106 protein-coding genes and 1 pseudogene (1 of these 107 cut by a window edge) are annotated in these 115,343 nt (G+C 40.8%); 58 read left to right on the plus strand and 49 right to left on the minus strand.

All coding sequences use genetic code 11. The annotated features are described in order from the left end of the window. Positions 1-131, minus strand: the 5' end (the start) of a protein-coding gene (locus AAC000_RS06340) for a S9 family peptidase (protein ID WP_339721090.1). Its footprint begins 1,816 nt before the window's first position; only the first 131 of its 1,947 coding nucleotides appear in the window; the start codon lies at positions 129-131; its stop codon lies beyond the left edge, outside the window. Between the two features lie 202 nt (positions 132-333). On the opposite strand from AAC000_RS06340, the gene AAC000_RS06345 reads away from it, so the two are divergent. Further along, on the plus strand, positions 334-615 hold the full coding sequence (locus AAC000_RS06345; protein ID WP_339721092.1) for an energy transducer TonB: 282 nt from the start codon (positions 334-336) through the stop codon (positions 613-615). Positions 616-697: 82 nt separating this feature from the next. Here AAC000_RS06345 and AAC000_RS06350 read toward each other — a convergent pair whose 3' ends face one another. Further along, a complete protein-coding gene (locus AAC000_RS06350) occupies positions 698-1,786 on the minus strand; it encodes a DUF1835 domain-containing protein (RefSeq protein ID WP_339721094.1) in 1,089 nt (362 codons plus the stop codon). A gap of 550 nt (positions 1,787-2,336) precedes the next feature. On the opposite strand from AAC000_RS06350, the gene AAC000_RS06355 reads away from it, so the two are divergent. Both AAC000_RS06355 and AAC000_RS06360 read left to right on the plus strand, forming a co-directional pair. Then, positions 2,337-2,618 (plus strand): hypothetical protein, encoded by a 282-nt coding sequence (locus AAC000_RS06355; protein WP_339721095.1) that lies wholly within the window; start codon positions 2,337-2,339, stop codon positions 2,616-2,618. A 246-nt stretch (positions 2,619-2,864) separates the two neighbouring features. Further along, complete coding sequence (locus AAC000_RS06360) at positions 2,865-3,458, plus strand: DUF502 domain-containing protein (protein ID WP_339721097.1); 594 nt, start codon at positions 2,865-2,867, stop codon at positions 3,456-3,458. Here the strand turns inward: AAC000_RS06360 and AAC000_RS06365 are convergent. The 5 genes from AAC000_RS06365 to AAC000_RS06385 all read right to left on the minus strand — a co-directional run bounded on the left by AAC000_RS06365 (position 3,455) and on the right by AAC000_RS06385 (position 8,664). Then, positions 3,455-5,854, minus strand: a complete 2,400-nt coding sequence (locus tag AAC000_RS06365; protein WP_339721099.1) for an MMPL family transporter — start codon at positions 5,852-5,854, stop codon at positions 3,455-3,457. The genes AAC000_RS06360 and AAC000_RS06365 overlap by 4 nt on opposite strands. Continuing rightward, positions 5,847-6,749: a VacJ family lipoprotein gene (locus AAC000_RS06370; RefSeq protein ID WP_339721101.1), complete on the minus strand. Its 903-nt coding sequence runs from the start codon at positions 6,747-6,749 to the stop codon at positions 5,847-5,849. The genes AAC000_RS06365 and AAC000_RS06370 overlap by 8 nt, the downstream gene beginning before the upstream one ends. A gap of 11 nt (positions 6,750-6,760) precedes the next feature. Beyond that, positions 6,761-7,285, minus strand: a complete 525-nt coding sequence (locus tag AAC000_RS06375; RefSeq protein WP_339721103.1) for a hypothetical protein — start codon at positions 7,283-7,285, stop codon at positions 6,761-6,763. Positions 7,286-7,463: 178 nt separating this feature from the next. Next, positions 7,464-8,411, minus strand: coding sequence for a mechanosensitive ion channel family protein (locus AAC000_RS06380; RefSeq protein ID WP_339721104.1), 948 nt, complete (start codon positions 8,409-8,411; stop codon positions 7,464-7,466). A 61-nt stretch (positions 8,412-8,472) separates the two neighbouring features. Beyond that, entirely contained in the window at positions 8,473-8,664 is a 192-nt protein-coding gene (locus AAC000_RS06385) for a CsbD family protein (protein ID WP_339721105.1), read from the minus strand. 589 nt (positions 8,665-9,253) lie between these two features. Here AAC000_RS06385 and AAC000_RS06390 point away from each other — a divergent pair. Further along, on the plus strand, positions 9,254-9,412 hold the full coding sequence (locus tag AAC000_RS06390) for a YqaE/Pmp3 family membrane protein (RefSeq protein WP_339721107.1): 159 nt from the start codon (positions 9,254-9,256) through the stop codon (positions 9,410-9,412). Positions 9,413-9,444: 32 nt separating this feature from the next. Then, complete coding sequence (locus tag AAC000_RS06395) at positions 9,445-10,560, plus strand: DUF748 domain-containing protein (protein WP_339721108.1); 1,116 nt, start codon at positions 9,445-9,447, stop codon at positions 10,558-10,560. 2 nt (positions 10,561-10,562) lie between these two features. On the opposite strand, the gene AAC000_RS06400 is transcribed toward AAC000_RS06395, so the two are convergent. Beyond that, the gene (locus AAC000_RS06400) at positions 10,563-11,531 is read right to left on the minus strand and encodes an endonuclease/exonuclease/phosphatase family protein (protein ID WP_339721110.1); all 969 of its coding nucleotides are present in this window, start codon (positions 11,529-11,531) and stop codon (positions 10,563-10,565) included. Between the two features lie 166 nt (positions 11,532-11,697). Here AAC000_RS06400 and AAC000_RS06405 point away from each other — a divergent pair, with 166 nt between their 5' ends. The 5 genes from AAC000_RS06405 to AAC000_RS06425 all read left to right on the plus strand — a co-directional run bounded on the left by AAC000_RS06405 (position 11,698) and on the right by AAC000_RS06425 (position 14,612). Beyond that, positions 11,698-12,696: a mechanosensitive ion channel family protein gene (locus tag AAC000_RS06405; protein ID WP_339721111.1), complete on the plus strand. Its 999-nt coding sequence runs from the start codon at positions 11,698-11,700 to the stop codon at positions 12,694-12,696. Between the two features lie 223 nt (positions 12,697-12,919). Then, positions 12,920-13,234, plus strand: a complete 315-nt coding sequence (locus tag AAC000_RS06410) for a DUF883 domain-containing protein (RefSeq protein WP_339721113.1) — start codon at positions 12,920-12,922, stop codon at positions 13,232-13,234. Positions 13,235-13,243: 9 nt separating this feature from the next. Continuing rightward, positions 13,244-13,660, plus strand: coding sequence for a hypothetical protein (locus AAC000_RS06415; RefSeq protein WP_339721115.1), 417 nt, complete (start codon positions 13,244-13,246; stop codon positions 13,658-13,660). Between the two features lie 15 nt (positions 13,661-13,675). Further along, entirely contained in the window at positions 13,676-13,915 is a 240-nt protein-coding gene (locus tag AAC000_RS06420; protein ID WP_339721117.1) for a hypothetical protein, read from the plus strand. 328 nt (positions 13,916-14,243) lie between these two features. After that, positions 14,244-14,612 (plus strand): hypothetical protein, encoded by a 369-nt coding sequence (locus AAC000_RS06425; protein ID WP_339721118.1) that lies wholly within the window; start codon positions 14,244-14,246, stop codon positions 14,610-14,612. A gap of 85 nt (positions 14,613-14,697) precedes the next feature. Here the strand turns inward: AAC000_RS06425 and AAC000_RS06430 are convergent, their stop codons facing one another. Further along, positions 14,698-17,031: a fatty acid cis/trans isomerase gene (locus AAC000_RS06430; RefSeq protein ID WP_339721120.1), complete on the minus strand. Its 2,334-nt coding sequence runs from the start codon at positions 17,029-17,031 to the stop codon at positions 14,698-14,700. Between the two features lie 397 nt (positions 17,032-17,428). On the opposite strand from AAC000_RS06430, the gene AAC000_RS06435 reads away from it, so the two are divergent. Further along, positions 17,429-17,995 (plus strand): BON domain-containing protein, encoded by a 567-nt coding sequence (locus AAC000_RS06435; protein WP_339721121.1) that lies wholly within the window; start codon positions 17,429-17,431, stop codon positions 17,993-17,995. Between the two features lie 67 nt (positions 17,996-18,062). Next, positions 18,063-18,239 carry a hypothetical protein gene (locus tag AAC000_RS06440; protein ID WP_339721122.1) on the plus strand — a complete coding sequence of 59 codons (177 nt, stop codon included), beginning with the start codon at positions 18,063-18,065 and terminating at the stop codon, positions 18,237-18,239. Between the two features lie 59 nt (positions 18,240-18,298). Here AAC000_RS06440 and AAC000_RS06445 read toward each other — a convergent pair whose 3' ends face one another. Genes AAC000_RS06445 through AAC000_RS06465 form a run of 5 tightly spaced genes read right to left on the minus strand, consistent with a single transcriptional unit; the run spans position 18,299 to position 23,851 of the window. Further along, positions 18,299-20,287, minus strand: coding sequence for a response regulator (locus tag AAC000_RS06445; RefSeq protein ID WP_339721124.1), 1,989 nt, complete (start codon positions 20,285-20,287; stop codon positions 18,299-18,301). 13 nt (positions 20,288-20,300) lie between these two features. After that, a complete protein-coding gene (locus AAC000_RS06450; RefSeq protein ID WP_339721125.1) occupies positions 20,301-20,756 on the minus strand; it encodes a response regulator in 456 nt (151 codons plus the stop codon). A gap of 4 nt (positions 20,757-20,760) precedes the next feature. Continuing rightward, complete coding sequence (locus AAC000_RS06455; RefSeq protein WP_339721126.1) at positions 20,761-22,251, minus strand: ATP-binding protein; 1,491 nt, start codon at positions 22,249-22,251, stop codon at positions 20,761-20,763. 1 nt (position 22,252) lies between these two features. After that, on the minus strand, positions 22,253-22,468 hold the full coding sequence (locus tag AAC000_RS06460) for a histidine kinase (RefSeq protein WP_339721128.1): 216 nt from the start codon (positions 22,466-22,468) through the stop codon (positions 22,253-22,255). Between the two features lie 54 nt (positions 22,469-22,522). Further along, on the minus strand, positions 22,523-23,851 hold the full coding sequence (locus AAC000_RS06465) for a sigma-54 dependent transcriptional regulator (RefSeq protein WP_339721131.1): 1,329 nt from the start codon (positions 23,849-23,851) through the stop codon (positions 22,523-22,525). Between the two features lie 360 nt (positions 23,852-24,211). Between AAC000_RS06465 and AAC000_RS06470 the strand changes: the two genes are divergently transcribed. From AAC000_RS06470 to AAC000_RS06495, 6 genes are all read left to right on the plus strand, one after another. Next, the gene (locus AAC000_RS06470; protein WP_339721133.1) at positions 24,212-24,661 is read left to right on the plus strand and encodes a PA2169 family four-helix-bundle protein; all 450 of its coding nucleotides are present in this window, start codon (positions 24,212-24,214) and stop codon (positions 24,659-24,661) included. Positions 24,662-24,941: 280 nt separating this feature from the next. Further along, complete coding sequence (acnA, locus tag AAC000_RS06475; RefSeq protein ID WP_339721134.1) at positions 24,942-27,653, plus strand: aconitate hydratase AcnA; 2,712 nt, start codon at positions 24,942-24,944, stop codon at positions 27,651-27,653. Between the two features lie 295 nt (positions 27,654-27,948). Continuing rightward, complete coding sequence (locus AAC000_RS06480) at positions 27,949-28,662, plus strand: alpha/beta hydrolase (RefSeq protein WP_339721135.1); 714 nt, start codon at positions 27,949-27,951, stop codon at positions 28,660-28,662. 95 nt (positions 28,663-28,757) lie between these two features. Then, positions 28,758-29,846, plus strand: a complete 1,089-nt coding sequence (locus AAC000_RS06485; protein WP_339721137.1) for an efflux RND transporter periplasmic adaptor subunit — start codon at positions 28,758-28,760, stop codon at positions 29,844-29,846. Further along, on the plus strand, positions 29,846-32,950 hold the full coding sequence (locus AAC000_RS06490; RefSeq protein WP_339721139.1) for an efflux RND transporter permease subunit: 3,105 nt from the start codon (positions 29,846-29,848) through the stop codon (positions 32,948-32,950). Before AAC000_RS06485 ends, AAC000_RS06490 begins: the two co-directional genes overlap by 1 nt. Positions 32,951-33,080: 130 nt before the next feature. Next, complete coding sequence (locus AAC000_RS06495) at positions 33,081-33,737, plus strand: glutathione S-transferase family protein (protein ID WP_339721140.1); 657 nt, start codon at positions 33,081-33,083, stop codon at positions 33,735-33,737. Between the two features lie 102 nt (positions 33,738-33,839). On the opposite strand, the gene AAC000_RS06500 is transcribed toward AAC000_RS06495, so the two are convergent. The 4 genes from AAC000_RS06500 to AAC000_RS06515 form a co-directional block, all read right to left on the minus strand. Then, a complete protein-coding gene (locus AAC000_RS06500; protein ID WP_339721142.1) occupies positions 33,840-34,070 on the minus strand; it encodes a DUF2789 domain-containing protein in 231 nt (76 codons plus the stop codon). Between the two features lie 97 nt (positions 34,071-34,167). After that, positions 34,168-34,302: a DUF2256 domain-containing protein gene (locus AAC000_RS06505; RefSeq protein ID WP_339721144.1), complete on the minus strand. Its 135-nt coding sequence runs from the start codon at positions 34,300-34,302 to the stop codon at positions 34,168-34,170. Then, positions 34,289-35,827, minus strand: a complete 1,539-nt coding sequence (locus tag AAC000_RS06510; protein ID WP_339721146.1) for a cryptochrome/photolyase family protein — start codon at positions 35,825-35,827, stop codon at positions 34,289-34,291. The genes AAC000_RS06505 and AAC000_RS06510 overlap by 14 nt, the downstream gene beginning before the upstream one ends. A gap of 2 nt (positions 35,828-35,829) precedes the next feature. Then, a complete protein-coding gene (locus AAC000_RS06515) occupies positions 35,830-37,275 on the minus strand; it encodes a deoxyribodipyrimidine photo-lyase (RefSeq protein WP_339721147.1) in 1,446 nt (481 codons plus the stop codon). 135 nt (positions 37,276-37,410) lie between these two features. Between AAC000_RS06515 and AAC000_RS06520 the strand changes: the two genes are divergently transcribed. From AAC000_RS06520 to AAC000_RS06560, 9 genes are all read left to right on the plus strand, one after another. Next, positions 37,411-37,686, plus strand: coding sequence for a TIGR03643 family protein (locus AAC000_RS06520; protein WP_339721149.1), 276 nt, complete (start codon positions 37,411-37,413; stop codon positions 37,684-37,686). 69 nt (positions 37,687-37,755) lie between these two features. Continuing rightward, positions 37,756-38,850 (plus strand): hypothetical protein, encoded by a 1,095-nt coding sequence (locus AAC000_RS06525; protein WP_339721151.1) that lies wholly within the window; start codon positions 37,756-37,758, stop codon positions 38,848-38,850. Positions 38,851-38,910: 60 nt separating this feature from the next. After that, positions 38,911-41,025, plus strand: coding sequence for a 5-histidylcysteine sulfoxide synthase (gene ovoA / locus AAC000_RS06530; RefSeq protein WP_339721153.1), 2,115 nt, complete (start codon positions 38,911-38,913; stop codon positions 41,023-41,025). A gap of 17 nt (positions 41,026-41,042) precedes the next feature. Then, the gene (locus tag AAC000_RS06535) at positions 41,043-42,239 is read left to right on the plus strand and encodes an FAD-dependent monooxygenase (protein WP_339721155.1); all 1,197 of its coding nucleotides are present in this window, start codon (positions 41,043-41,045) and stop codon (positions 42,237-42,239) included. Between the two features lie 264 nt (positions 42,240-42,503). Next, entirely contained in the window at positions 42,504-43,502 is a 999-nt protein-coding gene (locus AAC000_RS06540) for a permease (RefSeq protein ID WP_339721157.1), read from the plus strand. Between the two features lie 10 nt (positions 43,503-43,512). Further along, the gene (locus tag AAC000_RS06545; protein WP_339721159.1) at positions 43,513-43,752 is read left to right on the plus strand and encodes a thioredoxin family protein; all 240 of its coding nucleotides are present in this window, start codon (positions 43,513-43,515) and stop codon (positions 43,750-43,752) included. A 51-nt stretch (positions 43,753-43,803) separates the two neighbouring features. Continuing rightward, complete coding sequence (locus AAC000_RS06550) at positions 43,804-44,715, plus strand: cation diffusion facilitator family transporter (RefSeq protein WP_339721160.1); 912 nt, start codon at positions 43,804-43,806, stop codon at positions 44,713-44,715. Between the two features lie 102 nt (positions 44,716-44,817). Beyond that, positions 44,818-45,225: a DUF1801 domain-containing protein gene (locus AAC000_RS06555; RefSeq protein ID WP_339721161.1), complete on the plus strand. Its 408-nt coding sequence runs from the start codon at positions 44,818-44,820 to the stop codon at positions 45,223-45,225. Between the two features lie 68 nt (positions 45,226-45,293). Beyond that, on the plus strand, positions 45,294-46,109 hold the full coding sequence (locus AAC000_RS06560; RefSeq protein WP_339721163.1) for an alpha/beta hydrolase family protein: 816 nt from the start codon (positions 45,294-45,296) through the stop codon (positions 46,107-46,109). Positions 46,110-46,135: 26 nt separating this feature from the next. On the opposite strand, the gene AAC000_RS06565 is transcribed toward AAC000_RS06560, so the two are convergent. Continuing rightward, positions 46,136-46,558 carry a hypothetical protein gene (locus tag AAC000_RS06565; protein WP_339721165.1) on the minus strand — a complete coding sequence of 141 codons (423 nt, stop codon included), beginning with the start codon at positions 46,556-46,558 and terminating at the stop codon, positions 46,136-46,138. Positions 46,559-46,986: 428 nt separating this feature from the next. Between AAC000_RS06565 and AAC000_RS06570 the strand changes: the two genes are divergently transcribed. Both AAC000_RS06570 and AAC000_RS06575 read left to right on the plus strand, forming a co-directional pair. Further along, complete coding sequence (locus tag AAC000_RS06570) at positions 46,987-47,946, plus strand: calcium/sodium antiporter (protein ID WP_339721166.1); 960 nt, start codon at positions 46,987-46,989, stop codon at positions 47,944-47,946. A gap of 109 nt (positions 47,947-48,055) precedes the next feature. Beyond that, positions 48,056-48,577, plus strand: coding sequence for a YqhA family protein (locus AAC000_RS06575; RefSeq protein ID WP_339721167.1), 522 nt, complete (start codon positions 48,056-48,058; stop codon positions 48,575-48,577). A gap of 518 nt (positions 48,578-49,095) precedes the next feature. Here the strand turns inward: AAC000_RS06575 and AAC000_RS06580 are convergent. Continuing rightward, on the minus strand, positions 49,096-49,536 hold the full coding sequence (locus AAC000_RS06580; protein WP_339721169.1) for a hypothetical protein: 441 nt from the start codon (positions 49,534-49,536) through the stop codon (positions 49,096-49,098). A 102-nt stretch (positions 49,537-49,638) separates the two neighbouring features. Between AAC000_RS06580 and AAC000_RS06585 the strand changes: the two genes are divergently transcribed. After that, a complete protein-coding gene (locus AAC000_RS06585) occupies positions 49,639-50,058 on the plus strand; it encodes a hypothetical protein (protein ID WP_339721170.1) in 420 nt (139 codons plus the stop codon). Between the two features lie 56 nt (positions 50,059-50,114). Here the strand turns inward: AAC000_RS06585 and AAC000_RS06590 are convergent, their stop codons facing one another. Continuing rightward, positions 50,115-51,287, minus strand: a complete 1,173-nt coding sequence (locus tag AAC000_RS06590; protein WP_339721172.1) for a phosphoglycerate dehydrogenase — start codon at positions 51,285-51,287, stop codon at positions 50,115-50,117. Between the two features lie 46 nt (positions 51,288-51,333). Further along, on the minus strand, positions 51,334-52,458 hold the full coding sequence (locus AAC000_RS06595; RefSeq protein ID WP_339721174.1) for a phosphoserine transaminase: 1,125 nt from the start codon (positions 52,456-52,458) through the stop codon (positions 51,334-51,336). A 275-nt stretch (positions 52,459-52,733) separates the two neighbouring features. On the opposite strand from AAC000_RS06595, the gene AAC000_RS06600 reads away from it, so the two are divergent. Then, positions 52,734-54,140, plus strand: coding sequence for a sugar porter family MFS transporter (locus tag AAC000_RS06600; RefSeq protein ID WP_339721176.1), 1,407 nt, complete (start codon positions 52,734-52,736; stop codon positions 54,138-54,140). Positions 54,141-54,189: 49 nt separating this feature from the next. Here the strand turns inward: AAC000_RS06600 and AAC000_RS06605 are convergent, their stop codons facing one another. From AAC000_RS06605 to AAC000_RS06640, 8 genes are all read right to left on the minus strand, one after another. Next, positions 54,190-54,507 (minus strand): helix-turn-helix transcriptional regulator, encoded by a 318-nt coding sequence (locus tag AAC000_RS06605; RefSeq protein WP_339721178.1) that lies wholly within the window; start codon positions 54,505-54,507, stop codon positions 54,190-54,192. Between the two features lie 18 nt (positions 54,508-54,525). Further along, positions 54,526-54,915 (minus strand): hypothetical protein, encoded by a 390-nt coding sequence (locus tag AAC000_RS06610; protein ID WP_339721180.1) that lies wholly within the window; start codon positions 54,913-54,915, stop codon positions 54,526-54,528. A gap of 240 nt (positions 54,916-55,155) precedes the next feature. Further along, positions 55,156-57,864, minus strand: coding sequence for an ATP-binding protein (locus AAC000_RS06615; RefSeq protein WP_339721182.1), 2,709 nt, complete (start codon positions 57,862-57,864; stop codon positions 55,156-55,158). A 17-nt stretch (positions 57,865-57,881) separates the two neighbouring features. Continuing rightward, positions 57,882-59,177 (minus strand): extracellular solute-binding protein, encoded by a 1,296-nt coding sequence (locus AAC000_RS06620; RefSeq protein ID WP_339721184.1) that lies wholly within the window; start codon positions 59,175-59,177, stop codon positions 57,882-57,884. A gap of 147 nt (positions 59,178-59,324) precedes the next feature. Beyond that, entirely contained in the window at positions 59,325-59,756 is a 432-nt protein-coding gene (locus tag AAC000_RS06625; RefSeq protein ID WP_339721417.1) for a DUF4426 domain-containing protein, read from the minus strand. Between the two features lie 7 nt (positions 59,757-59,763). Then, positions 59,764-60,306 (minus strand): YggT family protein, encoded by a 543-nt coding sequence (locus tag AAC000_RS06630; protein ID WP_339721186.1) that lies wholly within the window; start codon positions 60,304-60,306, stop codon positions 59,764-59,766. A gap of 35 nt (positions 60,307-60,341) precedes the next feature. Further along, the gene (proC, locus tag AAC000_RS06635; protein ID WP_339721187.1) at positions 60,342-61,163 is read right to left on the minus strand and encodes a pyrroline-5-carboxylate reductase; all 822 of its coding nucleotides are present in this window, start codon (positions 61,161-61,163) and stop codon (positions 60,342-60,344) included. 17 nt (positions 61,164-61,180) lie between these two features. Next, the gene (locus tag AAC000_RS06640) at positions 61,181-61,867 is read right to left on the minus strand and encodes a YggS family pyridoxal phosphate-dependent enzyme (protein WP_339721189.1); all 687 of its coding nucleotides are present in this window, start codon (positions 61,865-61,867) and stop codon (positions 61,181-61,183) included. Positions 61,868-61,896: 29 nt separating this feature from the next. Here AAC000_RS06640 and AAC000_RS06645 point away from each other — a divergent pair, with 29 nt between their 5' ends. The 14 genes from AAC000_RS06645 (at position 61,897) to AAC000_RS06710 (ending at position 77,415) form a co-directional block, all read left to right on the plus strand. Continuing rightward, positions 61,897-62,940: a type IV pilus twitching motility protein PilT gene (locus AAC000_RS06645; RefSeq protein WP_339721190.1), complete on the plus strand. Its 1,044-nt coding sequence runs from the start codon at positions 61,897-61,899 to the stop codon at positions 62,938-62,940. Positions 62,941-62,949: 9 nt separating this feature from the next. After that, positions 62,950-64,062: a PilT/PilU family type 4a pilus ATPase gene (locus AAC000_RS06650; protein ID WP_339721192.1), complete on the plus strand. Its 1,113-nt coding sequence runs from the start codon at positions 62,950-62,952 to the stop codon at positions 64,060-64,062. An 8-nt stretch (positions 64,063-64,070) separates the two neighbouring features. Then, positions 64,071-64,382, plus strand: a complete 312-nt coding sequence (locus tag AAC000_RS06655; protein WP_339721193.1) for a DUF2007 domain-containing protein — start codon at positions 64,071-64,073, stop codon at positions 64,380-64,382. Positions 64,383-64,418: 36 nt separating this feature from the next. After that, positions 64,419-65,333: a site-specific tyrosine recombinase XerD gene (gene xerD, locus AAC000_RS06660; RefSeq protein WP_339721195.1), complete on the plus strand. Its 915-nt coding sequence runs from the start codon at positions 64,419-64,421 to the stop codon at positions 65,331-65,333. A 158-nt stretch (positions 65,334-65,491) separates the two neighbouring features. Then, positions 65,492-66,223, plus strand: coding sequence for a bifunctional protein-disulfide isomerase/oxidoreductase DsbC (dsbC, locus tag AAC000_RS06665; RefSeq protein ID WP_339721196.1), 732 nt, complete (start codon positions 65,492-65,494; stop codon positions 66,221-66,223). A gap of 99 nt (positions 66,224-66,322) precedes the next feature. Further along, complete coding sequence (recJ, locus tag AAC000_RS06670) at positions 66,323-68,041, plus strand: single-stranded-DNA-specific exonuclease RecJ (protein ID WP_339721198.1); 1,719 nt, start codon at positions 66,323-66,325, stop codon at positions 68,039-68,041. 93 nt (positions 68,042-68,134) lie between these two features. Then, positions 68,135-71,611 (plus strand): hypothetical protein, encoded by a 3,477-nt coding sequence (locus AAC000_RS06675; RefSeq protein WP_339721200.1) that lies wholly within the window; start codon positions 68,135-68,137, stop codon positions 71,609-71,611. A gap of 89 nt (positions 71,612-71,700) precedes the next feature. Next, a complete protein-coding gene (locus AAC000_RS06680) occupies positions 71,701-71,982 on the plus strand; it encodes a hypothetical protein (protein ID WP_339721201.1) in 282 nt (93 codons plus the stop codon). Between the two features lie 30 nt (positions 71,983-72,012). Next, positions 72,013-72,744, plus strand: a complete 732-nt coding sequence (gene recO / locus AAC000_RS06685; RefSeq protein WP_339721203.1) for a DNA repair protein RecO — start codon at positions 72,013-72,015, stop codon at positions 72,742-72,744. After that, positions 72,741-73,472: a pyridoxine 5'-phosphate synthase gene (gene pdxJ / locus AAC000_RS06690; protein ID WP_339721204.1), complete on the plus strand. Its 732-nt coding sequence runs from the start codon at positions 72,741-72,743 to the stop codon at positions 73,470-73,472. Before recO ends, pdxJ begins: the two co-directional genes overlap by 4 nt. Before the next feature lie 5 nt (positions 73,473-73,477). After that, the gene (gene acpS / locus AAC000_RS06695) at positions 73,478-73,858 is read left to right on the plus strand and encodes a holo-ACP synthase (RefSeq protein ID WP_339721205.1); all 381 of its coding nucleotides are present in this window, start codon (positions 73,478-73,480) and stop codon (positions 73,856-73,858) included. A gap of 300 nt (positions 73,859-74,158) precedes the next feature. Beyond that, complete coding sequence (gene relA, locus AAC000_RS06700; protein WP_339721206.1) at positions 74,159-76,315, plus strand: GTP diphosphokinase; 2,157 nt, start codon at positions 74,159-74,161, stop codon at positions 76,313-76,315. Next, complete coding sequence (mazG, locus tag AAC000_RS06705) at positions 76,316-77,128, plus strand: nucleoside triphosphate pyrophosphohydrolase (protein ID WP_339721208.1); 813 nt, start codon at positions 76,316-76,318, stop codon at positions 77,126-77,128. A gap of 101 nt (positions 77,129-77,229) precedes the next feature. Continuing rightward, positions 77,230-77,415, plus strand: a complete 186-nt coding sequence (locus AAC000_RS06710; protein ID WP_339721210.1) for a hypothetical protein — start codon at positions 77,230-77,232, stop codon at positions 77,413-77,415. A 73-nt stretch (positions 77,416-77,488) separates the two neighbouring features. Here AAC000_RS06710 and AAC000_RS06715 read toward each other — a convergent pair whose 3' ends face one another. Further along, positions 77,489-79,597 (minus strand): trypsin-like serine protease, encoded by a 2,109-nt coding sequence (locus tag AAC000_RS06715; RefSeq protein WP_339721211.1) that lies wholly within the window; start codon positions 79,595-79,597, stop codon positions 77,489-77,491. 113 nt (positions 79,598-79,710) lie between these two features. Next, on the minus strand, positions 79,711-81,135 hold the full coding sequence (locus AAC000_RS06720; protein WP_339721213.1) for an MATE family efflux transporter: 1,425 nt from the start codon (positions 81,133-81,135) through the stop codon (positions 79,711-79,713). A 357-nt stretch (positions 81,136-81,492) separates the two neighbouring features. On the opposite strand from AAC000_RS06720, the gene AAC000_RS06725 reads away from it, so the two are divergent. The 3 genes from AAC000_RS06725 to AAC000_RS06735 all read left to right on the plus strand — a co-directional run bounded on the left by AAC000_RS06725 (position 81,493) and on the right by AAC000_RS06735 (position 83,678). Further along, a complete protein-coding gene (locus AAC000_RS06725; protein WP_339721214.1) occupies positions 81,493-82,374 on the plus strand; it encodes a DUF1295 domain-containing protein in 882 nt (293 codons plus the stop codon). A gap of 150 nt (positions 82,375-82,524) precedes the next feature. Continuing rightward, positions 82,525-83,094 (plus strand): nucleotidyltransferase family protein, encoded by a 570-nt coding sequence (locus AAC000_RS06730; RefSeq protein WP_339721215.1) that lies wholly within the window; start codon positions 82,525-82,527, stop codon positions 83,092-83,094. A gap of 86 nt (positions 83,095-83,180) precedes the next feature. Continuing rightward, a complete protein-coding gene (locus tag AAC000_RS06735; RefSeq protein ID WP_339721216.1) occupies positions 83,181-83,678 on the plus strand; it encodes a VC2046/SO_2500 family protein in 498 nt (165 codons plus the stop codon). A gap of 16 nt (positions 83,679-83,694) precedes the next feature. Here the strand turns inward: AAC000_RS06735 and AAC000_RS06740 are convergent, their stop codons facing one another. Further along, on the minus strand, positions 83,695-85,011 hold the full coding sequence (locus AAC000_RS06740) for a Na+/H+ antiporter NhaC family protein (RefSeq protein WP_339721217.1): 1,317 nt from the start codon (positions 85,009-85,011) through the stop codon (positions 83,695-83,697). Positions 85,012-85,148: 137 nt separating this feature from the next. Then, a complete protein-coding gene (locus tag AAC000_RS06745) occupies positions 85,149-86,138 on the minus strand; it encodes a D-cysteine desulfhydrase family protein (RefSeq protein ID WP_339721219.1) in 990 nt (329 codons plus the stop codon). A 151-nt stretch (positions 86,139-86,289) separates the two neighbouring features. On the opposite strand from AAC000_RS06745, the gene AAC000_RS06750 reads away from it, so the two are divergent. Then, positions 86,290-87,978 carry a pseudouridine synthase gene (locus AAC000_RS06750; RefSeq protein ID WP_339721419.1) on the plus strand — a complete coding sequence of 563 codons (1,689 nt, stop codon included), beginning with the start codon at positions 86,290-86,292 and terminating at the stop codon, positions 87,976-87,978. Positions 87,979-88,061: 83 nt separating this feature from the next. Here AAC000_RS06750 and AAC000_RS06755 read toward each other — a convergent pair whose 3' ends face one another. From AAC000_RS06755 to AAC000_RS06775, 5 genes and pseudogenes are all read right to left on the minus strand, one after another. Then, entirely contained in the window at positions 88,062-88,985 is a 924-nt protein-coding gene (locus tag AAC000_RS06755; protein ID WP_339721221.1) for an EamA family transporter, read from the minus strand. A gap of 102 nt (positions 88,986-89,087) precedes the next feature. Next, positions 89,088-89,795, minus strand: coding sequence for an AraC family transcriptional regulator (locus AAC000_RS06760; RefSeq protein ID WP_339721223.1), 708 nt, complete (start codon positions 89,793-89,795; stop codon positions 89,088-89,090). 107 nt (positions 89,796-89,902) lie between these two features. After that, a pseudogene (locus tag AAC000_RS06765) lies at positions 89,903-91,173 on the minus strand (DEAD/DEAH box helicase). Between the two features lie 92 nt (positions 91,174-91,265). After that, complete coding sequence (locus tag AAC000_RS06770; protein WP_339721225.1) at positions 91,266-92,027, minus strand: enoyl-CoA hydratase; 762 nt, start codon at positions 92,025-92,027, stop codon at positions 91,266-91,268. Between the two features lie 22 nt (positions 92,028-92,049). Then, a complete protein-coding gene (locus AAC000_RS06775; RefSeq protein ID WP_339721227.1) occupies positions 92,050-92,493 on the minus strand; it encodes a MarR family winged helix-turn-helix transcriptional regulator in 444 nt (147 codons plus the stop codon). A gap of 203 nt (positions 92,494-92,696) precedes the next feature. Between AAC000_RS06775 and AAC000_RS06780 the strand changes: the two genes are divergently transcribed. Beyond that, a complete protein-coding gene (locus AAC000_RS06780; protein ID WP_339721229.1) occupies positions 92,697-93,599 on the plus strand; it encodes an alpha/beta hydrolase in 903 nt (300 codons plus the stop codon). 136 nt (positions 93,600-93,735) lie between these two features. Here AAC000_RS06780 and AAC000_RS06785 read toward each other — a convergent pair whose 3' ends face one another. Both AAC000_RS06785 and AAC000_RS06790 read right to left on the minus strand, forming a co-directional pair. Next, on the minus strand, positions 93,736-94,419 hold the full coding sequence (locus AAC000_RS06785; RefSeq protein ID WP_339721421.1) for a haloacid dehalogenase type II: 684 nt from the start codon (positions 94,417-94,419) through the stop codon (positions 93,736-93,738). Positions 94,420-94,802: 383 nt separating this feature from the next. Continuing rightward, the gene (locus tag AAC000_RS06790) at positions 94,803-95,579 is read right to left on the minus strand and encodes a DUF1524 domain-containing protein (protein WP_339721230.1); all 777 of its coding nucleotides are present in this window, start codon (positions 95,577-95,579) and stop codon (positions 94,803-94,805) included. Positions 95,580-95,917: 338 nt separating this feature from the next. On the opposite strand from AAC000_RS06790, the gene AAC000_RS06795 reads away from it, so the two are divergent. The 4 genes from AAC000_RS06795 (at position 95,918) to AAC000_RS06810 (ending at position 99,859) form a co-directional block, all read left to right on the plus strand. Then, a complete protein-coding gene (locus tag AAC000_RS06795; protein WP_339721232.1) occupies positions 95,918-97,537 on the plus strand; it encodes an L-lactate permease in 1,620 nt (539 codons plus the stop codon). A 250-nt stretch (positions 97,538-97,787) separates the two neighbouring features. Then, positions 97,788-98,513, plus strand: coding sequence for a platelet-activating factor acetylhydrolase IB subunit (locus AAC000_RS06800; RefSeq protein WP_339721234.1), 726 nt, complete (start codon positions 97,788-97,790; stop codon positions 98,511-98,513). A 245-nt stretch (positions 98,514-98,758) separates the two neighbouring features. Further along, positions 98,759-99,265 carry a YgjV family protein gene (locus tag AAC000_RS06805; protein ID WP_339721236.1) on the plus strand — a complete coding sequence of 169 codons (507 nt, stop codon included), beginning with the start codon at positions 98,759-98,761 and terminating at the stop codon, positions 99,263-99,265. 264 nt (positions 99,266-99,529) lie between these two features. Next, positions 99,530-99,859: a multidrug efflux SMR transporter gene (locus AAC000_RS06810; protein WP_339721237.1), complete on the plus strand. Its 330-nt coding sequence runs from the start codon at positions 99,530-99,532 to the stop codon at positions 99,857-99,859. 311 nt (positions 99,860-100,170) lie between these two features. On the opposite strand, the gene AAC000_RS06815 is transcribed toward AAC000_RS06810, so the two are convergent. From AAC000_RS06815 to AAC000_RS06835, 5 genes are all read right to left on the minus strand, one after another. Next, positions 100,171-100,470, minus strand: coding sequence for a type II toxin-antitoxin system RelE/ParE family toxin (locus AAC000_RS06815; protein WP_339721238.1), 300 nt, complete (start codon positions 100,468-100,470; stop codon positions 100,171-100,173). 8 nt (positions 100,471-100,478) lie between these two features. Further along, on the minus strand, positions 100,479-100,721 hold the full coding sequence (locus AAC000_RS06820; RefSeq protein ID WP_339721240.1) for a type II toxin-antitoxin system Phd/YefM family antitoxin: 243 nt from the start codon (positions 100,719-100,721) through the stop codon (positions 100,479-100,481). A gap of 562 nt (positions 100,722-101,283) precedes the next feature. Next, on the minus strand, positions 101,284-105,243 hold the full coding sequence (locus AAC000_RS06825; protein WP_339721241.1) for a hypothetical protein: 3,960 nt from the start codon (positions 105,241-105,243) through the stop codon (positions 101,284-101,286). A gap of 22 nt (positions 105,244-105,265) precedes the next feature. Beyond that, entirely contained in the window at positions 105,266-105,904 is a 639-nt protein-coding gene (locus tag AAC000_RS06830) for a hypothetical protein (protein WP_339721243.1), read from the minus strand. A 555-nt stretch (positions 105,905-106,459) separates the two neighbouring features. Continuing rightward, positions 106,460-106,714 carry a hypothetical protein gene (locus tag AAC000_RS06835; RefSeq protein WP_339721244.1) on the minus strand — a complete coding sequence of 85 codons (255 nt, stop codon included), beginning with the start codon at positions 106,712-106,714 and terminating at the stop codon, positions 106,460-106,462. A 66-nt stretch (positions 106,715-106,780) separates the two neighbouring features. Here AAC000_RS06835 and AAC000_RS06840 point away from each other — a divergent pair, with 66 nt between their 5' ends. From AAC000_RS06840 to AAC000_RS06855, 4 genes are all read left to right on the plus strand, one after another. Then, a complete protein-coding gene (locus tag AAC000_RS06840) occupies positions 106,781-107,785 on the plus strand; it encodes a rhodanese-related sulfurtransferase (protein WP_339721246.1) in 1,005 nt (334 codons plus the stop codon). Between the two features lie 98 nt (positions 107,786-107,883). Next, on the plus strand, positions 107,884-108,129 hold the full coding sequence (locus AAC000_RS06845; RefSeq protein ID WP_339721248.1) for an EF-hand domain-containing protein: 246 nt from the start codon (positions 107,884-107,886) through the stop codon (positions 108,127-108,129). Positions 108,130-108,311: 182 nt separating this feature from the next. After that, positions 108,312-109,184, plus strand: a complete 873-nt coding sequence (gene yghU, locus AAC000_RS06850) for a glutathione-dependent disulfide-bond oxidoreductase (protein WP_339721250.1) — start codon at positions 108,312-108,314, stop codon at positions 109,182-109,184. Positions 109,185-109,417: 233 nt separating this feature from the next. Further along, positions 109,418-110,341, plus strand: coding sequence for a diguanylate cyclase (locus tag AAC000_RS06855; protein ID WP_339721252.1), 924 nt, complete (start codon positions 109,418-109,420; stop codon positions 110,339-110,341). A gap of 8 nt (positions 110,342-110,349) precedes the next feature. Here the strand turns inward: AAC000_RS06855 and AAC000_RS06860 are convergent, their stop codons facing one another. From AAC000_RS06860 to AAC000_RS06870, 3 genes are all read right to left on the minus strand, one after another. Continuing rightward, positions 110,350-111,267: a diguanylate cyclase gene (locus AAC000_RS06860; protein ID WP_339721254.1), complete on the minus strand. Its 918-nt coding sequence runs from the start codon at positions 111,265-111,267 to the stop codon at positions 110,350-110,352. Between the two features lie 214 nt (positions 111,268-111,481). Then, positions 111,482-112,660: a dipeptidase gene (locus AAC000_RS06865; protein ID WP_339721423.1), complete on the minus strand. Its 1,179-nt coding sequence runs from the start codon at positions 112,658-112,660 to the stop codon at positions 111,482-111,484. Between the two features lie 190 nt (positions 112,661-112,850). Further along, on the minus strand, positions 112,851-115,010 hold the full coding sequence (locus AAC000_RS06870; protein WP_339721256.1) for an alpha-galactosidase: 2,160 nt from the start codon (positions 115,008-115,010) through the stop codon (positions 112,851-112,853). Positions 115,011-115,343: the final 333 nt, after the last annotated feature.

A 115,343-nucleotide genomic window follows, 5' to 3' on the forward strand; every position in this document is an offset into this window, starting at 1 on the left:
TCACCATTTGGTGAAATGACAGGATTTTGTAACATCGGCATTTGATTGAAGTATTCTAGTGGTAAGGATTCAGCATGAAGGGCACTGATTGGTAATAGTAAAAATAAAGTGATTATAAGTTTGCTGTACATATCCCTTGAGTAACTCCGTATTGTCGTTTTTATTAGGTTTGTTTTTTACACATTCTATTGATAATAAAAATATAATCAACTTAGGCCAGTTATTTTTCATTTAGGATTTTGATAGGTGATTTTTTTTAGGAAACTGGTATTTTATGGTATCTGTGTAGATTGCTCGCGCCATTTTAAAACATTCGTTTACAAAGGATTGCTAATGAAAAACCTAGCCTTAATACTCTCGATATTACTATTGATTACTTCTTGTACCTCTACAACAAATACCGCTTTAGACGGTTTTGTACAAATGTCTTTTGACATAAATGAACAAGGAGAACCAGGCAATATTAAAGTCTTAATTTCTGAGCCTGATAATCGTTTTGATGAAAAGGCAATAGAAGCCTTAAGTAAGTGGCGATACAGTCCTAAGATAGTGGATGGCGTGGCTATTTATCAAAAAGACTTAACAGTGCAATTGAACTTTAGAGAGGACAAATAAAATGAATGGAACAACTTTGTTAAGCTCGAATACAAGGCTCATTGTTGCTTCTTAACAGTCTGGGAAATTAAGGTTTTTACAATCAATCACCATTAAACCTTTGTAAAAATAATGTGTTGGTTTTTTGATGATCCCATTGCCACTGTGCGGTTTTTCTACAATGGATCCCGCCCACCCAATAATCTTGAATAAAGGTGGTTTCGCCATTAATACAGGCGATACCTTGCGCTGTGATGGATACCAACTGTTGCTCCCAAGCACTTGCTTTATTCTCAATGTTGAACAAAGGTTTTGTGTTTTTTGTCAGAGGCAGTAATAAAGCGTAAAACATCACATCACCTAAAAAAGGCAAAGGTTCATTTTTTTGATAGTCGGCAAACCAAGCATTGATTGTTATGGGCTCACATCTATCAAACAAAACTTGCAGCGCGATAGTTTGTGTCAGGCTCAAGCCTGTAGTTCGGTTGGGTAACTCTTGAAGATGTCGTGTAAGTGCATTCGACATATTTAGTAAACAATCAATTTCGTTTTTTTGTAATAACTCAACCAATAAAGATGGTTTTGAGTAAGTTAGTGCTTGCCAACTCTTGTGGGCGCTAAGCATCATTTTTGCAGTGACGGCTTTGCGACTTTGCCAACAAGAGCGGATTGCTTCCGCAGGTAATTGTCCCAAACCTATGAACCTTTCTGTACCAGGAAACTGATTGATTTCGATGATCTCAATCTCCTTATCAGAGATGTGCACTAGTTGGGTTAAGGCATAAACCAACATGAATTGGTCGTAGCTATCATGCTCGACCCAAAAAACAATCCTTTGGTATTTGTCACTAAGCAGCGTCACCCTATTTTGGGTTTCGGAATCAATAATATTGCTCATTTCCTCCTCGCCACTGCGCCCTATTATTGGAAGTATGTATTGATGCACATATTTGGCTCGCCTTACAATAAAGTCTTTTTTTGAAGCAGGTAATGGACCTATACATAAAGGATCTATCAAAGCTAAGAAATCTCCCTTAAAGCCCGCTTCTTTTAATAATCCCTGGATGTCGTGGCCGCAGCGCACATGAAGAGTACAAGGGTCACTGTCTAACGGGGCATGATGCTCAATGATAGCTTGACGGTGTTGCTGTAGTATTTTGATATGCTGTTTGAGTTTGCTCCAAGATGCCACGCCAAGCTCTCGTGCTAGCGCATGCTGAACATCGGCGAGTTGTATGTTATCTGAATTGATTTGGGGGAACGTGGGGTGAAACTCAGCAACTTTTTGTATAGCTAATTTATCGCCATTGTGGATCGCATTTAAACGTTTTGTAGCAATAGAATTTTTGTTGCTTAAGATCTATAACAAAGCTGTTTGTAGATTGCATATTTTCATCACTTATATAAGTTTGGTTTTCGCCTAATAGAAAAAGGGGGTAAAAAATCAAATTTTTCTGCAAACGCAGCTAATGTTGATATGCCTTATATAAAGTGCTTTGAACCAATGATGGATGCTTCATCTTGGCTAATTCTAGCCTACTAATGAGTGATACACACTTCAAGATAAAATGGGTCAACTAGAAACTGGGAGGACCCCAAGCTTGGGAAACAGCAATATTTGCCTTTTGTTAAGGGATTTAGTTAACTGTGGATTATATTTGATATTTAAAAAGTCATAATTACCTAAGTAAATCAAAGGTAAAAATTAAAAATGCTAATGATAAGTGTTAGGTGTATTTAGAATGATGAATAATTTTCGAGTATTTTTGTCAGTCTGTATATTTATAGTCAGTGCATATTTTATTGTAGATCTGATTATTTATAGCTTCGATTGGGTCTTGTTATTTTTCAGTCTACTGGCTTTTGTTTGTGCCCATTATTTATGGCCACCAAAGTATGATGGTGAAAGTGCGTGGTATGACGCCCTTGAAGTGCTCATTGAATTTCCCTATAGAGCCATTGCTTTTTTCTTTAGGGGACTTGGTAAAGCTTTTAAAGATGGAGATCTAGACTTGGATGTGTAACTACTCATCCTCTAACTACGTTAGCCGTAAAAGGGCAAGGCTGTTGCAATTGTGTTAGTATGTACTGACATTCTGAAAATTCTTATTCATACATTTCATTATTTTAAGTCGCAGGGAAATTAGGAATATAGTCCCGTTATTTATGTGCTTATTTACTGCTTAGCCTTGAACATAATGTTTAGCTAAACGTATTCTCAAGTGTTTTAATATCAGCTTGATTACTCTTATTTGATTGATGGACACCTAGTGTTAAGAAAAATATCTCTATTGATAGTGCAAGGGTTGTTAGCACTTTTACCTATAACCCTTACTGTGTATTTTTTGGTGTGGTTGGTGACAACCATAGAAACCAGTTTGACGCCTCTTATTCCATCACAATTTTACTTCCCGGGTCTGGGATTAATATTAGGGTTAGTGTTTTTGTTGGTGGTGGGATTAGCGGTCAATGCTTATGTGATTAGCTCGGTTATTGCATGGAGTGGAAAGTTATTTGAGCGTATCCCTGTTATTAAAACCATTTATGGGGCCATCCAAGATGCCGTTAATCTGATTAATATAGGTAAACGCCAAAAGATGCAAAGTGTGGTGTCGGTCAAAATTACCGAGAGTATTCACTTAATTGGATTTGTCACTAGTCATGAAAGCGCCAAAATATTATTTAACAATAATGAGAAGCTCGGTGTGTATATTCCACTGAGTTATCAAATTGGTGGCTATACCCTGTATATCGACAGCGACCAATTGACTCCTCTTGATATAGACGTCGAAAAAGCCATGCGAATTGCCCTGACTGGCGGCAGTGTGACTAATGCCAAAGCCGCCGCAAAATCAAGTGACTAGTTTGGTTTAGCCACCGCTGGGGTAATAAAACGGGTTAACAGTGCAGGTAATAGGGTTAAGTCTGTGATTAGGGCAACGACCATTGCCAATGCAGTGAGTAAACCGAACAGCATGCTGGGCACAAAATCAGAAAACGCTAATAATGCAAAACCGACACAAATGATGACTGTGGTGAATAACATCGCGTATCCCACACTAAAGTAGGCCTGCTTCACGGCTTCTTTAGGTTTTGAGTCTCCATGCAAATAATGGTGTACAAAATGTATGGTATCGTCCACTGCAATACCCATGGCTATGGCAGCAATAGTGATAGTCATCAAGTCTAAGGGAATGTTGGCGTAACCCATCACGGCCAGTATAACTAAGGTACAAATCACGTTTGGCACCAAGGCAACGAGTGCCACTGATAGTCGTTTAAACAGCACCCACATCACCAATAAAAGGGCGATATAGACTATGCCTAAGGTCAAAATCTGTGAGTTAAATAAACGCTGCAGTATGTCCTGATAGAGCACAAATAAATTGGTAAATTGATATTGATCTTCAGTAAATCCATTGGTTTTAAGATCCGCTCGCAAATTTTCTAGGTATTCTTTGCGATTAAATCCCTCAGTACTGTCTTTTACTCTGCTGCTGAGGCGTAATTGCTGATTGTCTATTGAAAAATAACTACCCAATAAGGTCTCTCGCAAATTTTCATCCACTAAGCGGTAAATAGCGGTGAGTTCGTATTCAGTCAGAGGGCGACCTTGGTTCAATTTCATGGCCAATTCTGTGAAGTTAACGACTGAGGTAGTGTTGCCACTTGCAGGATATTGTTTGAGTATGGTTTGTGCCACTTGTAATTGTTGGATACTTTTAGCACTTAATGCCAAGTCTGTTTTTTGCATATCTGCTGGAATATCAATAATGATATCGAAAGGTGTTGAGCCACCAAACTGTTGATCAATAAAGGTTAATTCTTGATGTACTTGGGTGTCTTGGGCAAAGTAGTTTAAGAAACTGTTTTCGACGCTGAGGCGGAATAACCCTAAAATGGCGATCCCAGTGACCACCACAAATAATACAATTACTTTGCCTGAGTGTTTTAGGGTGGTAACAGATACCCATTCAATAAAGTTTTGACTTAGTTTGTTGGGCGCAGCTTTTTGACTGCGAGAAAATAAACACAATAATGCCGGTAAAAATATCAATGACAGTCCAATGGACACAAACATGGCAATGATCATCATCCAACCAAAACTCACCACTGGTTGAATACCACTAAAAATAAGTGAGCCAAAACCTACCGAAGTGGTGATACCTGCATAAAAACACGGCTTGATTTTTTTTCGCAAGGTTGCACTGACCAATTGAGCTTGAGAGGCGTCGGGGTCATCGTTGGCAAGTTGTCGATATTGCACAATTAGATGCACACATATGGCTAAAGTAAGAATGAGTTGTAAGGCGATAAAGTTTGAAGAGATAACAGTAGTGCGCAGATCAAAAATACCAAATAGCCCCATAGTCATGATCACACTAGTCACACAACAAGCGATTGGAATAATCACCCAGCGCCAGCTTCTAAACAAAACAAACAACATTATACAAATGGCGAGGCCAATGGCACTTCCAAATAATTTCAGATCTGCGCGGATAATATTAATTAATTGGTGACCTAAAACGTAGGAGCCTCCCAGGTAGACGTTGGCGTCACTTTTGACCATAGCGGCGAAGCCATAGATTTGTTCAATTTCTTGCTCTCGCTCTTTGTTTAATTTTTGTCGAATAGGATCGGCTTGTGCTTTAAGTTGTTCTACTTTTGTGGCGTCTTGTTCGGTAAATTGATCCGTTAAACGTTTTTTATCAAGGTTAATTATCTTTGTTTCGATTTCGATTAATGTGGGATCTTGTTTAAAGATAATTTGAATAGATGTGGCCGACATTTTTTGATTAACCAACAAGTCTGTAAAAATAGGATGCTGATCAAATATTTGGCGCATTTGCTGGTGGCTAAATTGTTTGCTTTGCCAAGTCCAGTCTGCCGCGACTAGCTTGGGATCTAGCTCGCTCATTTGTGATAGCAAAGGCACATTTAATATGTGGGTGACACTTCTTACTCTTGGTAAGGTTTTTAATTTTTTAGATAAGGCTTGGATATCTTCAAAGGTTTTGTCGCTAAATACGTCATGCTGTTTGGGTTCGTAGGCTAATAATATAAATTCGTCAGGAGAAAACCTTTGATTCATTATCTGACTTTGAATATAGAGTTTATTGTCTTTTACCAGCAATGTTTCGGCTGACGCATCGATTTTAAAATACTGAACAAACCAACCTAGGCATAGGGTTAACAGCAATACAGATATGACTGTTATTAGCGGTTTTTGTGTTAGCCATAGAGTGCGCTGATCAATCATGAGTTTGGCCTTCAACTGTTACTGTTGGGTCAGATGGCTCTGGCGTTTTTTCCTGATAGTTTTGATACTCTTTATCTCGCAACAGCGATTGCATATACATATTGCGAAAAAAAACATAAGGGTCGTCGCTTTCTTTGTACAAGGTCTCATAACTTGATGCTCTAGGAGAAAACTCATGAAATCCATCATAAGCCTGAATATATTGAGTTTGAGGTGGTTCTGATACGAAAGTCACCGGAGCAAAAGTGGATTCGGTTAAAGTCGAAACGCCATTTCTCACATCACTTTGCCCAAGTATAGGAAGTACGATATAAGCGCCATAACCTACATCCCAAGTGGTTAATGTATCGTTTAATGTAGCCCTATGGGGTTTAATCTCAAACCAGGCATTTGCTGGATCAAAGATCCCCAATACACCTAAGGTACTATTGATTATAAAGCGCCCTAAACTACTGCCCATTTTTTTGCCGTTAGCCTGTAAAAGATGATTAATAGCATTTAAAGGTTCTCGTAAATTGCTGAAAAACTGACTCACAGCGACTTCAGCTGGGTCGGGCATAATAGCGGTGTATCCCTTGGCAAGAGGGTTAAGTACCCAGGTATATACGACATGATTGACCGCAAAAATAGGGCGATTAATGGATTCAAAAGGATCGTCAAATTGTGTTTCAGAATAGCCAACCACTGTAGGGGTAATGGCAACCACCCCATTTGAGGTTTTTACCTCAATGGCTGCCTCACTTTTAATCACGGGCTGGTCTTGTTCTCTACTCACGCCAGTTTGAAATAGCTGACTTTGCCCTTGTTCAAGTTGGTTTTTACTTGCGCAACCCGCTAACAAAGTCAATATCACTAGCAAGACTAGGGAAGACCATTTACCGCGATTCAGATCCATTTTTTACTCCTTTATTTAATATTTTGACGCATATTTGTTGCCAATTCCTTTGCATTAAATGCAGAGCTTGGATCTGGCGCCTCGCCTTTTCCCATAGAAATTTGCAAACTGGTGCTTACCTTCCCATCCACTACATAGGTTTCGAGTCTGGCGCCAGAATAACCCGGGGTGACATAACTCGAACAACCTAACAATCCACATTGACGCACAACTTGGTTTGATGCTGTACCAGAAACTAACATTTCTGAGCGCGTTTTTGTTTCTCTATCGGTCTCGCTGGTCAAGATAGTAAACCAGTCGTAACCTTTTTGGATTGTAAGTTCTGCTGCTCTGAGCATAGCGTAATCTTTAATACGTGATGCTTCGGTAAAACGATTACCAACAAATTCAATTCGGTGTTGAGTATCGGTTAATTGAGTTTGAGTGTAACCAAATTCGTTTTCTGCGGATGTCGCTTGATAGCGGGTGGCTTGAGGTGCGGCACAACCCACCAATATCAAAAAACAACTTAAGGTAAAGCCAGTAAAATAATGCATAGAGTTCCCCGGTTTGATTGACATGAATGTCACATCGACATTCTTTCGGGGATATACAATCAAGAACTAAGCCAAAGCATAACTATATGTAAAATATAGTTATTTTACGGTGATTGTTGTAAGCCGTAAGATAACTCAGTAAATATTACATGGCTTAATTGTATAAATGTTATGAATTTCAAGTTGATTCATTACTAGGAGCAGTATCACTTGTTTTATTGTTATTTGTAATAGAGTTGGCTTTGAGCATTGAATTTAATTTCACTCCCCCTTTGGCACCAAAGTCCAAAGTGCGAATAGGAAAAGGTATCAAGATATCTGCATTCTCAAGGGCTTTTTTAACGCCAATGACAGCTTGATGCCTTGCCTGCATAAAACCTGTCTCACCGGGATAAGCAATCCAGAACCACAGCAGTAGATTAATGCTGCTGTCACCAAAGTCTTTGGCAAAAACTGCGGTTTCTTGCTTTTTGATAACAAAGTCATACTGATTAATTTGCTCTACTATGACTTCTGCTGCTTTTTCTGGATCATCCGCGTAGGATATACCTACAGGGATCTCTATACGCCTGAACCCGCTAGTCGAATAATTTGTTAGGATATTTCTGAATAATATCTTGTTGGGTATCACTTCCAACTGACCAAAAAATGTTTCTACTAAAGTGTTTCTTAAATTAATTGTTTTAACTGTGCCAAACACTTTGTCAGCTTCAACTACATCGCCTATTTGAAAGGGTTTACGGATCCCCATAGCGATACCCGCAATCAGGTTTTCGGTCATGTCTTGGAATGCAAAGCCAATGGCTAAACCTACAATACCTGCACCAGCGAGTAGCGATGTCACTGTACCTGTTAACCCTAAGAAGTCTAAGGCAATAAAGATCCCAGCAATGAGTACACACATTTTAAAAATGGAGGCTAATAAGTTGGCGATCTGCGGAGACTCTAATGTTTTTAGTAAAACTTTTTTCATTGCCTTGCCAGCAATTCTGGCGATGATAGAAAAAGTAATGGCGATTAATATGGCGACTATAAAATTGGGAAGATGCTTTATGCCTGCTTCTAGCCAGCTTTCTAGTTTGTCGTTAATTAAACTCCAAAATTTTTCGATTTTTAGTAGTTCCATGACAGATCTCTGATGTTTATAAGAATGGAGCAGCGCTAAGCAGGCTTAGCGCTGTGTTTGTTTAAGCGTGACTTTTGTTAAATATTTTCTCTGCTTCATCTTTGGCCATGCCGTACTTCTCTTGCATCTTCCCTTGAAACTTTTCCAAGTTGCCATCAATTTCCTGAAGGTCATCGTCTGTAAGTTTTCCCCAATTCGCTTTGAGTGAGCCTGATGCTTGTTTCCATTTACCTTTCATAATGTCATTGTTCATCTCATTTCTCCTGTTGATAATTCGTTAAAAACAGTCAGCTCGTTCAAGGCTGAAATTTTGATTACTCTATACTGCACTCAAGTTCAATCAAGTCCCATGCCATCGAATTAAGTAATTGAAATATATGTAAAAAGTAAGGAGTTTATGTCGCAGGGATTGGTAAGTCTTGTAAGTTTTACAAGGTTAAGTGTCAACTTTTCTCACTATAAAACTAAATTCAGCGAGTCAACTTGATAGCCTGTTAGGGTTGTTTTTATAAGGCTGTTTAGATGGTTGCGCTATTACAATGTATAGACTTAAGTTTGCAAAGTAAGGTTATTGCGTAAGCAACGTTAAGTAAAAGTTACATTCATTTTGAATAATTGCCCTAGTCTCAGCTTATAGGTGGTGATTGATTGGTACTGAAATTTTGCTTGTTAGTCTCAATAAAATACTTCTAATTCATATGCTTAGCTTGTTCGTTCAGATAGGGGGCGCCGCTGGTACAACAATTGCTGTTGCTGTTATGTTCGAGGTAAAACTAAGTTAGTGGCCAAGGCCATTTTTTAGACTTGAGCTTGTTATTGCAATTTTATTCTGAGGACAATTTATGGATATTTTACGTATTATTCTCGCTGTTTTATTACCCCCTATTGGTGTTTTTCTACAAGTAGGTTTGTCTAAAACGCTATTGCTGAACATCTTGCTAACAATCCTCGGGTATCTGCCTGGCATCATTCATGCTGTGTGGGTGATAGCTAAAAAGTAGTTATTAACTTCTACATTTAACGGAAAACAGTAATGAATTGGTATCAATCGTTTAAGCTCTCTCGCATCATTATGATCTGCCTGCTTGTAACTTTAATTCTTGCTAGGGTCGCGGCTCCAAGTATTCTTACTTGGTATGCAAACCGTACAATCGAAAATACTCAAGGGATCAGCGGAACAGTGGCCGATGTCGATTTGGCGCTAATTTCTGGGTCTTATAGTATATTCCAAGGCAACATTCGACAGACCGGAGATGGCCAAGAACTTCCGTTATTTGTTTGGGAGCGAATGGATATTTCAATTTTATGGAGTGCATTATTACAAGGTGAGTTAGTGGCTGAAATTGTTTTAATTGCACCACAGATAAGCCTGTACGACAGGCCTCAAAATAAGGTATTTGAATCTGCAGCGGTAACAGACCAGAAAACCTGGTTAGGCTTAGCCCGTACATTGAGCCCCTTTGCAATTGATAAACTGACCGTAAAGAATGCTACTTTTAGCATGGATGCTGAATCGAAGCTCAAACGTTCTAGATTTACAGTGCAAAACATTCAGCTCACTGTGACTCACATTTCCAATTCAAAAGAAAAGGATAATATCGCCCAAGTGGTGTTGCAGGGGGATATTCAGGATCATGCCAAGCTTTTGATAAACGGCACTTTTGATCCCAATACCCAAGAACCAACCTTTGATATCAATCTTGAAATGGCTAAGTTACCCGTCTCTTACATTGATTCTCTAATGAAATTTTACGCGCCTTTTGACTTTGAAGCGGGTCAGATAGATTTAGCCTGTGAGTTAAAGTCAATTGAAGGAAAAGTCACAGGCTATGTTCAGGCCGGGATTTATGAGCTAGATGTATTCTCCTGGCATGAAGATGTAGTCGAGGATGGCGATAATCCCATTCGACTCATGTTGGATATCGTTGGCGGGGCGTTGGCTACTTTATTTGAGAATGATAATAAAAAGTTATTAGCAACAAGAGTGCCGATTTCAGGGGTATTAGATAACCCTAATGTGTCTACGTTTGATGCACTTCTAGGAATACTGAGAAATGCATTTGTTGAAGCCTATAGCCTTAAAGTGGAAAACTCTATTAGTAGCTTGAAAGCGCCTTCAAAATCCGAAACACAAAATAAGCCAAGTTAATTTTAGTTTTCTAAGTAAACCAGCTCGCTTAATAAAGGAAAGTGGTCGGAGTCAATAGATGGCAGTCTTTGGATACTAGCCAAAGCAAAATGTTGACTATGGAAAATATGGTCAAGTGGCCAACGCATAACAGGGTAATTTGCATGGAAGGTGTTAAACATACCTCGGCCTATTCTTGGGTCTTGTAGACCACTAATACGTCTAAAGGCTCGGGTCGTTGGTGACCAAGCTACGTCATTTAGGTCTCCAGTGACAATGGTGGGTTCTGTATTGTTGGCAACCTCTTTTGCTATCAATAATAATTCCTTATCTCTAGGCTTAGCACTGTCGTTCTCAGTTGGGCTGGGTGGGGCAGGATGCAGAAAATGACATTTAACTCGGCGCTCATCTTTCATTTTGAGATAACAATGCATAGAAGGTACGCCTTCTTCAATAAGATCCATTACTTTTACATCCTCCAATACAAACTTGCTGTATAGATGCATCCCATACAAGTTGTCCAAAGGACGGTTCACTCTATATGGGTAATCGGAATGAATTGCTACTAATGCATTTTGCCACCAATCATCTGTTTCAAGTGTGATGACGACGTCGGGTTGATGTAATGAGATCAAATCAACGAGCTTTTCAGAGCTGTGGTTTGTCATCAATACGTTACTGGTTAAAATTTTAATCGACTGAGTAGAGTCTGTTGCCTGTGCTTTAGGAACTTGTTTGGGGTATAAGGACGTGTAAGGAAATATCCAAGCCAGTTGATAAATGGCGACTAAGGCATTGGTCATTACCAAAACGATCTGCAGTAGTGGCGAGGTTATATACAAACTTGAAGCTAATACACAAATTGTCAGAAATGCAATTTGTACTCTAGGAAATTCCCATACTCGGCACAGCCAATGGTTGGAAGGTAGCAATGGTGCCAATGTAATGCCAAGCATAGTGACAGTGAGTATTATTATCAAAGCTTCCAACATTTGACCCTTAAATTACTTCATAGATTCAGTATGCAGCTTACCTTTGATAGATAACGCAGTCATTTTAAATTCAGGCTAAATTAGGCATTAAATTTGCTTTGTTGAATCTACATGTAAACCATCAGGTTTATCAAAGTAGTCCCATAAGTACACCGAGGTAGATGATATGCAAACCCAATTAGTACTTGATGATCTGACTCAAGTGACTCAAGTCGTTATGGAAAAGTTACCTTCTATATTATTAGGAGGATTGATATTCGTAATATTTTTCTGGCTATCAAGGCCTATCGCAAATTTTCTGACAAAACCTCTCGCGAAAGCAACTACTAGTAAACTGATCCAAATGGTTATCCGCAGAACCATGAGTTTACTGGTTGTGCTCATTGGACTGTACATTTTATTGCGTCTAGTCGGTCTTACGCAATTTGCCGTAGCGCTGCTCAGTGGAACTGGAGTAATTGGACTAATTATAGGGTTTGCTTTTAAAGATATAGCCGAAAATTTTCTATCCAGTTTACTACTGAGTGTACAACGCCCCTTTAAATTGGGAGACATCATAGAGGTGGAAGGATATTTAGGTGTAGTGAAAAAAATGACTTCCAGAGCCACTACCTTAGTTGATTTTAATGGAGATCACGTGCAACTCCCCAACGCTACTATATATAAAAACGCGATACGCAACCTGACTGCCAACCCTTTTATGCGAGGTACTATTGATATCGGAGTGGGATACGATACTGACTTTGACCATGCTCAATCTTTGGCCATGAATATTATGTCATCTCAACCCGCGGTGTTGGATGATCCCGCGCCTCAGGTGTTAGTCAGTTCTTTGGGTGCATCTAGCTGTAACTTAAAGCTGTTTTTCTGGGTAAATAGCGAAATTGATAGTCAACTAAAAGTCGCATCTGTTTTAATGAAAAGGCTAGTATCGACATTTCTAGCCGAAGACATTGCTATGCCTGATGATGCCCGTGAGCGGATCATATTAAATACTGACGCTTCTCGTCCAGAAGAGTCGTACAAAAAGCACTCCAGTTTTGTGGACAATAGCAAGCAAGACGCAATAAAGGCCACTAACGATGATACCAGTAGCGACCATGATGAGATAAGAGAGCAAGCTGCTCAGGCTAGAGATCCAGAGGAAGGTGAGAACATTTTGTAGTGCGCTTATTTTAGTCGTATGACGTAATTATTGCTGATGACTGTGAATTATTTACATTCATTTATTTGTTACTAGCTTTGTTATGTTAACGAGTTTTTTGTAACAGATTGATTTTAAAGGAGTTGGTTTTGTTTTTGTGGTGTGGCATAGAGGTTGCTGTTCTTAATTGACTAGAGTGGAATACATCGCTTTAGATAACGTTTTAACTAATTTGGAGAGCATTATGACAACCTCAACAGGCACAAAACCTAACTCGAAACTTTCTAAAAGTAACTCAGGTACACCTATTGCAGACTCAATGACTGAAACCCTCCATGAATCCGTGGATACCTTATCTGGTCATGCTGTAACGGCTGAGCAGAAATTGCGTAACACTGCAGCATCTTCTGCAGAAACTATGGAACAGAAACAGCAACAAGTTAAACAATATTGGGAGCAATCCGCTGTGGGCAAATACACAAAAGAAAACCCAGTTGCTACTGCCGGCATAGCTTTTGCTGCAGGCATGTTATTAACTACTTTCCTTAGAAGAAAATAGTTAATCTATATGACTTCCACAACACAACAAACACCCCATGAACGAGGGGCTTCCAAGGCCAATGAAGCGACTGTATCTGACGTTTTATTGGCCTGGGATAAAGTATTTCAGGGGCTGAAAGCATACTTAAGAACTAACGCAACTGTGGTTGCAGCGGATTTTCAACTCTCTATCAAAGCTATTTTAGTCACTTTGATTTGTCTTTTAGTACTTATTGCCTTAGGAATAGTGGTTTGGGTGAGCTTAATGGTTGGCATGACATATGGCTTAACGTCATTCGGTTATCATTGGTTGTGGAGTCTGCTGTTAGTTCTGGTGATTAATCTAGGTGCATGGCTTTTTACAAAGAGAATTCTGAGTTCAGCGATCAGTTCTATCAAGATGACAGCAACCGCTGATTTGCTGTTTACTTCACAAAGCGAGTAGCTTGGGGTGAATATTGTGTTTGATCCGATGAAAAAACAGAAGTTGAAATTACAGCAAGCGAGCGTTAACGCTAATCTTGCTAAACAGTATTCAATACGACAATTAGAAAATGCCAAATCTAAAAGTGAGTCCTTTATCTCATCCCCTACTGGTATTGCCAGTATGTTTGTAGCGGGATCAATAAAGGGCGCCACTACTGATGTACCCAAACCTCCTGCTTCTATTATTCTCTCAATGTTACTCAAGCTTTTTTAACTGCGAATTTAATGACTTAGTTTCGGCTCAATTCTGCAAACACATCTGCCAGAGTTGAGTTTTTTTATTGCTCTGAATTTTCGAATGTTAGGGTGTGTAGGATTTACTCAGGAGCTTTGAAAAAATTACTTTATTGTTTACTTGTAAACGCTCATATTCACAAGAAAATCCTCCTTACCCAGATCGAATTATATTCAATAGAAGGCTTTGGCCCAGTCAATTCGGTGTTTCTAAGATTTATTTGCGGTGATTTGATTCTGTTCCTAGGTTGGTATCGTTTCTGCAATAGCTTCTACGTCTAGTCATCATTTATTGTAGGAGCTGTATTGTGAAATTTTTAACTCTTTTCGCCGCTATTATTTTAACTATTGTTACTTCTGCAATGGCAGTATCACAAACCAATAATCCTGCACAGATTGAGCCCATGCCTGCCAGCATTGACAAGCTAAAAATCGCACTCGCTACTGCCGATCGCGGAAAAACAGATAGAAACAGTGTGTTGCGTTTAGAGCGAGCTGAATTTTACTATTCGAGTGCGGTTGAATATTACAAAGCAAACTGGAGGGCAAAAGCTATTGATTACGCGCAACGGGGAAGGTTGTTAGTAGAGCTACATCAACGCTCAGTTGAATTACCTGGCTTTTATAGGCCAGAACTAGCTAAAGCTCAACAAGCCAATTACAGGAGAGAACAATAGCGGTTACTAAACTACCTTAATCATTAAATGACTAAGGTAGATTAACTGACGTTCTAAGACAGGATAATTCTATTGATTTTGTGACTTATCGATTCTCTAATCTATTAAAGTCGAGGACACCAAATTCTAAGGGGTTTAGCTTTTCATAATACTGATGCATAGCGTCTGAAAATTCCCAAAAATTTGCTGAAGTACGGTATACCGCATAGTTCTCTCTGAGCACTTTATAGTCTTGCTCTGAACTTAACCCACTGATGGCATTTGCAAAATCTGCCAGCTGAGTGGTTGTCACAGTAAAAAATGCATTGGGATGTGAGGTCATTAATCCTGGCGCTATAGTCATGCTGTCTTCTTCAGGCAATCGTCTGTCATCTTCACCAAATAAATGTGAAATATTGTTATAGGCGTTATGGCGCAGTAACGTATAAAACACAGTCTTCTGATTGGCGACATCAGTTATTCTGACAATTGATGATTGCGGGACAAGTGATGCACTGAGCCCTGTGACCTTATTAATCTTTTGCAGTGCATTTAAAACGGGCTGCTGATTTAAGCCACTAGTGAGGGCATGACCTTGATTGGATACCTCAGTAAAATGAGCCTGTATTTTTTGATACAACTCATCTAAAGGTTGTTTGGTTTGGTAACCAATATTGGTTTCAACTGATGCTTGATTCGCATCATATACATATTTTTCGACTTCACTTACGGAGCCGCGATACCATTTCTGTCTTATTTTTTCGCGGCTTTTCAGAGGTAAAAAATTAAGAAAGTGAAATTCACCTTCCATCCGCAAAAAATCCATATACATTCTGCTATTTAGCTGATGACCAACGTTGCCGTATACGTCGTATCCTGCAACAAGCAAATAGTGAATGCGTTCAAACAGCGGATAGGTCAGCACCCAAGCTGTTTGAGGTTTCTCACCAACCAAACCTTTTACGACACTAGCGGCATCGTTATGGCGAAAAATGGTTAAGGTGGCGTTATCGTTTTCTCCCTCACCATCCCACAAAAGGTCGAGTGTGACGTCGATTTTATTTTTTAAATGTTGTTCAATAAATTTAGATTTGGCCTTTAAATATTCCTTTTCTTTTGCGGCATAGGTTAACCAAGATGTGGGTAATGCATTACTTTGGGCTTCTGCTGGCAGGGAAATATTTTGTCTAGCCTGTTGCATAAATTGATCGTTATTTTCAACAAACTCTAAGTCAGGTGAGGCAAAAAACACCCAAAAATGATCGTTAATTACATTGAGGGCCATCTGGCCTCTGCAAACAGGACCTTTGATAAATTGCATAATGGTATTTTGCGCTTCATCCAACATATACCTGTATCTCGTCTTAACAGGGATTTGCGCAAAAGTGATAAAAGGATTCGATGCTTTCTCAGGCTGATAAGAGGGAAGGGCGTTAACCTCATAATCAGCCTTTAAAAACCATTCTGTCCAGCGCCGCATTCTTTCATCGTCAAGTGTGATTGGCATATGAGATTTATGAGCGATACTTTCCTGTACAGGTTGAATACGATAATAAACTCGGGACACCTTGGGATCGTCGAAAGGTCTGCGGGTATAAATACCTTCTATTGGTTGACCGGGCTGGGTGGCAGATCTAACAAGTTTAAAAAAACGTTTCGGTGTGGAATCCGCAAAGGCTAAGTGAACCAAAAACAAATGTTCAAATAGATAACGGCTCATTAATTGTGCTTTATGACTGTCTTGGTTTAAAAATGATTCCCACTTATCAACAAATTCTTGGGTCTGTTGTGTGATTGGCTGCAGTTTAGGTTTTGTGGCCCCATGAGTTATCCAATCCAAAAGAAGTTGATGTTCTGCATTATCAATATTAGGCAAACCATAGGGCATACCCCATAACGGATAGTCAGTTGCATAATCATCAAACTCTTTGTTGGTAGGGCATTGATAGTCACGATTTAAGTCCAACTCAAATTCTTCAGGTAATAACCTTTGTTTGGGAAGTGGATTCGCTTCCTTTAGCAACAATATTTTTGCCATAAGACTGTTTTGTTGATTGTCGTTAGTCGTGCCAGCTGAGTCAGAGAGTACTGGGAAAAAGTCTTTTTTACGCCATTGTTCAATACTATGACCGTCTTCAAAAAGTCGAGAGAGATTAGCTTCAAGTAGACGTTCACCATCATAAACAGCTTCTTTATTGGCACCACGTGTTAGACCTTCAAATGACCCAAGTTTTAACTGGCAAGGGGCATCGTAACAAGCATGACAAACCACACAGCGCTGCTCAAGAATGGGTCCAACATCGTCAGAGTAATTGGAATTAAGGTGGCTTTGTGGCACGGGGAGCGGCTCATTGTTCTCTGATAAATAGAGTTGTGTGGCAATACACATGCCTGCAATGAAGCCAAGGGCTAAGATGATTGTGAGCAAACGTGAAGTCATAACTAATCGATAAACCTAAAAGAGAAGCTGATTAAAAATATGCATAGGTACCTTAGTGGGTAAGATCTGTGGAACACTACCAAGGCTATATTTTTATAGTGTTTTGAAATCGACAAGTAAATTACCTTATTCTTGGAGGAGTGACCAGTAGAGTCAACCTTGATTGTAACTTTTAACAGCAATTCAGCAAAGCCTAGGTTTTAGTTTAAGTTACCCAAATTACATCTTGTTATTGTTATGTCCCGACGTGAAATTTTTACACAGTTGCCAGCAACAGTTACAAGGTTGTCTCTGGTTGGTTTCTTTTGGAATTTTAAAATATATATAAATATCAAGTGGTTATGTTATGGCATCAAACTGGCATTAGTGTCTGTGAACTTTTAACAGGAGAAAAATTATGAAACGTACAACTATTTCAATTCTTATCGCAACTGCTATTAGTACGGCTTCTTTAAACGTCAGCGCTGAAAACACTTGGAAAGAAGGTGCAAAAGATGCGTGGATAGATGGTAAAGCCGAATCAACACTGCTTTTTAACGGTAATTTGAATTCCTTTGATATTAATACTGATGTCAAAAACGGTACGGTAATTTTAACCGGAAAAGTTGATAATTCAGTTGATAAAGCCTTAGCTGAAGAATTAGTTGCTTCTCTAGAAGGCGTAACAGAAGTTGAAAATAACTTAACTGTTGTTTCTGCAGAAAACCCAAAACAAGATGATGAGATGATGCAAAAGCTCAGAGATTCTAAAGTGGAAACAGTGGTTAAAACAAGATTGTTGTTTGAATCACAAGTCAGCGGTTTAGACATAGAGGTCGAAGTTAACTCTGGCACTGTGACACTCACAGGTAGTGTGGACTCTGACTCAGAACGGGATCTTGCTGTTGCCATTGCCAAAAATACTGATGACGTGACAAATGTTATTAATAAACTTGAACTTAAAGAGCTTGTAGCACGTAACTAAGCTTTATATATCAGCATCCACCGCGCCTAAATGGCGCGGTTTTTTATTATTTAAGAGTAAAATGGCCATGAAGTTTTTTAATCTACAACTGTCGACGTTTTTCCGTTCTTCAGCCCCCATTATGATGAACATCCCCGTTTGTAAATCGATCAGTCATTTTAATTGGTTTGCTCGTTATGATGATCTTAATGAGGTAGGAGCTGCACATCCTTCTTCTTTAGCCACGACTATGACTAAACCTTAAGAGAGTTTGTTTTATTAAAAAGGTATGGGCGTAAGTGCTATTACGCCTGAGAATTCAAATTATTTAAGGGCTAAATCTAGCAGTTTTTGTTTATTTAAAGGTTTCATAATGGCATGGCTAGCGCCGCTATTTGTGATTGCTGCATTATTAATTTCAGCACCACTGACTATGACTATCTCGGTAGACTTGTTCTGAAAAGACAGGTAATTAGCCAACTCTAAGCCGTTTTCGTCTGGTAGATGGACATCGACTAAAATTTTATCCCACTTTTTACGTGTCGTCAGTAGCTGCCTGCAAGCTTGACCTGAGTGGGCCACTGCAACTTTAATGCCCATTGATTCTAATAATAATTTGGTAATTTCAGCCGCATCTATATCGTCTTCAACCAGCATGAAATATTTATCCTGTATTTCTGGCTGCGTAGTATCAACTTTTTGCTTTTGGTCTGCTTTTGTTTGTGTAGCAGTATTAATAACTGAAGATAGGTGCCTATATAACAACATTTTATCTATGGGTTTAGAGATTAGGTCGTCAAACCCTAGGGTTTGTAAATTCTCTTTGACTCCTTTCATATTGGCCGCGGTTAACGCCAATATGGGCTGCCTTCCGCCTCGCTTTCTGATTTCAACCACGGCTTCTTTCCCGTCCATTTCAGGCATATGAATGTCCATTAAGATGGCAGAGTAAGGTGTGCCTTTTTCAATACCTGTTACCGCTTTTTCAACCGCTTGTTGCCCGTTTTCCGCAAAATCTACATTTAAGCCAAAGGTTCGCACTGTATGCCCTATTAACATTCTGATATCAGCCACATCATCTACGACTAATACTCTGCCTGAGAGTGGCTTAAGGGAGGCGCTCTTTTCACCTATTACTTTTCTATGCAGTGAGAGATGGCACAATTCGGTGTCTTTTATATTTGGGCATACTATACACAAGGTAAAACAACTGCCTTCGCCAACCTTAGACTTGACCTTAATTCCTCCGCCAAGCTTTTTAGCTAGCTCAGATGAAATAGCCAGTCCTAATCCTGAGCCCGTTTCTTTCCGGGAGATGGTGTCTTCGACTTGTTCAAAAGGTTGAAAAATTTTATCAATGGCTTCAGAAGGAATGCCTTTTCCTGTATCGACTACATCAAAATACAAGGAATACTGGTCATTTTTTAACTCGGCACATACAGTGACATTGACTTTGCCATTATCAGTAAATTTTATGCCATTGTGGATCAAATTGATTAGCACTTGCCTTAGGCGTGTGGGATCACAATGTATTTCTTCGGGCAAAGGTGTGCTTGAAACTAAGGAAAGTTCAATGCCTTTATCATTTGCCGACACTTGCATCAGGGTGTAAATATCTGCCATAAAACTATTTAAGTTGAAAGTTGTGGGTGTTAACTCAAGTTTTTTTGCGGCAATCTTGGATAAGTCTAAAACGTCATTCAGTAAGCTCAGCAGATGTTTACCGTTGTTTAAGATGATGTTGAGTTCGTGAGAAACGGGGTCGGCTTTTTCGCTGTCGAGCAGTAGTTCTGTATAACCTAGAATGGAAGTTAAAGGTGTGCGTAATTCATGACTCAAGTGTGCTAAAAATCTATCCTTAGAACGAATCTGAGTTTCAATATTAATTCGCTCTAAACGCTCTTTTTGGACTTCTTGACGGGCGATAGCGTAACGGATCGCCCGGGCAAATCTTGGGCTATCAAGTTCACTTTTAACAATAAAGTCTACGGCACCGGCATCTAACGCAGCTTTGTCTAAAACCTTGTCTGACTGGCCTGTTAACATGATGATAGGCACGCGGCAATGCATATCAGTGGCTTTTTCTAATACCGTTAAACCATTGTGTGCGCCCAATTGATAATCCAATAGGCAGATATCATGTTGATTTAACTCAAGTTGTATTAATGCTTTCTGTGGTGTTGCTACCCAGTCAATTTCAAATTTGTATTCGTCGAGTTCTTCAAGGTAATCTCTGGCAATGACATAGTCATCTTCATCATCTTCAACAATTAGAATCCGCGCTTTTTTTTCTAACATAGTGGTCACAGACATTACTCAGTCATATTTATTGGTGGTTAGGCAGTTCTACAAACTCAATCCAGTATTTCCCTAAGGCTTTCATTAATTCGACCAAACCTTCAAAGTTGACCGGCTTAGTAATAAAAGACGCCGCGCCTAAGCCATAACCTTTAGCCATGTCTTCTTCTTGTTTTGAGGTTGTCAGAATAACGACAGGTATGGATTTTAATTCTGGATCTGCCTTTAACTCTTTTAGCGCTTCTCTACCGTCTTTTCGAGGCATATTAAGATCGAGTAAAATTATGCCAGGCCAAGGGTAGGCGTTAACATCGGCATATTTTCCTTGGCGTTTGAGATAGCTAATAAGCTCCACACCATCTTCTACGCAAAGTAGATTATTTAATACTTTGCTTTCCTCTAGGGCTTCTTTAGTCAGTAACCTGTCATCTTCGTCGTCATCCGCCATCAATATAGTGATAGGTTTTTTGATTAGTGTGCTCATGTATTTATCCGTTGTTTTTAAAAAGAGTGGCTCCGACAGGGAGAGTAAGTGTAAATACAGAACCTTTAGACAACTCACTTTTAGCTGAAATTGTGCCGCCGTGTCGTTCGACTATACGTCTGCACACGGCTAAACCTATACCTGTTCCTTTGTATTCTGATCTGCCATGTAAGCGTTGAAATGGCACAAATATCTTGTCTGCAAATTCTTGCTCAAAGCCTATGCCATTATCGGTTAGCGTAATCACATGCCATTTTACAGCTCGCTCGGTAAGTGCATCATAAGATTCACTTTGAGTGTATTTAATGGATATTTGTGGCGCTACATCGGGTTTACGAAACTTTATAGCATTAGAGAGTAAATTTAAAAACAGTTGATACATTTGGCCTTTGTCGCCTTTGACTATGGGTAGTTCATCGACTGTTATTTGGCTATGACTCTCTTCAATGGCAATTTCTAAATCACTTAAAATATCAGCAATGACTGCTTGCATATCAACATCGATAAATTCCTTTCCACGAGTGGTTATCCGCGAAAATTCTAATAAATCATTTATCAAATTAGACATGCGCTCAGCGGCCAATTTCATGCGTGTAATATAGTCAACACCCTTGCCCTCGAGTTCATGTTCGTAGGTTGACATGAGCCTGTCACCGAATGCGCGGATTTTCCGCAGTGGCTCTTGCAAGTCGTGAGAGGCAACAAATGCAAAGTCTTCTAATTCACGGTTGCTGCGAGAAAGCTCTTCTGAATACACAGTTAATTCTTTGGTTCTAATTTTAACTTGTTCGGCTAATTTATCGTTTTGTTGTTCTAGAGATTTCCGAAGCTTGCCTTCGTTACCAATATTGATCCGTGCTAAAACCAACATGCCAAGTAACAATAAGGCACTAATGATGCCTGAGATAATGAAGGTTATTTTGGCTTCTTTTTGTATTTTTAAGAGTTTTTCATATTGGCTATCTCTAAAGGCGATTTCAGCCTGTTGCAATTCGTTAATCAGCGATAAAATTTCTGTATACCAATTTCTGCCACGCCCGGTCATTATCAAGCCAATGGCGCGTTTTTCGTTGTTCACCAATGCCAGTCCAACAGTGGTTTCTAGTTCACTGATTTTTTTGTTGCTAATGTTTAATAATGAGTCAATTTTCGAATCTGCTTGTGCATGTTGGAAGGTCTGTTTTTTAACAATATCCATTTGTGCAGAAACAGCTTCAAGTGCCCTGCGATAAGGTTTGAGGTAGTCGTCAATTTCAGTTAATAAATAACCTCGCTGTCCGGTTTCTGCAGATAGGACTGAAATATGTAGGTTGTTAAGCGCCATCATTGACTCAGATGTCTGATATAACTGGTGTTGCGTAGTGGATAACGCGCCTATAGTTCTGATAGCCAAATAGGCATTTCCAGCAATTAAACACAGCACTATTAGGGCAATCAGCAACCAAGTGGGCAAAGAGTTATCAAGAAGTCTTTTTTGTCTTAACTGCTCAACCATTTTATTTGTCACCGTGTTCAGTGCTTAGTAATTGCAGGGTATCGCTGCATTCTTGACAGGCATTGATGATTTTATCAACCGCTTGTATGCCTTTTTCTTTTGGCATATCGTTTTCCAAAATCAGTTTAATCATTTCTGCATTCATAGAAATACGATTCAGTGGTGATCTTGCATCGTGCACTAACTTATTAACTGACTTGTCTTCACCGGATGACATGGTTTTCTCCACAGAGATTAATTGAATACTGGTTTAGCAAATGTGTGATGCCTTTTATTCAGCAAAGTCACCATAGGCATGTAGGCGGTTGTAGAGTGTTTTGGTACTAATGCCTAACATATCTGCCGCTGCTGTTTTATTACCCTGTACCTTTTCTAGGGTGATACGGATCAATTCTTTTTCAACATTTTCAATTGTTTGCCCTGCAGTGACATTATTGTTTTCTTTTTTAGTGAGTGAAAAAGGTGACTCAAAGCTAGTAGGTAGCTGGATTTCATTGCCACTTGGATCGCTCATTATAAATGCGCGATGCACGCTGTGTCTTAATTCGCGGACATTACCCGGCCAGTCAAAATTACCTAGTCGCTCAAGTTGTGCATCCGTCCAAACGTATTCACAGTTGTTTTCGGCATTTAACTCTTCTAAAAATGCCTTTGCTAATAGTGGGATATCTTCTTTGCGCTCTCGTAATGAAGGGATGTGAATGGGAAATACAGCTAATCTAAAGTAGACATCTTCACGCAGTACCTTATCTTGAGCAATTGATTCCATGGTGCGATTGGTGGCTGACACAACTCTGCAATTAACCGGAATTTCTTTAGTGCCTCCTACTTTTATGACTTTTTTACTTTCTAACACTCGTAATAAATTAGGCTGCATATCAATAGGCATTTCGGTGACTTCATCTAAAAATAGTGTGCCGTCTTCAGCCCTTTCAAACACCCCTTCTTTTTTTGCCACCGCGCCGGTAAAGGCTCCTTTTTCATGGCCAAACAACTCACTTCCAATTAACTCTTTGGACAGTGCGCCACAGTTTGTTGTGACTAGCTGACCTGTTACTTGGCTAGCTTTATGAATTGCATTGGCGACGACTTCTTTACCCACACCACTGCTGCCCATTAACATCACATTGGCAGAGGTTTTGGCAACACGTTCGATCATTAAATACAATTCTTGCATAGGCGCAGATTCGCCAATTAAACAACCGAAATGACGTTTTATGGATGAAGTTTTAGCTTCAGGTTTAATTTGGGGTTTGTTAGACAGTACCCTTTCAATATCTTCACGCTGCAGAGGCTTCACTAAATAATCCATTTTAGGACCACTGAGCTCGGCAAGAATGCCTTTTACTGATGGGTGACCTGTAATAAAAGTAATCTGAGCCTTTGAATCTAATTTTTTGAGGTGATCGATTAAATGTAAGCCACTGCCATCAGGTAGCATAAAGTCTAACAAAATGTGCTCAAAAGGTTGGCTTTCAAGCCACTCATAGGCTTCTTTTAGGTTGGCAGCAACCGACACTTGGTGCCCTAAAAACTCAATAATGTTAGCTGCAACATCAGTAAATTCGGTGTCGTCATCGACAAGTAGTACGTTTAACAATGGATATCCTCATGCTGAGTTGGTATTGAGCATTATTTGATTCTTTAAGGGATAACTAGCTTAGTTGTGAACATAACTATAATGGAATGATAAGGTTCAATCTATTCACTCTTTAAGGTTATTTTTGGCAAATTGGCAACCCCAGGCAGTAAAGTGGTGATGTATCAACTTGTATTGTAGTGCTATGTAAAAACGTAAAAAACCTTGTAAATTTTTCACATTATCTAACATAGGCAACCAAAAATAAAATAAATGTTATTATTTATCAATGCCTTATCTAAGGTTCAAAAATGGAATGCTGCTTGCTGTTAGTATCATAAGCTAGCAATGGCTAGTGGTACAATCAAAACAGGAGTTAATATGTTAAATCAGACAACGAGTGTAGAGAAAGTAACAGATGTCATTCAAGTTATGAGTGCGGGGGTTGAGTTTTATCATGACGCAGTTGAGCAAGTAAACGACAGCTTTGTCAAAAACACCTTTATCAAAATGGCCTCTAAAAAAGAGGCCGCTATTCAAGCTTTACAGCCACTTGCAGTGCAACAACAAGGAGAGGTTGAAGACGGCACGTCCATAGTTGTTGATTCACGAAAATTGTATACTAAATTTGCGGCAATGTTCTCAGATAACGAGGATTATACCTATGTCAAACAACTTGAAGAAGTGGAAGACAAGGTGCTGGAAGTATTAGACGAGGCATTAAACGCTAAGCAACCGCTGCAAGCCATGAGTGTACTGACACATGTTCGCGCAGATGCACAATTGATGCATGATGAGATGAAGTCTCTACAAGAACAAAGTAAACACTAGAATCACTGCTCATATAGCCGAGTAGCGCCAGGCGCTGCTCGGTCTTCTAATTATGCGATCATCATATAGAGCAAGGGGTTCCACTGCTAGCCAGTGTTTTATCTGGTTAGTACAATTGGCACAAAATGAACAAGGCAAATATCACTAAGTCAGTCATACTCATTGCTGCTTGCGGTATTTTCTTATTAAGAATAACCAACAGATTAATAATTAAGTAGGCCTAAATAACGAAAGGTATTTGTCTCAAATAGGCAAAATTACACGCCAAAAGGAGAGTAGAGTGACAGCATCAAATAAACATATATCCACCTTAAATGTACGGGGTAAAAAGTATCAATACTTCGATCTAAGCACTTTGCAAGAAGACATTAAGCGACTTCCTCTCACAGCAAAAATTTTATTAGAAAACTTATTACGCCATAGTGATGAGCTGTATGTTCAGCCAGAAGATATTCAAACCCTAGCAAAATGGGATACTACATCCTCTTCTGATACCGAAATCGCCTTTGTTCCCTCCAGAGTAATACTGCAAGACTTTACAGGGGTACCAGCTGTAGTTGACTTAGCCGCCATGCGTAATGCGATGTTAGATTTAGGGGGCGACCCCAATAAAATTAACCCACTTAAACCAGTGGATTTAGTTATTGACCATTCGATTATGGTAGACGAGTTCGGTAAGGCTGATTCGTTTGAGCATAATACTGCAATTGAAGTTAAGCGGAATAAAGAGCGTTATCAGTTTCTGAAATGGGGACAAAGTGCATTTGATAACTTCAAAGTTGTCCCCCCAGGAAAGGGCATAGTGCACCAAGTGAATTTGGAATATTTGGCGCGAGTGACCTTTGTAGATGAGCAGCAAGCAATACCATTACTTTACCCTGACACTTTAGTTGGCACTGACTCACATACCACTATGATAAATGGCTTAGGTGTTCTAGGTTGGGGCGTCGGCGGTATCGAAGCTGAGGCCGCTATGTTGGGTCAGCCCGTAACTATGTTGATACCTGAAGTGGTTGGCATGGAATTAAAAGGTCAGTTGCCTCCAGGAGCCACTGCGACCGACTTAGTATTAGCGGTGACCGAACAATTACGAGCCTTTGGTGTAGTAGGCAAGTTTGTAGAATTTTTTGGTTCTGGGGTACAGCACTTAACCGTGGCTGATCGTGCAACACTTGCCAATATGTCTCCAGAATACGGTGCAACCTGTGGTCTGTTTCCAATTGATGAACAAACTAGCAAATACCTGGCGCTAACTGGCCGCAGTGAGCAGCAGATTGAAATTATTGAGGCGTATTCAAAAGCCCAAGGCATGTGGGGCAGTGAAGCACAAGCAGATGCGGAGTATCACGCCACACTCTCCTTGAATTTGGACACTGTTGTTCCCGCTATTGCTGGGCCAAAACGTCCGCAAGATAGAATTAATCTAGATCAAGCCGCCTCGTCTTTTCAAGATTGGTTAACTGAGCAAAATGAACTTGCGATTGCGTCAGAAGGCAAGCAGGAGGCTCGTTTTGATAGTGAAGGCGGTGCGGAAAATATTGGCTCAAAAACCACTGTTTCATACCGTCATAATCAACAAGACTTGGAACTTCATGAAGGTGCTGTGGTGATCGCCGCGATTACCAGTTGCACCAATACTTCGAATCCATCTGTGTTGGTTGCAGCAGCGCTGTTGGCACAAAAAGCCAACGCGTTAGGATTAACGGTGAAACCTTGGGTAAAAACCAGTTTTGCACCAGGATCACAAGTGGTGACCGAGTATCTGAATAAAGCTGGATTATCTAAAGAATTGGATAAACTGGGGTTTAACTTAGTGGGTTACGGTTGTACCACTTGTATTGGTAACTCAGGCCCATTGCCCGAGGCCATTTCTGAAGCGATCAGGAAAGGTGATTTAACCGTGACATCAGTATTGTCAGGTAACCGCAATTTTGAAGGTAGAATACATTCTGATGTCAAAGCAAACTATTTGGCGTCGCCACCTCTAGTGGTCGCCTATGCGCTGGCAGGTAATATGAAAATAGATATTACTCAAGACCCTCTTGGTATCAGCAGCACTGGCAAAGCTGTTTATTTGAAAGACTTATGGCCAAGCCAGCAAGAAATTCAAGATATTGTGACCCGGGTTGTTAACAAGTCGATGTTCACCGAAAAATATGGCTCTGTTTATGACGGGGGGGATATTTGGGAGAATCTTGAAACAGTGGAGGCTGATATTTACGACTGGCCAGACAGTACCTATGTGAAAAAACCGACGTTTTTTACGAATATGCCCGCACAACCAGAGCCAACCAAAGCCATTCAAAATGCGCGCTGTTTACTCAAATTAGCAGACAGCGTCACCACTGATCATATTTCCCCTGCAGGCTCTATCGGCAAACAGACGCCCGCTGCTGATTATCTACGAGAGCATCATGTTGAGCAAAAAGCCTTTAATTCTTATGGCTCTAGACGAGGCAATCATGAAATCATGATGCGCGGTACTTTTGCCAACGTAAGACTTAAAAATCAACTTGCACCTGGCACAGAGGGCGGTTTTACTCGTCAGCAGCCTAGCGGTGAACAGATGACAGTATTCGCCGCCGCGCAGCAGTATATTGCTGACAACATACCTACTATTGTTATTGCGGGTAAGGAATACGGCACTGGGAGTTCTCGTGATTGGGCTGCCAAAGGACCCTTGTTATTGGGCGTCAAAGCGGTGATTGCTGAGACATACGAGCGAATACATCGCTCAAATCTTATCGGAATGGGCATATTGCCATTGCAATTTAAGCAAGGCGAAGGCGCCCACACTTATGATTTAGATGGCACAGAACAGTATTCTATTCAGGCGATTGAAGCGGGACAGAAACAGGTAAAAGTAGAGATTCAAAAGTCAGACGGTAGCTCTGTTAGTTTTGAAACCGAGATCCGTATAGATACACCCAATGAGTTTGAGTATTTCCGCCACGGCGGTATTTTACAATACGTAATCAGGTCCCTGCTTTAGCAGGGACACAGGTTTTAATTTGATTCTCTTGAATAAACCCATTATTGGTCTCAAGAAAGGATACTGAAGATGTGTTTTTTTGATCGGGCTGTCCTGAATGAGTCGAGTTACCAACTGAATAGCGCTATCAGTCAAGGCAACCTACTCTGATGGGGCAATAAATGTAAGATGTTAGGCTAAGCATTGATTATCCATTGCCTAAAATACACTAAAAAAGTGTGAGTGAAGATTTCAACACATACACTTGATCTTAATAGTTTAGCGTGAGTATTTATAAGTTTACGGAGATCCTGGTGTGACTATCGATTTGTCTTTACCGCCACAATTACTTAAGCCCAGTTTATTTGATATTTTTCGAGAGGTAAGAGCCCCTTTTGAATTTGCGTCACTTGCATTACATGCAGGCGCCTTAAAAAAAGCGCCGAAAGGTAATGGACAACCAGTGATGTTAGTGCCCGGTTATTTAGCCGATGATTATTCTATGCGTCCCCTTGGGACTTACCTAAGATACCTTGGCTATAAGGTGTATTACACTGAAATGGGTCGCAATATGGGTAAGGTTAATACCGACATGATGCGATTGGGAGATAGAGTGGAATCACTTTCTCAAGATTTAGGTGGTGTAAAAGTGACCCTTATTGGTTGGAGTTTGGGGGGAGTATTGACGCGAGAAGTCGCCCGATTATTTCCTGATGTTGTTAATGAAGTCATCACTTTGGGCACCCCTATCATTGGTGGACCAAAATTTACCTCTGTAGGTAAAAGATACGCGAAACTAAACGATATTGACCTAGACCAATTTGAATTAGAAGTTCACCAACGAAATGCTATTGGTTTAACCCAGCCGGTTACTTCTATCTACAGTAAATCAGATGGTGTAGTGGGGTGGCAAGCTTCGGTTGATATTTACAACCAACATGCAATTAATCTGGAAGTAACAGGCTCACATATGGGTTTAGGTGTGAATCCAAAAGTTTGGTTGCTTATTGCTAATGTGTTACAAGCCTGACGCTCACTGACAAAAAACCTAAAAAAGGTGATTGATTTTGTGTATTTTACAGTTCTAATCTCGCTATCGGATAAAACCTAAGGAATCTAGTCTCGATGTATTCTCGTTTCGTCATAGTTATTATGGCACTGTTAACGTGCTCATTATTGTTGTTTACATTTCCAAGTGCGGCACAATATCAAGGTGTTGATCGCCCCCGTGTTGTAGTGGTGTCGCGCTTAAGTTTTGAATATGAGCAGTCATTGATTGAGGCTGTTGGAACGGCGCAAGCTAAGCGAGCAGTGAGTCTTTTTGCAAGTGTATCAGATGAAGTCACCGCTTTAAATTTTGTGCCTGGCCAGGCAGTTAAAAAAGGGGCGGTGCTGCTGGAGTTAGATAGCAGACTGCAAGATGTTAATTTGCAACGGGCGGAGATTCAGTTAGAGGATGCCGAGCTTAATCTTAATCGAGTCAAAAAAAGTTTCAAACAGGGGGCCGTGACCGAACGAGACGTTGATGATGCTAATACGGCTTTCAGACTGGCTAAGGTCGCGCTACTTGAGGCAAAAGAAAATAAAGAAAACCGATTAGTACGTGCACCTTTTGATGGGATTGTAGGTTTAACTGATGTGGAAGTGGGTGATCGTATCTCGCCACAAGTAGAGATTACGACCATAGATGATAGAAGGGTTCTTTTTGTTAACTTTGTAGCGCCGGAATTAGCAGTGTCTTATTTAATGGAAAAGCCCACTGTGCAATTGCAACCTTGGACCGACAGAATGACGCTATTACCGGCTAAAGTGGCGGAAATTGACTCCCGAGTAAATGTTCAAGACCGAACAATTCGCGCTAGAGCCTTGCTGAATAATCAAAAAGATGAATATCGCCCTGGTATGAGTTTTCGGGTCACGTTAGAGGTGCGGGGAGAATTATATGTCGCTATACCCGAGGCGGCGTTATCTTGGGGAGCAAACGGTGCATTTGTGTGGTTAGCTGAAGATAAAAAAGCTAAACGGGTAGCAGTCCAAGTAGAGCAAAGATTAAGAGGTAGGATCTTGGTTACTGGTAATCTGAGAGATGGACAAACATTGATTGTTGAAGGTATCCAAGGATTACGGGATGGCCAAACGTTATTGATTCAAAATGCCCTAGACGAAGGTGTCAACGTCAGTCAAAAACACGCTACTCAGAAGGTTGCAGGCTAGTGTTAAAAAACACCCTTTTCAAAGACGATTTACCCTCATTGTCAATCCGCAGACCTGTGCTGATTTTAGTTTTAAATCTATTGATTGTGACAGCAGGGATTGCCGCTTTTTATGCTTTAGAGGTTCGTGAATTGCCTGACGTTGACCGTCCAATCATCACTGTTACAGCCAATTATCCGGGCGCTGCACCAGAAACAGTAGATTCCGAAGTGACCAGCCGACTAGAAGGGGCAGTGGCAAGAGTCAGTGGTGTAAAAGCAATTCGGGCCCAAAGTGAAGAAGGAAATAGTCGAATTCGCGTGGAGTTTCGCCCCGGTATTGATATTGAAGATGCGGCCAATGAAACACGAGAATCTGTAGCACGTATTCAAAGGCGTTTACCCGAAGAAGTGGAACAATTGGCCATTGTCAAAGCTGACAACGACGCACAAGGTGTGGTGAATATTGCCATATCTAGCGCAAAGTACGATTTAGAAACACTGACAGATATAGTTGAAACCGACTTGGCACCGCTATTTTTAAATGTGCCCGGCGTAGCAGATGTGGGTCTTGATGGGGATCGTCAGAGGGTATTGCGAGTTAGCGTAGATAATTTAAGATTAACGAGTTTCCAATTATCAATTTCTGACGTGGCCAATGCTTTGAGTACCGCGCCTTTTGATGTGCCAGCAGGGAGTATTCGGTCAACTGATCACCAATTAATTGTGCGCGCCGATGCAACTTCGGTAACTGAACAAGACGTGCGCGAGATTATTATTGCTGGTGATGTAAAAGTAGGGGATGTAGCCAGTGTCTATTTTGGCCCTGCTGACCTGCGCTCCATAGTACGTCTAGATGGCAAGCCTGTCATTGGTTTAAGTGTGATAAGGCAGGCACGTTCAAATACTATCGAAATTTCAGATGAAATCTTATCTATGCTGGATAGTTTGCGGCAACGCTTTCCAGATTTGGAGATGACAGTGACCTCTGATGACGCTGAATTTATTCGTGATTCGGTAGATGAAGTGCTGCAATCATTGGTGTTTACTATCGCTTTGGTAATCGGCACCTTATGGTTGTTTATTGGAAAATTTAGAGCAACCTTGATCCCTGCTTTAGCGATACCAGTGTCTCTGATTGGTTCATTGGCTATTCTTTGGATGTTTGGTTTTTCGATTAATATCCTGACCTTATTGGCTTTAGTGTTAGCGACGGGATTGATAGTAGACGATGCCATAGTTGTGTCCGAAAACATTCAGCGCCGCCGAGCCGCCGGTATGGGAGCAAGAGCGGCGGCTGTGATAGGCACCCGGGAAGTGTTTTTTGCCGTAGTGGCTACGACAGCCGTATTAGTCGCGGTATTTGTGCCTATAGCATTTTTACCTTCTACAGCCGGGCGATTATTCAGAGAGTTCGGCGGTGTGTTAGCGGGAAGTGTAATTATTTCGTCTTTTGTGGCTTTGTCTTTAGTGCCAGCGCTTACCGCAACTATCCCTGCAATTGATCTCGCTAAACAAAAACAGCCGAATTTATTAAGTCGCTTTGGCACCGCTTGTGTGGATGCTTATGAATCTTCATTGCATTTTGTTTTAAAGTTTTCCGTTGCGGTTGTTATTCTTTGTTCGTTAATCGGAGCCGCTGCTTATTTTGTGTTTATCAATTTGGATAACGAATTATTACCACCTGAAGACAGAGGTGTTATACGTATTTTTGCTCGTGGTCCTGATGGCACAGGTATCAATTTTATGGACAAGCAAGCACTTAAAACCGAAGCACTTTTATTGCCCAGCCTCAGTTTAGGAGAAGTTGAGTCGATTTATACAGTAGTAGGGCGGTGGGATCCGAATATCCTGTTTCTTACTGTCCCTCTAGCGAATTGGGAAGACAGAGAGCGTTCACAACAAGAAATTATTGACGAATTGCGTCCACTTTTATCCGAAGTCGCAGGGGCACCTGGCCGTGCATTTGGTAGCAACAGTTTAAATTTACGTGGATTTGGTGGTGGTTTTGAAATGGCCTTAACCGGTGACAACTACTTAGAAATTTATCAAGCTGCATTAGATTTCTCAAAAAAAATTGAGGATAGGCTACCTGAGCTAGGAGACGTTAAAATTTCATATGAGCCGACTCAACCTCAATTGAGAGTGAGTATAGATAGACGCAGGGCGGAAGAATTAGGTGTGGCCTTTAATGACGTATCACGTACATTGCGAGCGGCTATTAACGGCGATGACATTGTTGATTTAAATATTGGTGATCAAGCGGTGCCAATAATCTTGCAGGCAAGTAACCGAAATTCGTTAGACCCCGCCAGTATTCTCAATTTATATGTTAGTTCTACTAAAGGTAGTTTAGTGCCCTTGTCTAGCGTGGCCTATGTCACCGAGGAAGGTGTGGCGGCTGAACTTGAGCGTCACGCGCAGCGCCGCGCAATAGAATTAGAAATGGACTTGCCTGCTGAGATTACCATTGAGCAAGCCGTGACATCGATCCGAGAACTCGCCAATAACAGTTTACCAGCCGGTATTGGCGTGGTGTTTTTGGGTGAGGCGCTGACCTATCAAGAAACTAACCAACAAGTTATGTTGACCTATCTGTTAGCATTCTTGATCGTGCTTTTGGTGTTGGCTGCACAGTTTGAAAGTTTTAACAGTGCTTTTGTGGTGATGTTAACCGTGCCATTTGGTATAGCTGCGGCTGTCTATGCGCTCTATCTTACTGATACATCAGTGAATATATATTCGCAAATTGGCTTAGTGATGTTGATTGGCTTGTTAGCTAAAAACTCCATTTTGCTGGTGGAATTTGCTAATCAGTTGCGTGATGCAGGTATGGACGTTAAAGAGGCGATTATTGAAGCTGGGAAAGTACGCCTACGGCCAATAATGATGACCTTAGTTTCTACTATTTTAGGTGGTTTACCACTTATTTTGTCTACAGGCGCTGGCGCAGAAGCTCGAAATGCCATTGGCTGGGTAGTATTCGGTGGCTTGGGTTTGGCTGTGGTATTTACGTTGTTTTTAACCCCTGTGTTGTATTATGCATTAGCACGCTTTACTAAACCTAAAGCGGATGAAGAAAATCGCTTGAACAATGAGTTGGAAGCAGCTCAAAAGCAATTATAAATTTCACAATAAAAGTTCAGTTATTGTGGAATAGTTTGTAAATAAAACGCTAGTGAGAGTTGATTTTTATACCTAAATTAATGTATTGCAATTTAATCTTCAAACAACGGCTTTCTTCTAAAGGCACAAAATGAGTATTACTTTTTATTATGCTCCCATGTCTACATCCAGTATCACTGAGGCTGTTCTTGCGGAGTTAGAGTTAGATTATCAAGGTGTTGAATTAGATATTGATGCCGGTGATACGCAGTCCCAGTCATTTTTGAAAATCAATCCAAACGCCAGAGTGCCCGTCATCATTCATGATGGTGTGACTATTTGGGAGTCAGCCGCAATAACGCTTTATCTTGGTGAAACTTTTGGCGTCGAAAAGGCCTTGTTTCCAGCGTTAGGTCCCAGTCGCGGGGAAGCTATGAAATGGGTAGTATGGTCGAATCTTAATTTAGCCGATGCCGCAGGTAAACTTGCCGCACAATTGTCACCTGAGGCGCCCGGTGCCGTCCAAAAAGGTTCACAAGATTTTGTTGCAGTTGAACTACGACGCCCCGAAGCCTTAGTCAAAGCAAAAGCAGATATGCATCGCTGTTTCGCAATACTAAATGCTGCATTGGCTCAGCGACGTTTTTTACTTAATCAATATTCTATTGTCGACACACATTTATTTGTATTGGTTGCTTGGGCTTTATTTATGGAGTGGGACTTATCAGCCTTTCCTCATGTAGACGCTTGGTTTGCTCGTTGCATCGCACGCCCTGTGTTAGGGGCAATGATGAGTGATGACCAATAACGTAAAATGCGTGGTTGCGGTTACGCGCACCCTTTAGGGGGGCATGGCTAGTCAATGTTCTATCAAGCTTATTAAAACGTTTTTACAGCTGATTTTGAGCTATTAACGAAGCATGGCATCTAACTCATCTACAATTTCAGCCCAGTCGGCATCTTCTTCTGTCATTTGTTTTAAAAAAGCCCCTTGGGATTCAGACCAAAAGTCGGCTTGGTGTAATTTGACTTTGGCCGCAAGTGAACCATGTTTAGCCACAAATCTATTAATGGCTTCATCAGTACTTTCAAGACCTAACTGGTCAAATAAGGAGTGAATTGAATGAGTAGGAGGGTACATATGGTTATCCTGTTGAGAGAGGTTGTGGGTGAAAAGAGAACATGCAGTTAAGGTTAGTACAAATCTCTTTCTGTGTGATCCCTAACCACTAAAAATACTAGGCATGTTTCTTTTGGCCACAACGTTTCGAGCAATACTTCACTTCATTCCAGCACCTTTGCCATTTTTTGCGCCAAGTAAATGAGCGCTCGCAAACCGGACAAATTTTACTGGGTAACTCAGACTTCTTCATTGCTCTCTAATGCTTTGAAAAATATTTGACTATCGTGTTGGATAGTTTGGCGTTTTTCGTCAGACATATTATTGAGTGTGCGGTAAGGCATACCTAAGCGTGGATTATTGCCTAGTTTTTCTTTGTTTCTGTCTAAAAAATCCCAGTATAAATAATTGAAAGGGCAGGCTTGGGCGCCGTTTTTTTGTTTGACCTTATACTGGCAACTTTTGCAATAGTTGGACATTTTGTTGATATAGCTGCCGCTGGCGGCATAAGGTTTGCTGGCCAGTAGGCCGCCATCGGCAAATAAGATCATGCCAGTAACATTGGGCATTTCTACCCATTCGTAAGCGTCGGCGTAGACAATTAAATACCATTGGTTGACTTCATCAGGATGCAGACCCGCTAATAAGGCAAAGTTGCCTAATATCATTAAGCGCTGGATATGATGAGCATAAGCGTTGTCCGAGGTTTCTTTGATGCACTGATGTAGGCAGTTCATTTTGGTATTGCTGTCCCAAAAAAAATTGGGTAGTGCGCGAGTCGCCTCAAAAAAGTTCTCGCTTTTATAGTCAGGCATTTTTAGCCAGTAAAGTCCCCGTACGTATTCTCGCCAACCTAATACTTGACGAATAAAACCTTCAACGGCGTTTAATGGCACATCGCCATTTCGGTAGGCATTTTCGGCCTGTTCAATCACTTCTTTGGGGGTTAATAACCCGCAGTTTAGATAAAAACTAATATGAGAGTGATACATCCAAGGTTCACCTTGCACCATGGCGTCTTGGTAATCGCCAAAGTTAACCAAGCGCTGGGTGATAAATTCGTCTAACACCACTAAGGCTTGCTCACGGGTCACAGCAAAGTGAAAATTTTCCAGTTGCCCAAAGTGATCGTTAAATTCTATTGCTACTAACTCCAGCACCTCTTGGGTAATAGAATCGGTTTCGAATTTTGTAGGTTGTGGTGGTGACATTGCTTTTGGTAAAGCTTTACGATTAGCACTATCAAAATTCCATTTGTCGCCCACTGGTTTGTTGCCATCCATCAAAAAATGCCAATCTTTGCGCATTTCGCGATAGAAAAACTCCATGCGTAACTGTTTGCGGCCTTGCGCCCAATCTGAGAACTCTTCTAAGCTGGCTAAGAAACGCTGATCTTGGCGAATTTCAACAGGGATAGTTAATTTTTCCTGCCAGCTTTGCATCTCAGCTAATACACGGTATTCACCGGGATGAGTCAGCACAATTTTATTAATATTTTTTTGTTCGCAAAGCCGTACAACTTCACCGTACAAGCTACCTTGGTTTTGTTGATCTTGGTATTGAGTGTAATGAATATTGAAGCCGCGAGAATGTAATTCCTGGGCAAAGTGGCGCATGGCTGAAAATAAAAAAGCGATTTTCTTTTTATGATGTTTAACGTATTTGGCTTCTTCTCGCACTTCGGCCATTAACAGCCAGTCATTCTCTGGGTCACAGTCTTGAAGACTGGCCAATGAATGGCTCAGTTGGTCACCTAATATCAGTCGTAATACACCCATGCCTAAGAAGGTTCTTCATCTGGTTGTTGTTTAGATTGTGCTAAGGCATCGAGTGCTCGCTGTCGCGAGGCTTTTAAATCCACTAAGGGGGCAGGGTAGTTCGAACCTAATTTAATACCGGCATAATCCAAAATATTTTGTGGTGCGTCCCATGGGTTATGGATGTATTTGTCTGGCATTTTGCTGAGTTCTGGGCAAAAACGTTTAACGTATTCACCCTGAGGATCAAAACGTTGCCCCTGAGTAACAGGGTTAAATATTCTAAAATAAGGCGATGCATCTGCTCCCGTGCCTGCTATCCACTGCCAACTGGCGCTATTTGCTGCGAGGTCAGCATCTAACAAACAATCCCAAAACCATCGTTCACCTTGTCGCCAATCTATCAACAGGTTTTTGACTAAAAATGACCCCACTACCATACGCACACGATTATGCATGGTGCCGGTTTGCCACAGTTCGCGCATACCCGCATCAACTATGGGGATACCTGTTTGACCTTGTTGCCAAGCTATCAAAGAGTCGGGATCGCTGCGCCAAGGGAAGTGTTCAAACTTAGGGCTGAAGTTTTTTTGTGGAATATGTGGAAAATGAAACAACAAATAATGGGAAAATTCCCGCCAACCTAATTCACTTAGGTAACAATCTAAACCGGCATCTTCAGTGTTGCCATCTAAGGCATGAATAGCGGCGTACCATATTTGATTAGGGGATATTTCACCAAAATGTAAGTGCGGTGATAACTTAGACGTCGCGCCTAAGTCAGGAAAGTCTCGCTTGTTTTTGTACGCTTTGGCGCCATCAGGTAAAAAATCACTGAGGTGTTTTGCTGCGCCTTCTTCCCCTGGCGTCCACATTTTGTCCATAGTGTGAAACCAATTAATCCTGGGCATCAATGCAAGAGAATCAAGACCATTGTCACATTGCGGATTATATTCAATTTGTATGTCTTTCGGTATCGCAACGGGCATTCTCGGTGAGGGTTTAGATAAACAACCACGTCGATAATAAGGTGTAAACACTTTGTAGGGAGTCTCATCTTTTTTTAATACTTGCCAAGGTTCCCACAATAAATGGCTATTGAAACTTTTAACCTCTACTCCGGCTGCAGATAACAGTTGTTTGAGCTGGGTGTCGCGTTTTATTTGCCAAGGTTCGTAACCTCGATTCCACACCACAGTTTTAATATTATGGGCTTGAACTAAGGCCATGATTATCCTGATGGCTTCACCCTTTGCAAAATGAAGCTGATTATCTAACGACAAATTTAAAGCACTGAGGGACTGATGTAACCACCACTTGCTGGCATCACCAGGGATAAATTGTTCAGGGCAATCAGTATCAAAAATGTAGATTGGAATAATCGCGCCATTCTCGCAGGCATAGTGCAGCGCTGGATTATCTCTTAACCGCAAATCCTGACGAAACCACATTAAAGTCGAGGCGTTCATATAAAACCTGTAATAATCAAATGTTGAATTAAATATTACTCATAAAATCCCTTTCTAGATCTAAAGTTTTTATTTTTTGTTGCCTTGTAAACAATAAAAGTGAACTTAGTATTTTAACTGGCCGTAAAAGTACCTATGAAAAAATATAGGCACAGTTTTAATACAGCAGAAAAATCCCGGATCATTGAAATGGCGTGGGAAGACAGAACGCCCTTTGAGGCCATAGAGCGTTTATTTGCTTTGAATTCCAATCAACTTGTCAGCTTTATGCGTAGTGAATTGAAACTTGGCTCGTTTAAGGTGTGGCGAAAACGTATGGGTGGCAGGCAAACTAAACATCTTAGCCTAAGGCCTGCGGGGATTTTGCGTGGTTACTGTAAAACACAATATAAACATAGTCGTGGTAAATAATGTTGATTGTTATTGTGTGCGCCTTACACTAAAACAAAATTAATACCAAAAGCACTCAAAATTAACCCTATGTTGTTACAGGATATCATCCAACACTTACTGACTACTCTTGCCGCTAAGGGCTTTAAAACCTTGGTGCATGTTGAGTTGGAAGGGGTGTGTGAATTACGGCTTAATCAGCCAAAACTTGACTACCAAGGTATCAATAAAAAACTCGCACTACTGGGAATAGACGGTGAATTAAAGTCTGAATATTGGAAAAATCAGTGGGAGTTTGTGTCACTTTTTAATGGGCAATCTCCTTTAAAAGAGGCGCAAAACCTTGCTTTGGCTATGCAAATATTGCCTAGCATAATGTGTCAACATGGCGCGTCTAAAGTGATGATGGTGCCCGTTGCGTGGGGAGCGGATAAAGGCAGGTATGTGTTTGGCTCAGATGCAATTTTTTCATTGGATACGCGGTCTGTGCATATTCCTAATGCGATTCAAATGAATGTCAGTGTTGAAAACCAGCAAGGGGAAAATTTATTTGCGCAGCAAGGACTTGGCGAGTGGATCCAATATGAGTTGTTGGTCAATAGTTATAATTGTTGCCTGTTGTTTTTACCGGAAGAAGACGCTTTTAAACGTTTAGCTTTACGTCAGGATTATGGTTTAGATGCAGAGCTCAGTTCACCGGTAATCTTGTCTGGCGGTCATCAAGGTAGTATTGCCTTGTATAAAGAAAAAGGTAAACACAATCAGCCTATGGGTTTAGAGCCGCTGTTTTTTTCCAGTGATAATTCTGTATTGCAATATTCAGGGGATTGGCGAAAAACGGCTCGAATTGAACATAGAATTGGCGCAACCAGTAAAAATTATGATCCTTATTTGAATATGTTATTTATTCTTATTAATGTGCTTGAAGGGATCGACAAATGGCAAAGTGACTTACCTTTGCCAAAATTTGAGGATAAAGCATTACCAGTGTCGCTGTACGATCATCAGAATCAACAAGATGGCCAAGAAAATTTAGGTGCACTATCTTTATTTAAAAACGATAGCTGGCTGGTAAACAAAATGGATTATTACTGCCATAACATGCCCCATACCAATGGCACAAATTTAGGTGTGAAAATTAAGGAAATGACGCTGAGTAAATACCAAAGTTCGCTTATTACATAAATGTCATAAACCTCAATTAACCTAGTTCAAATGCACAAGAATAAAGTAGGAAAGCACGTTTTGCTTAAACAAAAATTAATTAAATTAGATAAGCCCCCGTTATTGATTGGCAATGATGTTGCTCTAAAACGAGCCGAGCTTAAAGCTTACTTTGAGCAAACTTGGGAGCTTTACGAGTCTCTTTTTGCGTTGATTAATCAAGACGAGGCCTTTTATTTACGTCCCGAATCATTGCGTCACCCGCTGATTTTTTACTATGGCCACACGGCTGTTTTTTACGTTAATAAATTGCTCTTAGGTAAATTTATTCAAGGGCGGGTGGATCATCAAATTGAGTCAGTGTGTGCTGTGGGTGTTGACGAGATGTCATGGGACGACCTTTCTGAAGATAATTATACCTGGCCAAGTGTTGAAGCCGTTTCTGAATACCGCGACCAAGTCAAAGAACACCTCTTGGACTTGATTGACAACATGCCGCTTACCTTGCCTATTACTCAAGACTCTTTGGCTTGGGTGATCCTTATGGGTTGTGAACATGAACGCATTCACATTGAAACCTCTTCGGTTATCATGCGTATGCTTGATACCGAATATTTGACACCATCTAACGCTTGGAAAAATTGTCCTGATTTTGGCAAAGCGCCAAGGAATACTTTACTCGATGTTACAGGTCAGCAGTTAGTCTTAGGTAAGCCTGATTCAAATGCGACCTACGGTTGGGATAACGAATACGGAAAGCTGCCAATTAAGGTGGATAATTTTTCGGCCTCGCAATATTTAGTGTCTAACCAAGAGTATATGGACTTTGTTAACGCGGGTGGGTATCAAAAATCAGCTTACTGGACAGAAGAAGGCCAAAGTTGGCTCAACTTTACTCAAGCTAAAATGCCTCGTTTTTGGCGATACAAAAATGCGCAATACTGGCAGCGTAATCTTACTGAAGAAATACCCCTGCCTTTGAATTGGCCGGTTGAAGTGAATTACCTTGAAGCCAAGGCGTTTTGTAATTGGAAGGACTCTCTTAGTGATGATCATGTTCGCCTACCTACCGAAGCCGAGTGGCAAGTGCTTCGTGACCAACTCGACACTGACCTCGTCTTTTGGAGTAAGGCGCCAGGTAATATTAACTTGGAACATTTTGCTTCCTCGTGCCCAGTGGACACATTTAAACAAACTGAATTTTATGATGTGATAGGTAACGTATGGCAATGGACCGAAAGCCCAATTGATGGCTATGAAGGTTTTAAAGTGCATCCTCTATATGATGACTTTTCAACGCCAACCTTTGATGGGCAGCATAACCTAATCAAAGGAGGCAGTTGGATTTCAACAGGTAATGAAGCTACCCGTGATTCTCGCTACGCCTTTCGTCGACATTTTTACCAACATGCAGGTTTTCGATATGTGTCGAGCAAAGTTGCCAAGGTGCCAATTACAGAGGTCACTCAATGCGAGATGCAAAGGGATATTAGTCGTTTATTACATCATCATTATGCTCAAGCAAGTAACCAAAGTCAGCACGATTTGCAGCAAATTCTTGCCTTGCTGCAACCCTATCTCACTATCCAAAGTAAAGTACTTGATTTAGGTTGTGGTACCGGTCGTTTAGCCTTTGAGTTAGCCAAAAGCTCTGCGCATGTGGATGGCATTGATTTTACCGCTAGGCACATACAACATTGTCTTAATTTAAAAGAACAAGGCCAACTTCGTTATGCTATGCCAACGCAAGGGGAGATTGTCGATTTTCATGAGGTCACCCTTGAAAGCTTAGGCTTTGCACAAGCACCTGAAAATCTGCACTTTGCTCAAGGTGACGGGCATAACCTTAAACTGCAGTTTACGCATTACGACTTAGCTATTTGTCATAGGGTTATCGAATTCAGTTATCACCCAGAAGTAGTGTTACAACAACTTAGAGAACGAGTGAAAGCGGGCGGAATAATAGTTTTGGGCAGCAGCTATTCATGGGAACTGGCGACAACCGATAAAAAACATTGGATAGGTGGATTTAAACGTAATGGCGAAAACCTAAGTAGTGAAGCCCATTTGTTTGAGATCATGTCGGCGGAGTGTGATTTATTAAAAGAAGTCCAAGTCACTAGTCAGTTTGAATATGATCAACGCACTAGCCAAACTGCTAACAACCATATTACTATCTGGCGCAAACGAGTTTAAATCACTGGATAGTTGCTTTGAGCAAAAAAATTGTTATTGCAGGTGCAGGTATTGGTGGTTTGTGTGCCGCCCTAGCATTCGCTAAACGTGGCTTTGAGGTGGCTGTTTACGAACAAAGTCCACAACTTGGCGAAGTCGGCGCAGGCTTACAACTTAGCCCCAATGCAATGCATGTATTGCAAGCCCTGGGTGTAGCTGAGCAAGTTAAAACTAAAGGGTTTCGCCCAAAATCTGCGGTGATGCGTCATTATCACACAGGTAAAACCTATTTTACTGTGCCTTTAGGTGACCTCGCCACACAAAAATATGGCATCGACTATGTACATATTCATCGCGCGGATTTACACGCTATTTTACAACAGGCTTGCGAAGCCTTGCAGTTACCTATTTATTTAGGGCAAGGTGTTCAAGGTTACTGTCAAACCACACAAAACCTCAGTATACAATTTGAAAATGGAGTAAGCCTAGACGCCGATTTGTTAATAGGTGCTGATGGAATCAAATCAAAAGTACAGGCCTGTATGTTAGGTCAAACAGCTGCGCAATTTACAGGACAAGTGGCATGGCGCGGTGTAGTTGCAGCCAATAAATTGCCCCAAGGACTCATTAAGCCTAATGCCAACTTATGGGTAGGACCGGGCAAACATTTTGTGAGTTATTACCTACGTGGTGGAGAACTAGTGAATTTTGTTGCTGTGCAAGAACGCACTGATTGGCAAAAAGAATCCTGGAATGAGCCAGGTGATATCCACGAATTGCGAGAAACATTTACTGGCTGGCATCCCGAGGTCACTGAATTATTAGCCGCTACAGAGTCTTGTTTTCTTTGGGCGTTGTTTGACAGACAACCACTGAGTCAATGGACAGATCACAATGTGGCACTTTTGGGTGATGCTTGTCATCCTATGTTGCCTTTTTTAGCTCAAGGTGCTGCCATGGCAATAGAAGACAGCTATGTTTTGGCCCATTATTTAGCGACTGAAAACAATACCGCATCCGCTCTAAAAACCTATCAAGAACAACGTTTAACTCGCACTCGTGAAATTCAGTTAGGCGCTCGCAAAAATGCCAGTTTGTATCACATGATCTCGCCCCTAGACCAAGCGAAATTAGCAGTATTATCGGGATTATCCACTATGGGGCTAAGCGATAGTTTGGCTGCGAATAAACTGGATCCTATTTACGCTTATAATATTGTTGAGCAGTTAAATTAGTTGATACAAATTTGAAATAGATAGGCTTATTTGAGGTTTCTATAATAGACGTAAATGTCAATTTTCATGCTCTCTATCTAAATGTTGATTTAGGTCACTACAAAAATCTTAGAAAAATGTACATTCATCATTGTTGCCACATGCTGCCCATCAGATGATTTATTATCTGGGCTTTAAAACGGCAAAATACAACCTAAATGACTAATTAATGCTTAGGTTAGCAGCTATTGCTAATACAACTCGCCAATGGTTTGGACAAACACAATGTTTCAAATATTCACCGATTTTGCCGATTGGCTTACATACACAATATTGGCTTTATCCCCAGATAGTAAGCTGGGTGATGCAGTGCATTTCTTCGTCGAAGATGTGAGCAAAATATACGTACTTTTAATCGTCATGATTTATGTCATTGCTCTTTTACGTGCGTCTCTGAATATTGAGGCAGTTCGTAATTACCTTGCAGGCAAACATCGAGGCGTCGGCTATTTAATGGGCTCTGGTTTTGGTGCCATTACGCCTTTTTGTTCCTGTTCGAGTATCCCTATATTTCTTGGCTTTACTTCTGCTGGGATCCCGGTTGGGATCACCATGGCATTTTTGATTACTTCTCCTTTAATCAATGAAGTGGCGGTACTTTTACTGGTGAGTTTACTGGGTTGGAAGTTCACTCTTTTATATGTGGTTATTGGTGTGTCTGTAGGTATATTAGGTGGTTTATTTCTCGATACGATCAAGGCTGAACGTTGGCTGCAATCCTTTGCTGCTGATGCATTAAAGCGCGCACAAACTAGTTCAGATTCACCGAATTTACCTGAGCATGAGGTCACTCTTACTCTTTCCGATAGACATAGTTTTGCGATAACTGAGTCTAAGGAGATATTTGCTCGAGTATGGATATGGGTCATTATAGGCGTGGGTATTGGTGCTGCGCTTCATGGCTTTGTACCAGAGGGATGGATCAGTGCGCACTTAGGTGAAGGACAATGGTGGTCTGTACCTGCTGCAGTTTTGCTCGGTATCCCATTATATTCAAATGCAACTGGCGTCATTCCTGTTATGGAGAGTTTGATAACCAATGGGCTGCCAGTGGGAACCGCTTTGGCATTTTGCATGAGTACTGTAGCGGCTAGTTTTCCTGAATTCATCCTTTTAAAACAAGTTATGCAATGGAAATTATTGGCTATTTTGTTTGCGCTGTTATTGATCGCATTTACCCTTGTTGGTTGGATCTTTAATGCTTTTATCCCCTTTATTATTTGAGGTATCACATATGAAAAATATATTAGTACTAGGTAGTGGTTGCACAAAATGCAAAAAAACCGCTGAAGTGATCGAAAAAATTGCAGCTGAACTTGATGTAAATGTGTCTGTTTCCAAAGAGACAAGTCCTCAAGTCATCATGAAATATGGCGTTATGAGCACCCCTGCCGTTGTCGTTAACGAACAATTAGTACATAGCGGTTCTATTCCAGATACAACAAAGATCACTAGTTGGCTTAAGGAAGCCTAAATTGAGCATTACGTCTAAATCTCAAACCAATTCCTTTGGAAAAAATTAAATATGCACAGTCATAATCACCATCATGGTGCCGCAGAGGGTAGCGATGCCTCTAGAAGAATTGGTTGGGCGTTTTTTCTTAATGTTGTATTTACTATCATCGAATTTATCGGTGGCTGGTTGACTAACAGTACTGCCATCATGGCCGATGCCGTGCATGATTTGGGCGATAGTTTGTCTATTGGCAGCGCTTGGGTGTTGAACAAGCTCAGTGACAAACAAGCCAATACTACTTTTTCCTATGGCTACAAACGTTTTTCGTTATTAGGTGCCTTAATCAACGGCATGGTGCTGATACTAGGCTCAATCTGGATCTTAATAGAAGCAATCCCTAGGTTAGCCGAGCCTGAAATGCCGCAAGTTGAGGGCATGTTATTGCTGTCTATATTTGGTATCGCTGTGAATGGATTTGCCGCCTATAAGTTAAGCGAAGGTCATTCACTCAACGAGCGTGTTCTCAACTGGCATTTACTCGAGGATGTTTTAGGTTGGGTGGCAGTGCTGATTGTTTCAATTGTTTTGATGTTTAAGCCTTGGCCGATATTAGATCCCATATTATCAATTGGTTTCACTCTGTTTATTTTGTTTAATGTTGGTCGAAACTTGAAAGAGACCATACTGTTATTCTTACAAGCGACACCGGATGATAAACAGATGAATGAAGTGCTTAATGTTCTCACTTCTAAGGCAGAGGTACAGGATCTCCACCACTTTCATATTTGGTCATTGGACGGTGAGCAAAGTGTGATGACAGTGCACCTTGTGTTAAGTCAAGAAGTGACAGTGATGCAAATGAAAAACTTAAAGATTACACTGCAAAAAGAACTGGAAGCGTTTGAATTTTCCCACACTACGATAGAACTAGAGTTTGCAGATGAAGTTTGCCGAGATGAAAACACCACTAACCAGCATTAAGTGGATCCTATATAGGCCATAGATTACTAGTAAATAACTTGGATCCAATCTCTGCTCGTAATATTGTTGAGTCATTAAATTAAAAAATGCAGAGCATAGGTGATGGACTTTCAAAATTCAGAGATACGCCAAGTATTTGATAACTGCCAACCTAAAACCAAACAGGCTTTATTAACCATTAGGCAATGGATTTTTGAAATTGCCCAAAGCTCAAGTGAAATAGGTCAAATAGAAGAGTGCCTAAAATGGGGTGAGCCTAGTTATGTGACTGGTTCACCTAAATCAGGCACTACATTAAGACTATCGCAGCTTAAATCTAATCCTGCGGAATTTGGTTTATTTGTGCATTGCCAAACGTCTTTAATCGAAGAGTTTCGGATGGTGTTTCCAGATTTCCAATACGATAAAAATCGCGGGGTGATTTTTGATAGTAGTAAACCGCTACAGACTGATGCAATCAAACAGTTTATTTTTCTTGCCTTAACCTATCATTGCCGAAAAACTGGTTGAAACAGCTGCCATTTATCTGTTGGTCGATGATTGATAGCTGTGCTAACTATTCGTTAAAGGAGAACATAGTGTTTAGGTTACTGTTAGTTATTACCTTAGTCATGTTACCCGCGTATGCTTATTCGGCCAGTGTAGAGACATTCAATGTCTACAGTCAGGCGATGAAAAAAGATGTGCCTAATACTATTATTTTACCCAAAAGTTATAACGCTGAAGGTGCGGCGCTACCTGTTTTATATGCGTTACATGGCGCGACTGACGATCATTCATTTTGGCCAACAATAGTCCCAAAAATCCAAGAGCTCGCAGATCAGTATGGCATCATTGTTGTTTGTCCTGACGGCGCAAAAACCAGTTGGTATATCGACAGCCCTCTTGATCCAAGTTTTCAATATGAAACTTACATCAGTCGCGAATTAGTTAATTATGTGGATAACACTTTTAATACCCAAACCGATAAGGCTTCGAGGGCAATTATGGGATTGAGTATGGGAGGCTTTGGTGCGTTTTATTTAGCCATTCGCAACAGCAATGTCTATAGCGCAGCAATAAGTACCAGTGGCGCTTTTGATTTAAGGCCATTTCCAAATAATTGGGATATTGCAAAACGGATCGGTAAACAAACTGAATACCCTGCAAATTGGGAGAACTATTCAGTGGTCAACATGGCAGGTTTACTTAAAGGAAAGTCTCTAGCATTATTTTTTGATATTGGTGTGGATGACTTTTTCTATAATGGCAACAAAGAATTTCATCAGAGCTTGCTGTCTATGCAAATCCCCCATAGTTACCTTGAAATGCCTGGAGGCCATACTTTAGAGTACTGGCAGAACTCTATTAATTACCATTTTGTATTTCTGGATGAGCATTTTAAGACAAACTGATTGAGTATTATGAATGATTTTGTAAGTTAGTCCTTACTTTCTTGTTTATTGTTGTTTTGCATGATTTTTCCAAAGTATTGCTGAAGCTTTGCTTTACCTGATTGGGTCAGTTTGCCATCTACTTGTTGTTCTTTGACCACAGTTTCAATCTTGGTTATCCAATAGTCCACATTACTGTCTGCTGATTCTTTTATGTCATCAGACTTACCCTTTGGTGAGTCAACCGCAAATAAATTTATCCAATGATCACTCTTTTTCCCAAGTCGCATTAGGCGATTAAAGTAACTTTGCTGTTGATTATTTGCCATTACTACATCAACGATTATCAGAACGATTGACACTGGGCTCATCAAAATATCCCGCAGCGCGTCCAAGCCTAATTTAAATTGAAAAACAATGCCTTGGCGAATGAGTGGCCAACGGCCAGGTTTATTGACGTTTTCGTGCATTTGCTCGATCCGAGTCCTGTGAGTGCAGCAAGGATAAGCGCAATCTTGAGTCTATACAACAAAGCGAGGTGAGCCAGTTTGTTGTGTTTTATAGTAAATTTTTCTTATCTGATTCATGGTAACGCCTACACTCAATAAAAGTATAGCCTTGCATTGACCGGTTGAACTCACATGTAACATGAGTCATTGGCTACTTAAAAATGCATGAGAAGTTTATGTCATTTAAGCCGCTAGAAAATATCTTATTGAGCGATGTTGTGACAGGAATGAAAAAGTGTTTAAAAAGTATTTGGCTGCAGCTAAAAGGACTTAAACCAAACCTTTAGCAGCATGTTACTCTCCGTTAATCTGGAGTGATCTTAGGCATTGAGTGTAGCGTGAGTTTTCTCAGTAAGCTTATTCAAATTTAAACCAGGAATCGACGAATCATGATTAATTTTTTGTTTTTATTACTCGGTGTCGGATTACTTACCATAGGTGGTGAAGCACTTATTCGTGGTTCATTAGCTGCCTCGCGGCGTCTTGGGGTATCGCCATTATTAAGTGGTCTGGTTATCGTAGGTTTTGGTACTTCAGCGCCAGAACTGGTGGTTTCTGTAAATGCTGCTTTAAATCAACAGCCTGATATTGCAATTGGAAACGTAGTGGGCAGCAATATCGGTAACGTTTTACTAATACTTGGGATATGTGCCCTCATTGCGCCGATGACAATCAAACCTTTGGCATTACGCAGAGATGCGTTCACTGTAGTTGCCGCTAGCTTTTTATTTTTGGTTTTAGTTGGTGGAAGTGCACTGGGGCGTGGGGATGGGGTGTTCTTACTGATTGCCTTAATTGCATACTTGGTATGGGCTTTTTGGAGTGAACGCAACAACGTAGCCTCTGCCCAACTAAACAAAGCCGAGGCTGAAGAAGTACACGAATTACCTAAGTCAGTAGGTTGGACTGTAACTGCTGTGATAATTGGACTACTGTTGTTAATTTCAGGGTCACAGATACTGCTTATTGGGGCTGTTGGAATAGCTAAAAGTTTAGGGGTGTCTGAGGCAGTCATAGGCTTGACATTAGTCGCAGTTGGCACTTCGCTCCCAGAGCTTTCCATATCTGTGATTGCTGCGCTACGTCGGCACGCTGATGTGGCTGTTGGCAACATACTTGGTAGCAATATATTTAATTTGTTTGGAATTTTAGGTGTTTCAGCGTTACTTCAACCGCTTCCAGTCCATGTGAGAATTTTGCAATTCGATCAATGGGTCATGCTTGGATCGTCGCTTTTATTATTTTTGTTTTTGTATTCTGGGCGCAGTCTAAGTCGATTGGAGGGGGGAGTACTTTTGACCGCCTATGGTGTGTATGTAGGTTTTAGTTTTATTGTATTCGATGGCTAACAAAAGGCTGGTTGTGAATTGAATTTTAAATGAGTTAGCATGACGGTATTTTCAACACAGTTTAGAGCTGTAATTTAGAGATTTTTGTTTTTAATTGGAACCTAACGCAATGAAAAAAATAGAATCAGTTTTCGAACGCTTTTTATGGAACTCTCGATTGTTGGTTCTTATCCCTGTTATTTCAAGTTTACTTGGTTCGTTAATATTATTCATAGTAGGTACTATGGATATTATAAAGGTCACCTTAACAAGCATTAATTATTACCTTGGCCGCGAAACGCAAGATATTCATGATTTTATTGTTACTGACATTATATTAGCTGTAGATATTTATCTCGTTGCCATTGTTTTGCTTATCTTTGGTGCAGGTATATACAGGCTATTTATCTCTCCGATTGATGAATCTGAAGCCAGTGATATGAAACATCCATTTAACATTCAGTCTTTTGATGAGTTGAAAGATAAAATTGTACGAGTAGTCATTCTTGCGGTAATTATTGAATTCTTTAGAGCTGTTGTAGACATTAAATTTTCAACGGCGCTAGATGCAATTTACTTGGCATTGTCTGTTCTTGCGCTAGCCGCATCTCTGTATCTTATGAATATCAGTCATAAAAATCATCCCGAGTAATTTCTAGGGTTGAAGTATCTGACTCCAGATATACATAGTTAATTAAGATCATACATGAGTCGTTTAGTTGAATTAATGTCAGTCAGGTCAGTTGGCAGCTATTTTTGCCATATCGGATAGGATTGAATTTTTAGTTTTAGCCAGATTTTTTTGCGAGCTGCCCTGATAATGGCACATAACTGATCCTTAGGTTCGACTCCATATTACCCTATGTAATTTATACCTCACCCAGAAACCTGCGGGGGCAGAGCCAATGAAACGTCCGCTTTGGGCATGGAGCCGAAGTTATTATTAAAGGTACACAATGTCGATATTGGCACACTCGAGCGCTGTCAGTGCTAACTCCTTCGCTCAATAACAACTCTCTTGTTCACATACTTTTCCTCCGTGCTCTCTATGGTTCAAATTCTTTATGCTTTTAACTACCGAAAAGATGGTGATTGGCAAACAACCGACTAATACATTTTACTCCTTCTGAATTCAGCGCAATTTGCTAAGACTTCACTGCTTAAGAAAGTCTATGCTTTATTACTAGTAGAAGGGGCATCGTCATCCGATTCAACTAACACCTCAATTTCCTGCTGGATCTCAACAGCGCCTTCTTCCTGTAAGTCTTTCATAAACGCACTGGGTAACACATTGATACCTATTTTTTCCCCTAATTTGACTACAAAAGGTAAGGTGATAGGTGCGAAAGGCAAAATAGCGAGAACACCTAAACCTAATCCTCGAATGACATCAACAAATTGTCTATTAGCTTCTTGCATTTCTAACTTGCTTGCTTGGCCTTTGGTAAAGCGTTTGTAGGTGACTAGCATGACCTTTGTTTCACGGCTTTCTTGGGCCAGACCATGTTTAACCGCTAACAAACCAAGTTTGAGAGGGATTAGCGCTTTGCGTTTTATTACAGTGTTTTGGCGCTTGATGGACTGGGTCACTCTAATAATATAGTGCTTCAAAACGCGCTACCTTTAAAATTGTATTGTCTGATTATGGAGTATTGCTGGATCTTTTAATAGTAACCTGATCAAATGCATTACAAAGTTAAAATGGAAAATATCGTGAATTATTATCTAGTTGCCGCGGGTTGTTTGAGCGCCTTAGCAGCTTTAGTGCATCTTGGTTGTATTGTGTTTGGTGCACCTTGGTATCGCTTTTTTGGGGCTGGTGAACAAATGGCGAAAATGGCTGAACAAGGAATGCTGAAGCCTACGATCATTACTTTGTTTATTGTTGTTGTGTTATCTACTTGGTCGCTTTATGCATTTTCGGCCGTAGGAATGGTAGTGCGCTTGCCTTTTATTCGCTTAGTGTTGATTGCCGTTACTACTATATATTTTATACGGGGGATCGTTGGGTTCTATTTTGTGACTCACCCTATGGGGCGAAGTCCAGAGTTTTGGGTTTGGAGCTCGGTGATTTGTTTAGTGATTGGTTTAGTGCATTTGATTGGATTGATACAGCAATGGAGCTACCTGTAGGTAAAAAATAGAATTTAACGGTTAGCGCACAACAGTACGCTAACCAGTATGGTCTATTATTCAATCAACCTGACTGTAGTGACATGTTCAATATTTCGAATGGCTTCAATCACGTGACCGTTTTCCATTAGTTCGACATCGAGTATGTTGTAGGCTAAATCACCACGACTTTTGTTCATCATGTCGAGTACATTCACATTGTGATCTGCAAGCACTGATAACACGCTGCCAAGTACTTTTGGGACGTTCTCATTTGTAAAAATTATACGCTGACCTTCACATCTTGCCATGCTGACTTCGGGAAAATTAACTGAATTTTTGATATTGCCATTTTCAAGGAAATCCATAATTTGGTCGGCAGCCATGATGGCACAGTTTTCTTCAGCTTCAGCTGTGGATGCGCCAATATGTGGCATGGCTATTACATCACCACGTCCGTAAAAAACCGGCTCGGGGAAGTCACATACATAACCTCGTAATTTTCCGCTATCAAGGGCTTTGACTATGGCTTCTGGGTCAACAATAGACTCGCGAGCAAAGTTGACTAAAAGCATGCCTGGTTTAGCTTGAGCAAGTGCCTCGTCGTTGATCATGTGAAGAGTTGGCTTTATGGCAGGTACATGTAAACTCACATAATCACATCGCGCCAGTAGGGCGTGCATGTTTTCAGCTTTTTGTACGTCGCTGGACAAACGCCATGCGGCTTCAATTGACAATGCAGGGTCGAAACCCACCACATTCATTCCCAGTGCGAGTGCCATATCAGCCACCAAAGAGCCAATAGCGCCTAGTCCAATAATACCTAAGGTTTTACCTTTGAGTTCATTGCCAGCAAATTGTTTTTTCTGCGCTTCTAGGGTTTTATGTAATTCACTGGCGTCATGCATATCGTGTAAAGTGGTGACATGATCTATACCTGACTTAATACCGCGAGAGCCTAGAAGTAAGCCCGCTAATACCAATTCTTTTACGGCATTAGCATTAGCGCCGGGCGTATTAAATACCACTATGCCTTTTTTGCTGTAGTCTTCAACCGGCACATTGTTTACGCCAGCTCCGGCCCTTGCTACCGCTAACACTGAATCAGCTAACTCTTCATTGTGTAGTTTATGACTGCGCAAAAGTACGGCATCTGGATGCCCTATATCTGAGCTTACTTCGTATTTTTCACGACTAAAACGGTCTAGTCCTTTGATGGATATTTGATTAAAGGTCTTAATTTTAAACATCTTGTTCCTTAACGAGTTTAGGGCGTAAATTGGCAACAAGCATCACTTAAAGAATTTGCTTTTTTACACTGTGGTAAGCCCACTCAATCCAAGGCAATAGCGCCTCTAAATCATGGTTTTCGATGGTAGCGCCACACCAGATCCTTAATCCAGCAGGTGCATCCCGATATGCCCCAATGTCATAGGCTACTTGATGTTCTTCGAGTAATTTGATCACAGATTTAACTTGTTCAGGGGGCATATCAAGGGTTAAACAAACGCTAGTATTGGAGCGAACATTATTGTCTTGTGCTAAAAACTTAATCCAAGGATGTTGTTCGACAAATGTTTCAATGGTGGCCACGTTTTTATCTGCGCGGGCGATAGTGGCCGATACGCCGCCTAGTGATTCAACCCAATTTAACGCGTCTAAATAATCCACCACACATAACATCGAAGGGGTGTTGATAGTGGCACCTGTGAATAAGTCTTCAATTAATTTACCGCCTTTAGTCATACGGAAAATTTTAGGTAATGGGCGAGGAGGCGTATAACTTTCAAGGCGCTCAACTGCACGAGGGCTTAGAATTAACATGCCATGGCCACCTTCTCCACCTAGCACTTTTTGCCAGCTGTAGGTGATTACATCCAGTTTTTCCCAATCCATTTTTTGCGCAAATACCGCAGACGTGGCGTCACAAAAGGTTAACCCTTTGCGGTTCTTGTCAATCCAGTCTGCGTTAGGTACTTTGACTCCAGAAGTTGTGCCGTTCCACGTAAATACCACATCATTGTCACAGTTTACCTCTGATAACTCAGGTAATTGACCATAGTCGGCACTGAATACTCGAGTGTTTTCTAGTTGTAATTGTTTGGTTATGTCGGTGGCCCAACCTTGACCAAAGGATTCCCAATACACCACATCAACGGGGCGTTCGCCTAACATTGACCACATTGCCATTTCCATTGCACCGGTATCAGAGGCGGGCACAACGGCCACGCGATATCCTTCAGGCAATCCCAAAATTTTGGCGGTATCTAAACACGCGCTTTTAAGTGCTTGTTTACCTATAGCCGCTCGGTGAGATCGCCCCAACACAGATAAATCAAGTTTGCTGACATCGTAACCAGGGCGTTTAGCGCAAGGGCCAGATGAAAAGTTAGGGTTGCTAGGTTTCAGGTTAGGATGCATGATTTTCTCGAGCCAAAAGTAAGTGAAAATAAGAACTATCGAGAATACAAGTGATTGATAGCTATCACCAATATTCAAGTGTCATGATTTATATCGATTGTGTTATATGAATGTTAAACGCCAAAAGGACGTTTATCGATAAGTGCTTCATTAAGTCTAATTGTCTGCCCCTTCAATAAACACAAAAATTTAACATAAGCATGTGCAAACGTTTACATTAATATCTTATTAGTTCACCATAGCCACCGAAAAAATGTCGAATAGCACTTGGGGAAATGATTTTGGCGCAAAATAACGAGAATATGCTGTTTATTGTTTTAATAAGTTGTGTTGCCACCATAGGTGGATTTTTGTTTGGTTTTGATAGTGGTGTGATTAATGGCACGGTTGATGGATTAAGAATTGCATTTAATTCACAAGATATTGGCACAGGTTTTAATGTGTCTAGCATGTTGTTAGGTTGTGCCGTTGGCGCGTTTACCGCTGGGAGATTAGCCGATAAATATGGGCGAAAATCGTTATTATTGACCACAGCAGTTTTCTTTATTATCAGCGCCTGGGGATCTGGTGTTTCCGAGTCTTCTGCCGAGTTTATTATATACCGCTTTTTAGGTGGCCTAGCAGTGGGCGCCGCATCTGTTATGGCCCCAGCTTATATAAGCGAAATTGCGCCTGCTAGGTTGCGAGGGCGATTGGCATCAATTCAACAAGTTGCCATCGTAATTGGATTGTTTTCGGCTTTTGTTAGCAACTATTGGATCGTTAATTTTGCAGGAGCGTCCACCGCTACATTTTGGATGGAGTTTGAAGCGTGGCGATGGATGTTTTGGATAGAGTTGTTACCCGCAATATTGTTTTTGGTTACTTTGATATTCATCCCAGAAAGTCCCAGATTTTTAGTCTTAGATGCTAGAAATGATGAAGCAGAAGTTGTGCTTGAGAAATTGTATGGTGAGGCTGCTGGCCAACAAAAGTTACTTGAAATTCAGCAGTCGTTGTCTGCCGACAACCATCAACCTAGGTTAGCTGACTTAAAAGAAAAAACCACGGGTAAGGTGCGCACAATAGTTTGGGTAGGTATTGGTTTAGCCACCTTTCAGCAGCTAGTGGGTATTAATGTGGTGTTTTACTACGGTGCCGTTTTATGGCAAGCCGTAGGTTTTTCAGAGGGCGATGCATTACTTATTAATATTATCAGTGGCGCGGTGAGTATTGCGGCAGTTGTGATTACTATGTATCTGATTGATAAAGTCGGACGTAAACCTTTCTTAATGCTTGGCTCAATTGGTATGGCCGTTACCTTAGGTTTGTTGGTTTATGCCTTTGGAAATGCTGTTGTAGATGCAAATGGCAACTTAGATCTAGGTGAGCTAGGGACCTTAGCATTAGTTGCCGCTAATGCTTATGTGTTTTTCTTTAATTTATCTTGGGGGCCGGTAATGTGGGTCATGCTGGGTGAGATGTTCCCTAATCAAATTCGTGGTTCTGGACTCGCTGTGGCTGGGCTAGCCCAGTGGACTTCAAATTTTGCTATTACTATGACCTTCCCAATTATGTTGGCTAGTATTGGATTGGCTGGCGCTTACGGTTTTTATACCTTATGTGCAGTGCTTTCAATCCTCTTTGTGGCAAAGTTTGTTTATGAAACCAAAGGTAAAGAATTAGAAGAAATGCAAGGATAATGAAAAGTGCGAAGTAAAACTGTTTAAAGGACGGTTTTACTTCGCCACTTTAACCAGTGACCCACCAATACATAATAGATGCGCCTAGTAGTAACCCAATCATTAACCCACTAAACATAATCAGATAATGCTCGCGAAACGATGCGCTTTGAAGTCTAGCGTTTGATTTTTTTGGCACCACACAAATATCTGTTTTCGCAATCTCAAATACAGCACACAAACTCATTACACTCTCATTTGAAGCATTTCCGAGTTTTTCTATTCGTTGTACGGTTCTCAAACTAATATCACAGGCATCAGCTAAATGTTGTTGCGTCCAGTTGCGCTGGATCCGCAGCTTCTTTATTACCTTACTATCAATTTCCATGTGAAAGATTTATCTCATTCAGGCAAAAAAATAGCTAACTAAGAAGCCAACAACTAAACCCAATGTCACACCTATTCCAATCCAAACGCCCAACTGCCTGAGAAACCCCCAAACACCTCCGTTAATATAAGCTTTGGTTTCTGTAAATTGTACTGTTCCATCAATTGATAAGGTGCATTCTACTTTTTGAGTCCAAATGTTGAGTACATCAAATTTTACGCGGTAATGTTTACCATTATATTGAAAGTTATGTAGGCTCAAGGTGCCATAACTGCGTTTCTCTGAAACGGGATTATCATTTACGTAGACGGTTTCTTTGCCACTGAATGTTGAAGCATTCGCTGTAATTTCAATTCCTTCATCTTCAAAGAAAAACCAAAACCCCTCTTTTATTGTGACTTTACTCATGTTGTTTACCGTTGGTTTTTGAACTGCGGCTATAGTGTGATGCATCGTATTACGCTCGTTTTTTTTAAGAGCAACCAGTCAATCATCTGAGTTGAGTTATTACGACGACAAGTGTGCGACAGTCGTATATTTTGGCATATGACACTAGGCTTGTCATATTGTTTAAGTGATTGAAAATAATAGAATTGCGTGAGTTTTATGTGGTTGAGTTAATGTTGGTTTACACTAGGTGCGTAGTGGTTAAACGGATTTAGTCTTAAGGTATTTTGCCACTAAATTTTCCAATAACTTATGTTTTATTGGCTTGACTATGTAATCGTCCATTCCCGCCTCTTTCGCTTTGGCATAATCTTGCTTCATCGCATTGGCTGATAAACCACATATAATCAGTTTGTCATGTCCTTTTTCTCTTAGTGTACGCGTTGCTTCGTAGCCGTCCATGACCGGCATTTGAATGTCCATCAAAACTAAATCGTATTGTGGTGAATTGACTATCTTAGTCACTGCCTGATATCCATTTTCGGCAATATCATAGGTCAAACCCAGTAATTTTAGCATTTCGCTGGCAACAGCTTGATTGATACTATTGTCTTCGACTAATAATACGTGTCCTTCATATTGAGAGTGACAGGTTGGCTGCTCGTTAGTAAAAATGTCGTCCCTAGATTTGACTTGTAATTCGGTATACATCAAGTGCTGTAAAAAGCTGAAGGCTTGTTGTGGCGTAAAAGGGTGCGATAAACACTTAGCTGGCCAGGTAGCTAACAATTGATTCGGTAAATTACTCGGTTGAGAATTTGTAATAAAACCCACTTTTACAGCGTTGCTGACTAATTTGTCAATGGATTCATAGTCGCTTCTGAATACCCCTTGATCTTCTATATCGAGTAAAACCGTGTCATCGCTGCCAATCTCTTTTAGCGTTGCAGATAACTGGCTCATGGGCATATGATGATAATTTAATCCGGTTTTTTCGATGTATTCAGTGTTTAGAAATCCTTTGCGGCTAGCGCTATAATAATACAACTTGCCTTTCGGCTGCGGCAGCGCTGAAATCATCTGGTCAGGGTTTTTGGACTGAGTTAATAAAAGCTCGACTTTAAATGTGCTGCCTTTGTTCTCCTCAGACTTAACTGACACACTACCACCCATCAGCTCAACGAGTTGGGTAACAATGGAAAGCCCTAGTCCACTACCACCAAAATTTCTACTAGTTGAGCCATCAGCTTGAGTAAATGAATCAAATATTTTACTGACTTGTGCGGCGCTCATACCTATACCGCTGTCAGTGACGTCAATAAATAAACTAAGGAGCTGGGTATCATTATGAAATTTGAAATCAACATCAATGGAAACATGTCCATTTCGAGTAAACTTGATGGCGTTACTACATAGATTTATTAGCACTTGACTGATCCTTAATGGATCGCCTATTAAATGCGCAGGCATATTTGGATTGGCGCTAAACCTTACGTTTAGGTTCTTTTCTTGGGCACGATTTGCGATATTCGCTAAAATATTAGCGAATAATGACTCCACCGAAAATTCAGTACTTTCTATGTCCAGCTTGCCCGCTTCAATTTTCGAAAAGTCTAGAATGTCATTAATTAGACTCATCAGTATTTGACCGGAGTGAGCGGCTTTAGTCAGCTGCTCCCTTTGGGATGGGGTTAAATCTGAACGCAATACTATTTCTAACATACCAATAATGCCGTTCATTGGCGTGCGAATTTCATGGCTCATATTAGCTAAAAACATACTTTTAGACGCAGTCGCTTGTTCGACCTTTTGATTGGAGGCGATCAATTGAGTATTCAGTGCTTCTTGTTGCGCATTCAGGGATTGTGATTGTTTTAGCAAAGTGGCGGTTTGTTTGTTCTTTCTGTGGAAAACATCTGCTGCTTTGGCTAACAGACCTATTTCATCCTTACGGTGAAGGCTAGGAATACTTGTAACATCTTTTCCCTTGGCTAATCGTTGAAAAACATTGGTAATAGTGTTGATAGGTAACATTATCTTATAGATTAAAAATAGGGCTGTGGCAGTAGCCAAAATAATCCCTACCGCTGAAAATAAGTTACTACTGATACTGGTTTTGTCGAGAGTCAGTTTAACACCCATATTGGTTTCTATGAGTTGCTCGGTAACCATTTTATTCAGCTCTCTGGCTAAGAAAAGAAATTCGTTTGCCGAACCTGCCATGACAACATTGACCAAAAACAAATAACCTCGGGTGATTTGAGTGAGTTGCAAAAAGTCACTTTCAAATTGATTCAGCCTATCAATCACAGTTTGATAATTTTTATTTGTGCTTAGCTGTTTATTAATCTGAACTTTGGCCATCATAATTTGCTGCTGAAAGGGGTCAACGAGTTGTTGTTCAGGCGTTTGTAAATACTGCAACAGAAAGTTTTCAGCGCGAGCTAGATGGTACTTGGCATTTTCGAGACTGTCTTGCACTGCAAGGGACTGGTTTTGATTCACTCTGATGTTATTAAATAAGGTTTCAAGTTCATTAGATAACCCTGAACTATATAGGGTTTGTTGTTTGCTTCTGCCCTCAATTACACTACTAAAATTTTCTTTATAATCATCTAAATGGGTGCGCATTCGTGTTATGTAATCGAAATACAGTGCATTATTTTCTTCTTGCGAAATAAGGTCTTCTAAACGTTTTAGATTATTTTGGTTTTGATCGATTAATAAATTAAATCGGCTAATTGCGGATTCACTTGCAGATTCTTTATAGATGAGTACGTTGCGCTGCAAATCGATAACATCTCTTTCAAGCTCACGAACAAGACTCACCTTAACCACTGCTTGTTGTGTTAAATCGAGTACGTCGACAAAGGTAGATTGGCTGTTTCTTGATAAATAAACTTGAGATAACAACAACAACACTAAAGTTGCTGAAATCAGCAGTATTTGAGCTTTAATTGTTCTAAACACATTATCCCCTGATTTGATTAAGAACTAATAAACTCATACCACTTCTGCACGCTGTAATCGTAGGTTGGCATGGCTGTATTCCATACCGCTACATTACTAAAACGTTTGGTATAACTTCCGCCACTGCGAATGTCGCCCTGAAGTACCGAAATTTTGTTGTCTGTGCCTCGTAGTGCTTGTGTGGCTTGTTTTCCTTGATACCAATAGTCCCATTCTGCCGAACTTAAAAATGAGGTAGAGCGTTGAGGATTAGAAATATAGTATCCTTGCTTGGCAACAAAAGCACCGGGCCAGCCAGATAACCACCAATTCATATAATCATAGGCGGCGTCTTTTGACCTACCTCGGGAGGCAGCAGAAAGGCACATCACCCCATGCCAACCTCGATAACCTTCTTTGGGAGCGGCAAATCTAACTGGAATATTTCTCCCGTTTAAAGCCGATACTGCGGGAGAGAACATGCTTTGAATTGCTACGCGATCGGTTCGCATATAATCTACAGATTCTGGTACCGAATTCCAGAAACCGCCGAAATGATTCTGCCTTTTAAAATCGATAAGAACGTTAAATAACCGATCTAAATCTATTTTGGTTAAGTTTCCAATGTCTTCAAATTTAACTAATCCTTGTGCTTGGGTGGCCAGGGCTAAATCAAAAAGGCCAATGGTAGGGGCATTCACAATACCTACTTTTCCTGTAAACCTTGGTTCGAGTAACCAGCCCCAACTTTCAGTTTTATAGGCTTCGCCTTTGGTGATTGCATTAGTGTTATAACCAAAAGAATCAACATTATGTACATAAGGTAAAAAGCTAATTTGGTCTGTATGTGTTTTGCCTAATTTGCCATCTGGCTGCACATGTAAAATTTTATAGGGGGCATCTCCGGCACCATAACTTGCATTAGGACTGACTTTGCCAGTTTTGCATAAAGGGTTAATCTCATCCCAATATTGCAGCCTATTTTTGTCGATGGCTTGTATCGAGCCACTTGCCCATAAAGGCCTGATACTATTAGACCACTGTTCGTAGAGATCGAAAGAATTTGGATTGACTAAGGCTTTTTGTATGACAGCAGCGCTACCTTTGGGCTCAAATATCAAATCGATACCCAAGTCTTCCATGGCTTTTTGGCGAAGTTGTTCTTGTAAGGTCACGTGAGTACCCAGCACTCTCAGTTGGGTACGTTGCCTTGCAAACACATAAGGTGCTTGGGTTATTGCAGTGGCACCTACTATTGCTTGGCTAATGGATTTTAAAGCTTGGCGGCGGGTGACTTTTGTCGGTGGTTTTACAGATAAATTAATTGAAGCCATATCTCAAAAGTTGCTAAAAATTTAATAACCCGAGGACTTTAATCTATCAACTATTTATCCGCAATTAGCCAAAAGTCTATAGTGCTTGTAATAAATCATAATTTTTGAGGGGTAAGTGAGGTGCAATTAAACGCGCTAGGCTAGGTGTTAATCAGCATAAAATTTATGCTGAAATTTTAACGTTTTCACCTCAAGTCCGTTATTAATGGCAACAGAAATACGGTATTGTTCTTGGTCACTAAAAGGTAATACAGCTAAATAATAAATGGCTTTACCTTCTATTACTTGTTTAAATTTTAACTCTTTAACCACCCCAAGCAAGTTTTTAGCCTCGCCCGTTAAGACTACGGATTGTGCCGTTTTGTCTTGCCTGTCGAGTACTGAAATGTTAATTAATCCATTAAACTTACTACGTACTATGCCGTATTCTTTTGCAACCTGGGGTGTTAAAAAGGTGCTATTTAAAGCCATATAATGCACGTCCCAACTGCCCAATTCTTGCTTTTGTTCTGCGTTTGCTGAAAAACAAAATAACAGCCCTAGAGCCAGCGAGATAAGTAGTTGAGAGTGCTTGATAATCTTCACCTTAAAATATTCCAAATAAATCAGCGAGTAGCTTTTGAATAAACAGTAGCAGTACGATAACAACCATAACCGACAAGTCTAATCCACCCATATCAGGCATTCTTCTACGAATAGGTGCAAGCATAGGTTCAGTAAGCTGGCCCAAAACCATTTCCATTGGATTTCTACCTTGGCTTACCCAGCTCATAATGGCGCGAAGAATCAGTACATACATCACTAATGTCAGCGATTCTTTGATCACTATGACAAAGGACACTATGACCAACGACAGTATGTTAAGACCAGTGCCCCCTAATACTAAATTCAAAGTGACAATTTTTAATCCAGCCACTAATAACGCTAACACTAAGGTTGCGGTATCTAAGCGGCCAATTGCAGGTATGACTCTGCGTAAAGGCGCCACAATAGGTTGTGTGGCTTTGACCACAAATTGGCTAAAGGGATTGTAGAAATCAGCTCTGGCAAATTGCAACCATAGGCGCAATAACACCACCATTAAATAAATGTTAAAAACAAAATCAATTAAAAACTGTACTGAACTCATATTCTGGGTTTTCCTCGGTTTTTACAAAAAGTCGTCTAAAATTGTTGCGCCATTTCTTCGGCTCGTTTAACCGCGGCTTGCATGGCGTTGGCGACTACTTGTTCTATACCTTGCTGCTGAAACGACTCTATAGCCTTGGCAGTGGTGCCACCTTTAGAGGTAACTTGGGTGCGCAACTCACTTAATTCAAGGTGAGGATTGTGACAAACCATTTCAGCTGCACCTAACATGGCTTGTTGTACCATTAACCTGGCTGTTTGGTGATCAAACCCTTGACGCTCAGATTCTTTTTGCATTGCTTCCAAAAATAAGAAGAAATACGCAGGACTGCTGCCAGCCGCGGCAATAACACCGTCTATCATCGATTCTTTTTCAACCCAGGCTATAGCACCGATCTGATTCATTAAGTCTGCGGCATATTTTTTATCACTATCGCCTACATTTGTATCGGCAAATAAACCTGTCATACCCTTACCTAAGGCGCTTGGCGTATTAGGCATTGTGCGCACAATGGCAAAGTCTCCGCCAAGCATCTGCTGTAACCTACTCGTTGTGATACCTGCAGCAATAGACACAAAAAGTTTGCCGCTTAGGTTTTGACCTTGTGTTAATTTTCCACACACTTGTTCCATCAGTTGCGGTTTGACCGCAAGGACAATCACATCCGCTGCATTCACAGCTTCCGTATTTTCTTGAGTAATGTTGATGCCAAAATCTGCTTGCAGTGCAGATAGCTTACCAATTGAAGGGTTACTGGCTGTTATCAAGTGCGCAGGATAGTCGTTATTGACTAAACCACTGATAATACTTCTTGTCATATTACCTGCACCAATAAAGGCTATTTTTCTGTGTTGCATGATTTTCCTTATGTTAATTACTGGTTGCGTTCGCCAAAAATCGCGGTGCCTACTCTTACCATAGTGCTACCGTTGTTAATGGCGTTTTGCATATCTCCCGACATGCCCATAGACAGTGTGTCTACTGATGGATAAAGAGTTTGCAAATTTTCAAACAGTGCAGTCATTTGTGCAAAGCTTGCGCTTTGTTTATTCTCAGTTTGATTCGCCTTAGGGATAGTCATAAGTCCCCGCAGAGTGAGATTAGGCAGCTCTGAAATGGCCTTTGCAAAGTCATTGAGTTGTTCTGCACTTATCCCCGCTTTATTATGGTCGTTGTCAATATTCACTTGGATACAGACATTTAATTTTTTGTATGCACTTCTTTGATCATTTAATCGTTGCGCTATTTTGAGCCTGTCGATTGTTTGTACCCAATCAAAATGTTCGGCCACCAAACGGGTTTTATTCGATTGCAATGGGCCTATGAAATGCCACTCAATATCATCAAGTGCCTGTAAGGCTTGTATTTTTTCTACGCCTTCTTGGACATAGTTTTCACCGAAACAATATTGTCCAGCTTCATACGCTTGCACAATATTAGATACGGGTTTGGTTTTACTCACTGCTAGCAATTTTACCGAATTTGATGGACGATGGGCATCTAAGGTAGATTGCTCGACAGTATTTTGTACGCTTTTGAGCCGTTCTGCTATGGTTTCCATATTGCAACTTGATATACGGAGAATATTGCTTGGATATTACCGAACTTTTAGCCTTTAGTGTTAAAAATAAAGCTTCTGATTTACACCTTTCTGCTGGATTGCCGCCAATCATACGTGTTGACGGTGAAATGCGAAAATTAAATATACCTGCTCTTGAACATAAAGAAGTGCATGCGTTAATTTTTGAAATCATGAATGATAAACAACGTAAGGAATATGAAGAAAATCTCGAAACCGATTTTTCATTTGAAGTGAAAGACCTGTCGCGTTTTAGGGTGAATGCTTTTGTGCAAAACCGCGGTGCGGCTGCAGTGTTAAGGACCATTCCAAGTGATATCTTAAGTCTAGATGACTTAGGTGCGCCACAAATATTCAAAGACATTATCAATCAACCTACTGGCATCGTTCTAGTGACGGGCGCCACAGGTTCGGGTAAAAGTACCACTTTAGCGGCTATGATTGATCATATTAACTCAACTAAACGTGAGCATATCTTAACCATCGAAGACCCCATCGAATTTGTCCATGAAAACAAACTGTGTGTGCTTAATCAGCGTGAAGTACATAGGGATACCCATAGTTTCAATAATGCGCTGCGTTCAGCATTGCGTGAAGATCCCGATATTATTTTGGTGGGCGAATTACGAGACTTAGAAACTATCCGCTTAGCTATCTCAGCCGCTGAAACAGGGCATTTGGTATTCGGAACCTTGCACACCAACTCCGCACCTAAAACCATTGATAGATTAATTGATGTTTTCCCAGCAGCCGAAAAATCCATGATACGTTCCATGTTGTCTGAATCCTTGCGTGCGGTTATTTCGCAAACCTTGTTGAAAAAAGTCGGCGGCGGCAGGGTGGCAGCACATGAAATTATGCTGGGTATCCCGGCGATTCGAAATCTCATCCGTGAAGATAAAGTGCCACAAATGTATTCAGTGATTCAAACCGGTCAATCCCATGGGATGCAGACTATGGACCAGTGTCTGCAGAGACTAGTCGCACAGGGCCTAATTACAGCTCAAGATGCGGCGGCTAAATCTATTGATAAAAAACCGACCTCTAGTTTTTAGGAATTTAATATGGAACTCACTCCTTACTTGGAAGAGATGGAAGGCCTTGGCGCATCAGATTTATTTGTCACAGTGGGTTTTCCTGTTAGTGCCAAAGTGAATGGTCAGATGACGCCAATTGGTGGCAGTTGCCTTACCGAAGAAGACGCCTTAGCCCTAGTGCATGATGCTATGAGCGATAAACAAAAGGATGAGTTTGAACAAAGCAAAGAGTGTAACTTTGCTATCGCCCGCGAGGGCATAGGGCGATTTCGTTGTAGTGCGTTTTGGCAGCGAGATATGGCTGGTATGGTAGTGAGGCGTATTGTGACGCAAATTCCTCAAGTGGCAGATCTTGGCTTACCAGAAATATTAAAAGACGTGATTATGTCTAAGCGCGGCTTGTTGTTATTTGTAGGTGCCACAGGTACAGGTAAATCAACCTCCTTAGCCGCATTGATGGGACACAGAAACCAACATTCAAAAGGGCATATTCTAACCATTGAGGATCCTATAGAGTTTGTCCATGAACATGGCAATTGTGTGGTCACACAGAGGGAAGTGGGCATAGATACTAAATCTTTTGACGACGCCTTAAAAAGTTCTTTGCGCCAAGCCCCAGATGTGATTTTGATTGGGGAAATTCGTTCAATGGAAACCATGGAATACGCCATGTCTTTTGCAGATACTGGGCATTTATGTGTGGCGACTTTGCATGCTAACAATGCTAATCAAGCGATTGAACGTATCATGCATTTAGCGCCACCGGATCAACATGAAAAACTTCGCTTTGATTTAAGTTTGAATATGCGCGCGATAGTAGCGCAGCAGTTAGTGCCCACACCAGATGGTACAGGGCGAGTTGCAGCCATTGAAATATTGCTTAATTCACCACTAGTCACAGATCTTATTCAAAGAAACGAAATTGGTGGCTTGAAAGAGGCAATGAAAAAAGGCAAAGAAATAGGCATGCAAAGTTTTGATATGGCTTTATATGACTTATACAAAGCAGGCAAAGTCACATTGGAACATGCTATCCATCATGCTGATTCACCGAATGATTTACGTTTGATGATTAAATTGGACTCGGATGAAGGTAATCAACTTGGTTCTCTTTCTAACGTGTCTATAGATATGGATTAAGTACTGCTTTGATTAAAGTTTATAGTCATTTTGATCGCTTTATGGTTTTTCAAATCAAACAATTACTTGATGAAAAAGGCATACCAAATTTTGTCAAAAATGAGTTTGCCATAGGCGCAATGGGTGAATTATCGCCTATGGATGTATTGCCTGAGGTGTGGATTAGTGATCCCCAATGGTTGCCTAAAGCACAACAGTTTATCGAGGCATTTGAGTCTCAGCCTCTAGATCAATCCCCTTGGGTTTGTGCTAAATGTCACGAGACTAATACGGCAAACTTTGAACTTTGTTGGCAGTGTGGTGAAGATCATGTTCAGTAGCTATGGTCTTGGCGACCTCACTAAAGCTTCGTTTTTATGGCATTAAATAGTGGCGACGCTAGCCAAATCGAAGAGTTTGTTGAGGCTATGTGGCTTGAAAAGGGACTAAGTGAAAACACCCTTAGTGCATATCGCTCTGATTTAACTAAGTTTGCACTGTATTTGGCGCTGCAAGGTGACGAAGGCAGGCCAGTGTTATTGATTGATTTTAACCAGAACGAGCTACATCAATATCTAGCCACTCGATATGACAGCGGATTATCTGAGCGTAGCACTTCGCGGTTTTTAAGCAGCCTTCGAAGTTTGTGCCAATATATGCTGCGACAAAAAATTCGCAGTGATGATCCAGTGAGCCTATTACAAAACCCCAAGCTTCCTCAATCTCTGCCTAAAACCTTAACCGAAACTGAAGTCATCGACTTACTCAATGCACCTAAAACCGACGATCCCATTCAACTACGTGATAAAGCTATGTTAGAGGTGTTGTACGCCACAGGTTTGCGAGTGACAGAATTAGTTAGCTTACGATTAGATCAATTGAGTCTGCAACAAGGTGTAGTGAGAATCATTGGAAAAGGTAATAAGGAAAGGTTAGTGCCTTTAGGTGAAGATGCGGTTGACTGGGTAGCAAAGTTTTTAAAACAAGGGCGTGGTGCATTACTTAAATCTGAAAGTGACATTGTTTTCCCCAGCAAACGTGGCGTGGCCATGACCCGCCAAACATTCTGGCATCGTATTAAACTTTACAGCCAGATGGCTAATATTCAGACTGACTTATCTCCGCATACTTTGCGCCATGCCTTTGCAACCCACTTACTTAATCACGGAGCAGATTTACGTGTGGTACAAATGTTGTTGGGGCACAGTGATCTATCTACCACACAAATATACACTCATGTAGCGACTGAGCGATTGCAAAAATTGGTAGCAGAACATCATCCAAGAGGATAACGGGAAACTCATAAGATATACTAGGCCTTGGTTTACATTTACATACGTATTAGCCATTGGTTTCCATTTTCTGTTCAGATAAACTAGTATCGGTATCTATTTGAAATTATTTCCCGCATTTAGGGTCATATAAGTCATGTTATTAATTGGAAAACACTATGAAAAAGTGGACAAAAATAAACGCTGTATTAAGCGGATTCATCTTAATCCTTAGTTTTAACTTATCTGCTTCGAGCGATACAGGTAACTATGACCAAGTGAAAGCGAAACTACAAACCATTCTTGGTACCTCTGTAAGTGCAATAGGCGATGCGCCAGTGCCAGGCTTATTGCAAGTCATATCAGACAAAGGTTTATTTTACGCCAGCCAAGACGGTAAATATTTGTTTCGTGCAAGTATTTATAATATTGATGAAGGTATGCGTAATGTCACCGAAGATGCTCTTGGAGCAATACGTTTAGATGGTTTAAAAAAATTCAAAGATGATGTTATCGAATATAAAGCAGATAACGAAAAATATGTAGTTAATGTATTTACTGATATTACCTGTGGTTATTGCCGTAAGTTGCATAACGAAATGGATCAATACAATGACCTCGGCATAACTGTAAGATATCTCGCTTTTCCTCGTGGTGGATTAAAGAGTAGTTCTTATACCGATATGGTTTCAGTTTGGTGCGCGGATAATAAGCAAGAAGCCATGAATAAAGCGAAAGCGGGTGGCACAGTAGCCACTAAAAACTGCCAAACCCAAGTGGCAGAGGAATACGCATTTGGCCAAAAAATTGGAGTAAACGGTACGCCTAACATCATCATGCCTAATGGTTCAGTGATACCGGGTTACCAGCCGCCTAAACAACTCGAGCAAGCACTAAAAGCGCTTATGTAGTTTCCTGCCTTAATCATTACATTCATAAGCCTGTATTAAGACAATCAGTGTCTGTTGCAGGCTTTTTTATTTTTACTTCCCCACTGGGTAATTAGTTAAGTGCAAATCAGCCGCAGACCAAAAAAAGATAGCCAACACCTTCCCCAACAGTTGCATCCAAGATTAAAACAAATATATGCCGATAGAGGTGTAGAAAATGCAGCCCAACTGAATCGCAGCGCAAAAGCACTATTGCATTACGATCAATTACAAGGTGTTGATAAAGCCGTTAGTCTTTTGGCAGAGGCCATAGCCACCCATAAAAAAATCATTATTGTGGGTGATTTTGATGCTGATGGTGCCACTAGTACTGCCTTAAGTATAATGGCGCTGCGTATGATGGGCTCGACTAATCATGATTATCTTGTACCGAATCGTTTTGATTTTGGTTATGGTTTAAGCCCTGAAATAGTCGATGTTGCTGCTCAGCAACAAGCTGACGTGATCATGACAGTAGACAATGGTATTGCCTGTTTTGCTGGTGTAGAAAGAGCCAAATCTTTGGGCATAACTGTCATAGTGACTGATCATCATTTAGCGGCTGAGTCTTTACCTATTGCCGATGCCATTGTGAATCCAAACCAACCTGGCTGTGGTTTTTTGTCTAAAAACTTAGCGGGGGTTGGGGTAGCATTTTATTTAATGCTGGCGCTGCGGGCCGAGTTAAAATCCAATGGCTGGCTGCAACAACAAGGGTTAGCAGTGCCAAATTTAGCGGACCTATTAGATGTAGTGGCTTTAGGCACAGTGGCCGATGTTGTGCCATTAGATGAAAACAATAGAATATTGGTGCACCAAGGAGTGCAACGGATCCGCAGTGATAAGTGCCGCCCCGGCATTCAGGCGATCATAGAAGTAGCGGGCAGAGAAAAAAGTCGTTTGGTGGCCTCTGATTTAGGTTTTGTAGTAGGGCCACGGCTCAATGCTGCGGGTAGATTGGATGATATGTCTTTGGGCATTGAATGTTTGCTAACGGATGATCCGGCACGTGCAAGGCAAATCGCTGTGCAGCTTGATAGTTTAAATCGAGAAAGGCGCGAAATAGAAGGATCAATGCAGCAAGAAGCCGTAAAAGTCTTAGAAGGTCTGAATATTCAGGCCAATAAATTACCTTACGGGTTAGTGTTGTACCAAGCCGATTATCATCAAGGTGTCATTGGCATTTTAGCGGGGCGTATCAAAGATAAATATTTTCGCCCAACCATCGCTTTTGCCCATCAAGACGATGACACCTTAAAAGGTTCGGCCCGTTCGATTCCAGGCTTACATATCCGTGATTTATTAGAAGAGATCAATAATCGTTACCCCGACATCATTGGCAAATTTGGTGGGCATGCCATGGCTGCGGGAATGAGTTTGCCATTAAAAAATCTTGCTGCATTCGAGCAAGTGTTTCAGCAAATTGCTGAAGAAAACCTGAAAGATAAACCTTTGGCAGGTGAGTTAATTTCTGATGGTGAGTTACAGACTGAAGATTTTACATTAGCGTTTGCCCAATGTTTGCAAGAAGCAGGTCCGTGGGGGCAGGGGTTTCCTGAGCCACTTTTTGATGGTGAGTTTCAATTAATGGATCAACGTTTAGTGGGCAGTAAACACCTTAAAATGATGGTGAAACATGAAAGTGGCGTGTTAATTGACGCTATCGCTTTTAATATTGATTTAGATCTTTGGCCTAATGCGCAATGTTCTCATGTGAATTTGGCTTACAAGTTAGATATTAATGAATTCCGAGGTAGAACTAGCTTGCAGTTGCTGGTGGAAGGAATGATTGCCCTATAAATAAGTAAAAGGGTGAATTTGTTGTTTGTTTTTTGTACTGTTCTGGCATTATAGTTAGTCTAACTAATCCAAAATGTCTTCAAGGAACAGAGCATGTTTTTGAATAAGTTCGCCGCTCCTCCCCTTACTCTCACCCTTTTATTGAGTGGGTTTTTTTTCAGCTTATCTGTCTACGGCAATATTACCCTGTCGCCTGGGACCAATGATTATAGGCTCATCCAACTAAACACTTATAAAGGTCTGCCACGAATAGGAGAGCCTAACAGCAATCAGTCGGTGAGTGACATTGAATTGCACAACTATTCCATTGGGTTAATCAGTAAGCTTCAATACATGCAGCAGTTTTCTGACTGTTACGATAATCTTAAAGGATATAAGGTTAGAGTCGAGCAGTGCCAAAATACCTTCATTGAACATAGTCAACAAACACAATTTTGGTCACAGCATATCGAAATGATGGCCTTTTCAATGCGTCCTAAAGCCCATCAAGCTACTTTTTGCTTAAATATGAACTCCCCCTGCGGGGCTAAAAGTGTCGACCAAATCATGGTTGAAAATACTACGAAACCAGGGGCGGAATATCGTCGTCCCGATGAATTTGAAGTAAGGGATATCACTGATAATTTGATGAATTCACATTATCAGGACTTTGTTAACTACCGTAAAAATATCAAGACTTTTAACCAGCTGTGGTTGGTTTCAAAAGTGAATTTAGGCAATTATCAATTTGATACAGGGAGTTTCGCGTTTCGTTTTAATCTGCCGCACAGTTTTTATTCACCCTATAATGATGCCAAAGCCTACAATGAAAGTGGTTTGCAACGGCAACTTTTTAATTCAAGCAAACTCCAACATTCAGTTAGGTATGCGCCCCAAGGCACAGCTGAGGAGTTTAAAAACATTCAATACCCCAGAAGTTATCAAGTGACTTTAGCTATGGGGCGCCAGCAGGCTAAAGAGTTGGTGGCAGGGGGCGGAAGTCGGCAATTGTATACCTTAGTTAAGTTGGATATTTTACCTTTTGCTTTCAAAGGTCATAGAAATATCATCAACACTGGCGAGTGGGTTTATCGCTTTGCCAGCCCTAAAATAGAAATATTTGCAGATCTCGAACTGCAACAAAAAGTGGCAGAGGCAAGTTTACCACTTGAAAATTATACAGATAAACAAGACCCTTTAGATGCAGCGATATCAAAGGCAAAGTATCAAACAGTTAAGCAAACAAAACCATTGGACAACCGCATTATTCCCTTGATGTTTTTGCAACAGGAGGAGCTAAAAGATAGTTATTTTGAGTCCATGTGGCGAATTATTCCCGTCACTGAGCGAAATTTTTGGGAAGATCACATTAGGCGCCAAGAAAACATTGAGCGTGCCAAGCAAAATGCCGCGTCCCAATCTAGCTACAAGCAAAAAGATTTGGTTTCTAACGTTAAACGAGCCGAAGATCTAGCTACATTTTCGACATTTAGTTGGCAAGATAAGCAGCAAATGAATGCAGTGCAACGCCAAGCTTTTTACGACTATATTTTGGGTTACGGCGACATGCTTGAGAAACAGCCTATGTGGCCAGACACACTTGCCAGTGTGCCTTGGGGGCTAAATCTTGCGACAGTTTTTAGGCAAGGGCATTTGCAAGTGAGTCAAGCAGCCATGCATTTAGCTGCTGAAGGTGAAGATAAAAACCTGATTAAACAATTTGCATTAGATTTAGCCAATTCCCAAAAAATAGAGCATTTAACCCTAACCCTGCAAATGAAAGAGTTGCGTTATCAACAGGACACTCAAACCTTAGAATTTGATAAAAAAACGGGGATGTTTCCAGTTACAAGAAATGAATTATTACCAACGGCTATAGGCGATAATGTCGTGTATTACCTGCGTACTTCTGAGTCAGAAGTGGGAGACTTAACCAATAACCCTAAAGGTGGTTGTTCGAATAATGCTAAACGTAAATCTAAGGATTGTGTTATCCATTGGGGAAGCGTGTTGAATTTGAATTATACCCCTAGGATGCAGTTATTGGGCTTGAACAAACAAATTACTATTCCCAACAGTTTAGATGTCTCATCTTTAACTTCTGAGCAAGCTGTTGCTTTAGTGCGAGCCAGTACTTATCCAGGTTGGCGAGTCGTTATCGAATTACAATCACCGACATTACGCGCCACACACCAAGTAGAAACTAAACGGGGAAAAAGCCAAGAATTTATCGATTTTTTATTGTTAGCAAAAGTGAATAAAGTGTCGATTATTGACCAAAATGACAACATTTGGTGGAGCGAAACCAGTGCGCAAATGCAAGGCGCCGCGAGCTATACTCAAATAAAAGCGTTACAGCCACCCAAAGCACATCAGTTTAGTTCACCCGTAAAGCTTAATCCTTTTATTGAGGATTTATTGTTAGTTAAATTTGCACCTGAAAAAATAACTGACCGCACGCTAGATGCAATGTTAAGTGCGCGCTGGATTTACGAGAAAAATTCGGAAAGTCCTTATGCAGGGCGATTTTTTAATGCCCAGCGCAGAACCCCAAGTTATGACGAACTGTCAGGGTTACGTGTTGATTACAAGAACTGGATAGTCAAGTTATCGCAACAATTACCATCACGTTTTGATATTCCTCTTGAGCTTAGGTATCAATCTGACACCCTTAGATTTGCAAGCAGTTGTTACTCACCTGAAATGCCTAAAGACGCCCCCGTACGCAATAAAACCATGGCGCAAAATGCAGCGAAACAGCGGGTCAGACAATGTGAATCCAACAATCGCAAGGCCCAAAGTAAAGTAGATAGGTGCGACCGTTATGCTGAAGATATTAAACAGGCAAAAGCGGATCTCGAACAGGCCCAAGCAAGTAGTTGTGGGCTGACTGAAGTGGTAGAAGTGGAGCCCGACCCCACAATTGAACCTCAATGTTCGCTTCCCGATCCTATTAATTTAGCGACCCTCGCTCAAGATATGCAAGCTTGTCTCACTGAAACCTGCGGTACTTATGGTCCGGGTGTTGACATGCAAACCTATCAAACATGTGTACAAGAAACCTCTGCCTACTTAAAAACGGCTATGTCAGAAGCAATGGGTGGGAAAAAGAAAGTACAAAAACCAGCTAAACCTAAGGATACCTGTAAACCAGCACAGCGTAAGTTAAAGCAAGCTGAGTCACGCTTCGAGCAAAAGCAGTGTGAAGATACCTACGCCACCCTAGCTTTAGAAGATTGTAAACTGGCAGAGCAATTTGAATTACCTTCTGTGATGCCGATTGAGCGCATACGTGTTAGTAACAGTGCTTACTGTTCTGAAAACAGTTTAGTCTACATGGCGAGGGACAACGGCAGTGGTGCACAACTGCTACCTGATGCTAAGCCGTTTAGCGATACCGATATAGAAGTACATTTTTACCCAGAAGATCTTGAATTCAGTTATGAACCTGCTCAATCAGGTCAGAATGGTATCTCTAATATAAAAACCAATATAATCATTGAAGTATCGGATAGGGTGTCCGTAGCAGATGAAAAAGTGTTAGGCCTAAGGGCAAAAGTGGTTTCAAAAACATCTGAACCCTTGAATTAAATACCGAAACAGAGATTCTAAGCATTAACCTTCTTTAGTGAAATTAGGAAAAGTGCTAGACTTACTTTTTTAATAACTAACTAGTGATCATGGCAAAAAAATCCGATGTAGAAAAATTACTGGATAAACACGATAACCTTACTCATTCAGAGGAGTTGGTTGTGGTGTCTCATGTTCAACGCAAAGACGATGATTGGTTTTTGAATACTTTGATGGTTGAAGGTACAGACGTGCCTTTTAAATTTCGTCGTAGGAAAGTATATAAAAATCTGACTGATGCTAGAGTGAATTTAACTTATTACCCTATGACCGAAGAAATTGCCGGCATGGAGTTTGAAGCCATGAAAGTTGTGCGCATCAAAGTAAGTTAGCATTCAGCTCCTTTTATAAGGGATTTGCTGTTGGTACCTGAGCAACTTACTGGCTTTTTGTTACATCGACGTTCCTATCGAGAAACCAGTTATTTAACAGACTTATTTACCCTTGAACTAGGTAAGGTGAGTGCCGTAGCCAGAGGTGTCAGGGGAAATAAAGGCGATAAAAAAAGTTTATTGCAATCATTTCAACCCTTGCTGTTATCTATTTCAGGTAAGCATGAGCTACGCAACCTCAATCAATTAGAGCCAACCGGTTCTATGCTGAAACTTGTTGGCCATCAACTATTTTCAGCCATGTATTTAAACGAGTTGCTTAATAGGTTGTTACCTAAAGAAGTGCCGCACCCTGAGTTATTTCAATGTTATCAACAAAGCCTGCGATGGTTGGCGAATGATGGCGATATCGAGCCTTGTTTACGCCAGTTTGAGTTATTGCTGTTGGATGATATGGGGTATGGATTCGATTTAACTCACGACTATGAAAATGGTCAGCCTGTAGAGGCCGATGTTGATTATTGTTTGGTACTAGAAAATGGTATTAAACGCATAGATAATTTGGCACAAGGCAGCAATCGATTCTCTGGAGAAGCATTGTTACAAGTAAGTCATCATGTTTGGACGCCGAACAGTTTACAATGTGCAAAACGAATTACTAGAATGGCACTCTCACCATTACTTGGCCACAAACCTTTAAAGAGTCGAGAGTTGTTCCAACAAACTTGGTCGGCTGGCAACAAAATTGGAAATGTGAAATGAAAGAAGTGTTACTTGGTGTAAATATTGATCACATAGCGACCTTACGCAATGCTAGAGGTACATCCTACCCAGATCCAGTTCACGCTGCAGAAGTGGCAGAACGCGCTGGTGCCGATGGCATAACCGTGCATTTGCGTGAAGACAGACGACATATTACCGACCGCGATGTACGTATTCTAAAACAAACAATTCAGACTCGCATGAATCTCGAGATGGCGGTAACGGAAGAAATGCTGTTGATTGCAGAGCAAATACGCCCAGAGTTTTGTTGTTTGGTCCCTGAAAAACGCGAAGAGTTAACTACAGAGGGCGGCTTAGATGTGGCAGGTAATCAATCGAGAATGAATGCTGCCTGTTCGCGCTTAGCGGCAGCAGGAATTTTGGTTTCGTTATTTATTGATGCGGATAAAAAACAAATTGATGCAGCAGTTGCTGCCAATGCACCTTATATTGAGATCCATACTGGGCAATACGCTGAAGCTAAAAATGAAGCCGAGCAACAAAAAGAATTGGCTATTTTGATCGAAGGTATTCAATACGCCCATTCAAAAGGCCTGAAAGTCAATGCTGGTCATGGTTTGCATTACCATAATGTCAAAGCTATTGCGGCTATTCCTGAGTTGTATGAACTCAATATTGGCCATGCAATTATAGCCCGTGCCGCCTTTGATGGTTTGCATCAAGCTGTGGCTGATATGCGTCGCTTGATGCAAGAAGCGCGAGCTTAAGCGCTATGGCGATTATGGGGCTGGGAACCGATGTAGTGGAGATTGCCAGAATTGCGAAGCAATTAAATAAGTCACATCGTCTAGCACAGCGAGTATTAACGGCAACAGAGATGCTGACCTTTAATGCTCACAAATTTCCCGAACGTTTTTTGGCTAAACGTTTTGCCGCCAAAGAAGCAGCAGTAAAGGCCTTGGGCACAGGTATAGGAAGCGGAGTTAGTTTTCAGGATGTAGAAGTGGTGAGTTTGACATCAGGTCAACCTACACTTGTTTTTTCAGGAAAATTTGCTGAACTCTGCGAAAAAAGTGCGATTAACAGTAGTTTTATCTCAATTTCAGATGAGCAGCATTATGCTATGGCGACTGTTGTCTTAGAGTCTAGTTAAATTTAAGTCGACATGAAATTATCAGTGGTAAACGCACAAAGTTGGTGCCACTAAGCGCTAGCATGATGCATCTGAAAATAGTCTAGTGGTTTATGCCTCGCAATTGGGGCGGTTTACGCAATAAATGTTGGCTCGTAATATGAAAGTAGCATGAAAGTTACATGCAAAAAGTATAAAAGAATGAATGTATTACGAAATTAATACCCAAGTAACCTGATGAAATAAACTTGGCACATTTTACAACAGGCAATTATTGCTTTACCTAGCGAATCACATTTCGGTGAAGTAGGACAGATTTATATGGTTTCAATTCGTACAGTACATGAAGATCACCGCCCACCTTTTAATGAATGGTTGGCAGGCTTAAACCTGCCTGAGGCAAGCAAACAAAAGCTCAGAGATGTATCCGACACCCCAGAAATTCTGCTTATTGGCCAGGAAATGGTAGAGATACTGCACGAATTGCACATGGATGATGAAACCTTGCAAGCGGCACTGATTTATCCTTATTGTGAAGTGCACAAACTGGATGAAGAGCAGATTAAAGAGCAGTTTGGCGAAGGAATTCAAAAGTTAATTGTGGGTGTGAGGCGCATGGATGCAATCAAGTCGTTGCATTCTCGAGCCAACAGTAAAAAGAAAAACGATGAAGAGCAGATTGATAACGTGCGCCGAATGTTGCTGGCCATGGTTGAAGATGTTCGCGCTGTGGTGCTTAAACTTGCTGAGCGTATTTGTGCCTTACAAAAAGTCAAACATGCAGATGAAGAAACCCGAGTGTTGGTGGCGCGTGAATGCGCTAATATTTATGCACCCTTAGCGAACCGTCTAGGTATTGGACAATTAAAGTGGGAACTAGAAGATCACTCTTTTCGCTATTTGCATCCCGTTACCTATAAACAAATTGCGAAGTTATTAGACGAACGCCGAGCGGATCGTCAGCAATATATCGAAGACTTTGTAAGTGAATTACAAGCTGTATTAGATTCACAAAATATCAAAGCTAAAGTTTATGGCAGGCCTAAACATATTTACAGCATCTGGAAAAAGATGCAGAAAAAACAACTTAGTTTTGAACAACTTTATGACATACGAGCGGTGCGGATTATTGCCGAACGCCTGCAGGATTGTTATGCAGCATTGGGCGTAGTGCACGCCAATTGGAAACATATTCCTAACGAATTTGATGATTATATCGCCACCCCAAAACCCAATGGTTATCAATCTATTCATACTGTGACCTTGGGAAAACAAGGTAAAACCATCGAAATTCAAATACGTACTGCCAAGATGCACGAAGACGCCGAGTTAGGTGTGGCGGCACATTGGCGCTACAAAGAAGGCACAACCTCGAGTCGTTCAGGTTATGAAGAACGTATAAACTGGTTGCGTAAAATTCTACTTTGGCAAGAAGAGGTCGCCGAGAGTGGCGATTTAGTGGAAGAGTTACGCAGTCAGGTATTTGATGATCGGGTGTATGTGTTTACCCCTATAGGTGATGTGGTGGACTTGCCACTCGGTTCAACACCGCTAGATTTTGCCTATTACATTCATAGTAATGTGGGGCATAGATGTATTGGAGCCAAAATTGCCGGCAGAATTGTCCCTTTTACTTATGAATTACAAACCGGCGACCAAGTCGAAATTCTTACGGGTAAACGTTCAAATCCCAGTCGAGATTGGATGCATCCAGGTTTAGGATATGTCTATTCATCTCGTGCTCGGGCCAAAATTCAAACCTATTTTAAAAGGCAGGATAAAGACAAAAATCAAGTGGCTGGTAAAGAGCTACTAGACAGAGAACTGGGTAAAGTGAACCTTGAATCAAAACTAGCCGCTGATGCCGTTTCACGTTTTAACATGCAAAATCTTGAGGATTTGTATGCCGCTATTGGTGGCGGCGATATACGCATTATGCAAGTTGTACATTTTTTACAACAAAAGTTTGCACCTGAACCCGAATTAAAAATTAAAGCGAAAAAGCCCCAATCCGCTAAGTTTAAGAAAGACAGTGTAGTGGTTGAAGGTGTGGGTAACCTAATGAATCAAATAGCGGGGTGTTGTCAACCTTTGCCAGGTGAATCAATCATGGGTTATATCACTCAAGGGCGCGGAGTGAGTGTACACAGAGAAGATTGTGAACAGCTTAGTAATTTACTCGATCAACATCCTGAAAGACAGATAGATGTCAATTGGGCCAGTAATTTACAAGCAGTGTTTCAGACTAAAGTGCAGGTTTTGAGCGAAGACCGAAGCGGTATTTTACGGGATGTAACCACTGTGATTGCTAATGAACAAGTCACCTTGTTAGGGGTCAACAGCTCCAGTGATACCAAATTAAACACTGCAAAAATAGAGTTAAGCCTAGAAGTTAAAAATTTAGCATACTTGTCTAAAGCAATCAGCAGGCTGCAGTTAATCAGAGGTGTCACTGATGTATTTAAGGTTGATAAATAAGTGCCCAAGGATACTAACACCCCCAATACTGAACTTAGTCGTCTATTAAAAATTATGCAGCAATTAAGAGACCCCAAAAGTGGCTGTCCTTGGGATCAAAAACAAACTTTTGCAACTATAGTGCCCCACACAATTGAGGAAACCTACGAAGTCGCTGACGCCATCTTGAGCGGCAATATGGCTGACATTAAAGACGAGCTGGGGGATCTTTTATTTCAAATTGTGTTTTATGCACAACTAGCTAAAGAGCAAAACGCCTTTGATTTTGAGGCGATCGCACAAGCCATTAGCGACAAATTGGTTAGGCGTCATCCCCATGTTTTTCAAACTAGCAATTTAAAAACCGATGACGAACTGCACCTGCAATGGGAAGCCATTAAACAACAAGAACGAGATTTGGCTGGTAAAACCATTGATCGCAGCTTGTTGGCTAATATTCCCGAAGGTATGACACCACTGTTGCGGGCACAAAAAATTCAGAAAAAATGTGCCAAAGTAGGTTTTGACTGGACTGAGTTGCCGCTTATAGTGGATAAAATTCATGAAGAAATTGCAGAGGTGTTAGCTGAAGTTAATGAGCCAACTCCCAATCAAGAGGCCATTGAAGAAGAAGTGGGGGACTTATTATTTGCAGTGGTTAACTTAGCACGACATACCTCGGTCAATGCTGAAACTGCATTACTAAAAGCCAATCGTAAATTCGAAAAACGTTTTCGGCAAGTTGAGCAAGTGATTGATAATCAAGGGTTTAGTATGGAAACGGCTAACCTTGAACAGATGGAAGCCGCTTGGCAACAGGTTAAAAACCAATAATTATTAAGTTTTATTTCTGTTTATTTTCGACTTTTATAAACTTTATTGGCTTGAGCTTCGACCTATTTATATCTTTAAAACAAACACACTAGGTGTGCTTGATGAAAAAAGCGCTTATTGGCTTATGGTGTTGTTCATTTTTGTTGCTAGCCAGCTGTATTACTTTGCTATCTGCTAGCACACCACACTTGGGCACCTGCGATAGTTTAGCAACCTTGTCGTCTATGGATAACCTCGATGAAGTCGACACACAAAAAAGCTACCCGATTCGATTCCCAGCACTTTGAGGTATTTATTTTAGATACAAAAAAGGCAGGATAGGTGAGGCTTATCCTGCCTTTTTGAGGTGATTGATGAGGACTAGTGTTTAGTTCTCAACCTAAATGTTAAAGCCAATAAGCTCAGTATCATCCATCCTAAACTACCACCGCCTGATGACCCTGATGTTACAGGTGTTGTAGGTGTTGGCGTTACAACTACCGGTGGAGTAAACACCAAATTGCGTATAAATCCTCCTTCGTTTTCTACCGAAACAGCGGGATCTTTGCTATAGGTCCAGTTAATGATATTGGTACCTGCAGCTAGATCAATACTCATTGCAGTGAATGCCACTTCTCCTGATATATATTCAATGAGCTCTCCGTTTACGTAGAGGTAAAGTGCATCGTAAGGTTCAAATTCTGGATCAGTGACCTCTAAGTCGGTGTTTTCTTCAGAAGAAACCGACCAATCAAAAGTTAACACCCCTTCACCTTCAATTTGCGCCACTAATGTACTGTCTTGAGAATCACCATTAGTCCCACTTTCGATACCTTCAACTGCATTGGCTAGCCACCCAGCCGCACCGTTTGAACCGCCACTAAACAGGGTGACCGCGTCAGATTCAGTGCCAGCAACTGCTGATAAATCCACTGCTAAACCTAGCGTTGTGCCCGTAATCACAGTTGCACTCGTTGAGACTTGGTCGCTATCAGTAGTAATAATCAATTCAGCTGAGACTGCGTCAGCTGTAGCTGGAAGATAAGTTACCCCAAGCTGACAACTACTGGCTGCGTCTAAGTTGGCACAATTACTGGTGTCCAAGCTAAAGTCACTGTCACTATCACTAGAAAGCGCAAAGCTCAGGCCAACATTGATTTCACTGTTGTTAGTCACAGTCAGTTCAGTCGTTTGTGCAATGCCCTCAAGGCCTAAACCAAAATCTAGGCGTTGTGGTACCGCAATTCCGTCGGTGATAGCCGTTATCCAGCCTTTAAATTCAGATACACGAGTGTATACACCTGGGTAGCCCGCTTCAGCGCAGCCAAATCCCCAACTTACTATGCCCACTTGTTGTACGCCAGAGCCAGTATTTACAACCAAGGGGCCGCCACTGTCGCCCTGACATGAACCTTTGCCACCTTCAGGGATGGAAGCACAAATCATCACATCGGTGACACCTACATTGTCTGCTGACGTACCAAAAGTGTTGGCTAAGACTTCTTGACATTGGGCATTAGTGGATAGATTTAAGTCAACCTTGTGTAAGATATCTGGGAAATCAGATGTTGGACCTTCACCTGGCGCATAACCTTCACGGCCACCCCAACCCGCTACTGTGACTAAACTATTTTCAACTGCCCATAGGTTGGTATCTTCTGGATCTGCTATTTGCACCGCTGCAGCTTCAACTGAAGAGACCAGTTCAATAACCGCGATATCGTTACTGATTTCATCTGCATCGTACAAAGGATGAATAAAGATATTGGCTATATCTATTGCATTTTCAGCGCCATCAGATAAGTCGTACTCGCCTACATTCATTTTAAAGCCAGATGGATTACCGTCATCCACACAATGTGCTGCGGTGAGAACCCATTTATCGCCTAGAAATGATGCGCCACAGGTAGAGTCTTGCTGTAATTCAGTGGTGGCGCTGACTGATAGTGTTGCAATGCTGCCGATTTGATCTAGAAGCGTTAAACCGTCTTCTCGAGTGACTGCAACAGCAGGAATGGTACCTGTGTAATCGTCACCTAAAGTACCTGAGATATTACCTTCTTCTTCATTGTTATAAATAATGGCACCAATACCCCCCCCGGCTTCACAGTTGTCTACTTTTAAGGAAAAATCTACTTCGCCTCGTTCAATCAAACACACCTTACTTGTTGCATCTGCACAGACTGCGTCGGCAATTCCGCACGAAACCATTTCGGCACTTGCTTGACCTGATGCGCCAGAAGTAAAGGCCCTAGTTTCGAAAATAATGTTATTAACACTTAGAGTGGTTAAGAAATCTTCAAAGGTGAAGACATAGGCTGTCATCCAGGGCCAATTTTCCTGAACGGCTTCTTCACCCCCAACAATACGAGTTTCGGCGAGTTGATTGTTGGCCTTAATGGTGGCTTGTAGCGGCCCTTTTTCTGCCAAAACATGGCTCGATAACAAAAGTGACGTGGCAGATAGGCCCGCACATAAAAACTTGTTCATAGATATTTCCCGGTATTTTATTTTAATTCTTGGTCTGCTGTTACGATGGTATTGCGCATTTAGTTTCAACAGACCGCTATATTCGTGGATTATTTTCAAATGTCAATGAACCGCTAAATTTGCTTGGTTTTCCAGCGGCCTTTACGGAAAACAATGAATGCCAAAAAAGCAATAAACAGTGAAGCCAATGGAATGGCTGCAAATACACCGGCTGGGCCTATTTTTAAGCTAATCGCTAACCAATAAGCCATTGGTATCTGTAATAACCAATAACAAACAAAATTGATTACAGTGGGTGTCATAGTATCACCCGCGCCGTTAAAGGCTTGTACCAAAGTCATACCTACAGCATAAAATCCATAACCATAAGCGACAAATTGTAAACATTGCGTGCCATACTCAATCACACTTTTACTATCGGTAAATAAACTGATGATATTGGCTGAGAAAAAATAGAAGGCCAGCGCCACTGTTAACATAAAGGCAAGGTTATATTTAGTGATTGTCCATACAGAGACTTCTGCCCTTGTGGCTTGTTTGGCCCCTAAGTTTTGGCCTACTAAAGTGGCTGCGGCATTACTTAAACCCCAAGCGGGTAACATAGTGAACATCACTATTCTAATCGCAATTGTGTAACCAGCAACGGCGTCACTTCCAAAATGGGAGACTATCCTGACTAAAAACACCCAACTGGCAGTGGCAATTAAAAATTGTAAAACACCACCCAACGACACCTTTAATATGCCGACGATAACGGCCAAATCTAGCTGTAGTTTATGGATATATAGCTGTATTTTTCCGCTGATAGAAAACAAATGGTACAACTGATACATCACCCCAATACTGCGGCCAATAGTAGTGGCCACGGCTGCGCCAGTTAAGCCCATTTCAGGAAAGGGACCCCATCCAAATATTAATATAGGGTCGAGAACAATGTTAATGCCGCTAGCCAACCACAAAGACTTCATAGCGATTTTTGCATCGCCTGCACCACGAAAAATAGCATTGAATAAAAACAAAAATAAAATACTGACGCAACCACCTAACATAACGGCAGTATAACCATGGCCCATTATCGCCACGTCTTCGGTGGCACCCATAAGGTGCAATATATCCACTGCGTAAATACTACCTGGAATACCTACCGCCAAAGCCACACCCAAGCCTATCCAGATAGTTTGAACCGCCACTTGATTGGCCCCAGCAATATTTTTCTCTCCCACGCGACGAGCAACAGTTGCTGTGACTGCCATGCCTAAACCTATCGCTACTGCATATAACAGAGTAATGACTGCTTCGGTTAAACCCACAACCGAAATAGCTGCAGGACCCAAAGCCGAAACAAAAAAGATATCGGTTATGGCAAATACCGACTCCATCATCATTTCTAACACCATAGGCACTGACAGTAAAAATGCCGCTTTGCCAATTGACCCTTGGGTTAAGTCTTGTTGATTATCACTGCTTAATGCTTGCTTAAATAAGCTATACAGAGATTGTTTAGGTTGTTCTGATTGAGTATTTGAGTGATTTCTCATAATAGTGTCCCTATGCCTGGCACATCTAAAACGTTATTTGGCGCACCAAAAAAGAGATAGTTGTGTAGCGTATTACTTAATTTTTTCTTGGCTTGAAAGGCCTTTATATGGGCTTTAAGCCCTGATAGATTATGCTTGGAGGGAAATCACAGATTTCATAACCGAGTCAATAATCCCAATGGTAATGCTGGCAATTGAATTGTTCATTGGCTTACTCGGTTATAAATTAGGCTGTCAGAATGCAATCAATTTAACTATTTGTCAAAATAAAATGAGTTTAGAGAACTTTTTAAGAGTAGAAGCGGTATAAAAGCACTCTGTACTGTTATCCCTTATAAACACTGAGGATATTTATCTATGCAATTTTTTCGAGCCTTGAGTATTCATCTAGTGGTTTTTGTTTTGGCCATTGCCATGGTTTGGGCGGGCAGTGATGGTGGACAATTACTTAATCTGGGATTAGACAATAGAGTGTCTATTTTTGCGAGCTGCGCCCTAATTGCTTTTATCGTGCAATGGATCGCCCTGATCCCAGCGTACTTACTTAAAACAGAACACTTTTATGATTTGACCGGTGGTGCCACCTATTTAGCGGTTATTATCTTTGCCTACACTCAAAGTGAACAAACTGATACTCGCTCGTTAATCCTTACTTGTTTGGTGGCTATTTGGGCTATGCGATTGGCTGGTTTTTTGTTTTTAAGAGTGCGTAAACAAGGATCAGATAGTCGTTTCGATGAGATTAAACTTAACTTCTGGCGCTTTTCTATTGCATGGACAGTACAAGGATTATGGGTCTTAATAACGGCCGGTGCGGCAATTGCTGCGATTACATCTAGCCATAAAAGTGATTTTGGTTGGGTGGGAGCAGTTGGTCTAGTGTTGTGGCTAATTGGTTTTTCAATTGAAGCGGTGGCCGATAACCAAAAGCGAGTTTTTAAACAACAAAAAGATACCCAGACAGAGTTTATTCAATCAGGTTTATGGTCACGGTCGCGCCATCCCAATTATTTTGGTGAAATATTATTGTGGGTTGGTGTGGCAATCATTGCTTACCCCGCTTTATACCAGTGGCAAGTTATGACGCTTATTTCACCATTATTTGTGATTTTATTATTAACTAAAATCAGCGGGATTTCCCTGCAAGAAGAGCAAGCCAACGAGCGTTGGGCCGATGACCCTGAATATCAAGCGTACAAAAAACGTACGCCCGTTTTGATCCCTAAGTTGTTTGGGTAGTCTTAAAAAAGTACAAGGATAATAACCACAGAGGTTTCACACTCAAAGAAAAAACATCTTATTAGTTTCTCTGTGCAGCGAAGCGTCGGCGCCCGACGCTCTGTTTTCTCAGTGGTAAAAATATTATTTAATGTATGAGACATAGCGACATTGATTGATAAGTATCAACACAGACTTCAGACTTTACTTGAGAATGATCCACTTCGAATGGAGATTTTGCGAGCCGTATCGACTTTAGATTTGCCTGATTGTTGGGTGGCTGCTGGTTTTGTGCGTAATTTAGTGTGGGATCATTTACATCATAAAAACACTAGGTTGAATGATGTGGATGTTATTTACTACTGCCAATCTGACACCCAAGGTCAGTTAGCCATAAACGCCACCGAACAGTTACATGAGAAACTACCTAAGGTTAACTGGCAAGTCAAAAACCAAGCATTGATGCATAACAAAAATCAGCATAATCAGCATAATCAGTATCTTAGCAGTATTGATGCCATGACATTTTGGCCAGAACAAGAAACCGCTGTAGCGGTGGCCCTAGATGCTAGAGGAGATATCTCTGTTGCTGCGCCCTTTGGTCTTAGGCCTCTGTTTAAAGGATCTATTACCGTAAACCCTAAAGCAGATGAAGAGATTTTTTGGCAAAGAATACAACAAAAGTCATGGCTAACAAGCTGGCCTAAGTTGCTGGTAATCAACAGTCATTCAGACAATTAAGCGTATTCATACCTAAAGTCTTTGTTAATCAGCGCGATAACTAAAGTACCTCTATTTTCTTAGCGAAAACCGTTTTGCTCGACTCAGTGAATACAAGTCAATCCGATCTCAACACAACTAACGAAGCGTTATTGTCGAGTGACTATGAACTAAACGGTACTATCAATCGTGCTTCGGGTGAAGGGGCAAAGTTTGCGTTACTGCTGGCGATGCTTGAGCAAGACTGCACACATCGGCCACATATACAAAAAAATCAAGAAATAAATGCAAATACAGAGCGCAAAACCGACCTTAATTATTACCGCTCCAGTCCCTTAAGCGCTAATGATTCATACTGGCAGACCTGCCAACACACCAGTGACTTAATACACAAAGGGCAAATTCAATCTGCCCATCTTTGGTTGGCCATGCATCCTGAACCTCTATCGCAACATAATAAAGCCGATGATATAGATGCAGAGGTTATCGCTAACTGCAGCCTTGCTGCTCAAACTCGGCTAGAGCAAACCAAACAAAAAGCGCTGCAGGTAGATGAAACGGGGTTGTACGATATCTTGCAACAACTGGATCCTGTTTCTGCTTAGTTAAGCAAATTTCAACTTAGTTAAAATCGTCTATTGCTTTGTCTTTAAATGTTGGCCAACCCGTAGCTATGGCTAAAACTGCAAATACTAAAATCAACATGGGATACCAGCAATAAGGGGTGAGTGCCAAGGGAGAGACGCCGGCAAGACTGGCTGCGGCTAAGAGTTGACCGCCATAGGGCACTAAGCCCTGAAATCCACATGAAAATATATCTAGTAAACTCGCGGTGCGCCTTGGATCTATTTGGTATTTTTTACCTAAGTCTTTCACTATGGGGCCTGTGGTGACTATGGCAATAGTATTGTTGGCGGTGGCTATATCTAGTGCGCTGACTAAAGCGGCGGTGCCGTATTCCGCGCCTTTTTTAGTGGTAATACCTTTAGTGATATGACTCACTAACCACTGGATACCGCCATAGGCTTTCATGAGTGCCACTATGCCACCAATAAGCAATGCGATTGCGACCATGTCTTGCATCCATCCCATGCCTTTTTGCAGGCTTTGTAACATAGTGGCGTAGGTAAATATGCCTTTTGACAAACCCACCACGCAGGCACTGCCAATACCCACACCTAACACTCCTATGACGTTAACGCCCAATAACGCGCAACTAATAATCAACAAGTAGGGCAGAATTAGCCAAAGATCGTAATCATTGGAGGTGATAACCGCACTGCCATCAATTTCCACAAACATAAGTAATACTGCTGTTAAAATTGCGGCAGGTAACACTATCAGTAAATTAGCCTTAAATTTATCTCTAAGCTGTACACCTTGAGTTCGAGTGGCTGCAATAGTGGTATCAGAGATAAATGATAAGTTGTCACCGAACATTGCACCGCCAATCACAATGCCTACAGCCAGTGGCACGGGTACGCCTAAGCTTTCGGCCAAACCTATGCCAATAGGTGTAACAGCAGTAATAGTGCCCATAGAAGTGCCCATGGCGAAGGCAATAAAACAAGCAATGACAAATAGACCGGGCAATAGATAGGCAGTTGGCACGTAATTAAGTGCCCAATTTACTGTGGCGTCACGGGCTCCAATATCGATAGTGACGGCATAAAAAGCCCCAGCTAAAAGAAAAATTATGGCTAATAAAATGATGGTTTTGTCACCGCCACCTTTACAAAAAATATCAACTTTTTCGGATACTGATAATTTCGATGCTTTATTGTTAAGCAATAAAGCAAAACCTGCAGACATCACAAAAGCCACTAAGATGGGCATAGTTGAGAAATTTTGTGTCAACAGCCCACTGCCGATCACTAAGAGCATAAATAACAATATGGGGGTTATGCCTAAAAAGCTCTCAGCTGGGGGTTTTTCCATCAAGTTCTACCTATTAATTTATTAAAAAACAAAGTGTTAATCTTATAGTAAAGGACCTGAGTGGCAATAGCTTAGGTGTCTATTCGTTAGGGCGTTGACGCCTAAATGAGATATAGGGACTTTTTATGGCGAAGTTATCATGGCAAAAAATCTAAATCATCTGCATAGGCAAATAATGCAGGAGCGCCACCTGTATGCCAAAAAAGTACCTTGTCATCTTTTGTAAGTTTACCTGAGCGAATATGGTGAATCAGCCCACTCATGGCTCTAGCGGTATAAACGGGATCTAATAATATGCCTTCATATTTTGCTGTTAAGGCAATGGCTTCTTTTTCTGCTTGACCTACAACGCCATATCCATCACCTATATAATCAGAATTTAATACTAACTTATCTAGCGAGAAAGCATAATCAAGGCCGATAAGTGTTGCAGTACTGTTGACTAGCTGAGTAATTTGTTGCTCAAATGGCAATCCTGAATTGGCTTCTTTATCTATATTAATGCCTATTAATTCAAAGGTTTGCTTGTAAATTTTTTTGCCTAAAATTAATCCAGCATGCGTGCCACCTGAGCTTGACGCAAATATCACATGGGAAAACTCAGCCTCTTTATTTTGTTGTTGTAACTCTGCTACAGCCTCAATAAATGCCACTGCGCCTAATTCATTAGAGCCACCATAAGGCACTACATAAGGGCTTTTACCTTCAGTTTGAAGTTGTGCATAAATGCGTGGGATATCCTGCCCTTTGCGATTAGTGCCTGTCCAATGAATGTGACAAGCAAATAGTTGGTCTAAGAGTAAGTTGCCTTGGGCTTGTTGTGGTGCTTCACCGCCAAGTAACAAATGACATTCCAAATTAAGCTTAGCCGCTGCTGCGGCAGTTTGGCGGCAATGGTTAGATTGGGCAGCACCCGCGGTAATGATAGTATCGCAGCCTTGTTTTAAGGCGTCAGCCAATATGTATTCGAGTTTTCTGGTTTTATTCCCCCCTAACGCTAAGCCCGTAAGATCATCTCTTTTCATGAATATCTTTGGACCACCTAGCGCCTGGCTTAGCCTGTGTAATTCCACTAAGGGGGTAGGGAAAAAGCCTAAGGATGTTTTTGGAAACTGGTCTAAATGCATACTTTCTCTCAAGTTCTGGCAATAATGGGTGAGTTTATAAGTGAATGCCTAACATCATACACATAATAGGTAATTGAAAATGATGACAGTGATACAATAAGAATACTATTTACGAGATTGATCCGTGACCACCTATTTTGGCTTGTCTGACATGCAATTTGAAGACTTCTGTTTTACCCAATTTAACGCGCCTATACAAGAGTATGACTTGCCTAGTCGTTTTACTTTTCCTTTTTATTATCAGCCACATCCATTATGTATTTTGGCTGCAACACAACTACAACACCAGCTAAAGACTCAAGACCAATGGCAACACAACTTTGGTTTGTCTGATGACCCAAAGAATGTGATAGGCAAAATGTTTGGTGTGTTGTTGGTCAAAAATGAGCAAGGAGAAATAGGCTTTATTTCGGCTTTTTCAGGCAAATTGGCTGAGCAAAACCATATTCAAGGTTTTGTGCCACCAGTATTCGATTTATTAGCTGATGACAGTTTCTTTTTGTCGGAAAAGGTGGCGATTAATAATCTGAATCAAGAGATAAGTACCCTAGAAAACAGTCCGCAATTATTAACCTTACAACAGGACTTAAGTGCCTTAGAAACAAAGCATGAGCAGCAGTTATCGGAACTCAAGGTCGAGCTGATAGAAAATCGTAAAAACCGCAAAAAACAGCGACTGGCTCTGCAGAATGAATCAGATAAACACGTCACAGACACTGGCTTAAAAGCGCTAGCACAGCAAAGTGTTTTTGATAAATGGCGCTTAAAGGAATTAGGCGAACATGGGCTACAAAGCATCAGCAAACTGCAGCTACAGGTAAAGGCGTTCACTGATCAAATAGCAGCGTTAAAATTACAACGAAAAACCCTCTCAGCGGATTTACAAAATAGAATATTCAATCAATATCAGTTTTTGAATCAAGCCCAACAACCTAAAAGTTTGCTGGATATATTTGCCGAAACCGCACTAAAAACCCCGCCAGCAGGCGCGGGGGAATGTGCCGCACCTAAACTTTTGCAATACGCCTTTAAGCATCAATTAACGCCCTTAGCCATGGCGGAATTTTGGTGGGGAGCCTCGCCCAAATCAGAGGTAAAAAAACATCAGCAGTTTTATCCCGCTTGCACAGGTAAATGTCAGCCCATTTTAAAACATATGTTGGCTGGCATGACGTTGGATGAAAACCCCTTACTATTTAATTATGGTGAAAGTAAAAGTGTAGACATCATCTACCAAGACGATGACATCTTAATAGTCAATAAACCCACAGAGTTTTTATCGGTACCCGGAAAAGAAATATCTGACTCTGTATTCCAGCGTATACAGCAACAATTTCCACAAGCAACTGGGCCTTTGATTGTGCATCGGCTAGATATGTCTACCTCAGGCTTGATGGTATTGGCCCTTAATCCACAGGCCAATAAATATTTGCAAAAACAATTTATACATAGGGAAGTACACAAACAATATGTGGCATTGATTGAAGGTATACCGCTGCAAGATAAAGGCGAAATAACCTTACCTTTAAGAGGAGACTATTACGACCGACCCAAACAAATTGTGTGCCACCAAGAGGGTAAAACCGCTCACACTTTTTGGCAGGTATTGGATCGTTATCCCGAGAAAAATCAAACCAGAGTCCTGCTCACACCACACACAGGCCGTACCCACCAATTACGAGTGCATTGTGCTCATGGCGAAGGTTTAAATATGCCTATAGTGGGGGACGATCTGTATGGCACTCGAGGCAGGCGATTATATTTACATGCGCAACGATTAGAGATTAATCACCCGGTTAGCAAAACCCCTATGACCTTTAAGGTGGACGCCGAATTTTGAGGCCAAGTATGCCAAGTGAATACTCGGCAACAAGGGGACTTTTGACAATGTTGAGGTAAAACAACATCCGTTGTTATGAATCACTAAATAGCTGCCTGCGGTTGGGGAATACTGGGTTTGTTTGTTAGCTGCAGCAACAAACACAGTAAAATCAACCCTATACCTAGCCATCCGATGACACTGAATTTTTCTCCTACAATGACTACCGCCATAATTGTCGCAAGTGCGGGTTCGAGCAAGGTCAAGAGTGTTGCCTGACTTGCTTCAACATAGTTCAATCCATATCCAAACAACACATAGCCCAAAAACATCGGGATAATTGCCATATAAAATGCAACAAATGTATTTGATGTTGATGCGAATAAATTGTCTCCAGTCACAAACAGAGAAGGCAGCAATATTAAAGCCGCTAAACCAAACATAGCCGCCATAGCGGATTTTGAATGGATATTTCTGTCAATCATAGATTTTGCCACCCAAGAGTAGAGGGCATAACTCAAGCCCGCCAACAATCCCAGTGTTATGCCGAAATAATGATGTAGGTTTTGGGTTTGCTGCTGGATATCATCTAGTTTCCCCATTGATAACAACACTATACCTAGGGCGCCTATGGCAAAACTGATGAACCATTTCTTCGCCACTGATTTATTGCTAATTAGACACTCCAATAGCACGGTAAAAAATGGTGCGCTGGCAAGTGATACAACTGTGCCTATGGCGACCCCAGACAAACGCATGGAACTGTAAAATGCTAATGGATACACCGCCACCGATAACCCTCCTACTATTAATAAGGGGTAATGAGACAATAATTTCACACTGTCTATTTTTAGATGTTTAAGTGAGGTGAATACAAGTAATAAACCACCTAGCCCCATTGCAAATGCCCCTGTGGCTAATGGACTAACACTAGGAGTGAAACTCGCAGCTGTGCCTGTAGTGCCCCATAACAAACAGGCAAAAATAATGGCGGCATTAGCTTTTAATTTTTGCTCTTTAAAAGACACTGTCCACTCCGAAATGTATTCTAAAATCTAAAACCAGTATAAAGTGAAAAAGTATTAGTAATTGTGCAGTAAAGACGTTTTTATGGGGAGGTTAGCCGCTTTTTATTGAGAAAACTCACTAGGAGATAATCCATAATACTGTGAAAAGCGGCGACTAAAGGCGGATAAATCTGCATAGCCTACTTGTTCAGCAATAATCTGAATTGAGTAATCGGTGTGCATTAAAAGGGCTTTGGCTTTTTCCATGCGTTCTTTAGTAATGTGTTTCGAAACGCTTAACCCTACCTGTTGTGTAAATACCTTTTTAAACTGGGTTTGGCTTAAACAGGCGACTTTCGCTAAGGTTTCGACTGATAGGTTTTCGGCTATATTTTCAAGTACATATTCAACAACCAAACGTATACGATGATCAAGTTGCCTAAATTGTTGCTGTTCTTCTAATAACAAAACAAAGGTGTCGAACATGGACTGCTCAAGCTTAGGGTTTACCTGATTTTCGAGCTGTTTTTCTATGAAACCCAAAAAACTAATGAGTGGCGGCGTAATGGAAAAAACCAAGTTGTCTGTGCTTAAAAAACTCTCCGGTAACTCTAACAAATCTGCGACCACAAACTTGGCTTCTTGATTGGCCGTAAAGTGATGCATTTGACCTTGTTTGATAACCACACACTCACCGGGCGCTACTTTCCCAGAGTATGCTTCTAGTTCAATGTTAATCACCCCACGCAGGGGCAACACCAATTGCTGGAAGTTGTGAACATGCCCTTTACGTTGGCGGTTGTATGAGCGAATAGAAAGGTGATTTTGCATAAATAATAGGTGCTGTTTATAACCGATAACTTAGATTACATCATTGCCTAAGGAGAAACTTATTCGAGCTGAATAAATTTAGAAATAGCCACATTAAAAGGGACTATTTACGTTTTATAACGATAGCGACTCGATGATTTAGGGGGGCGATTTCCACGTCCTTGAGATTTTCCTCGACCTTGTGGTTTGGGATCAGCTTCAAAATTACCGTATTCATCATCATCCGGAGTGGCAACCTCAGGCTTCTTAGTGGGCGCAAAGCCGGCAATGACTTCATGTAAAAACTGACGGCCAATCACACGTTCAATAGACTTGAGCTGTTTAGATTCATCCTCACTGAACAATGAAATAGCTAAACCGCTAGAACCAACACGACCGGTACGCCCTATTCTATGCACGTAGTCTTCAGTGACATAGGGCAAATCAAAGTTCACTACGCAGGGTAATTGATTCACATCAATACCACGAGAGGCGATATCGGTAGCAACTAATACTTTAATGTCGCCATTTTTGAAGCCATCTAAGGCATGAGTGCGTGCGTGTTGAGTTCTGTTACCATGGATTGAGGCGGCGCTGATACCTGATTTTTGCAACTGTGCGACTAAATTATCGGCACCACCTTTGGTACCAATAAATACCAAAACCTGATGCCATTTGTGTTTTTTTATGAGGTGGTTCAACAACTCCGTTTTACGTGTTTTGTCTACAGGATGTATTCTTTGTTCAATGGTGTCGACTGTGCTGTTTGCCGTTGTGACTTCAATCAAAAGTGGGGTCTTTAACATGCCTTGTCCGAGCAATTTAATTTCATTGGTAAAAGTCGCTGAAAACAATAACGTTTGTGGTTGAATTGGAAACAGTGTTTGGATCTGATGAATAGCGTCAATAAAACCCAAATCCAACATACGATCAGCTTCATCCAATACCACTATTTCCAGTTGCTCAAAATTAACCGCCTGCTGATTATATAGATCAAGCAAACGACCCGGCGTAGCAACCAGTATATCTAAGCCTACAGATAGTCTGGCTATTTGCGGCTCTATCCTCACGCCACCAAATACTGCAGCACAGCGAATATTAAGATGGCGACTATAATTTTCTACGTTTTGGGCAACTTGAGCCGCGAGCTCTCGGGTAGGGGTGATGATTAAGCCACGTATAGATTTTTCCTGTGTACTTGTTCCCTTGGATAAAAGTTGCAGCAATGGCAGGGTAAAGCAGCGGTTTTACCCGTGCCGGTCTGAGCAACTGCCATTAGATCGCGCTGCTTAAGTACAGCGGGAATCGCTTCAATCTGTATGGGGGAGGGAGTGGTGTAACCCTGCTCGGCGACGCTTTTTAACAGCGCATCACACAAACCTAAAGTACCAAATGACATAACAATACGATCCTTAGATTTAAAGATAACTTGGCAGTGATGCGCTGCAGTGGATAAAAAACCTTTTTTGAAATACCGTTATTTACATAGCGTTAGTCAAAACTAGGAGCTCGTTTTTCAAAGAACGCAGCCACAGATTCCTTAAATTCGGCCGAGGCTAACTGTGCAGCGAATATTACACCTTCTCGTTGCATTTGTGCTTTTACTTGTTCTTTATTGATACCACGGATTAACGCTTTAGATTGTTTGACCGAGTTAGGTGCCAAACTAGCGACTTGTTCTGCGACCTTGAGACTTTCTGTTAGCAGACTTTCATCTTCAAATACCCGTGAGATTAAACCCGCACTTAAGGCTTCTTCAGCGTTCAAGGTGCGTCCTGCTATCATTAAGTCATTGGCCCAGGCGTTCCCAACAGCTAAAGGCAACAATAGACTTGAAGCCGCTTCAGGCACTACACCCACATGAGTAAAAGGAGCGCGAAAGCTGGCACTTTTGGCTGCGTAAACCATGTCGCAATGTAATAACATGGTGAGACCAATACCAATGGCAGGGCCATTCACTGCCACAATGATGGGGGTTTCACACTCTGAAATTGCGTTTAAGAACCGAATGACTGAAGGGGTGCCAGTTTCTTCAATGGGATTGATAAAGTCGTCTAAGTCGTTGCCCGCGGTAAAGGTATCCCCAGAGGCAGTAAGCAATACTGCTCGAACTTGCGGGTCTGCTTGGCTTTCTTCCAATGCATCGGCTAAAGCGGAATATAAAGCTCGATTAAGGGCATTTTTTAGCTCAGGTCGATTGATGGTGAGGCGCATGACGCGGTTTTTCTTTTCTACAATAAGACTGGTGGACATCAGATTTTCCTTTTTAGGGAGACTATTTATCGTTATTGACTATGTGTTCAGCATTTTTTGATACATGTACTAAAAACCGCGCAATGGTTTCTTGTTCTGCAAGACTAAATTCATCCAGCAAAGCGCGATTAATGTTTCTGACTTTTTGGGTCGATTGCTCTGCTATGGTTTTTCCTTTGGGGAGTAAAATGACTTTTTGCACTCGTGCATCATGAACGTCTTTTTCGCGCTTAAGCAGTTTAGCTACCGCCATTCTATCCACTACTCCAGACATGCTTGAGTAGCTCATGTTAAGTTGATCGGCAATGGCTGTAATAGGTGCGTTGTCATATTTACATAATGAAAAAAGTACTGCTAACTGGGTGGTACTGATTTGCATGTCATTTCTAAGCTTACGATCGGCCGCTTTAAATAACGCACCATGGGCCAGTTGCAATAAATGAAATACTTTTAGGTGTTTTTTCATCGCATTAATCTTTGAAAAATATTTATTTAATATACGAAATAAATAATAGCTTCGCAAGCAATCTTACTCATAATAAGGGTTAAGAATAGATGTTTATTTCGTATAAGAAATAAAAGTAATTTACATGCGAAATAAATGATGGTTTTATAACAAAAGTATCGGACAAATGTTTATGATTAATAACGTTAAGTAAGAGGTGTGAAATGAGCACAACCAACAAATCGGCAACGGCTCAAAGTGATCAAACCTTAAACCGTCCTTTGGTGCAGCTACATACTTTGCCGACTAAAGCGGGGCACTCAGTGGCTACTACGGTTTTCCATAGCCAAATCGAGATGGTGAAGGGAGTCTGTATTATTGCCGCTGCTACAGGTGTCGCCCAGCGTTTGTACCGAGATTTTGCCATTTGGCTAACGGCCCTAGGCTATCATGCAGTGACTTTCGATTATGATGGTATTGGTTTATCCATAGAGGGACACGTCAAACACTGTAAAAGTGATGTAATTAGTTGGGCAAATAATGACTGCCCTGCAGTGCTTGACGCTGTGGCACAGCAGTTTAGTGACTTAGAGTGCATTTGGATTGGGCACAGCGTTGGCGGTCATATGTTAGGCATGATGCCTGATACAGGGCAGATTTCCCGTGCAATCACAGTGGCAGTGGGGACTGGTACCTGGTGGTATAATTCCCCTAGTACTAAGCGTGTTTCTTGGTTTTTATGGTATGTGTTAGTGCCGGTAACTGTGCCTCTGTTGGGGTACTTTCCTGGTGATAAACTGAAAGTCATGTGTGATTTACCTAAAGGTGTCATGATGCAATGGCGTCGCTGGTGTTTGAAAGACGGTTACGCTGTCGAAGGGGAGGGACAATGGTTGAAAGAGCGCTTTGCCAGTGTGAACTTTCCTATTACATCACTGGCTTTTAGTGATGACGATATGATGTCTATGACAAATATCGATATGTTACACGCGCAATTTACTGGGGCGACTATTACCCAGAAAATTGTCAAACCTAAAGAGGTAGGGCTGCATCGTATTGGGCATATTGGCTGGCATAAAGCCAGTTGCCAAAACTTATGGGAGCAAGTGTTTAGACCATTGCTTTGAAATTGATTTAGCTATGACCTGCATTTTGAGTAATAGATTAAGGTAGAAAGGGAATGTTTTATTGGCAAGCAAGGCTGAGCATTCGTTTAAAAGACGGTAAACCTATACTCAAAAGAGTACGGTTTACCTAATTTTTTTATTTTAAAATAGACACTAATTCAGCGAGATCTTTAACAATATAATCAGGCTCAGCTGCAAGAGGATAGAGGGCTTTGCCGGGGCGTGCCACAAATGCGGTTTGTAAGCCTGCTGCTTTAGCGCCTGCTACATCCCAGCCGTGTGCGGCAACCATTAAGGCTTCTTCTGGCTTAACGCCTAACTGTTTTAATGCCCAGGCATAAGCCCGCAAGTCAGGTTTGTATATTTTAATATCTTCAATGCTCATGCGCTTATCAAAGTATTCCGTTAAACCCGCATTGGCGAATTGTGTTTTCACGCCTTGATTTGATGAGTTGGTCAAACTGACAATTTTATACCCTAAAGATTTTAAGCTCGACAAACCTGCTTTCACATCTGGGTGAGCCGGTAGTGATAATAAAGGGGTTTTGATGGCTGTCACGGCTTGTTCTGGAGTGATCTGTATTCCATTATTTTGTGCCACCATCATTAGTGCCGCCACACCAATTTTACCGAAGTCGTGATAATCACCGGTAACAGTGGTCACCAAAGAATGATGCAACATAGTAGAAAACCACAAGGTAGTCAGTTCTGACTTGCCACCCAGTGCCTGACCAATGGAGCTGCGCATGCTATCTAGATCAAGTAGAGTTTCATTTACGTCGAATATAAGTACTTTAGGTTTTGGGGCTGCTTGAGTCATAAAATGAGGGCCACTTAATAAAATAAAAAAACTGGTTAAAATTAAATAACGAATGGGGTGTGTAAGCTGCATGATTGTCTCATTGTTAGTAAGTTTAAATAGGTGAACGCTAACATGGATTACAGCTAATTTAGTAATAGCTTTAAAATCCAAATGTTAGAGCCCGGGTGTTCGTTAGTTGGATTAAAGCTATGGTCTTAAGCCACTATAAAAAAGGGTAGACACAATTTTTACCTTCGGCATTGCAACAGACCGTGTTAATCAAAATTTATTACAATTTAATATTCACTTTGTTTTATCAATTCAATAAATGACAAGGTTAAGGTGTTGAACTGGCTTTTACAATCCCAGTAAAAATAGCCTTATGTGTATCAATTATCTTGCTAAACTGCCTTGTTACAGGCTTTGACTAGGCGGTTAACTATGCGTCGTTCAGATGGGGCATAAGTTAAATTATATTTAGTCATGACTTTGTTAAAGTGACTGATATATTCGCAACGATATCTATGGTTTGGGGGCAGCCAATCAGAAATGCCCTTTGCGCCTTTTTGGCGATTTAAAGAGGCCTGAGCAAGAATTAAATTTTCACTGTCATTGGCAAATTGCGCTTTTTGATTTCTACTCCAACTGCTGGCACCGTGCCCATGAGCAAATTTTAAAGGCACTACATGATCTAAGTCTAAATCAGTGGATTCGGTAAATGTTTCACTGGAATAGGGGTCATACCATTCACCTGTTAGCACATTACATTCTTTGTCTGATTTAAAAGCTACAGCTTTGGTTGATGTTTGGAGCAACATTTCATGGCGGGTATTCTGACAATCTTTATCACTGTCTAACCAGTGCGGCCAATCACTTCTGTCGTAAAGGGTGGCAAAGTCTCTACCTTGCTCTATTGCTTCATCGGTGGCTTTATCTATTGGGTTGGTTTTTGCTTTGGGTAAGCGTCCACCTTGTGCAATACACTCAGCAATAGAATCAAAGGCTTGGTATTTCTTGGTGCGGTTGAACGAGGCACTCGTTTGATCGTGACATATGCCAGAAGATGAGAGTTTAACCTTAGGCTCAAAAGACGGCCTTGCCGCCATGGTATCAACACATACAGCGAGAACAAGGAACAAGGAAACGGGTACAACTCTAAAAAATGTTACAGCTTTCATTTACAACTTAGATAAGACAATACGCCGCAATAGTTTGCCATGGATACACAGAAAGAAAAGGTAAAAGTGGTTTTTATCCTAGAAATACTCAGATTACTTGAATGGCATTTATTAATCTTTTTGTCAGCATTCTAGCGGTATCTAGGTTACGTTCTGACGGCAGCCTTACTTTTATAAATGGCTCTAGCAAGGTTAGTCCATGTATTTTCTCTGCCGACAAGCTAAAGTAGCTTGCAAGTTGAGTCTGTGTAGGCAAAAGTCAATCCACGAAATCTGCACAGTCGAGGCAGATGCCTATGATTTATCTAAATTGAGTTTGCTTTGAGATTGGATTTCAAATGACCTTGCTACAAATTTTAACGGCGCTAATGCCTGTGGTTTCTGTATTGATATTTTTAGTGATTCTGCGCTGGCCCGCTATGAAGGCCATGAGTATCAGTTTAATCATCACTGCTTTAATGACGGCCTTTATTTGGCAGGTGCCTGTTATACAAATATCTGCATCGGTACTTGAAGGTTGGATTATTGCGGCATCCATTCTCATTATTGTGTTTGGCGCACTATTTTTACTCAACACTCTGACTCAAAGTGGCGCGATAGCCGTTATGCGAAGCGGTTTTATTGGTATCACTCCGGATCGCCGCATCCAATTAATTATAATTGCTTGGTTATTTGGGAGTTTTTTAGAAGGCGCTTCTGGATTTGGTACCCCAGCGGCTATTTGTGCGCCTCTGCTGCTAGCCTTGGGTTTTAATCCCTTAGCCGCTGTGGCGTTAGCCTTAATCGCAGATTCGTCTTCAGTATCATTTGGTGCTGTAGGTACGCCTGTGCTGGTGGGTATTAGCAAAGGTTTAGACAATGTGACAGCTGTGCAATTACAGCAAATTTCCACTACCGCTATTAGTATCGATCTGTTTGTGGGGGTATTGATCCCCTTGATGTTAGTGAGTATTTTAACTCGCTTTTGGGGGCAAAATAATAGCTACAAAGAAGGTTTGGCATTGTGGCCTTTTGCATTGTTTTCTGGATTTGCATTTTTATTTCCTGCTTGGCTAGTGGCCAATACCTTGGGTCCAGAGTTCCCCTCTATTATCGGCGGACTGGTTGGCCTGATTGTGGTGATTACTGCGGTTAAGTTGAATTTTTTAGTGCCTAAAGAAGTATGGCGGTTTCCCCAAGACCAACTGCAAAAAACAGCTGCACCACCCCCTAGTCATATTACGGCTAACAATCCCAGATTATCTCTTTATTTGGCGTGGTCACCCTATGTACTGGCAGCAGTGTTATTAGTGGTCACTCGACTTAATTCTCTGCCTTTTAAATCATTACTTGGGAAGGTTAACATCGAATTTACCCATATTCTGGGAACGGATATTTCTAACTCTATTAGCCCTTTGTACTTGCCAGGCTTTATTTTCATTATTGTCTGCGTTGTTACATTCTTTTTGCATAAGATGTCAGCTAAACAAGCGTTGTCAGCAATATCAAACTCAGCAAAAACACTGGTCCCCACAGCGTTGACTTTAGCCACAGCCGTGCCTTTAGTCAGAATATTTATTAATTCGAAAGTGGAGGGCGCCACGCTTGGTAGTATGCCGAAAGAGTTAGCGGCGACTATGGCTGAATTATTTGGGCAAGCGTGGCCAATGGCTGCCTCTTTTGTGGGGGCGTTAGGGGCATTTATTTCAGGTTCAGCCACTTTCTCAAATATGATGTTTGCAGATTTACAACAGGCGACTGCCCAGAATCTAGGCATAGCCGAACACTTAGTGTTAGCGTTACAAATGTTAGGCTCAAATGCTGGGAATATGATTTGTGTGGTAAACGTAGTTGCCGCTTGTTCTGTAGTGGGCTTAAGTGGAAAAGAAGGCGCAGTGATAAGACTGACCTTAGTCCCTATGATTATTTATTGTTTATTAGTAGGCCTAGTCGCTACTGTATGGCTTGGTTTTTTCTGAGTAAAAAGCCGCAGTGGAGCTTCCAAAAGGGCATAGGCAAAGCTGATTTGCTAGCCTTCTTAGGATGGCTATCCTTGCAATTGTTGATTTACCTAAGGTGCCTTAATAAGTTTTATATAAGTTCGAAAATCTTGTAGCTGTATTATGCTCATCGCAGTTCAATCTGGTTTTGCTTTTCTATTACCATTCAAAGTTTTACTGGTTAAACACAGACTTTTGAGATTACACTTAACAAAAAATAGGGAATATTATGAAGAGTATTGTTTTAATTTTTGCGCTGATGCTTGTGAGTTGTGCATCATCGATATCGGTAAATGAACCTGCGTCCATCGTACCTGTCGATAGAGCGGAAAAAGAATGGTGGATGCCTCGCCATGAAGAAAAATTACGACTAAAAGAGCAAATGGGCAAAGTTGATTTGGTTTTTTTAGGGGATTCAATTACGCACTATTGGGAAACTAAAGGGCAACAGGTTTGGCAACAATATTATGCTAAGCATAATGCACTAAACATAGGTTTTAGTGCAGATAGAACTGAACACGTCTTGTGGCGTTTGCAAAATGGTGAAGTTGCCAATATTGATCCTAAATTATTGGTATTAATGATAGGTACAAATAACACTGGGCAAAGGCAAGATGCTCCAAAAGATACAGCGCTAGGTATTAAAAAAATTATTGAGTCCTTAGAGACTCAGTTACCAAACACTAAAGTTTTGTTATTGGCAATATTTCCTCGTGGCGCTACGGTTGATGATCCATTACGTAAAATCAATGATGATATTAATCTTATTATTAAAGAGTTTGATGATGGCGAGCGTGTTCACTATTTAGACATTAATCACATATTTCTGGATGAAAAAGGTAATTTAAGCAAATCTGTAATGAAGGATTTACTGCACCCTAATGAAGACCAATATCAGGTTTGGGCTGAGGCAATTGAGCCTAGGCTAACCAGCTTAATGGCAGAGAATGAGTAGGTAAAATATAAAGGTTTTAGGCGCCCACACATCCAAAGCGGACAAAGAACACAGCCATTTTAAAAAGCGTTTAAACGTTGTGGGTGGGTCGTTTATTACTTTGGGTGTGTTCTTAAAACAGCAAACAATATTTACCTTTAATTACTGTCATTCCCAATATAAAACAGAGGAATCACTTTAATCGCTCATTGGCAGAGCCTAAAAATATTGCAGCGCCTCCTCTTCATTTAAGTTGACTACCTACAATGCCTGACTTTTTACTTTCACAATTACTGGTTTCTGTCACACTCATTATTGAATGTGCTGCGATGCAACTTAAAAACAAAAACTATATTTTGGCAGGGTTATCAGTTAGTTGCTTTTTTAATGGCTTTCATTACCTGTTGCTTGAGCAACCTACGGCAGGCTATATATTTTTATTTTCAAGTATTCGTTTTTTGATTTCAATTAAGTGGAAATTTCAATGGATTTCAGCGGCGTCCCTGTGTGTTAGTTTAGTCATTACAGTATCCACTTATATAGGGATTTTGAGCATAATTGGATTTTTGGGGACTGTTTTTATTACTATTGGATCATTTAGTAAAAATGACAGGTTTTTACGTGTGATGATGATTACCGGTGGCTCAGTGTGGTTGTTACATAACCTTCTTTTGTGGACGCCAGTGGGTATTCTAGTAGAAGTTATTTTTGTTGGAAGCAGTTGCATTGGTTACTATCGCTACTATGTTGCCCACAAACCTACGGAGTCCTAACCAATAGGTAAAGAAGCCTCAGTCCTAAAAATTTTTGTTGTTAACGTTAAAACTGCAGAATACAAATTACAGCAGCACTTTATTCACTTTGAATAGGTTGTGATTGGCGAGTTTTATTACTTTAGGTGTCTTATTAAAGCCGGTCTTTCAAGGGGAGAATGGCTGTGATAAAACAGTAAGAAATGTAGAGCATCGAAAAATCATCTATAAACTCAGAGCTTTTTTGGCGTTTAATATTGTTATCATTTTATAAAAGGTTTGAGTATGGGGTACTGGTATTTAGCCATTGCAATTGGCGCAGAAGTTATAGCAACATTAGCCCTAAAGGCGTCAAACGGTTTTTCTAATTCCACTTCTAGCACTATTTGTGTCATTGGTTATGCAGTTACATTCTATTTTCTGTCTTTAGTCCTTAAAACTATTCCCGTAGGTATCGCTTATGCAATTTGGGCTGGAATGGGAATTATCCTAATTGCATCAATTAGTGCCGTTTTGTATAAACAAATACCAGACTTACCAGCAATTATCGGTATGGTATTAATTTTGGCTGGTGTTGTAGTTATAAATGTATTCTCAAAGACAGTGAGTCATTAAAACTGAGTGAAATTAAACAAAGACAAAAAAACAGTTGGTTTTTGCTCCATTGTCACTAATTATTAACCAATAGTTTTAGGCTTCTATATGAGAAGTTGGAATTGCTGCGATGTCTGTCCTGTTAATTACCATGACCGCGTTTTTAAGGAATACGACCCCTTTATCCTTTATCAGTTAATACTTGCAAAGCAAAAGCACGCTTCGAGCCAGTTACTTTTTCTTCTACAGCTAATAAAAAGTCTTGTTAATCTTTTTAAAGAGTTTTTCATTGAACCTGACCTATCAGCTTGCCTTAGGTTGAAAATTAGCAGCTATTTAAAGTGTTTTTGTGGGAGCTGTGATTGCCCTAAGACTGCAACAACTAGGATGAAACCATTTTCCTTGGTGAAATAAGCTGTATGTTTACCTACTGGGAAATAAAATCCGTGGGGGTATATTTCATCGCAACTTCTCCCCACATCTGGATTATCAGCTAGCATCTGGAATCCAGTTAAGAGCGTTTCTTTATAGATTCGCCATTGTAATTCAGAAAAGTTTTCAATCGTGTAACTTTTTACTTTACGTAAATGCTCCTGAGCTAACTTGCTCAGTTTGTATTGTTTCTTATGCATACCGATCGTTATAGCGCATTTAAAAAGCTTTGACCGTCAAGGACATTTCCATTAGCTAAGTCTTGCTTAGCAGATTCGAAGCAGTGTTTAAGGTATTCAGCCTTCATAGCTTCAATCTCTTCATAATCTCTGATCGACATTACGACCACGGTATCTTTGCTGTTCTTGCTGATTTTGACTGGTTCGCGTTGAGCATTTAGAAGTAACTCACCAAAATTTCGTTTAGCATCATTGGCTGTTAGTGTGAGCATGTTTGAGTTCCATTATTGAACGTATACTAAGATTATAGTTTTTCGTGTGAAATAATCAATTTAATTAAATCGTGCGATATGGGGTTGTTCTTTAAAACCACAGGTTTTCAACAATAAGAGCATGCGCTAACGCTTACTGCCTTCTATTGCAGGTCGCACAGAAAGGGATTTGGTGTGAGAAAAGCCATGCGGACGCCGCGAGGGAGGGCGGTAAGCGCCAGCGCATGCTTTAACTTTTTGTAAAAAATCAAAAGCACGCTTCGCGCCATCATCCCGCGCGGCGTCCGCATGATGGTTTTTGTCTCGAGTCCTTTCGAGCCAGTTACTCTTTTACAACAGCGAAAAAGAGTAACCAGAAAACGCCGCTCGCTACTAAAGTTCTTAACCGCAAAAAATGGCTTATTCTTGGGTCGTTCCGAATGTATCCCTTCAACCTCCACTCAAATGGCGTCCATGCCATTTGCCCCAAGAATAAGCCATTTTTAGCTGAAACTTGAAATGCGGAAAATGCAATGGCGGAGCCACCAAAGCGGGTATCGGCAAAGCCGATTTTCTGACTCTCTTACGATGACTGTTCTGTTAATTGTCTCTCAATATCAATGACTACTATTTTGATACGCCCACTTTGGGCTGCGAGACTGTCTTCTATAAGCATATTGCATAATTCGTCTGACGTTTTAGGTTGTTCTTTACCTCTTTTTCTATTTTTTAGTCTCTTAGCTGAAATGATGCCAAACCAAAATACTAAATAGATTCCGTAACCATGTGCTAGATGGTCAGAAGAATACAGTTTAGTTAGCTGTTTATCTGCGCCGGTCCATAAGTCAGAATGCCATTGGCCTTTAATTTCAATTGGCAGTCTTAAGCCTGATACGGAGCAAGTAAAGTCCACTCTCTTGTCCGCTGCAACATGAGCTTCTGGCTGCAACTCAATACCGCCGACAATATTTTGTCGCAATAGTCCTAGTAGATGATCACGGCAACGCTCTTCATCGTTTGGATTCATTTGGCTATCATAAAAACCTCGCCATGAGTCTACATCATCTGCTTTGATTCTAGCTTGAGCGACGGTGAGCTCTTCAAGAATATAAGCTTGTAAATCATCAATTGAGTTTGGAACTGTATCTCTAACAATTGCGTTAATGGTTTGTAGTTTCGGCGGCAGATAACCTTGTTCAACGACTCGTTGCCGTTGTTCAGCAATAACGCCTTTAATTAAAAAAGAGTAACCATCTTCAACTTGGTTTTTTAAATAATTTAGTGCGAAAACAGCTTCGTCAGTAGAATTAGATGCAATTTGTTTAATTAAGCTAGAAATAAATTGACTAGCATCCCAGCTGTTATTTTTACCCATCCATCCTTCGTCTGGGTTTCTTGAATAAGGCCATAACTCTCGAAATTCCGAGACAATCCATTTCATTAACGAAATATCGTATTTTTCTGGTAACAACTCTCTAATGTGCCAAAGGAGTTTGGCTTCTTTCATTTTAGATATTTGCGATTTAGCTTGTTCAAAATCAACCATAAGGTGAGCGGCAATTCTGTTTCTATTTTGGGCATCATCATCAGCGGCCTTAGCATCTAATATAAATTCTTTAACTTCTACAAACTTACCTGATTGGATTAATTTATTTAACAACATCTGTTCTATAACACGAGGTAAAATGGGGAATTTAATCAACCAATCTATTGCCAGTTTACAAGCAATAGATGATTTATGAGTGTCAGCCATTAGAGTATTTAGGCCAAGTACTGTTTCTTGACTTAAAGCTAAGCGAGGTTCTATATAGCGACGATAGGCATCTAGTAAAAGCCCCCTCTGTTGAATCTCGTTTTCAACAAACTTATTTACATCACCTATTTGGGGATCTTGCCGGAAGGCTGTAAACATCCAAATTGAAAAGAGACAAGCAAGAATAGTTTGACTATTTAAGTCTTCAAGACTGATATTTTTCCTTAGGCGCTCAGCAATGGCGCTAACAAGAATATATTCAGTATAGTTATAACTTCCTTGTGCATGGGAGTTTGCAATTTCATCTGGATCTATTACTTCACTTTTAAGGTAGGCTTCAAAGCCAAGTAAAGCCGCTTCAGATAACAGCTCGCCAAGCCAATCCGCTATGCGCTCATGTGCAGGTAGATTTTGTCCAACATCATTAAATTGCTTTAGATAAGCTAGTGTTGGTTGAACAAGCCATTTAGTTTTGCCAATCCTAATGTCATCTATTTTTAATAAATATGAATTTCGATGCTCGTCGAACTTTTCTTTTTTTCGTATTTGAGCTTTTTTTACTCTTTCTGCTAGTTCGACTTCCCATTTATTGGGTAGGGGATTGGCAAGAGCACCAAGCCAAACTAATCCATTTGAATGCCGTTTGGCAAATTTCTCTGCGGCCAATCGTGCTCGTAGACCATGTTCTTTATTGTGGTAACAAAGACCTAATATATCTTTCCACCGAGTGTCAGTAGTATCTTCTGGATTGAGGTGTTGCAACAGGTTGATAATATTATCTTCATTCAAGGCTAAAACCGGGCAGACGCTTTGTAATTCACTGTACTTATTTCGAATATCTGAAGTATTTTCTGATAATAAAACTAATTGCTGGATTTGTTGACACAAGCCTAAAGAGTCCATTAACTGTCCCAGATTACCTTCTGCGCCAGATAATTGATGTGTTTGAGGTTTTATCGTACTGAGCCAATACCAAAGCGTTTCTGGGCCCACACCATTTTCATTGAGTAGCCTATAGGCCAAATTACAAACCAATTCAGATATATCATCATTAGCAATTGGTTCAAACCTGTTTTTTGCTGGGGGTGATTTGGTGGAAAACATGTTTAATATATTGGAAATTCGCTCAATTGGTAAGTTACTTCCCATTGAATAAAACTTCACAACATAATTATCGCTAGACTCTGCATACTTGATAACTAAATTAGTAATAAGGTCGTCGCTAATACCCTCAAACTTTACTTCATTGATGAATTTTTCAGCTAAGCGTAAAGAGTCATTATCACCTAAATCATAAAGTGCTTTAACAATCGATTCCCATTTATCCTCGTTTGTTATTTCACTTAGTACCTTCGACGCTTCATTCCTTATGGCAGAATAATGTCGAGGATTCATTAGTAATTGATTAAACTCTCGCTCATAGGAAGTTGCTATCGGTTGACCTTGAAATGCTGCAATGAGTAGCACTCGTAATGAACAAGACTTGTTTTTATTAAAAATTAAAGCAAATATTTCTGACAGCAATTGAGGCTTAATAAGCCCTTGGGCAAAATAAGATTTTCGTTCTAGAAAGTCTGGATTTTCTTCTGCTAAATAAGTTAAAGTTGACAACAACGTTTTAGCTTGAATAAGACTTAGACTGTCTGTACCGCAATGTTCAATCACACCAACTGGATCAAATTTAATAACATTTGTAGCAACTTCCACGTCTTGGCATAACCAAGCGTGAATTCCACGTAGGTTTGTAGGAACAAGTCCGGAAGATTGAAATACAGACAGTAAACGACGTATTTTTCGAGGTGTATTCGCTTGTTTTACCATCCACTTGGCACCTAAATATTCACCTATGCTTCTATGTGCATAACTAAACCGCTCATTTCCTAGTGAAATGAACAACCTAGAGTCGAGAGCTTTCAAGATATTTTCGGTTTGAGGTAAAATTTGTAAATCAGCTAGGCTTAAATCATCAAAATTAATGTTAGCAAGGGCTCTGCGAGAAATGGCATCTTTACCTGTTAAAATAAGACTAGCGAATGCGCAACCCGCGGCGTCGAGTGCAGCATCCTGTGATATTTGAGTAATTGCTTTTTTATCGTTATGTTCTACCGCCAAGTTCTCTGTCGCTAGTCTATAAACATTTGCCCTGTTTTCAGGTAAACGTTCATTTTTTCCTATTTGGGCGATCATACTAAGAGTTTGTGGATTACCCAGTAATTGATTTAGGCCTAATCTGTTGAAGTGTTCTATGACGATATAGGCACGGTTTTCATCTAAACTGTCTTTCAAAAAATCTAAGATTTCTGCATCCTGAAATGGACTGAGGTGTAGTACTAAAGGTTTTTTTTCGTAGAATTCTTCTATTAGCGATATACCGGTCGCATTTTGCCAATCAATTGCTCGACAAGATAATATGAATCTGGGATTGCCTAGGGACTCTAATTTAGCGAGCACTAAGTCAATTGCACCACCTTCATTTTTAGCACTAACCTCATCTAAGGCGTCAATAACTATAGTTGTTGCACTATCCAAAATATTTTCGGGTTTTGAGCTAGCAATTAATTTTCTCGCTGTGCAATGAACATAACCCCATAATTGTGCAAGTTGTTTTAAAAGCTCACTTTTACCCATTCCTGCATCACCCAATATGACTAGTGATTCATTTCGTGTAGAAAGTTGCTCCTGACTTAGCTCAATATTGCCTTTCTCACTCTCAAACCAAAGAGTTCGCTGAATATATATGGGGATTTTAGGAGCGCTTTTCCAGCGAGTAAAATTCCCACCATGATGCACTTGTTAGGGTAATTGTCCCCACCTATTTTAAAAACTCATTTACTTTCTGAAGATTATATTTCAACAAAATCTTGTCAATTTCCGTTGTTGTTGAGTTATCTATTTCAACTTGGTTAAAAATATAGCCAGTTTTAGTTTTGGTTATATATTTGTCTAAATCTAGAGTGTTTTTAAAATGATAAAAAGCCTTAATTAATTGAGGATCATCTATACGAATTTCATGAATACTCCAGCTTAAATTGTTTCGTTTAACAACAAAAAGTTCTGAAATATATTGAGAGTTACTAAATATAGCTAATCCACCCTCAGTATTGTTAGAAAGCGACAAACTTACCCCTACAGTGTCACTTGAGATATAAGGTATCCAAAAATGGCTACGCTTTAACTGTACCGTATAAGATTTAGAACCAAGTAAATCAAAGTGCTTTAGTACACTCAAGATAAAAATAAAATTATCATTTGAGCATTCTGTCTTACTTACCGCACTAGAGGGAATTGAAATAGGAATGCATTTTCCTGAAAAGTCTTCCGCTTTTAATTTTGTAAAGTAATTATTAATTGAATCATCAATATGATGATTTTCACCCAGTAAACTTACAAAAAAGAATAATAACAAAAAAAATATTGCTAATAAGAAAACTCCAAAATATTTAAACTTCATAATTGAGAAATAACGTCCATATTTGAGATTACCCTAACAATATTAATAGCCGGAAAAGTTCCGTGTTTAAACACGGGTTTTTTCCTGCTTTATACATGACCCATTTCTACCACAGCCACTAACCCATTGTACAGGTTAAGTTTATTACCATTATCTAATGTTGCGATTGGAGAAAAACGGAACTTTTCCTAGATCTTGCTGTTATGCGGAAGTTTATCTACTACTAGGCAAATAATCTGTATGAAACAATTAACAGCACATTAAAGATAACTGATTTTTTCTAGCCAGTGGCGGAGCCACAAAAAAGATTATCGGCAAAGCCGATGCTCTTGCTCTACCCTCGACTCAAAGCTCGCCACTTATTTACTCATTTTTGTAGGGCAATCGCCATGCGGACGCCGCGCGGGACAGGCGATTGAGCGGTGCTTATCCAACCTGTTGTAACCCTTTCAAAGTTAGTCAATCACATGTCCTTGATGATCAGCACCCAAACCTGACGTCCTTGTCAGGTTGTTCAATTGGGTGAAGCCGTGCTTCTAAAGAATCCAGTGAACCCTACAAAAATGAGTAAATAAGTGGATGAAGAGCATTGCCCTCATAAAAAGGTCCATCTTGATGATGTTCAAATTTTTTCCAGAAAAATTTGTGTTTACTTTTTGCGGCTGTAGGTAAAAAGTAAATCGCAGCGAAGGGATTCGATGTGAAAACTGCCAGGCGGACGCCGCGCGGGAAGGCAGTAAGCGCCAGCGCATGCTTTTGATTCTGAATGCCATAACATGTACTTGTTATGGCATTGACCCAAAACCCCACGATCTGCTACCATCCCACCCCAATTTTTTGCTCTGGGATTACGCCCCAACTCGCAAGGTAGTAGCTATGTCTGAATCACCAAAATACGTCGTCTGTGCGTTATATAAATTTGTCTTTCTTGAAAACTTCAAAGCGCTTCGTCAACCCTTACTTCAGTTTATGGAATCGAATAATATTAAAGGCACTTTGTTATTAGCCGAAGAGGGCATTAACGGTACGGTTTCCGGTTCTCGGAAAACCATTGATGCTTTACTTGGTTGGCTGAATGCCGATGAGCGTTTGAATCCTATTTCGGTCAAAGAGTCGTTAGATGAAACCCAGCCTTTTCATCGAACTAAGGTGAAACTAAAGAAAGAAATTGTGACTATGGGCGTCGAAGGTATCGACCCTCGCAAGACAGTGGGTACTTATGTTAAGCCTGCTGATTGGAATGCTTTGATATCTGATCCTGATGTATTGCTAATTGATACCCGTAATGATTACGAAATTGAAATTGGCACTTTTAAACATGCGGTGAATCCTAACACTGAGTCTTTTCGTGAGTTTCCCCAGTATGTAAAAGACAACCTTGATCCTAATAAAAACAAAAAAGTGGCGATGTTTTGTACCGGTGGAATTCGTTGTGAAAAATCCACTGCTTATTTAAAAGAGCAGGGCTTTGATGAGGTCTATCACCTTGAAGGTGGCATTCTTAAATATTTAGAAGATGTGCCTAAAGATAATACTCTTTGGGAGGGCGATTGCTTTGTGTTTGATAATCGCGTGGCGGTAAATCATGATTTAGAAAAAAGCCATTACGACCAATGTTATGCTTGTCGTTTGCCTATCACTGAGGAAGATAAACAGAGTCCTGTATTTGAAGCGGGGGTGAGTTGTCCTAAGTGCCACGGTAGACATAGTGAAGAACAATTGGCGCGTTTTAGAGAGCGTGAAAAGCAAGTGAATTTGGCCCGAGAGCGTGACGAAGAACATTTAGGTTTGGAAGCCCGTAAAGCCATAAAGTTAAGGCGTCAGCAAAAGGCGGCGGCTCGTCGTGCTCAAAGAACGGCCATGGGTAAAAGTAACGGTTGATAAATTAATCGAATAAGCCTTCTTATACTAATAGCGCATAGACACCTTGTTGTTATAAGCGGTAGACTTACCCCATTACAACAAAGGTTGAAGAAACTATGTCTGAAAAAGCATTATCTCCAGAACAAATTGCAGAAGCTCGTAAAGAGTTTGATTTCTTTGATGCTGACGGCAGCGGAAAAATAGGCTTAAGAGAGTTTATTGAGTTGTTAACAGTGTTATCACCAAAAACCAAAGCGAGTCACGTTGAAGAGGGCTTTGGTTTAATTGATAAAAATCACGATGGGTCTATCGACTTTGAAGAGTTTTTAGAGTGGTGGCAACAGTCTTGGTGGGAATACTAATAGTCAGTGCTTGACCAGGTTTTACATTAAGGGTTTCAAGTGGTTGAAGCCCTTTTTAGTTTTTAAGGCTGATTTTTGTGGTGGTGCTTTATCTTTTGGGGTTAAACCCCATATAAAATGAAAGATTTTTAATGTTTACGCTTACTAATGCTATTCAGCTTACTTAAATTGGAAACCTTAATATGACAGATGCAACTTACGTCCCACCTAAAGTCTGGACTTGGGACGCCGCAAGTGGCGGAAAATTTGCCAATATCAATCGCCCTGTAGCTGGCGCGACCCACGATAAAACCTTACCAGTAGGTAAACATCCTTTGCAGTTACATTCATTGGCTACGCCCAACGGCGTAAAAGTGACTGTAATGTTAGAAGAGTTACTGGCGGCTGGTTTTACTGAGGCTGAATATGATGCGTACATTGTCAATATTATGGAAGGTGAGCAGTTTGGTAGCGATTTTGTGGCTATCAATCCTAATTCAAAAATTCCAGCGTTAATGGACAACAGCACCAAGCCACCTACTCGAGTATTTGAGTCAGGGGCTATTTTGTTGTATTTGGCAGAAAAGTTTAATGCCTTTTTACCTAGTGATCCTGCCAAGAAGCCAGAATGTCTGTCTTGGTTGTTCTGGCAAATGGGCAGTGCGCCTATGTTAGGTGGTGGGTTTGGACATTTTTACGCCTATGCGCCAGAAAAATATCAGTATCCAATTGATCGTTATGCAATGGAAGTGAAGCGTCAACTTGACGTACTCAATATTCAATTAGCAGATAAAGACTATATTTGTGGTGATGAATATACAATTGCAGATATAGCAATCTGGGCATGGTATGGCGCCATGGTCCTGGGTAAGTTATATGAAGCCGCCGAATTTTTAGATGTGACTTCCTATAAACACTTGCTGCGCTGGGCCAAACAAATTGATGCTAGGGAAGCCGTAAAACGAGGTAAAATGGTGAATCGCAGTTGGGGTGATCCCGCTGGGCAGTTACTGCAACGAAATGATGCCAGTGATTTTGAGAATAAAACTCAAGATAAAGTCGATTCAACCGAATAGAGCATTTGATGTTATCGTTATTATTTAGTTCATCTGTTTCTTAGTGGGCATATTTAGTCGGAGTTGTATTGCGAAATCAGGTTAACTAACACAAACATATTCTTGTTATGTTGTGTCGTTAAACTAGTCGTGATTTTTCCTTTACAACGTTATGAACTGAATATGTTCCTAATAGTAGCGTGTACTGCATATATTGACGCTTAGTTTTTCCCTGATTTTAGGAGCGTATTGTTTTGATAGACACTCTCGTTAACCAAACACTTTCTTCAAGAAAAGCGGTAGTATTGGTTGTTGAAGACGATCCCATCAGTGCCATTATTTCTACTCAGGCTTTAGCAGATATTTACATCACACACCATGTATCTGACGGACGGGCCGCAGTGGCGTTTTGCGAAGCTACGCCACCGGACTTAGTGCTTATGGATATTAATATGCCGGGAATAAGTGGTTTAGAAGCTTGTGATATTTTGAAACGTAATGTTGCGACTAAAGATATTCCAGTGATGTTTATTACAGCAGCGTCCGATCCCCAGTCTGAAGATGAATGTTGGGACGCAGGTTGTGTCGATTTTATTAGTAAACCTTTTTCGGTTAAAACATTACGGCATCGCGTTAACTCACATTTATCAGTCAAAATACTAACCGATGAACTCAAGCGGCTAGCCACGTCAGATGGATTAACCAATATTAGGAATAGGCGCTTTTTTGATGAGTTTTTTTTAGCACAATCTAAGCTTGCGGCTAGAAATCAGGAACCATTAGGATTGTTAATGATCGATATCGATTTTTTTAAACAATACAATGATACCTATGGTCACATTAAGGGTGACGAGTGCTTAAAAATAGTGGCAGAGGCTCTCACTCAGGCATTTGTTAGGCCAACAGATTGTGTGGCCCGTTACGGCGGAGAAGAATTTGTTGTGGTGTTACCCAATACGGATAAAAAAGGACTTAAACATGTTGGAGAACACTTAATTGATATCATTCGTTCTCTTAAACTTGCTCATGCTGGCTCACCGTTAAAAACGTTAACCATAAGCATGGGAGGTGCCCTAGTTGAACAAGGTTCGCTAAAAACTGAGGAAGCAATTGCACAGGCCGACAAGCATTTATATGCAGCAAAGCAAGGCGGCCGAAATAGGTTTATCATGGCCTAGTTGTTGTTTTAGGCGTACATTTCGTTGCAAACCTTTTTAAGAGAAAAAAGGCGATTCTCAGCCAGACTGAAAACATCTTCGCCATCCACAGTCGTCGCAAATGATGCCAAACCGATACTGACTGTCACTATACCTCGTGATGATTGAGGGTTTGGGATAGCTTGTTTTTCAAACTGATTGATAACTTGGTTAGCAATATACTTTGCACCTCTTATATCAGTGTTGGGTAACACCAAAACAAGTTTATGTTCGTCATAACGAATCGCCGCATCTGTAGGATAATGTAATAGTTCGCATACTGTATTGGCCAATAATTTTATGCATAAGTCACCTTGAGTTTCGCCATAAAATTTGTGGTAATCTTCAAAGTGGTCTAAGTCTAAGACAATTATAGACAAGTCAGTATTATTGCGCTGACATACATGCAGCTGTTGTTTGTAATAATCGTTAAAAAAGCGGCGGTTACGTAGTCCAGTTAAACTATCATAAATGGCCAAAGACTTTAGCTCATTCGATTGCAGTTTTAGTCGAATATGCGATTCTATACGCATTAACAAGGTATTTGGTGAAACGGGTTTAGACACAAAATCAGTGCCTCCGGCTTCCCAACATTTTAATTCGTCTTCAATACCCGTTAATGAAGTGGAGAATATAATTGGACAGTCTTCCATACCCTCTAAGGTTCTGAGTATTTTGCAAGTAGTATGGCCATCTAAACCTGGCATCATCACGTCTAATATAATTAGATCTGGCAAATTTTTCTGACAAAACTCAATGGCTTCTTCTCCGGAATGTGCCGAATACACGTTTTTGAAATGATCAAACGCTTTGCTTAAAATAGCGGTATTCATATGATCGTCATCTACCAGTAAAATGATAGCATTGGCAATGTCCTTCATAGATGAGTCAATTGTCTGTTTTAGCATATTCTTTCTCCTTAAAACCCATATACAGACTTGAGTTAACTTGATTGAGTGAAAGCATAGCTCTAAGGTGTGTAGTCAACAATTGAACTTTAGTAGTAGGAGCGGATAATAATTCGTTAGGCGATTTGAATGAATGAAAGGTAGTAAAGAAGAGAAAATAGAGCCACAATCATGCTAAAAAAGAGGTTATGGCTCGTTTATATTAGTGAGTGTATTAATGTTTAGCCGCGTACTCCTCGTTGGCTTTCCATACACGAATAAAGTTGCCTGCAAGTATTTTTACTATGTCTTTATCACTGTAGCCGCGATCTAACAAACCTTGGATTAAATTCGGATAAGTCGATACATCCTTCAGATCTGTGGGGAGTGAATCACCCACACCGTCATAATCAGAGCCAATACCAACATGATCGATACCAATCAGTTTTACTACATGATCGATGTGATCTAATACACTGTCCAATGTGGCGTAAGGTAGAGGATTTTCTTCGCTATATTTAGTTCTGAATGCTTTATATTCATCACTGTCTTTACCAAATTTTTGTTCTGCCTTTTTTTGTTCAGCACTGCGATTTTTGCTCCAAGCATTGGCGCGTTTAGTGACAAAAGTAGAGCCAAAGTTAATTTGGATGACACCACCATTTTCGCCTAACGCTTTGATCATCGCGTCGTCCATGTTGCGCTCAAAACCAGGCGTAAAAGCACGTAACGAAGAATGCGAGGCAATGACAGGTGTTTGACTGATTTCTATGGCTTGGTAAAAAGCCGCATCGGATACATGGGAAATATCTACTAAGATACCTAGGTTATTCATTTCTTTGACTAATTCTTTGCCAAATGGGCTTAGACCTTTCCACTTGCGACGTAAATCGTAAGAAGAATCAGAGATATGATTTGCCATGGAATGAGCCAAAGTAATGTAACGAATCCCCCTTTCATAAAAATGTTTTAAATTTGCCATATCACCTTGAATAGGCGAGCCATTTTCCATACCTAATGGCAATGAAATTAACCCTTTTGCAAATTGTTGTTCTACCTCTGCGGTGCTAGTCGCAATGGCAAATTTGTCGGGGGCTCGCCCCACTATCGCTTCAACGTAATCGATTAGTTTGTCGGCTAATTTTGTTGAGTTAGCCGAATTGTCTAAGCTGGCTGGAATATAAATCGACATAAAAGGTGCATTGAGGCCACCTTGTTTGGCGCGAGGGTAATCAAAATCACCATCTGCTGTTGCCTTTGTGACATCGACCCATTTTTCTTCGAGACGGTAAGGCACATCAATATGGGAGTCTATAATGATGTTTTCTTGTGCTAGCTTGTTGGCTTTTTCACTGACCGTGATGGCTGCAACATGGTTGGCACACAATACACTTAAAGCAAAAAATGCAGTGATTTTAGGTATTTTGTTCACAATAATAGTCTCCGTTATTTAACTATCGTCCGTTTCATCTATTGAAATAGATTTCGTTATTAATTAATGATAATTGTTGAGGAGAATTCCCCCGTAAGCAGTGTATAGGTTGATGAGGTAAAGTAAAAGCGCCTCATAGATTAGAAGCGCTCTGGTATCTGAAAAGTGGCTATCAGCTTACCTTAGTTAAATGAAATATTAAGCTATTTTGCGGTGTTAATAAGGGTAATTGCATACCCAGTTGCATCAGCACTTCACCTGAAAACTGTTTACCGTCTATGTCTGGTAAATTAGTTTTAAAATTAAATACAGAAGCTTTTGGCCAGTGATCTCCTGATTTTATTGGCCAAATGATATCCAATTGGTAGATGGCTTGTTTTTCTAAACCGGCAAAATGGAATTGGTCGGGTAATGACGCTGAACTACAGGCAATAAGGCTGCACGAAAACAACGCTTCAGATTTATCTTGTGCGACTATGCCTAAGCCATGCATGTATTCGGGTAACTCTAGACGGAACAAATCACCAGAATGCACCAGTTGACGGTGTTTTTTATACAAGGCAACCATTGCTTTTAACTCGACAGTTTCTTCGTCTGTTAATTCACGTAAGTCCATTTCCATGCCCATATGACCAAACAATGTGACCGATGCACGCATCGCCATATTGATATTTCTATGGGTGATATGACAGTCTCTGGGTCCAACATGTGTGCCCATTAACTCTGCGGGGAAAAAATAAGAAAAGCCTTTTTGAATTTTGAGTCTTTCTAAGGCATCGTTTGAGTCAGATGTCCAAATTCGATCTGTATGGGCTAATACACCATAATCCGCGCGTCCGCCGCCCGATGCGCAGCTTTCAATCTCTACTGTGGGGTGCGCGGCCTTTAACTTGGCTAGCAATTTGTAAAAAGCGTGGGTCTGATTATGAATTGCAGGTTTGCCATGTGCATCGCCGGGGTGATTGATGTCTCGGTTCATATCCCATTTGATGTACGAAATGTCGTATTCAGTTAATAAACTATCAATACGTTCAAATAGGTAATCGAATACTTCTTGGCGGCTTAAATCTAATACTAATTGATTGCGGAATCCGAGCTGTGGGTTGGGAGGTGTCCCTAAAACCCAGTCAGGATGCGCTCGAAATAAGTCACTATTTGGGTTGATCATCTCCGGTTCAAACCAAAGTCCAAATTCTAGGCCCTGTGCTTTTACATGGTCGATAAGAGGAGTTAATCCCTGTGGATAGTATTTTTTTTCGACATACCAATCACCTAAACCTGCGGTGTCATCATTACGACCAATAAACCAACCATCATCTAATACAAAACGTTCTGCTCCTAAATTTCCAGCACGGGTAGCTAAGTCTTTTAATATATCAAGGTCGTGATTAAAATAAATGCCTTCCCACGTATTGTAATGCACAGGGCGAGCTTTGTTTTTAACCGATTGACGAATTAAGTGGCTACGCACATATTGATGATATTGTTGCGAAAGCGCTGATAACCCTTGGTTGCTATAACTGGCATACAAAGTAGGTGACTGGTAACTCTGTCCCTTTTGTAGAATCAGTTCACCGGGTAACAACAATTCACCCATTTGCACATAGGCACGTCCATCGGCCATTTTTTCAGCAACAATTTTATGATTACCACTCCAGCCAAGATGAAATCCATAAGCTTCGCCTTGTAATTGGTCCGTGGCCTTAGTGCGCATGATAAGTCCTGGGAAACTATCATGTGAGGTTCTTCCACGACGATTTTCCCTTACGTATGAGCCAAAGTTTTGTTCTAGATGATGCTCTTGAAATTCTCCCGCCCAATGTCCTTCAAAACCCATTATATGTTTGAAGTAACTTGGAATAGGGAAGGTCGCTGCCGCGCACCAATCCAAATGAACCGCGCTGTCACTGTTATTGAGTAGTTGGGTTGAAATCTCTAGGACGTCAGTCTCAGCATCCATTTTAAGTGTGTGAATCACTGTTAGGTGTCGGCTGGTGTCAGAACTAGTGATGCTATAGTGATTGGCTGCAATAGATTCAATTTTTGATAACTCAGTGTCCACTGACCATTGATCTGTTTCCCCGTGCAAACTTAAACCTGGATGCCCTGTATACCCTTGACCTGTAGTGGGTGCTAAGGAAAGTCCAATTTCGTTCATCGGTGAGGCGGGCGCCTCTTGCCTTAGGCGTAATAGATTCATCATCTGTCCGCTGCTTTGTGCTGAGAGTTTTTCACGCCAGTACATAATTTGTGGTGTTGTATTATTGCAATCTATAACCAAACTGCTGTTGCGTCCGGTCAGTGAAATATAGTTTTGCGAGGATTGGATCATGTTTAAATATTTAACCTTGTGGAAGTCACTGAGCAAGCTGACTGCAAAAATTGAGGGCAGTTATAGCGTGAGAACAATATCTTTTGCAATTAAAACTACCAAAATTTGTTGCTTTGAGACAAAACAAAAACTTAATTGTTAATGTCTTTTGCTGCTGCACAAGCACTTGTTAATAAAATATAAATAAAATTACATAGAGTCTATCATTGAAAAAAATACTCTTCTGTCTTATATAAGTGTAAGTTAGTGCAGCTTTTAACATGTCTGGAATAAGACTTTTCCAAATTATGTTAGTCGCTAGAGAAGGTTTTACTACTGAAATCTGGCCTTGGA

Origin of the sequence: uncultured Paraglaciecola sp. (genome assembly GCF_963977085.1) — a bacterium.
Classification (GTDB): domain Bacteria; phylum Pseudomonadota; class Gammaproteobacteria; order Enterobacterales; family Alteromonadaceae; genus Paraglaciecola.

Excerpts from the sequence above, each read along its gene's own strand:
- AAC000_RS06775 (WP_339721227.1), bottom strand. The coding sequence starts at position 92,493 with ATGAAAAAACACCTAAAAGTATTTCATTTATTGCAACTGGCCCATGGT.
- AAC000_RS06815 (WP_339721238.1), bottom strand. The coding sequence starts at position 100,470 with ATGCATAAGAAACAATACAAACTGAGCAAGTTAGCTCAGGAGCATTTA.
- AAC000_RS06740 (WP_339721217.1), bottom strand. The coding sequence starts at position 85,011 with ATGGAAAAACCCCCAGCTGAGAGCTTTTTAGGCATAACCCCCATATTG.
- pdxJ (WP_339721204.1), top strand. The coding sequence starts at position 72,741 with ATGAAAGAAGTGTTACTTGGTGTAAATATTGATCACATAGCGACCTTA.
- AAC000_RS06565 (WP_339721165.1), bottom strand. The coding sequence starts at position 46,558 with ATGCACGAAAACGTCAATAAACCTGGCCGTTGGCCACTCATTCGCCAA.
- AAC000_RS06575 (WP_339721167.1), top strand. The coding sequence starts at position 48,056 with ATGAAAAAAATAGAATCAGTTTTCGAACGCTTTTTATGGAACTCTCGA.
- AAC000_RS06495 (WP_339721140.1), top strand. The coding sequence starts at position 33,081 with ATGAGTATTACTTTTTATTATGCTCCCATGTCTACATCCAGTATCACT.
- AAC000_RS06410 (WP_339721113.1), top strand. The coding sequence starts at position 12,920 with ATGACAACCTCAACAGGCACAAAACCTAACTCGAAACTTTCTAAAAGT.
- AAC000_RS06750 (WP_339721419.1), top strand. The coding sequence starts at position 86,290 with ATGCAATTTGAAGACTTCTGTTTTACCCAATTTAACGCGCCTATACAA.
- AAC000_RS06515 (WP_339721147.1), bottom strand. The coding sequence starts at position 37,275 with ATGAACGCCTCGACTTTAATGTGGTTTCGTCAGGATTTGCGGTTAAGA.
- AAC000_RS06675 (WP_339721200.1), top strand. The coding sequence starts at position 68,135 with ATGTTTTTGAATAAGTTCGCCGCTCCTCCCCTTACTCTCACCCTTTTA.
- AAC000_RS06385 (WP_339721105.1), bottom strand. The coding sequence starts at position 8,664 with ATGAACAATGACATTATGAAAGGTAAATGGAAACAAGCATCAGGCTCA.
- AAC000_RS06540 (WP_339721157.1), top strand. The coding sequence starts at position 42,504 with ATGTTTCAAATATTCACCGATTTTGCCGATTGGCTTACATACACAATA.
- AAC000_RS06845 (WP_339721248.1), top strand. The coding sequence starts at position 107,884 with ATGTCTGAAAAAGCATTATCTCCAGAACAAATTGCAGAAGCTCGTAAA.
- AAC000_RS06375 (WP_339721103.1), bottom strand. The coding sequence starts at position 7,285 with ATGCATTATTTTACTGGCTTTACCTTAAGTTGTTTTTTGATATTGGTG.
- AAC000_RS06870 (WP_339721256.1), bottom strand. The coding sequence starts at position 115,010 with ATGATCCAATCCTCGCAAAACTATATTTCACTGACCGGACGCAACAGC.
- AAC000_RS06505 (WP_339721144.1), bottom strand. The coding sequence starts at position 34,302 with ATGAAGAAGTCTGAGTTACCCAGTAAAATTTGTCCGGTTTGCGAGCGC.
- AAC000_RS06620 (WP_339721184.1), bottom strand. The coding sequence starts at position 59,177 with ATGGCTTCAATTAATTTATCTGTAAAACCACCGACAAAAGTCACCCGC.
- AAC000_RS06415 (WP_339721115.1), top strand. The coding sequence starts at position 13,244 with ATGACTTCCACAACACAACAAACACCCCATGAACGAGGGGCTTCCAAG.
- AAC000_RS06405 (WP_339721111.1), top strand. The coding sequence starts at position 11,698 with ATGCAAACCCAATTAGTACTTGATGATCTGACTCAAGTGACTCAAGTC.
- AAC000_RS06785 (WP_339721421.1), bottom strand. The coding sequence starts at position 94,419 with ATGACTCAAGCAGCCCCAAAACCTAAAGTACTTATATTCGACGTAAAT.
- AAC000_RS06485 (WP_339721137.1), top strand. The coding sequence starts at position 28,758 with ATGTATTCTCGTTTCGTCATAGTTATTATGGCACTGTTAACGTGCTCA.
- AAC000_RS06640 (WP_339721189.1), bottom strand. The coding sequence starts at position 61,867 with ATGGAAACCATAGCAGAACGGCTCAAAAGCGTACAAAATACTGTCGAG.
- AAC000_RS06550 (WP_339721160.1), top strand. The coding sequence starts at position 43,804 with ATGCACAGTCATAATCACCATCATGGTGCCGCAGAGGGTAGCGATGCC.
- AAC000_RS06445 (WP_339721124.1), bottom strand. The coding sequence starts at position 20,287 with ATGTCTGTGACCACTATGTTAGAAAAAAAAGCGCGGATTCTAATTGTT.
- AAC000_RS06430 (WP_339721120.1), bottom strand. The coding sequence starts at position 17,031 with ATGACTTCACGTTTGCTCACAATCATCTTAGCCCTTGGCTTCATTGCA.
- yghU (WP_339721250.1), top strand. The coding sequence starts at position 108,312 with ATGACAGATGCAACTTACGTCCCACCTAAAGTCTGGACTTGGGACGCC.
- AAC000_RS06460 (WP_339721128.1), bottom strand. The coding sequence starts at position 22,468 with ATGTCATCCGGTGAAGACAAGTCAGTTAATAAGTTAGTGCACGATGCA.
- AAC000_RS06380 (WP_339721104.1), bottom strand. The coding sequence starts at position 8,411 with ATGGAACTACTAAAAATCGAAAAATTTTGGAGTTTAATTAACGACAAA.
- AAC000_RS06820 (WP_339721240.1), bottom strand. The coding sequence starts at position 100,721 with ATGCTCACACTAACAGCCAATGATGCTAAACGAAATTTTGGTGAGTTA.
- AAC000_RS06830 (WP_339721243.1), bottom strand. The coding sequence starts at position 105,904 with ATGAAGTTTAAATATTTTGGAGTTTTCTTATTAGCAATATTTTTTTTG.
- AAC000_RS06725 (WP_339721214.1), top strand. The coding sequence starts at position 81,493 with ATGCAATTTTTTCGAGCCTTGAGTATTCATCTAGTGGTTTTTGTTTTG.
- AAC000_RS06720 (WP_339721213.1), bottom strand. The coding sequence starts at position 81,135 with ATGAGAAATCACTCAAATACTCAATCAGAACAACCTAAACAATCTCTG.
- AAC000_RS06365 (WP_339721099.1), bottom strand. The coding sequence starts at position 5,854 with ATGATTGATCAGCGCACTCTATGGCTAACACAAAAACCGCTAATAACA.
- AAC000_RS06450 (WP_339721125.1), bottom strand. The coding sequence starts at position 20,756 with ATGAGCACACTAATCAAAAAACCTATCACTATATTGATGGCGGATGAC.
- AAC000_RS06355 (WP_339721095.1), top strand. The coding sequence starts at position 2,337 with ATGATGAATAATTTTCGAGTATTTTTGTCAGTCTGTATATTTATAGTC.
- AAC000_RS06390 (WP_339721107.1), top strand. The coding sequence starts at position 9,254 with ATGGATATTTTACGTATTATTCTCGCTGTTTTATTACCCCCTATTGGT.
- AAC000_RS06800 (WP_339721234.1), top strand. The coding sequence starts at position 97,788 with ATGAAGAGTATTGTTTTAATTTTTGCGCTGATGCTTGTGAGTTGTGCA.
- relA (WP_339721206.1), top strand. The coding sequence starts at position 74,159 with ATGGTTTCAATTCGTACAGTACATGAAGATCACCGCCCACCTTTTAAT.
- AAC000_RS06795 (WP_339721232.1), top strand. The coding sequence starts at position 95,918 with ATGACCTTGCTACAAATTTTAACGGCGCTAATGCCTGTGGTTTCTGTA.
- AAC000_RS06510 (WP_339721146.1), bottom strand. The coding sequence starts at position 35,827 with ATGGGTGTATTACGACTGATATTAGGTGACCAACTGAGCCATTCATTG.
- AAC000_RS06555 (WP_339721161.1), top strand. The coding sequence starts at position 44,818 with ATGGACTTTCAAAATTCAGAGATACGCCAAGTATTTGATAACTGCCAA.
- AAC000_RS06595 (WP_339721174.1), bottom strand. The coding sequence starts at position 52,458 with ATGCATCCTAACCTGAAACCTAGCAACCCTAACTTTTCATCTGGCCCT.
- AAC000_RS06440 (WP_339721122.1), top strand. The coding sequence starts at position 18,063 with ATGAAGTTTTTTAATCTACAACTGTCGACGTTTTTCCGTTCTTCAGCC.
- AAC000_RS06840 (WP_339721246.1), top strand. The coding sequence starts at position 106,781 with ATGTCTGAATCACCAAAATACGTCGTCTGTGCGTTATATAAATTTGTC.
- dsbC (WP_339721196.1), top strand. The coding sequence starts at position 65,492 with ATGAAAAAGTGGACAAAAATAAACGCTGTATTAAGCGGATTCATCTTA.
- AAC000_RS06605 (WP_339721178.1), bottom strand. The coding sequence starts at position 54,507 with ATGGAAATTGATAGTAAGGTAATAAAGAAGCTGCGGATCCAGCGCAAC.
- AAC000_RS06470 (WP_339721133.1), top strand. The coding sequence starts at position 24,212 with ATGTTAAATCAGACAACGAGTGTAGAGAAAGTAACAGATGTCATTCAA.
- AAC000_RS06630 (WP_339721186.1), bottom strand. The coding sequence starts at position 60,306 with ATGAGTTCAGTACAGTTTTTAATTGATTTTGTTTTTAACATTTATTTA.
- AAC000_RS06715 (WP_339721211.1), bottom strand. The coding sequence starts at position 79,597 with ATGAACAAGTTTTTATGTGCGGGCCTATCTGCCACGTCACTTTTGTTA.
- AAC000_RS06345 (WP_339721092.1), top strand. The coding sequence starts at position 334 with ATGAAAAACCTAGCCTTAATACTCTCGATATTACTATTGATTACTTCT.
- AAC000_RS06395 (WP_339721108.1), top strand. The coding sequence starts at position 9,445 with ATGAATTGGTATCAATCGTTTAAGCTCTCTCGCATCATTATGATCTGC.
- AAC000_RS06570 (WP_339721166.1), top strand. The coding sequence starts at position 46,987 with ATGATTAATTTTTTGTTTTTATTACTCGGTGTCGGATTACTTACCATA.
- AAC000_RS06435 (WP_339721121.1), top strand. The coding sequence starts at position 17,429 with ATGAAACGTACAACTATTTCAATTCTTATCGCAACTGCTATTAGTACG.
- AAC000_RS06780 (WP_339721229.1), top strand. The coding sequence starts at position 92,697 with ATGAGCACAACCAACAAATCGGCAACGGCTCAAAGTGATCAAACCTTA.
- AAC000_RS06770 (WP_339721225.1), bottom strand. The coding sequence starts at position 92,027 with ATGTCCACCAGTCTTATTGTAGAAAAGAAAAACCGCGTCATGCGCCTC.
- AAC000_RS06745 (WP_339721219.1), bottom strand. The coding sequence starts at position 86,138 with ATGCATTTAGACCAGTTTCCAAAAACATCCTTAGGCTTTTTCCCTACC.
- xerD (WP_339721195.1), top strand. The coding sequence starts at position 64,419 with ATGGCATTAAATAGTGGCGACGCTAGCCAAATCGAAGAGTTTGTTGAG.
- AAC000_RS06455 (WP_339721126.1), bottom strand. The coding sequence starts at position 22,251 with ATGGTTGAGCAGTTAAGACAAAAAAGACTTCTTGATAACTCTTTGCCC.
- AAC000_RS06710 (WP_339721210.1), top strand. The coding sequence starts at position 77,230 with ATGAAAAAAGCGCTTATTGGCTTATGGTGTTGTTCATTTTTGTTGCTA.
- AAC000_RS06790 (WP_339721230.1), bottom strand. The coding sequence starts at position 95,579 with ATGAAAGCTGTAACATTTTTTAGAGTTGTACCCGTTTCCTTGTTCCTT.
- AAC000_RS06370 (WP_339721101.1), bottom strand. The coding sequence starts at position 6,749 with ATGGATCTGAATCGCGGTAAATGGTCTTCCCTAGTCTTGCTAGTGATA.
- AAC000_RS06860 (WP_339721254.1), bottom strand. The coding sequence starts at position 111,267 with ATGCTAAAACAGACAATTGACTCATCTATGAAGGACATTGCCAATGCT.
- acpS (WP_339721205.1), top strand. The coding sequence starts at position 73,478 with ATGGCGATTATGGGGCTGGGAACCGATGTAGTGGAGATTGCCAGAATT.
- AAC000_RS06805 (WP_339721236.1), top strand. The coding sequence starts at position 98,759 with ATGCCTGACTTTTTACTTTCACAATTACTGGTTTCTGTCACACTCATT.
- AAC000_RS06810 (WP_339721237.1), top strand. The coding sequence starts at position 99,530 with ATGGGGTACTGGTATTTAGCCATTGCAATTGGCGCAGAAGTTATAGCA.
- AAC000_RS06520 (WP_339721149.1), top strand. The coding sequence starts at position 37,411 with ATGAAAAAATATAGGCACAGTTTTAATACAGCAGAAAAATCCCGGATC.
- AAC000_RS06590 (WP_339721172.1), bottom strand. The coding sequence starts at position 51,287 with ATGTTTAAAATTAAGACCTTTAATCAAATATCCATCAAAGGACTAGAC.
- AAC000_RS06760 (WP_339721223.1), bottom strand. The coding sequence starts at position 89,795 with ATGCAAAATCACCTTTCTATTCGCTCATACAACCGCCAACGTAAAGGG.
- AAC000_RS06545 (WP_339721159.1), top strand. The coding sequence starts at position 43,513 with ATGAAAAATATATTAGTACTAGGTAGTGGTTGCACAAAATGCAAAAAA.
- AAC000_RS06600 (WP_339721176.1), top strand. The coding sequence starts at position 52,734 with ATGATTTTGGCGCAAAATAACGAGAATATGCTGTTTATTGTTTTAATA.
- proC (WP_339721187.1), bottom strand. The coding sequence starts at position 61,163 with ATGCAACACAGAAAAATAGCCTTTATTGGTGCAGGTAATATGACAAGA.
- AAC000_RS06525 (WP_339721151.1), top strand. The coding sequence starts at position 37,756 with ATGTTGTTACAGGATATCATCCAACACTTACTGACTACTCTTGCCGCT.
- AAC000_RS06650 (WP_339721192.1), top strand. The coding sequence starts at position 62,950 with ATGGAACTCACTCCTTACTTGGAAGAGATGGAAGGCCTTGGCGCATCA.
- AAC000_RS06610 (WP_339721180.1), bottom strand. The coding sequence starts at position 54,915 with ATGAGTAAAGTCACAATAAAAGAGGGGTTTTGGTTTTTCTTTGAAGAT.
- AAC000_RS06400 (WP_339721110.1), bottom strand. The coding sequence starts at position 11,531 with ATGTTGGAAGCTTTGATAATAATACTCACTGTCACTATGCTTGGCATT.
- AAC000_RS06680 (WP_339721201.1), top strand. The coding sequence starts at position 71,701 with ATGGCAAAAAAATCCGATGTAGAAAAATTACTGGATAAACACGATAAC.
- AAC000_RS06500 (WP_339721142.1), bottom strand. The coding sequence starts at position 34,070 with ATGTACCCTCCTACTCATTCAATTCACTCCTTATTTGACCAGTTAGGT.